We start from the raw sequence: 112,154 nt of genomic DNA on the forward strand, positions 1-112,154 counted from the left end.
GTCCGATATAGGCGATTCAGGGCCGAAACGCGAATGCGGGTGAGGTCTGTGCCGGGATCATAACCGGCGACCCCGCCTCCGTGCCCCATCAACCGACGTCTATGAACCGGCAAACAATCTATTGCGCCGGCTTGGTTTCCGGTGCCGCTGCCGGAGGCGCTTCGGCCGAGGCCGGCAGCAGAACGTTCTTGGTGATGGTGCCCTCGGGGCCGTACTCGCCGGCCACGGCGAGGCAGGCTTTCTCGCGGTTGAGCTGCATCTGGTTCGACATCAATGCGAAGATGGTCTGGACCCGTCCGCCGAAGGGTCCGCGCGGACCGACATCGGCCGCGCGTACGTTCTGCTTCTCCAGCAGCGCATCGAACTCCTCGGTGCCGATGCGATAGCCGCAGACGTTGGACGCGGCGAAGATGTAGGCGGCGAATTCCAGCGCCCGCGGCGACGGCGCGTTGCGGATCTGGGCCTGGGCGGAGGCCGGCAGCAAGAGGTACGCGGCGAGGCCGGCGGCCGACAGGGAACGGACGAACATGGGCGGGTTTCCTCGATCGCGGATTCTTAAGCTCCGCTTAGAGGCGTGAGATAGATCGCGCCGGCCCGTCGTCAAACCGCACGGCGGTTCAGGGGAGCCGCCAGTCGATCGGCGCGAGGCCGCGCGCCTCGAGCCAGGCATTGGCGGCGTCGAAGGGCCGGGACCCCGGAAAATCCCGCGCCCGGTTGAGCGGGGAGGGATGGCCCGACGCGATGACGCCGTGGCGCTCCCCGTCGATCAGCGCGGCCCGGGCGCGGGCCTGTGCGCCCCAGAGCAGGAACACGGCGGGCTGCGGGCGGGCGGAGATCGCCGCCACCGCCTGATCGGTGAGGGCGGACCAGCCGTAGCGCAGGTGGGCGCCGGCCTTGCCGGCCTCCACCGTCAGCGCGGCGTTGAGGAGGAGCACGCCTTGCCGGGCCCAGGGCGTCAGGTCTCCGCTCCGGGACCGGCTCGACTCCGTGGACGGTCCGGTGCCCGGCGGCAATTCGGCCAGGATCACCTTGAGCGAGGCGGGCAGCCGGCGGGGACCCACATACGAGAAGGCGAGGCCGTTGGCGTCGCCGGGGGTCGGATAGGGGTCCTGGCCCAGGATGACCGCCTTGACCCGATCCAGGGGCGTCAGCGCGAGGGCGTTGAAGATGGCGGCCGGGGCCGGCAGCACGGTGGCGCCCGCCTTGATGCGGGCATCGACCCGGGCGGAGACCGCCTCGGCGGAGCCGTCCGCGAAGAACGGCAGGGCGAGCCAGGGCGAACCGGAGCTTCGGAACCGGGCGAGGGCGTCGGCGACGGGGGTGTCGGGCATCAGCGGACCAGGATGCGCCCCTCGGTCGGGGCGGGGAGCGGGGCGTTGGCCCGGATATAGGCCATGACCTCGTTGGCCACGAGCTTGCCGTCGGTCCGCCCGATCAGGGTGCGGCCGCGCGCCAGTTCGCCGTAGCCGTTGCCGCCGTCGTACAGGAAGTTGTTCGACGCGACCGTGTAGGTCGCCTCCGGCGCCAGGGTCCGTCCGTCCACGGTCAGGTCGACGATCCGCCTCCCCGCCGGCGCGGCGGGATCGAGGGTGACCACGAGGCCGGAGACCTGCGGGAAACGGCCCGCGGGGCGGCCCCAGTCGGACAGCGCGCCTTCGAGGAGGCGATGGATCTGGGCACCGCTGAGGTCCACGAGCACGACGGTGTTGCCGAAGGGCAGTTCGGTGAGGATGTCGCGGCGGGTCAGCGTCGCCCCCGCCGGATAGACCCGGTTGCCCCGGATGCCGCCGCCATTGGTGATGGCGATCGCGGCACCGGTGGAGGCCCGCATCGCGTCGGCCACGAGGCTGCCGAAGCTCGCCTCATGCGCCCGCACCGTGGCGATGCGGCTGTCGAGGGGACCGCGAATCTCGCCCACCGGGACGTCGAGTTCCCGCGACAGGGCAGCTTCGAGGCGGCGCACCACGGCCTGGGTCTCGGGATCGGGGACCACCTGGGCCGAATCGTGGACCCGGAAGCTCGGGCGCCAGGCGACGCTGCGGGTCTTGCCGGTTCCGGTCACCGTCGCGGTAACGTCGATGGCCGTGACGTAATGGGCGTCGAAGCTCGATTCCACCATCACGGTCTGGCCGTCGTAGCGCAGCATCAGGTCGTGGTCGTGGCCCGAGAGCAGGATGTCCACCAGACGCGCCGCCACGATGGCGTCGTCCGTGGGCCGGGCCGTGTGGCAGACCCCGACCACGAGGTCGACGCCCTCGGCGCGCAGGGCCTGGACCTCGCGGGACAGGGTTTCGATCTCGGGTCCGAAGCGCAGGTCGCCCGATTGCGATTTCTCCGGCGTGCTCGCAAGCGCGATGCCGACCACGCCGACCCGGATGCCGCCGAGGGTGACCACCATGCGGTCGCGCAGGCCGGGGAGCGGCCGGCCCGCCCCGTCGCGCAGGTTGGCGGCGAGCGTCGGGAAGGTCGCCTCGCCGATGCGCTGGGCGAAGACCGCCGGGCCGAAATCGAATTCGTGGTTGCCCGGCACGAACACGTCGGGCGGTGCGAGGTTGAGGAGTTCGACGATGTGGGCGCCGCGATCGAAGCCCGACATCAGCGAGGGCGAGAGGGTGTCGCCCGCATGGGCGTAGAGCATCGGCACCCCCCGCGCCCGCTCGGCCTTCACGATGGCGGCCAGCCGCGCGAAGCCGCCCCGGCCGTCGATGTCGGCCATCTGGTAGACGTCGTTGACGAGGAGCAGGGTGAAGGTCGGATCGGGCAGCGAGGCAGGAACAGGAACAGGAACAGGGGCAGCTACGGCCGGGCCGCTCAAGCCGGCGGCGAGGCCCATTCCGAGGCCGAAGGTCTGGCGGCGGTTGGGGCTCGGCATGGGGTCGTCCTGGCGGCATCGCGGGCGGCCCGGCGGGAGACCGCCGTCCGATCCGTTTTCTAGGCCGCCATCGATGATCCCGCTATGACGGTCGGGGCCGAGCCCGCGAGGATCGCGCCCGCCTGTCACGGCCGCGCGCTCGTTTCGGACAGGTGAATCTTCGGGGAAGGTGGATCGAGGCTCTGCCCGCGCGGCCTCAGCGCGACACGAAGGTGTCGCGAACGGCCTTGGCGTTGCGGCGGACCATGGGCCAGAGCCAGGCGCCGGAGGCGAGGAAGACGCCCGGCGGCATCGGCTTCAGTTCCACCGCGAGGCGCTCGGCGAGGCCGGGGCAGGCCAGCGCCACCGGGGGCGCATCGGTCTTGCGGTAGACCACCGCGGTGTTCTCGCGCGGGTAATCCGGATGGGGCACGAGGCCGGATCGGCGGGCGTTGAGGTCGAAGGTCTCGCGCACGAAGCCGTGGACATGGGCGAAATGGAAGCGCTCATGCGCCGGCTTGCCGGTGGTGGCCATGTCGGGCACGGCGGCGAAGAGAACGCCGTCCGGCTTCAGCCAGCGGGCCAGACGCTCCATCACGTCGGCGGGGTCGCGCAGGTGCTCCAGCACGTGCCGCGTCGTGACGACGTCGAAATACCCCTCGGGGAAGCGCGCATCCTCGTCGGCGTCGTCCAGCACCTCGACGCCGTGATGGGCGCGGGCGTAGTTGGCGTAGTCGCGCCCCGGCTCGACACCGATCGCCTCACAGCCCTTGGCGCGGGCCTCGGCCAGGAACTCGCCCGATCCGGAACCGAAATCGAGCACGCGGGCACCCGGCTTCAGCTTGGGCGCCAGGAGGCCGGCGCGGAAGGCGGCCTCGCGGGCGGAGCGCTTGAGGTGGACGCGGGGCGGGCCGCCCGCGAAGGCGAGCTGGTAATCGGCGCGGTAGGCGTTGGCGTAGTAATCCGACAGCTCGGCCGGGGTGGGCATCGGGTCGGTGCGGATCAGGCCGCACTGGCGGCAGGCGATGGAACGCAGGATCTTCAGCCGCCGGTCGCTCTCGGCCACCACCACCGATTCCGCCGATCCGCAAAGATTGCAGGCGGTCGGTCCTCCCGTATAGGGATAGCCCGTGAAGGGCATGAAGTGGTTGAAGAAGTACCGGGGAGACGGCATGTCGCGCCTTCATCCATCGCGTGATCGCTGGAAGGCTCCGTGCTCTAGATCGATATGGGCACCGACACAACCTGTCCCCATCTGCGCCCCCCTCGAGCCCGGCTGCCCGGGCGTTACGGAAACCCGATGAACGAACGCGTCGCACCGCCGTCCCCGCAGGAGGGCCTGTCGCTCCCGACCACCGCCACGCACGCGCCCCTGCCGGCCGAGCATCCGCCGGTGCGCTGGGGTCGGGTCGGCGTGCTGCTGATGAACCTCGGGACGCCCGAGGGCACGAGCTACTGGCCGATGCGCCGCTACCTCAAGGAATTCCTGTCCGACCGCCGCGTCATCGAAGTGCCGCGCCTGATCTGGTGGCCGCTCCTCAACCTCATCATCCTGACCAAGCGGCCGGGGCCGAAGGGCCGCGACTATGCCAGCGTGTGGAACAACGAGCGCAACGAGGGCCCGCTGAAGACCATCACGCGGGGCCAGGCCGAGCGGCTGCAGGCGGCGATGGGTGATTCGGTGGTGGTCGACTGGGCCATGCGCTACGGCAAGCCGGAGGTGCGCCTGCGCATCCAGGCCCTGCTCGACCAGGGCTGCGATCGCATCCTGCTGGTGCCGCTCTACCCGCAATACGCGGCCGCGACCTCGGCCACCGCCTGCGACCAGGCCTTCAAGGCCCTGATGCAGATGCGCTGGCAGCCCACGGTCCGGGTCTCGGCGCCGTATCACGACGACCCGGTCTACATCGACGCGATGGCGACCTCGATCCGCGAGGGCCTGGCCAAGCTCGATTTCGAGCCCGAGGTGATCCTGACCTCGTTCCACGGGGTGCCGAAGAGCTACCTGCTCAAGGGCGATCCCTACCATTGCCAGTGCGTGAAGACCGGCCGCCTGATCCGCGAGGCCCTGGGCTTCTCGACCGACAAGATGCGCACCACCTTCCAGTCGCGTTTCGGCAACGAGGAATGGCTGCGGCCCTATACCGACGAGACCGTGCAGACCCTCGCCAAGAGCGGCGTCAAGCGTATGGCGATCGTGGCCCCCGGCTTCACCGCCGATTGCCTCGAGACGCTGGAGGAGCTCGACGGCGAGAACCGCCACTATTTCGAGGACAATGGCGGCGAGCAGTTCGCCTACATCCCCTGCCTCAACGACAGCGATCTCGGCATGACGGTGATCGAGACCGTGGTCCGGCGCGAATTGCAGGGCTGGCTCTAGATCGCGCGGCGCCGGGGCCATCGCCAAGCGCCGAGTCGGTTGCTACTAGAGCCCCCGATGAGGCGGCAGGCGACACGATGACCAGACCGGAGGCAGGCGGGGGAACCGCGGGCGAACAATCGCAGGATCACCTGCGCCTGCTCACCCATTTCCAGGGCGCCGGCTACGGCGTCGTGACGCCGCCGGTGCTGCAGCCGGTGGAGCCGTTCCTGGAACTGTCGGGCGAGGACATCCGCCGACGCATCTTCGTGACCCAGGACGCCTCGGGCAGCGAACTCTGCCTGCGGCCGGAATTCACGATCCCCGTGTGCCGCCACCATCTCGCGCACGCGCCGAAACTCTCGGCACCCACAGGCGCCTCGTCGCCCGCACCCACGGCCCCGCGCAGCGCCGATTACAGCTATCTCGGGCCGGTCTTCCGGCTGGCCGGCGACGAGCCCGACGAGTTCCTCCAGGCCGGCATCGAATCGGTCGGGCGCACCGACACGCCGGCCGCCGATGCCGAAGTGATCGGCCTCGCCCTGGAAGGTCTCGCCTTGCTCGGACGCCCGGACGTCGCCGTCCGCCTCGGTGACATGGGCCTCATCGACGCGCTGCTCGACGCCCTCGCGGTGCCGCCGACCGCCAAGCGCCGCACCCTGCGGGCGCTCGCGGCCGGGCGCTCCCTTGATGCCGTCACCAACGGCCTGCGCACCGAGGACCCGCATGCCGGCCTCCTCGCGGCGATCCAGGGCCAGGACCCCAAGGGCGTGCGCGCCTTCGTGGAGGACGTGCTGTCGATCGCCGGGATCTCGCGGGTCGGCGGCCGCAGCGCCGGCGAGATCGCCGAGCGCTTCCTCGCCAAGGCCGCTGCGCAGGCCAGCGGCGGCTCCGGGCTCAACCCGGAGAACCGGGCCGTGGTCGAGCGCTATCGCGCCATCGAGGGCGACCCCGACACCGCCGCCGCCGCCATGCGCGACCTCGTCCGCGAGGCCGGCCTGGACCATCCCCCGTTGGAGGCGGCGCTGGAGCTGTTCGAGGAGCGCACCGGCTTCATGGCCGCCCGCGGCCTGCCCGTCGCGCGTTTCCGGTTCTCCGGGGGCTTCGCCCGCAACCTCGACTACTACACCGGCTTCATCTTCGAGGGCACGGCGCCCGGTGCGCCGAAGCTGCCGCTCGTCGGCGGCGGCCGCTACGACGGCCTGCTCCAGCATCTCGGAAGCCCCGTGCCGGTCCCCGCCGTCGGCTGCGCCGTCTGGCTCTCGCGGGTCGCCGCGGACGCCGCAACCGTGAAGGAGGCAGCCCGTGGCTGAACCGGATTCCCTCGTCCTCGCGGTTCCCTCCAAGGGCCGGCTGCAGGAGAACGCCGCCGCCTTCTTCGCCCGCGCGGGCCTCAAGCTGGCGCAGAACACCGGCGCCCGCGACTATCGCGGAAAGCTCGTCGGGGTGCCCGGCGTCGAGGTGCGCTACCTCTCGGCCTCCGAGATCGCGGCGCAGCTCGCCAGCGGCGCCGCGCATCTCGGCATCACCGGCGAGGACCTGATCCGCGAGTCGCTGCCCGACGCGCGCGGCCAGGTCGAGCTGCTGACGCCGCTCGGCTTCGGACAGGCCACGGTGGTCGTCGCCGTGCCGCAGGCCTGGATCGATGTCCGCGCCATGAGCGACCTCGACGAGGTCGCCGCCGAGATGCGGGTCCGCCACGGCAAGCGCCTGCGCATCGCCACCAAGTACATCAACCTCACGCGCCGGTTCTTCGCCGAGCACGGGGTCGCGGATTACCGCATCGTCGAGAGCCTGGGCGCCACCGAGGGCGCGCCGGCGGCGGGTTCGGCCGAGATCATCGTCGACATCACCACCACGGGTGCGACGCTGGCCGCCAACGCTCTCAAGATCCTGGAGGACGGGATCATCCTGCGCTCGGAGGCGAACCTCGTCGCCTCCCTCAACGCCCCCTGGGGCGAGCCCCAGCGCCGGGCCCTGCGGGCGGTGCTCGGCCGCATCCAGGCGGAGGAACGGGCCCGCACCACCCGCGAGGTCCGGGCCGCCATGCCGGACGACGGCGACATCGATCTCGCCGGCATCGCCGCCCTGCACGATGCCGAACTGCCCTACGGCGCCCCCGAGGGGCGTGGCGAGATGGTGCTGCACTGCCCCGTCGACGCGGTGTTCGATCTCGCCGACGCCCTGGTCAAGGCCGGGGCCGGAGCCGTGAACGTGCGCAAGATCGACTACGCGTTCACCCCCGACAACCCGCTGATGGACCGTTTGCTGAGCCGACTCGCATAGGAATTTCGCCGGCTTTCTTTTCAGGCTCGGCGGGCTTGTTCGCCCGCCCGTGCTCGCTACAGCGGTCCCTGCTTGGCGAATTCCGAAAACACCGCCCGCAGGGTTTTGAGCCGGCCTTCATAGGCCTGCTTTAGACAGGCGACGTCGCCGCCGCAGGTGCGGCGCTCGGTGAGCCAGGTTTCCTGGTCCTCGCGCAGCTTGGCATTGCCGCCCATCGGCAGCATGGCCCGCAGGATCTCGAAACGGGTGGCCATCTCCACGTCGAGGTCGTTGAGGGACAGGTGGGCGCAGATCGCCTTCTCGTCGGCAGCCTCGGCCTTGTCGCAGGGAAAGCTGGCGGCCGAGGCCGGGGCCGCTGCCAGCGTGAGGGGCAGGGCGCCGAAACGCAGGGCCTTGAGGAGAGGGCGGACGGTCGCAAACATGGTGGGCCTCGCGGGGTCGGTGGATCGAGGAATCGTCAGAAACCCAGCAGCCCCCGGGCGCGCAGCCGCGTCAGGAGCGGCAGCAGCGGCAGGCCGAGGATCGTCGAATGGTCGCCGGCGATCGCGGAGAACAGGTGGATGCCGAGGCCTTCGAGCTGATAGCCGCCGACGCTCGACCGGATTGTGTCCGGCCCGGCGCCGTCGACATAGGTGGCGATCTGCGCCGCCGTGAGGGGCCGCATGGTCAGGCGCGCCGTCTCCACGAAGGTTTCGACCACCCCGCCGTCGATGGCCAGCGCCACCGCCGAATGCAGCGCGTGGGTGCGCCCGGCGAGGCGGCCGATCTGCTCGCGCGCGGCGGCCGGGTCCGCCGGCTTGTGAAACAAGGTGCCGTCGCAGGCGAGGACCTGGTCCGCCCCGACGACGACGCGCGATGGCCGGCGCGCAGCGACCGCGCCCGCCTTGGCCTCGGCGAGGCGCCGGGCCAGGTCGTCCGGGGCGAGCCCGGCCGCTTCCGCCTCCACCGCGCGCTCGTCGACGCCGGGGCTTTCCGTCTCGACCGCCAGTCCCGCGCCGTCGAGGAGGCCGCGCCGCGTCGGGCTGGTGGAGGCGAGGAGGAGGGGCAGGGCCCCGCGCCACAGGGAACTCGTCATGCGGGGCAGCCCCTCAGGAGGCGATGAACTTGAGGCGGTGCTCGCGGTGCAGGTCGAGGATGGCCGCGGCCGTCTCCTCGATGGAGCGCCGGGTCACGTCGATGGTGGGCCAGCGATGCTTGGCGCAGAGGCGGCGGCAGGCGGCGATCTCGTCGGCCACCGCGCTGCGGTCGACATAGAGCGAGGAATCGTCGGCCTTCAGGCTGAGGAGCCGGTTCTGGCGGATCTGGACGATGCGTTCCGGGCTGGCGAGCAGCCCGACCAGGAGGGGTTTTCGCGCCGTCTCCAGGGTTTCGGGCAGGGGCATGCCCGGCACCAGGGGGAAGTTCGCGGTCTTCAGCCCGCGATTGGCGAGGTAGATCGCGGTCGGCGTCTTCGAGGTGCGGCTGACCCCGACGAGGATGACGTCGGCCTCGTTGACGTCGAGCGGCAGGTTGCCGTCGTCATGGGCCAGGGTGAAGTTCATCGCGTCGATGCGCTTGAAGTACTCGGCGTTGAGCATGTGCTGCGCGCCGGGCCGGGCCGTCGAATCCGCCCCCAGATAGGATTGCAGCAGCGCATGCACCGGCTGCAGCACCGAGAGGCAGGGTGAGCCGGTCTCGCGGCAGGCCGCCTCCAGGCGCTCGGTCAGGTCGTGGCCGACGAGGGTGTAGAGCACGAGGCCGGGAGCGGCCTCGATCTCGGAGATCACCCGCTCGAGCTGCGGGGCGGAGCGCACCAGCGGATAGACGTGCTCGATGGCCGAGACGCCCTCGTACTGGGCGGCGGCCGCGCGGCCCACGTTGATGAGCGTCTCGCCGGTGGAATCCGACACGAGATGCAGGTGGAAATAACTACGGCTCATCGAAGGGCTGTCTCCTCCGGCCTGAGGTCCAGGATGCATGACGATCACCCGTCATGGTCTTGTCCACCGGGCTCGGTCAGGGGAGTCGATAAGGGTGGATAAGCCGGCTTGCCCGAAGGGTCCAGCGGGGGCCCGGGTCGTGTTGTCGACTCCGGCGTCAACACCCGATCACACCGGCGCGATTCCCGCGCGGTTTTGGGAGAATCCGGGACCGAAGCCCGGTCGGGCGCCGCCGGGCAGGGGCAAGGCACTGTAGGCCATCACCTATCCCGAACATTGGACCCAATCCGTTAAAGCCTGATTAACGCCGCGGCCGCGGGGACGCCCTGTGGACGATTTTCCGGTCCCGCCATCCAGCCCTCTAAAAGAAAAAACAGAGTCCTAGAATCTCTCTTTCCTTTTAGAGAGCCGGTGTGGGGATGACGTCCGGAGCGCCCATCCGGCACCCGGACCCGGCAAGAGTTTTCGGGAGACACGGGTTTTCGGAAGACATGTGTTTCCGGAAGAGGCGGGATTTTGGAGAGGGAGCGCTTTCGGGACAGGAGGTTTTCCGAGCGACACGGTTTCGGGAGGAAGACATTTCGGGAGGAAGACATCCGGCGCTTCGGTGCTACATACCGGCCACACGGGATTGGGACGTCGGGAGATCGGATGAGCCAGGCAGTTGCAGGGAACCGCACGGGACAGGACCGGGCGGTCCTGCGGGTTCTCGCGGGCGAGGCCCTGCCCCGTCCACCCGCCTGGATGATGCGCCAGGCCGGGCGCTATCTGCCCGAGTACCGGGAGGTCCGGGCCAGGGCCGGTTCCTTCCTCGACCTCTGCTACAATCCCGACTTCGCCACCGAGGTGACGCTGCAGCCGATCCGGCGCTTCGGCTTCGAGGCCTCGATCCTGTTCTCCGACATCCTGGTGATCCCGGACGCGCTCGGCCAGACCGTGCGCTTCGTGGAGGGGGAAGGGCCGCGCCTCGACCCCATGGCGGGCCGGGCCGAGTTCGAGCGCCTGCGCGAGGCCGGCGATCCGGCGATCTTCGCCCACCTGGAGCCGGTCTTCGAGACGGTGCGGCGCCTGCGCGCGCAACTGCCCCACGAGACCACGCTGCTCGGCTTCTGCGGCGCGCCCTGGACGGTGGCGAGCTACATGATCGGCGGCCGCGGCACGCCGGACCTCGCCCCCTCCCGGGCGCTGGCCCGGCAGGACACCGCCCTGGTCGAGGCCCTGATCGACCGCCTCGTCACGGTGCAGACCGAATACCTCGTGCGTCAGCTCGAGGCCGGGGCCGATGCGGTGCAGATCTTCGAGTCGCATGCGGGCGCGCTGCCCGACGCCCGCGGCGCCGGCGAGATCACCGAGGAGGCCGTCAACGAGGTCGCCGAGAGCGCGCTTCCGGACGCGACCGAGCGCGATGCCCTGACACGCTGGTCGCTCCAGCCCATCGCCCGGATGATCGCCGGGGTCCGGGCCCGGGTGCCGGGCGCCCGGATCATCGTGTTCGCCCGCGGCTCCGGGCTCGAAGGCCATGCCCGCGTGGTGCCCGAGACCGCCGCCGATGCGGTCGGGGTCGACTGGTCGGTGGATCTCAAGGCGCTTCGCCAGACCGTGCCGGCCAGCACGGTGACGCAGGGCAACATCCATCCGGAAACCCTGATCGAAGGCGGAGCTGCCCTCGACGCGGCGGTGGACGGGGTGCTGGCGGCCACCGAAGGGCTGCCGCACATCTTCAATCTCGGCCACGGCATCACGCCGCAGACGCCGATCGCCCATGTCGAGCGCATGCTCGCCCGATTGCGGGGCTGAGGCCGACGTGGACGGGCTCTACCCCTGGCTCAAGGCCCTGCACCTCGTCGCGCTCATCTCCTGGATGGCGGCGATGCTCTACCTGCCGCGTCTGTTCGTCTACCACGCCGCCCTGGTGCCGGGACCGCATGCGGCGGGCCAGTCCGAGACCTTCAAGGTCATGGAGCGGCGCCTGCTGAAGGCGATCATGACTCCGGCGATGATCGCCACCTGGGTGTTCGGCCTGACCCTCGCCTGGATGAGCGGCTACTATGCGGCCGGCTGGCTTCAGGCGAAGTTCGTGCTGGTGCTGGCCATGAGCGGCGTCCACGGCTGGCTCGCCCGGATGGTCAAGGACTTCGCCGCCGACCGGAACACGCGCGCGCCGAAATTCTACCGCATCCTCAACGAGGTGCCGACGCTGCTGATGATCCTCATCGTGATCCTGGCCGCGGTGAAGCCGAGTTTTTGGTGATCGCGTCGAACGCGGGCGTTTCTCTCGAGGCAGGACGCATTCCCGTCCCCAAACGGGGATGGGAGGGAGCTGATCCGAGGCGGAGTTGATGGCCGAGCACGCGCACGATCACGATCATCACGGCCATCGCCATTCCCACGGGGGCGGCGGCCATTCGCATGGCGGTGGCGGCCATGTCCACGCGCCGGCCAGCTTCGGGCGCGCCTTCGCCATCGGCATCGCCCTCAACGTCGCCTTCGTGATCATCGAGGCGATCTACGGCTTCGCCAGCGAATCGATGGCCCTGGTGGCCGATGCCGGCCACAACCTCTCGGACGTGCTCGGCCTGCTGGTGGCCTGGATCGCCTCGGTGCTGGTGAAGCGCAGCCCGACGCCGCGCTTCACCTACGGCCTGCGCGGCTCCTCGATCCTCGCCGCTTTGTTCAACGCGGTGTTCCTGCTGGTCGCCACCGGTGCCATCGCGTGGGAAGCGGCCGTCCGCCTCCTCGCCCCCGAGCCGCAGCCGGTGGCGGGCCTGACCGTGATGGTGGTGGCCGGCATCGGCATCCTCATCAACGGCCTCACCGCCTGGCTCTTCGCCTCGGGCAAGGGCAGCGACATCAACATCCGCGGCGCCTATCTGCACATGCTGGCCGATGCCGCGGTCTCGGCCGGCGTGGTGGTCACGGGCCTCATCATCGTGCTGACGGGCGCGGCCTGGATCGACCCCCTGGTCAGCCTCGTCATCGCGGGTCTCATCATCTGGGCGACCTGGGGCCTCCTGCGCGACAGCGTGGTGATGTCGCTCTCGGCGGTGCCACCCGGCATCGATCCGGCGGCGGTGGGCGCCTACCTGCGGGCCCGCGCCGGGGTGACCGACCTGCACGATCTCCACATCTGGCCGATGAGCACCACGGAGATCGCCCTGACGGCGCATCTCGTGATGGGGCCGGGCCACCCGGGCAACGGCTTCCTCATCGCCACCGCCGAAGAGCTGAGGACCCGTTTCGGCATCGGCCACACCACCCTGCAGATCGAGGAGGCGGGCGGCCCCGCCTGCCCGCTGGCCGGAGATTGCACCGTATGATCCGTGCCTTCGTCGTCGGACATCCCATCGCGCATTCGCGCTCGCCGCTGATCCACGGACACTGGCTGCAGGAGCACGGCATCGCCGGGAGCTACGAGCGCATCGACGTGACACCGGAGGCGTTCCCGGCGTTTCTCGCCTCACTGCGAGAGAAGGGCTTTGCCGGCGGCAACGTCACCATCCCGCACAAGGAGGCGGCGTTCCGGCTGGTCGAATCGCTGACGCCGCGTGCCGAAACGATCGGGGCGGTGAACACCCTGTTCTTCGACGGGTCCGAACGGCTCTGCGGCGACAACACCGACGCCCCGGGCTTTGTGGCCCATCTCGACCAGAGCCTCGGCCTCGACTGGACCGGGCGCGGCGGCGGCACCGCCCTGGTGCTCGGGGCCGGGGGCGCCGCCCGCGCCATCGTGGTCGGCCTCCTGGAGCGCGGCCTGGCGCGGGTCCGGGTCGCGAACCGGACGCCGGCCCGGGCCGAGGCCCTGGTCGCCCTCGATCCCGCGCGGGTCGAGGCCGTCGCCTGGTACGACCTGCCGGACGCGATGGCCCGCACCGGGCTCCTGGTGAACACCACCTCGCTCGGCATGGTCGGGCACCCGCCCCTCGACCTCGATCTCCTGCCCCTGCCCGAGGATGCGGCGGTGGCCGATATCGTCTACGCGCCCCTGGAGACGCCGCTGCTGGCGGCGGCGCGGGCACGCGGGCTTCCCGCCGTCGACGGCCTCGGCATGCTGCTGCACCAGGCGGTGCCGGGCTTCGCCCGCTGGTTCCGGGTGACCCCGCGCGTCACGCCGGCCTTGCGCGCCCGGATCGTGGCGGATCTCGCCCCCGCATGAGCATCCCGGGAAGCAGCGTCCCCGGAACTCGCCCGGTCGTCCTCGGGCTCACCGGCTCGATCGGCATGGGCAAGTCCGCCACCGCGGCGATGTTCGCGCGGCACGGGGTGCCGGTGCATGACGCCGACGCCGCCGTGCACGCCCTCTACGGCGCCGACGGCGCGGCGGCCCCCGCCATCGGCGAAGCCTTTCCCGGCACCCTGGCGCCGGACGGCTCCGTCGACCGGACGCGGCTGCGCGAGGCCGTCATCGGCGCGCCCGAGCGCCTCGCCGCCCTCGAAGCGCTGGTCCATCCCCTGGCGCAGGCGGCGGCCCGCGCCTTCCTCGCCCGCCACGTCGGGGCGCCCCTGGTGCTCCTCGACATTCCGCTCCTGTTCGAGACCGGGGCGGCGGCGCGCTGCGACCGCGTCCTGGTCGTCACCGCCCCGCCCGACGTGCAGCGCGCCCGGGTGCTCGCCCGGCCCGGGATGGATGCCGCGACCTTCGAGGCGATCCGCGCCAAGCAATGGCCCGACGCCGAGAAGCGGGCGCGCGCCGACTTCGTCCTCGACACCAGCCTCGGCTTCGCGCACGCGGAGGCCGAGGTGGCGGCCCTCATCCGGCAATTGACCGGGAGCGCCGGACCGTCCGCGCCTTGACGCGATCTTAGGACGGCGCATGGTCCGGTCGCCCGGACCCACCCTCAGGATTCTTCGATGCTGCGCGAGATCGTTCTCGACACCGAGACCACCGGAACGGATGCGAAGAACGGCGACCGCCTGATCGAGATCGGCTGCGTCGAGCTCATCAATCACGTGCAGACCGGCAAGGTCTTCCACAAACTCGTGAACCCGACCCGGCCGGTGTCCCAGGGCGCCTTCGGGGTGCATGGCATCTCCGACGCCATGCTCGCCGACAAGCCGCTCTTTGCCGACATCGTCGACGAATTTCGCGACTTCTGCGGCGATTCCCCCCTGGTGATCCACAACGCGCCCTTCGATGTCGGCTTCCTCAACATGGAATATGCCCGGCTCGGGGCGGTGGCACCCCCGCCCATCGACCTTGCCGACGTGGTCGACACCCTGCAGATCGCCCGCCGCAAGCATACGGGGGCCGCCAACAGCCTCGACGCCCTGTGCGCGCGCTACGGCATCGACACCACGCGGCGGACCAAGCACGGCGCGCTCCTCGACGCGCAAATCCTGGCGGAGGTCTATGTCGAGCTGCTCGGCGGCAAGCAGACCAGCCTGGGCCTCGCCATGACGGAAGTCGAGGAGGTGGTCATCATCGGGGACGGCGGCGAGGTCGTGCCGGTTGGTCCCCGCCAGCTGCGCCATCGGCTCACGGAGGCCGAGCGGACGCGGCACGCGGCCTTCATCGCGACGCTGGGCGGCGGTGGTGCCGTCTGGCGCGACTATCTCGGCGACGAAGAGACCGCCTGAGGGCATCGACCGAACCGGTACGACCCGAGGGGGTCACACGGGAGCGGGGCGACGCCGCATTGCTGCGACGCACGAGACCGCATATTGCGCCGCAGCAAATACCCCCCATATACCATCCAGCTGGATGGTGACGGGACGGTACGATGCTCGATCTTGAGGACAAACCCAGGGCGCCGATCCGAGTCGGCGACACCGAGAAGATCACGATCAATCTCGGCTACGTCGATCTCGGCCATATCGACCTTCTCGTGTCCGAGAGCGTCTACGCCAATCGGAGCGATTTCATCCGCACCGCCGTGCGCAACCAGATCGCCCGCCACGGCGACGTCACCCGGCAATCCGTGGCCCGCAAGGGCGTCGAACTCGGCCTGCGCCGCTACGACCGGGCCGAACTCGAAGCGGCGCGCGCCAGCGGCATCCGCCTCGATATCCGGGTGCTCGGACTCGCGAGCATCGCCCCCGACGTCACGCCGGAACTCGCCCGCGACGCCATCGCGTCGATCGAGGTCATGGGCAGCCTTCAGGCGAGCCCGGCCGTCAAGGCGGCCCTCGCCGACCGCCTGCGCTGACACGTCCGTTCTGATGCGTTTCCCGATCTCGCAGCGTTCGACTCACGGTCGAACCGGAAAGCGAACCCCATGACCGAATCTTCAAACCGGATGCAGGACCGCCTCGCCGACATGATGGAGGCGACCCGCCTCACGGCCGCCGGCCGGCTGCAGGATGCGACGGATCTGCTCCAGCGTGGTTTCGCCGGCGGTGCGTCGGCTGCCCGGCCTCCGGCCGAGATGGGCGCCGCGGTGAGCGATCCCCGCACCATCGATCTCGTCGCCGCACATGTTGAAACCGGCCCGGCTCCGGCCGGTGCCGGCCCAGCACCCGAGCCGAACGGGGCGCGCGCCCGGCCGACTGCCGCCGCCCCGGAGGAGCCCGGCCGCGCCGCAATCCTCCCCGCAATCCTCCCCGCGATCCTGCCCGAGACGCTGCGCAAGGTCGTGGAGACGGTGACCCGGAGCATCGCCCCGGTGATCGGCGGGCTCGGACGGACCGGCCAGGGAGCGGCCAGCGCCGGCCTGGGTCAATTCGCAGCCGGCCTCGGCGGCAGCCTGAAACACGGTTTGGGCAATGGCTTGAGCGGTGGTCTGGGCAACGGATCCGGAACCGGCTTCAACCAGGCCCGGGCGCCCCTCACCGAGGGTGGCACCTTCACCGAGCACAGCTTCGCCAATGCGGCCGGGGCGCGGGACTACAAGCTGTTCGTTCCCAGCGACGCCCGCCCGAACCTGCCCCTGGTGGTGATGCTGCACGGCTGTACCCAGTCGCCCGACGACTTCGCCGCCGGCACCGGCATGAACGCGCTGGCCGAGACGGAAGGCTTCCTCGTCGCCTACCCGGCCCAGACCGGGCGCGCCAACGGCCAGCGCTGCTGGAACTGGTTCCAGCCCGTCGACCAGGGCCGGGATTCGGGCGAGGCCGGGATCATCGCCGGTCTGACCCGCGCCATCATCGCCGAGCACCGCATCGATCCGGCCCGCGTCTACATCGCCGGCCTGTCGGCGGGGGGCGCGGCGGCGGTGAACATCGCCCGGGTCTATCCCGACCTCTACGCGGCGGTGGGCATCCATTCCGGCCTCGCGGCCGGCTGCGCCCGCGACGTCTCGACGGCCCTGACCGTGATGCGGCTCGGTCCCGTGGCGTCGGCCGATGGCGCGACCACCGAGGTGCGGGTGCCCACCATCGTGTTCCACGGTGAGAGCGACGGCACGGTCAACCCGCGCAACGGCGAGCAGGCCCTGGCCCAGGCCGGCATCGACGGCCTGACGCCGGAGGCCACCGAGGCGACGAGCCCGGGCGGATTGCCCTACACCCGCACCCGCTACGCCGATGCGGCCGGACGGGTCGCGGTGGAGGGCTGGATCGTGCGCGGCCTCGGCCATGCCTGGTCGGGCGGAGACGCGGCCGGAAGCTACACCGACCCGCGCGGTCCCGACGCCTCACGGGCGATGCTCGACTTCTTCCGGGCCAGCCCCCTGGCGGCGCGAACCTGAGGCCTCACCCGACGGGCACGTTGTCGATGAGGCGCGTGCGGCCGAGATAGGCCGCTGCCAGCACCCGGGCCGGCCGGGTCGCGTGGCTCACGGGCGCCAGCGTCTCGGCGTCCCGGACCTCGAGATACTGCACCGGATCGAAGCCGGCCGCCGCCAGCGCGGCCCGGCCCCGCTCCACCAGGATATCGGCACTGGTCCCGGCCGCCAGCCCCGCGGCGATGTCGGACAGGACGGCCTGGAGGCGCGGCGCCCGCGCCCGCTCGTCGGGGGTGAGATAGCGGTTGCGCGAGGACAGGGCGAGGCCGTCCACCTCGCGCAGGGTCGGCACGCCCTGGATCTCCACGGGCAGGTCGAGGTCGCGTACGGCGCGGCGGATCACCAGGAGCTGCTGGTAGTCCTTCTCGCCGAACAGCGCGCAGTCGGGCTGGACCTGGTTGAGAAGCTTGGTCACCACCGTGGCGACGCCGGAGAAGTGCCCCGGTCGGTAGGCCCCGCACAGGCCCTCGGTGAGCCCGTCGACCTCGATCCGGGTCGAGAAATGCTCGGGGTACATGCCGGACACCTCCGGCAGATAGGCGGCGTCGACCCCGGCCTCGGTCAGCAGGGACAGGTCGGCCTCGGTGTCGCGCGGGTAGCGCGAAAAATCCTCGTTCGGGCCGAACTGGGTCGGATTGACGAAGATGCTGGCCACGACGCGCTGCCCCAGGCTCCGGGCCCGCGCCATCAGGGCGAGGTGTCCGGCATGAAGCGCCCCCATGGTCGGCACCAGCACCACCCGCTCGCCGGCCCGGCGCCAGGCGGCGACCTCGGCGCGCAAGGGGACGACGGCCGTGAACCGGAGCAGGGCGGTGGAATCGGACATCGGCAGGTCGTCCTCGGCAGATTTTCGGTACGGTCGCGATGCGAACGTCGCGTTTCGCGCGAGACCTAATCGCACCGTCGCCGGGATGCCAGCCGCCTCAGGGACAATAGGGCCGCAGCGGCCGTCCGTAGGGATCGTCGATGCCGAGCGGCGGGGTGAAGCCGTAATAGCTCGGCTTGCCGAGCCCATACGCTGAGCCGACATAGCTCGGATCGCCGGGGGCATCGGTGGGGATGGGAACCCGCCGGGGGATGCAGCCCGCCAGGCGCCGGCGCGGCACCGGTCCGCGGTGAACCACGCCACCGTCCTCCTCGGCTCGCGGGAAGTAGCGCGGCAGGCCCTCGGGCTCCGCCGGGGCGCCGTCCAACGCGCGGCCCGGGGTCGGATAGGCGAGGCCGCCGAAATCCGCCGCCCCGGCGGGGATCGGCGCCAGTCCGGCCAGGAGCACGAGCACCGGTCCGCCCCGTCTGATCGCCACAGAGCCACGCCGCATCGGGTCCCCCTCGCGCGAGACGACCTTTCCTCGCGGGACGACCTTGGCAGGCGGGCGTGAACCGACCGTTAACCATAGGCGGTCGCGATGACCCGGCCGATCGCCGCGTGGGCTGCATCGCGCGCCTCGGCCGACGCCGTAGAGCCCGTCAGGTACAGCGCGGCGATCAGGGGCGGCCGGGCCGGCGGGCGCAGGATCGCCACCACGTTGGCGGTGCCGTAGGCGCCGCTGCCGGTCTTGTCGCCGACGCCCCAATCGCCCGGAAGCCCAGCCCGCAGCCGCATCGTGCCGGTGCGGGCCGCTGTCATCCAGCCCTCAAGCCGGGCGCGACTGCCGGGCGTGAGCGCGTCGCCGAGGAGGATTGTCCGGACGGTCGCCGCCATCGCGGCCGGTCGGGTGGTGTCGCGCGGATCGCCGGGCTCCGCGCTGTTCAGGTCGGGCTCGGTGCGGTCGAGCCGGGTCACGGAATCGCCGAGGCTCCGGCAATAGGCCGTGAGGGCGGCGGGACCGCCGAGCGCCTCGAGCAGCAGGTTGGCGGCGGTGTTGTCGCTCCACACCATCGCGGCCGCGCACAGCGCCGCGACGGACATCGCCCCGGCTTCCGGCCCGCCCTCCTTGAGCGCCCCGCCTGTGATCGGGGCGTACACGTCGAGATCGGCCGCCGTGTAGGCGATCCGGCGGTCGAGCTGGTCCTGGCCGGCCTCGACCCGGGCCAGGATCGCGGCGGCGAGCAGCAGCTTAAAGGTGCTGCAGAGGGGGAACGCCGCATCGGCCGCAAGCTGCAGCGAAGGGCCGCCCCCCGTGTCGAGGACGGTGACACCGACCCGCCCGCCGAGGTCGCGCGCGATCTGTTCGAGAGCCGCGCCGGCCTCGACGAAGAGGTCCGGCGAGGCCTGAACCGAGCCCGGCAGGACCGGCACCGGCAGGACCAGCACCGGCAGGACCATAACCGGCAGGACGGCGCCAGCGCGCAGGATCGTGCGCCGGGTGAGCGTCATGGGGTTGCCGAGCGCGCCTGCGGCGCTGCGGCCGAGGGTGCCTTGCGACCGTCGAGGGCGGCGAGGCGCGGTCGCGTCTCCGCCAAGGCCGGTGCCACCGTCACGGGCCGGGCCAGGGCACGGGCGAGGGCGGGCAAGTCGAGGGCAGGCAAGTCGAGGGCCGCCGCCGGACCCTGGCCGTAGAGGCTGTCGTCCAGCGCCGCGAGCCCGGCCGCGATCTCCGGCTGCGTCTGCCAGGCGCGGGCCAGGTCGGGCCGCCCCGACAGGACGGGGTCGAGCACGGCGCGAAAGGCCCGCGCGTCCCGGGCCGAGGCGGCCTGCCTCAGGGCGCGCCGCGTTCGGGCGTCGAGACGGCGGCGGCGGACGTCGCGGCCGGTTCCGACGCCGATCAGGGCGAGGCCGAGCCCGAAGGCGCCGAGGGCGGCCGTCACCACCAGGAGGGGGGAGGCCGGCACGATCGGCTTGGCCTCGTCGTCGCGGTCGGGCAGGCCGCCGCCGATCTGGCGGGCCGGGATCTCGGCCTCGCGCAGGGTCCGGGACACCGTGTCGAACCACGGGATCACGATCGCGTCGAGGGGGATGACCTCATCGATGGCGGGGCGCACGTCCCATTGGTAGGTGGCGCGCGCCACCGGGCCGGACGGGGTGATGAGGGTCTCGCGGGTGACCGGTCCGGCGAAGGTGAGGATGCCGCGCGTGCGCATCACCGGCCGGGGCGGCAGCCCCTCGGCGACCAGGCCCTGCGCCTCCAGGGTGACGATGCGGCGGGTGGTCTCGCCGAGCTTCACCGTCTCGGGATCGGGGCTCCAGGAATCCGTGATCGTCACGTCCTTAGCCGGCAGCCACCACGGCTCCTTGGCGTCGGGGCCGCCCACCGGCTTGGTCCAGGTGGCGACGGGCAGGTTCACCGGAGCCGAGGGCACGTCGACCACGACGCGCTTGCCGCCCTCGTTGACGGTGAGGCGGTGGATGAAGGGATCGATGGTGAAGTCGCCCGGATGGTGCGGGAAGATCGCCACCACCCGGTCGAAGGCGATCGCCACCTGTCCGTCGGGCAGGCGGGTCTTCGACCAGGCGTCGCGGCCGAGCTGGGTCCAGCTGAAATTGGCGAGCGACGGCTGGATCACCTCTTCGAGCAGGATCGCCTGGCGATAGACGCCGTGGATGCGCAGCAGGACCATCTCCCGCGAGAACGGATCGGCGTTGCCGTTGCGTTCCGGGGTGACCGTGAGGGTGAGATCGCCGGGACTGATTTCGGCTCGGAGGGGAACGGGCGCGAGGAGGAAGGCCGTGAGACAGGCAGCGACGATGCTGCGCCGGTGCAAGAATCCTGTCGGCTCGCCGTCATCCCGGGGCCGCGCGGCGGATGGCTCGGAACGATCGCTCACCATGGATTGCTCCCACCCGGCACGGCGGTGCCGGCCTCGATGCGGACCGCCTGCTCGGCCTTCAGGCGCAGCTTGAGATAGCGCCCCGGATCGTCCGGCAGGGTCTGGAGCCAGAGGCGGTCGGGCCGGATTTCGTGGGCTTCGAAGCTCTTGGTCACCCGGCGCACCTCCCGCTCGGGGGCGGCCGCGACCATGGCCGAGCCGGCGCCGGTGCGGCCGCGTCCGGCCGCGTCGCTGGCCGAGCCCCGGGCCTCGCCCTTGCCGGAATCCACAGAGACCTGCTCGGCCTTGCCGCGGCGGGCGACCTTGCTGTTGCCGGGGGTCGAGGAGGTGGTGCCGCCCTCCTTGTTGCCGGCGAGGCCTTCGCCGCTGGAGGTGGCCTGGGTGTCGTCGTTGGGGTCCTGGTTCGAGGTCTTGTTGTAGCGCGCGCCCACCGTGGCGGTGGCATTGGCCACGCCCCCGCCCTTGCCGGGATCGCCGGCGCCCTCGTCGACCAGGCGGGCGATCAGCGAGCGGTTGGCCTGGGCGTCGGCATCGCGCGGATTGTATTGAAGCGCGGCGTCGTAGGCGTCGAGGGCGCCCTGCAGGTCGCCGGATCTCGCGAGCGCATTGCCGAGGTTGTAGGCGTTGCGGCGGCCGCCGCTGCGGAACAGCGCAGCGGCCTCGTCGTAGCGGCCGGCCTGGTAGAGGGCCGGGCCGCGCCAGGCCGGATCGTCGAGCACCCAGGCGGCGGCGCCGGGCAGTCCGGCGCCCATCAGGGTGCGGCCGAGGTTGGTGCGCGGCTGGGTGCTGGCGGTGAGGGCGAGGATGCCGGCGCCCGCGAGCCCGAGGCCGGCGAGGCGGGCCCACCGGGTCCAGTCCCGGGGCGGCGCGGGCAGGGCGGATAACAAACCGATCGCCATCAGGCGCTCCTCATCAGGCGGCCCTCCGGAACAGGACGAGGGCCGGCAGCAGCGCCAGCAGCACGAGCCAGCGCCCGAGATCGGCGAAGGCCAGCACGGTGTAGCCGCCGGCGGCGAGGTGCTGCGCCGTGCTGACGCCGACCGCATCGAGCACGGGGGCGGGCTGGTCGAGGACGGCGAAGCGCCCGGCGCCCGCATCGGCGAGGCGTTCGAGAGCGCCCCGGTCGGGTTTCGGCGAGCCTGTCGGCAGGCCGGGTCCGGCGGGCACGAACACACCGTGCAGGTGCCAGCCCTTCGCCCGGATCGCGGTCGCCTCCCGCAGGGCGGCGTCGCCGATGCCGTCGCCGTCGGTGACCAGGACCACGTCGCCCGCGATCACGCCGGCCTCCTCCAGGGTGCGGCGGGCCAGCGCCAGCCCGCGCTCGGGATGGGTGCCCCGGTCGGGCACGGTGTCGCCGTCGAGGGCGAACAGGGTCGAGGACAGGGCGTCGCGGTCGGTGGTCGGCGGGGCGGCGAGGTAGCTGTCTCCGGCATAGACCACCACGGCGACGCTGCGGGTCCCGGCCGCCTCGGCCACGCTCTGGGCGATCTGGCGCACATCCTTGAGGTGCCCGCCCTCCGCGATGGAGCGCGACAGGTCGACCACCACCACGGTGGCGTCGAGGTTGCGGAAGGTGGCGGCGTCCGGGCGCTCGACGGCGGGGCCGGTCAGCGCCAGGGCGATCAGGCCGGCCGCGAGGGCTGCGGCGAGGTTCGCCTGTCGGCGTCCGCCCAGCACCGCGCCGCGCTTGGCGAGGAGCGCCATCAGGGCGGGATCGACGGCCCGGGTCCAGTCGCCGAGCGGCGCCGAGCGCCAGGCGGCGCGCAGCGCCAGGGCGGCGACGAAGGGGATCGCCACCAGCCACCAGGGGCGTAGGACCGCGATGGTGTCGAGGACGCTCATGCGGTCCGCCGCGACGCGAGGAGGCCGGCCGCCGCCAGGAAGGCGAGGGCGGCGGGCCAGGGCCAGAGGTCTTTGCGCAGGGGAACCGGCGGGGCCTTGGCGCGACCGCCCTCGATCTGATCGATCGCCTCCGCCATGGCCATGAGATCGTCGGTGGTTTTCACGCGAAACATCCGGCCGCCGGTGAGGTCGGCGATGTCCCGCAGGGTTTCGGTGTCGACCACGTCCTGCTCGCCGTCGGCATTCGAGAGGTCGCGGGGGCCGAGCGCGATGGTGTGGACCCGGATGCCGAGTTCCTTGGCGAGGCCGGCGACATCGCGGGGGGTGGTCTGGCCGGCATTGTTGGCGCCGTCCGTCATCAGGATCACCACTTTGGCAGTGGCCTGCGGCGCGCCCTCAGCCTGCGGCACGCCTCCCGCCTGTGGCACGCCCCCGGCCTCGGCCCCCGTCGGGCTCAGGCGCTTCAGGGCGAGGCCGAGGCCGTCGCCGATGCCGGTGGAGCGGCCGACGAGGCCGATGGTCGCCTCGTCCAGGGCGCGGGCGACCGTGGCGGTGTCGAAGCTCGGGCTGGCGGCGACGTAGGATTCGTTGGCGAAGATGACGAGACCGATGCGGTCGCCGGCCCGGCGGCGGATGAAGTCGGTGCCGACGCGCTTGACCGCGGCGAGCCGGGTCACGGTCTGGCCGTCGAGGGCGAAGTCGCGCCGCTCCATCGAGCCGGAGAGGTCCATCGCCAGCATGATCTCGCGGCCTGAGGCCGGAAGGGCGGTGGCCGGCAGGACGAGGCGGGGGCCGGCCAGGGCGACCACGAGGGCGCTCCACAGGGTCCAGATCAGGACGGCGCGACCCCGACCGCGCGCCGCGATGCTCTCGCCCCGCGCGGCCTCGGCCACCAGGGAGGCCGGCACCCGCAGGGCGCCGCTCGATCCCACCCGCTCGGCCGGCATCAACCGCGCGGCCAGCAGCGGCAGGGGCAGCAGCAGCAGGGCATAGGGACTCGCGAGGTCGAAGGCGGAGGCGAGGGCGGTGAGCCCTTGTGGCAAAAGTCCCGTCATCATGGCTCAGGCCCCGATCCGGGCGAACAGGCGGGCCAGTTCGGCATCCACCGGCCCGGGCTCGGGCGCGCCGCGCTGGTAGAGCCCGTCGGTGAAGATGCAGCCGGCGCCGGCGCTGAAGAAGGTCGTGGCGAAGAGGCGGTCGAGGGTGGCGGCCCAGGCGGCCCCCTGCGCGTCCGCCGCCGCATCGCCCTGGAGCGTCCGGGCGAGGCGGCGAAGCAACTGGGCCTGGGCCACGCGGCGGCTCTCCGGCGGCAGGGCATTGGCGGCGGCGAGTTCGCGCAAGGCGGCCCGCCGCACCGAACCGCGCCGCCGGGCGCGCAACCAGCGCAGCAGGCCGAAGGCGAGGGCGGCCGTGAACCCGAGCGCGATGGCGAGCATCACGGCGCCCTGCGCGGCCCCGGTTTCGGCGGGCAGGTGCAGGCCGCGCAACTGGTCGAGGCTCGGAGCGGCGTCGGAGTTCACGCGGTGATCCCCTGATTCACGTGAAACACGTCAGAGCACCGCATCAAGGCGCTCCATCAGCGGGGCGTAGGCTTCGGGGCCGGCTTCCACGTCGAGGCGCAGGCCCTCGATGCCGCGCCGGGCATAGGCGACGAGGCGCGCATCCGCGCTCGGCGGCGCGTCGGCGCTCTTCCGTGCCGTGTCGGCCCGGCTCGCCTGGACGGTGCCGCGCCGGCCGTCCGGCGTGGCGAAGGGGTAGAAGCCGGGCGGGCGGGCGCGCTCGAAGGCATCGCTGACCAGGACGAGGCGAATCGATAGGCGTTCGGCCATGATGGTCAGGAGATGGTCGAAATCGGCGCCCGGCGTATCGAGGGCGCTGCCGATGACGAGGTGGCCACCCGAGGGCAGCAGGCTCTGGGCGAGGGTGAGCGCCGCCGCCAGGGGCGGATCCGCGCCGCCGGCCTCCGACAGGGCACGGGCATGGGCCAGCGCCAGGGCGCCGGTGATCGCCGTCATGGCCCGCTCGCCGCCGGCCGGGCGCACCACCACGGGCTCGCCGGCCCCCACGGCCACGAGGCCGATGCGGCCGCCGTCGCCGACGATGCGCCAGCCGAGCAGCACCAGGGCCTCGGCCGCCGCCACCGAGCGGAGCGCCCGCCTGGTGCCGAACAGCATCGAGGGCCGGAGATCGACGAGGAGCACCACGGCGCGGTCGCGCTCGTCGTGGTGGGTGCGCACGTGCAGGATGCCGGTGCGGGCGGTGGCGTTGCGATCGATGTGGCGGCGGTCGTCGCCCTCGGACCACAGGCGCACGTCGTCCGGCTCCGAGCCGCGCCCGCGCCGCCGGGTCACGATCCCGCCGGGCAGGCCCGCGAGGGTCCGGGTGGCCGGGCCGGTGCCGCGCCGGGCGAGGTGGCGCAGGCCCATCAGCGCCTCGCCGGAGAGGTGGATGCCCGGCGCCAGCAGCGGGTCGGTGTCCGACCGGGCGGCGGGGGCCGGGCTCGGGACAGACATCGTCGCGCTCAGAGCGCCCGCACCCGCTGGACGAGGCCGCGGATGATGCCCCGCGCCGTCTGGCCCTCGGCCGCGGCGCGCCAGGTCAGGCCGATGCGGTGCGCCAGCGCGTCGGCGGCCAGATCCGCCACATCCTCCGGGATGACGTGGTCGCGGCCGCGCAGATAGGCTCGCGCCTTGCCGGCGAGCATCAGCGCCAGCGTGCCGCGCGGCGAGGCCGGATGCTCGATGGCGGCGCGCAGGTCCGGGGCCGCCGCATCGGTGCGGGTGCCGGCGACCAGGCGCACGAGGTAGTCCTTGAGCGCCGGGGAGACGTAGACGTTCAGGGCTGCCTCGCGGGCAGCCCGGATCTCCGCCACCGAGAGCCGCACCGGCATGGCCTCGGCGTGGTGGTTCAATTCGCCCTCGACGAGATCGAGGATGCGGCGCTCGGCGGCCTCGTCCGGCATCTCCACCAGGACGTGGAGGAGGAAGCGGTCGAGCTGCGCCTCGGGCAGGGGAAAGGTACCCGCGTGCTCGATCGGGTTCTGGGTCGCCACCACCATGAACGGGTCGGGCAGGGCGTGGGTGTGGCCCGAGACCGTGATCTGCCCCTCCGCCATCGCCTCGAGCAGGGCCGATTGCACCTTCGGGGGCGCGCGGTTCACCTCGTCGACGAGGACGAGAGAGTGGAACAGGGGGCCGGGCAGGAATTCGAAATCGCCGGCATCCTGGCGCCACACCGTGGTGCCGGTGAGATCGGCCGGCATCAGGTCGGGAGTGCACTGAATGCGGGCGAAGCTGCCGTCGAGCCCGTCCGACAGGCGTTTGACCGCGCGGGTCTTGGCAAGGCCGGGGGCGCCCTCGATGAGGAGATGACCGCCGGTGAGGAGGCCGATCAGCAGGCGCTCCACCATCGCGTCGGCGCCGATGAGCCCGTGCAGCAGGCCGTCGCGCAGGGCGAGGATGCGCCCGCGCAGGGCGGCATCCACGGGCGGAGCGCCGGACGCCGGACGCTCGGCGAGGATCGCGCCGCTCATGCGGACAACGCCGCTGGTGCGAGCAGGCTCGCGTCGATCGGACGAATCGCCCGGATCGTCTGGGGGGCAGGAACGGTGGGCCGATCCATGCGCGTCTCCTCGGTGGCTTTTTTGGATGCGAATTCTTGAGCGATCCGCAGTCTTCGGGTGTGCCCGCTGCGCGGGGCGGGCGTCAATCCCGCGCCGACCTCCACGAGGCCGCAGGCTTGCCTGAGGCTGCAGGCTTGCCCGAGGCCGCAGGCTTGCTCCGGGGTTGTCCGGTCGAACGCCCCGTTTCGGGCACGATCCGGTCCGGAGCCTCGCCTGTCCGGACTTGCTTGCCCTGACTCGCCAGCCGAGACTTGCTTGCCCAGCCTTGCCCGCGGGATTCGCCCGTCCAGGCTGGATCAGAGCTTCTTCGACATCGGGGCCATGCCGTGGGGGCCCATGCGGTGGCCGGCCATGCCTTCGCAGCAGCAGGCGGCCTTCTTGGCCCGGGACGGTTTCATGCCACCCGCGCGCAGATCCATCTTGTTGCTCTTGCCGCACATCATGCCGGCGCCGCCGCCGCAGCAACCCGCAGCCTGGGCGGGGACGAAGCTGGCAAGCGCGAGGCCGGCGGCCAGAACGAACGGAGTCAGACAGGTCGGCAGCGAATAGGTCGGCATCGGCGAAAATCCTGTTGGTCAGCAGTGAAGCGGTGGATGGAACCGGAGAACCGCCTGCTTCTAACAGAATCGTCACCGGCCGTGACTGCGAACCGTTGGCTCGGGGCGCGCGTTCCCCCGGCCCCTGCCGGAGGCGCCTCCCGTGACCACGGATCTGTTCCCCACCTTCGTGTCCCGTTGGATCGACATCCCGGCCGGGCGCTTCTTCGCACGCGTCGGCGGGCCGGAGGAGGCGCCGCCGGTGCTGCTGCTCCACGGTTTTCCGCAGAGCCACGCCTGCTGGCATCGGATCGCCCCGGCGCTCGCCGAGCGCCGCCGCGTCGTCTGCCTCGACCTCAAGGGCTACGGCTGGTCTAGCGCGCCCGAGGGCGATCCGCGTCACGAGGCCTACGCCAAGCGCACCCTCGGGGCCGAAATGGTGGCCGTGATGGAAGCCCTCGGCCACGTCCACTTCGCCCTCGTGGGGCACGACCGGGGCGCCCGCATCGGCTACCGTCTCGCCCTCGACGAACCCGGCCGGATCGCCCGGTTGGCACTCCTCGACATCCTGCCGACGCTGGTCCAGTGGGAGCGGATCGAGGCCGACCCCCCCAAACCCTCGCCGCGCACATCCTCGCACTGGCAGTTTCTGGCCGAGCCGGCACCGGGCCCCGAGCAGGCCATCGGCCGGGATGCGAATGCCTATTTCGAGGGACTCCTGCGGGATTGGAGCGGGGACACATCCCTGCGGGCCTTCGCGCCCGCCGCCCTGCACCTCTACCGGCAGGCCTGGGGCGTGCCCGAGCGCATCCACGCCTTCTGCGAGGATTACCGGGCGGGAGCCACCCGTGACCGCGAGGCCGACCTCGCCGATCTCGCGGCCGGCCGGCACCTCGCCTGCCCGACCCTGATCCTCACCGGCGACGGCTATCTCGATCGCAGCACCGAGACGCCGCTCGCCGCCTGGCAGCGGACCTTCGCGCCGAAGGCCGTCGCGACCGAGATCGCCTCCGGCCACTTCCTGGCCGAGGAGAACCCCGCCGCGACCCTGGCCGCCCTCCAGACCTTCCTGGACTGAGGGCGCACGGGCGTGATGTCCGGCGACCAAGTGCCGGCCGATCAAGTGTCCAGCGGAACGAGGTCGGCGATCCGAAGTCGTCATAACGGCTCGAACCTCATCCCCAAATTTTCGGTCCTCGACCCGGCGCGAGCTGAGCGGAAACCCTCGGCAACATGGCAGGATAAGGAACCGGAAAAAATCACGCTGCGTGACTGAGCAAGGTCTGAATGCTTCGGAGGTACAACCAAGCGGACGCATAAGATTCATCAATGCATCGAATTTCGGTTTCGTTAACGCTTGTTTCAGCGAACTATCACAGAACCGTGAGAGGAGCGCCGCGTCACCGAGAGGCCGATCATGGTCCCGCGACGGCGTCATCCACGGGGGTTGCGATGCGCGCGTTCAACGATCTCAAGCTGATGGCAAAGCTCGCCATTCCCAGCTTGGTCCTCATCCTGGTGGCGGTGGGCCTGGTGGCCCTGGCGCGCTCCAGCCTGGCGACGTTGGACCAGAACACGACACAGATCATCGAGGTGCGCGCCACGCGGCTCTTCCTGGCCCAGAGACTGGCCCTGGCCATCGACGAAGCGGTGATTGCGGAGAAGAACGCCATCATCGAGACCGACGAGACCCTGATGAAGACGGAGTTCGACCACTATCAGGCGAACCAGAAAACCGCTTCCGAGACCCTCGAGCGCCTGATCGCCCTGGCCGATACGCCGGAGCGCCGGACCATCCTCACGGGAGTTCGAGCCGACCTCCAGCGCTTCTTCACCGCCGCCGAGCGCTCGGTCACCCTGGGGCTCCGCAACGAGAACGAGGCCGCCGCCCGCATCTCGAAGCAGGAGGTCCGGCCGGCCCGGATCAAGCTCACCGAGAGCGTGGCGACGCGCGTCGCCTCCAACCTGCGCGATCTCGATGCCGCCAAGCAGGACGCGACCGAGACGGCGCAGAGCGCCACCCGCACCCTCATCCTCACCGCCACCATCGGCCTCGGCGTCGCGGTCGGCCTGCTGGCCCTCATCACGCTCTACGGCGTCATCCGCCCACTCGCAGGCATGACGGCGGCGATGGAACGCCTGGCGGCCGGAGACCACGCGGTGGCGGTGGCGGGCCTCGAACGGCGGGACGAGGTCGGCCTCCTCGCCCGGTCGCTCCAGGTGTTCAAGGACAATGCCGTGGAGGCCCGGCGTCTCGCGGCCGCGCAGGCGGCGGAGGACGAGGCCAAGATGCGCCGGGCCCAGCGCCTCGACGCCCTCACCCAGGCCTTCGAGCGCAACGTCTCGACCCTGACCCAGGCGCTGGCGGGCGCCGCCACCGAGATGGAGGCCACCGCGCAATCCATGAGCAGCGTCGCCGGCCAGACCAACCAGCAGACCGTGATCGTCGCCGGCGCCGCCGAGGAGACCTCCGCCAACGTCCAGACCGTGGCCGCCGCCAGCGAGGAGATGTCGGCCTCGGTGCAGGAGATCGTGCAGCAGGTGAGCCTGTCGGCGCGCATCGCCAGTCAGGCGGTGGAGAACGCCCAGCGCACCGACGCGACCGTGCGGCGGCTGGCCGGCACCACGGAGCGGATCGGCGCCTTCGTCGACGTGATCTCCAGCATCGCGGCCCAGACCAACCTGCTGGCGCTGAACGCCACCATCGAGGCGGCGCGGGCCGGCGAGGCCGGGCGCGGCTTCGCGGTGGTCGCCTCCGAGGTGAAGGAACTGGCCGGCCAGACCGCCAAGGCCACCGGGGAGATCGGCGAGCGCATCACAGAGATCCGCAGTGCGACCCATGAGGCGGTGGCCGACATCGAGACGATCAGCCGGATCATCGCCGAGATGTCGACCTATGCCGGCTCCATCGCCGCCGCCATGGAGGAGCAGGGGGCCGCGACCCAGGAGATCACCCGCAACGTCCAAGAGGCGGCGCGCGGCACCGAGGAGGTGACCGTCAACATCGCGGGCGTGCGCGACGGGGCCGGCCAGACCGGTGCAGCCGCCTCCCAGGTGCTCAGCGCCGCCCAGGAACTGGCGCGGCACTCGGAGAGCCTGACCCGCGAGGTCGGCGGCTTCCTGGCCGACGTGAAGGCGGCCTGACGGCACCTCCAGGGCGTCACCCCTCTCCGGAGGCGGCGTACATCTCCAGGGTTGACGCCCTTGGCGGTTGGCGGGAAGGAGAACCCATCCTTCAGACGGATGCGCGGCCCCGCCCGGAGGCGGGACGGGGCCGCGCCCGCCGCCCGCACGAGAGCGAACCCGCGCATGACGACCTCCTTCCTGCCGATCGACCGCGCCGTGATCGCCCGCGAGGCGGCCAAGATGCTGCTCGAGATCAAGGCGGTGCATTTCTACCAGGACACGCCCTTCACCTTCACGTCGGGCTGGGCGAGCCCGGTCTACATCGACTGCCGCAAGATCATCTCGTATCCGCGCCTCCGCTCGACGCTGAACGATTTCGCCGCCGCCACCATCGTGCGCGACATCGGCTACGAGTCGATCACCCACGTGGCCGGCGGCGAGACCGCCGGCATCCCGTTCGCCGCCTGGATTTCCGACCGGCTGATGCTGCCAATGCAGTACGTGCGCAAGAAGGCCAAGGGTTTCGGCCGCAACGCCCAGATCGAGGGCGAGGTGGTGGAGGGCGCCCGGACCCTGCTGGTGGAGGATCTGGCCACCGACGGGCGCAGCAAGGCGCTATTCTGCAAGGCCCTGCGCGACGCGGGCGCCCAGGTCGACCACTGCTTCGTGATGTTCTTCTACGACATCTTCCCCAACAGCCGTCAGGCGATGGCCGATCTCGGCATTCAGCTGCACTACCTCACCACCTGGTGGGACGTGCTGGCGGTGGCCAAGGAGAGCGGCCACTTCGACCCGAAGGTGCTGGCCGAGGTCGAGAGCTTCCTGCACGAGCCGGCCAAGTGGTCGGCGGCGCATGGGGGCATCTCGGACTATCCGCAGGCGTGATCCGCTGGGCGGATCGCCTTGTCATGGTGCCGTCACGGGACACCGTCAGGGCAGCGCGATGAGTTCCATCCTGTCCGGGCCGCTGCCCGAAGCGGTCAATTCGGCGATCAGCCTCATCGTGGCCTTCGGGCTCGGCACCCTGATCGGGGCTGAGCGGCAATATCGCCAGCGCACGGCGGGCCTGCGCACCAACGTCCTGGTGGCGGTGGGGGCGGCGGCCTTCGTCGATCTCGGCATGCGTCTCGAAGGGGCCGCCGGCGGCACCCGCACGGTGGCCTATGTGATCTCGGGCGTCGGCTTCCTCGGCGCCGGCGTGATCATGAAGGAGGGCATGAACGTCCGCGGGCTCAACACCGCCGCGACCCTGTGGTGCTCGGCGGCCGTGGGCGCCTTCGCGGGCGCCGACTTCCCCCTCGAGGCGGCCTTCGTCACGGCGGCCGTGCTCGCCGGCAACACCCTGCTGCGGCCCCTCGTCAACGCCATCAATCGCGCGCCCATCGACGAAAGCCAGACCGAGGCCACCTACGAGGTTCAGGTGACCGTGGCGGCGGACGGTGCCGGCCCGGCCCGCGACCTGCTGGTCGAGCGCCTGGAGGCGGCAAAGTACCCGGTCGGCGGCATCGAGGTGGTGGAGCGCGGCGAGGACACCGTCGAGGTGGTGGCGACCCTGGTGGCGACGGCGGTGACGTCCGCCGAACTCGACGCCGTGGTGGCGGCCCTGGAGCGGATGCCCGGTATCGAGCACGCCACCTGGTCGGTGCAGACGGCGGATTGATCGCTCAGGTGCGCCGGCACACCTCGGCGCGGGCGGCCCGGATTGCCGGAACCGCTCATCCGTCCAACCTCCTCCGCTGAGGGTCGGGCGGCCCGGCCCGAGGGCGGCGCGCCCGTCCGCGAACCAGGGACACGATCACATGGCATCCCAGAAGAACGCGCTCATCGTCGGGGCCTCGCGCGGCCTCGGCCTCGGCCTCGTCGAAACCTTCCTGCAGCGGGGCTGGCGGGTGACCGCGACTCAGCGCTCCGCTTCCCCGGGCCTCGCGGCGCTGGCCGACGACGCTCTGACGATCGAGACCGCGGACATCGACGACGATGCCGCCGTGGCGGCCCTGCATGACCGCCTCGCCGGCCAGAGCTTCGACTTGGTCTTCGTGGTGGCGGGCGTGGCGACGCAGGCGCACGATCCGGCCCATGCCGTGCCGCGTGACGTGGCCGCCCAGGTCTACCTGACCAACGCGATCAGCCCGGTGCGCTTCGCCGAAGTCTTCCTCGACCGGCTGGCTCCGAAGGGTCTCGTCGCCTTCATGAGCTCAATCCTCGGCAGCGTCGGCCTCAACGAATCCGGTGGCTGGGAGACCTACCGGGCGAGCAAGGCCGCCCTCAACACCCTGGCGCGCAGCTTCGAGATCCGCCATCGCGAAACGGGGTTCGGCGTGCTGCTGCTGCATCCGGGCTGGGTCCGCACCGAGATGGGCGGAGCCGATGCCGACATCGACGTCGCCACCAGCGTCACCGGCATGGCCGACGTGATCGCGGCCCGGCTCGGCCGAACCGGGACGGCCTATCTCGACTACACCGGCAAGACGCTCGACTGGTAGCCTCTCACGCCGCGATCAGGGGCGTCCGATCGGCGGACGCCCGCGACGCTCGATGATGACTGGCGGCCGGCGGCGCTCGACGATGACGGTGCGGGGGGCCCGGTTCGGGCTCGCCGCCGTGAAGATGCGTTCCGGCATACGCTCGGGCATCCGTTCCACCTTGGCCTGGGCTGCGGCGACCACGTGCTCGCGCACCGCGTCGAGGGGCAGGCCGATCAGGCCGGCGGCGATCTCGACTTGCTGTTCGATGTCGTCGGCGAGATCCTGTGCGGCGGCGACCGCCTCGGGGATCGTCGGCGGCTCGCGCCGCACGCGGATCGGCGGCAGATCCTGGAAGGATTTCGAGGTCTTCTTCACGGCGCGACTCGCTGGGGGCATGCGCCGACTGTAATCCCGATTTGCCGGTTTGTGCAGTGCACACATTTGCGGGCGCCCCGTGCGTTTCCTGCAGTGGGACGCATCGCGCGGCAACTGGATGGATTTTCGATCAGGGATCCGGGTTCGGCGCAGACGGAGCGGCCTCCCGAGACGCAGGTTGCCGACCGGACAGGCAGTTTCCAGCGTCACCATGACGCAGACGGGGTGATCGCCGCGTCGGCGGTTGCGACGGGTCGAACCCCGGGAGATAGTCGCGCCCATGCCGACCGCCCTGCTCGACCTGTCCGACCCGCGCCTCGTCCCGGCCCGGCCCGAGATCGCCGATATCCGCCTGCAAGGCCGCGTCGACGCCGCCCGCTACGTGGTCGGCGAAGCGCGCAGCGTCGTTGTGCCGGCCGCGCCGCTGACGCGGGCGCCGCGCTTCGATGCCGGTCTCGAGACCGAGGCCGTGATGGGCGACGCGGTCACCTTCTACGGGGCCGACGAGGGCTTCGCCTTCGTCCAGCTCGCCCATGACGGCTATGTCGGCTACCTGCCGGAGGCGGCCCTCGGACCCGTCGGGGGGCCGACCCACCGCGTCACCGCCCTGCGCAGCTTCCTGTATCCCGGACCCGACCTGAAGCTGCCCGCCACCGGCTACCTGACGCTCGGCGCCCGCGTCCAGGTCCAGGACTCGGTCGGCGACTACCATCGCCTCGCGACCGGGGGCTTCGTGTTCGCCGGACATTGCACGGCAGCCGATGTCCTGGAGCCCGACTACGCCGGCACCGCCGAGCGCCTCGTCGGCACGCCCTATCTCTGGGGCGGACGCACCAGCCTCGGACTCGACTGCTCGGGCCTCGTCCAGCTCTGCCTGACGCTGGCGGGGATCGCGGCGCCGCGGGACGCCGACCAGCAGGAGCGCGGGCTCGGCGAGCCGCTCGCCCCGGACGTCGACGGGCTCCGGCGCGGCGACGTCGTGTTCTGGCGCGGCCATGTGGGGCTGATGCTCGACGCCACCCGCCTCATCCACGCCAACGGCCACCACATGGCGGTGGCGGTGGAGCCCCTCGCCGAGGCCGTCGCCCGCATCCGGGAGAAGAGTTTCGGGCCGGTGACGTCGATCCGGCGGCTCACCCCTTCAGCCGCATCTTGATCCGGTAGACCAGGCCGTCGCGGACGTCGCGGTAGGCGTCCAGGCGCTGCTCGCGGGTGCCGTCCTGGATGTGGGTCGGGTCGGGGGTCGGCCAGTACTCGACCTCGACCGCGTTGGTACGGGTCAGTTCCAGGGCGGCGTGGTGGGCTTCGGGCGCCAGGGTGATGATGAGGTCGAAGTTCAGGCCCTCCCATTCCTCGAGCTGGGCCAGGGTGCGCGGCTTGTGGCGCGCGGCATCGATGCCGATCTCGTCCAGCGCCGCCACCATGAACGGGTCGGCGGGCTCGCCCGAGCGGACGCCGGCCGATTGCACGTAGATCGACTTGCCGAAGTAGTGGCGTGCGATGGCTTCCGCCGCGAGCGAACGCACGGCGTTGAAGTTGCACATGAACAGGGCCGACTGCACGCGCGTCTTCTTCGGGCCGGTCGCGTCCGCCATCCGGTCTTCTTCTCAGCCTCGCGCTTCGAGAGGGGGCGCCGCTCGGGCCTCGCGGGTCACGACTTCCAGTGCAAGGCGAAGACCAGGGTGAACAGGCGCCGCGCGGTATCGTGGTCGAGGTCGACCTTGCCCTCCAGGCGCTGGCGCAGCAGGTCGGAGGCCTCGTTGTGCAGACCGCGCCGGCCCATGTCGATCGCCTCGATCTGGGTAGGCGAGGCGGTGCGGATGGCGTTGTAATAGCTCTCGCAGATCATCTCGTAGTCGCGGATCACCCGGCGGAACGGGGTCAGCGACAGCAGGTGGGTCATCACGGGCTCGCCGTCCTCGCGCTTGATGACGAGGGCGAGCTTGCTCTCCACCAGGCCGAGGGTGAGGGCGTAGGGGCCCTCGCGCCCGGGAATCGTGAAGCTGTTGTCCTCCAGGATGTCGAAGATCGCGATGGCGCGCTCATGCTCCTGATCCGGGTTGCCCCGGCCGATCGACTCCTCGTCGAGGGTCACCACCGCGAGGCGGTGAGGCGATTGGGGCTCGCTGGATTTGGCCGCACCGGACATCGCACCCTCACAGGTTCAGGCGGATCGCCACCGAGCGGGCGTGACCCTCCAGGCCCTCCGACCGTCCGAGGGCGATGGCCGCAGGCCCCAGCGCCCGGAGGGCCGCCGGGTCGCAGCGCAGGATCGTGGTGCGCTTCATGAAGTCGAGCACGCCGAGCCCGGAGGAGAACCGCGCCGAGCGGGCGGTGGGCAGGACGTGGTTGGGGCCGCCGACATAGTCGCCGATGGCCTCCGGGGTGTGCGAGCCGAGGAAGATCGCGCCCGCGTTGCGCACCTTGGCGGCGAGCCCCTCGGCATCCTGCGTCTCGATCTCGAGGTGCTCGGGGGCGAGCCGGTCGACCAGCGGCACCGCCTCGTCGAAGTCCCGCACCACCACGATCGCGCCATAGTCGCGCCAGCTCGCCCGCGCGATGTCGGCCCGCGGCAGGGTTCCGAGCGCCCGCTCCACCGCCTCGGCGACGTCGCCGGCGAGCGTCTCCGAATCCGTGATCAGGATCGATTGGGCCGCGGTGTCGTGCTCGGCCTGGGCCAGGAGATCGGCCGCCACCCAATCGGGATTGGCGTGCGCGTCGGCCAGGATCAGCACCTCGGAGGGACCGGCGATCATGTCGATGCCGACCTGCCCGAACACCCGGCGCTTGGCCGCCGCCACCCAGGCATTCCCGGGGCCGACGATCTTGGCCACGGGGGCGATGGTCTCGGTGCCGTAGGCGAGCGCCGCCACGGCCTGGGCGCCGCCGATCCGGTAGACTTCGTCGACGCCGGCGAGCTGCGCGGCGGCGAGCACCAGCGGGTTCATCGTGCCCTCCGGCATCGGCACCACCATGACGACGCGCGGCACCCCGGCGACGCGGGCGGGAATCGCGTTCATCAGCACCGAGGAGGGATAGCTCGCGGTGCCACCAGGGACGTAGAGGCCGACGGATTCCAGTGCCGTCCAGCGCCAGCCGGCGGTGACCCCCAGGCTGTCGGTGGCGCTGTGGTCGGCGGGCACCTGGGCGGCGTGGAACGCCTCGATCCGGGCGGCGGCGAAGCGCAGGGCCTCCAGGGCCTCGGGCGGGCAGGCCGCGACGGCGGCCTCGATCTCGGCCGGGGTGACGCGCAGGGACGCGACGGTGAAGTCCTCGCCGAGCCGGTCGAAACGGCGGGTGTAGTCGACGAGCGCATCGTCGCCGCCCGCGACCACGCCCGCGATGATGCCGCGCACGGTCTCGTCGACATCCTCCGAGATCTCGCGCTTGACGCTGAGCAGACGCGCGAAGGCGGCGGCGAAGTCGCCGTCGCGGGAATCGAGACGGACCATCAGGTGTTTCCTTCTCGGGCCTGTCCCGCTGGAGCCTGTCCCGCGATCGCGGCGCGCCCGGCGACCACGGCTTCGTGGTCGGGACGCCCCTCGACCTCCCAGACCGGACCGAGATCCTTCAACTGGACCTCGATGCATTCGAGTTCGAGCTGGATTGCCGCGCCGCCGGCGAAGACCAGGGTGGCGATGCCGGACGGCGCCTCGGTCGGCGCGAAGGTGATGGCGAGGAGTTCGAGGGGCGTCTCGGCATCCGCACCGGGCGTGATGCCGCGGGTGCGCACCTTCAGCACCCGCTCGAAATGGATGCCGGTCAGGCGGCGGCGCGGCGGCGCACCGTCCTCCGCCGACCAGTCGAAGCGGCGCGCCACCAGGACGAACCGATGCTGCGCGCTGAGATAGGCGAGGTCGCTCCCCTTCAGGATCGCGTCCTGCAGGTGGGCGGAGATGACGCCCAGATCTTCGGCGTCGAGGGCAGCGAGCCTGAGAAGCTCCATGATCGGGTGTCGCGCTCCTGTCGGTGGGCCGGCCCGGTGCGGGTTCGGCCGCTCGCGGTGTGGGAGCCGTAGGTAGCGAGGCGACCCGCCCACGGCAACTGGCGGCTCGGAACTCTGCCATTGTCCCGCTTGCCGGACCTGCTAGGGACGCGTCGCTGCCCCGGCTCCGTGTCGGTGTCGGCGAACGGAGTTTTGACCGTGTCTCTTCCCCCTCTGACCGAGGCCGCCGGCACCCCGGGTCAAGCCAAACTTTCCGGGCAAGCCAAACTTTCCGGGCAAGCCAAACTTTCCGGGCAAGCCGAACCTTCCGGGCACTTCACCGGTCCCGCCCTGGTAGCGCCGGGTGCGGTCATCGCCATCCCGGTGCGCAACGAGGCCGAGCGCATCGCGGCCTGCCTGCGGGCCATCGACGCTCAGACCGGCATCCCACCGGGAAGCCTCGGCGTCGTGCTGTTTCTCAACAACTGCACCGATGCCACGGAGGCGATCGTGGCCGATCTCGTGCCGCGGATGTCGATGCCGGTCCGCGTCACCCATGTGACGTATGCGGGCGCCCATGCGGGCTGGGCCCGGCGCGAGGCGATGAACCGGGCGGCCGATTGGCTCGGGGCGGACGGCATGATCCTCTCGACCGATGCCGACAGCCGGGTTCCGCCGGACTGGGTCGCGCGCAACCGGGCCGCCCTCGACCGGGGCGCCGATGCGGTGGCGGGCCGCATCGCGCTCGATGCGGACGAGCGCGCCCTGCTGCCGCCCTCCCTGCATTGGCGCGGAGACCGGGAGGACATCTACAGCGATCTCCTCACCGAGGCCGAGGCGCGCATCGACCCCGATCCGCACGATCCCTGGCCCTGCCACCGCACCACCATCGGCGCCACCTTGAGCGTCAGCGTCGCGGCCTACCGGGCGGTGGGGGGCATGCCGGCGATCGCGCTCGGCGAGGATGGCGCCTTCGTGGCGCTGCTGCTCGCCCAGGGGCTGCATGTCCGGCACGATCCGGCCATTCTGGTCACGGTCTCGGGGCGCCTCGTGGGACGGGCGCCGGGCGGCGTCGCCGACACCATCCGGGCGCGCTGCGAGAAGCCCGACAGCCTGTGCGACGCCCGCCTCGAATCGGTACCGCGGGCCCTGTTCCGCTACGCCTGGCGCCGCCGGCTGCGCCGGCTGCACGCGGCGGGCCGGCTCGGCACCGAGCGCGGCTGGGCCAAGGCCCTGCGGATCACCGAGGCGGAGGCCGCCCGCGTCGCGGCCCATCCCCTGGCGGGCCACGCGGTGGCCGAGGCCGAGCGTACCAGCCCGCGCCTGGTCCACCGGCCCCTCGGCCCGCGGCAATTGCCCGGCCAGATCCGGCTCGCCCGGGCGGTGCTCCCGGCGGTGCGCCTGGTCACCCGGTTCCTCGGCTGACATGCCCCTTTTTCCGATCACCGCAGGTCCTCAGGCGGCGTTCAGCCCGGGGTCGCTTAGATCGGGGAGCAACGAGACGGACCATCCGAGGGGATCACGCCATGACCCGCAAGACCATACAGACGACGATCCTCGCCCTCGCCACCGCGGCGACGTTCGGCCCGGGCCTCGGGATCGTCGCGGCGCAGGCGCAATATTACGGCGACCACGATCGTCCCCATCGCTACGAGCGCCGCTACGACGAGGATCGCTACGAGCGCCGGCGCTACGACGAGGACCGTTACGACCGGCGACCGCGCGGCTACGGCGGCGAGGGCTTCGGACGCCTCTGCCTGACCCAGCGCGGCAACTGCATCACCCGCCCGCAGCCCTACGGCTCCCGCTGCGGCTGCGACATCCCCGGTTTCGGGCGCAAGCACGGCGAGATCGGCGGCTGATCCGCCCGGCTCTCCGCCCCGAGCGGGCGGSGAGCCGGTCCCGTCAGCTGCGGACGCGGGTGATCTCCGCGCCGCAGCGGGCGAGCTTGGCCTCCAGGGCCTCGAAGCCGCGGTCGAGGTGGTAGACCCGGTTGATGCTGGTCTCGCCCTCGGCCGCGAGCCCTGCGATCACGAGGGAGACCGAGGCGCGCAGATCGGTCGCCATCACGGGCGCGCCCTTCAGGCGCTCGACGCCCTCGACGATGGCCAGATCACCTTCGAGGCGGATCTTGGCGCCGAGGCGGGCCAGCTCCTGGACGTGCATGAAGCGGTTCTCGAAGATGGTCTCGCGGATGTTCGACTGGCCCTTGGCCAGCGTCATCAGCGCCATGAACTGCGCCTGCAGGTCTGTGGGGAAACCCGGGAACGGATCGGTGGTGATGTCGACGGCGGCGATGCCGCCACCGTTGCGGCGGATGCGGATCGTGTCGGTGCCGGAGGTGATCTCGGCGCCCGTGGTCGAGAGCACGTCGAGGGCCGAATGCAGCAGGTCGGCACGGGTGTTCTCCAGGGTGACGTCACCCCCGGTCATCGCCACCGCCATGGCGTAGGTGCCGGTCTCGATGCGGTCTGGCAGCACGTCGTGGCGGGCGCCGTGCAGGCGCGAGACGCCCTCGATGGTGATGCGCGGCGTGCCGGCGCCCTCGATGCGGGCGCCCATCTTGGTGAGGCAGGCCGCCAGATCGACAACCTCAGGCTCGCGCGCGGCGTTCTCGATCAGGGTCGAGCCGTTGGCGAGCGCCGCCGCCATCAGGGCCACGTGGGTGCCGCCGACCGTGACCTTGGGGAAGTGGATCTCGCCCCCGCGCAGGCCATTCTTGGCCTTGGCGACGACGTAGCCGCCATCGACCTCGACGGTGGCGCCGAGGCGCTCCAGCGCCATCAGCAACAGGTCGACCGGGCGCGTCCCGATGGCGCAGCCGCCCGGCATCGAGACCCGCGCTTCGCCGAAGCGGGCCAGCAGCGGCGCGATCACCCAGAAGCTCGCCCGCATGGTCGAGACCAGCTCGTAGGGCGCCGTGGTGTCGATGACGTTGGAGGCGGTGAGGCGGATGGTCTGGCCGGTCTCGGTGGTCTGGCCCGGGCGCTTGCCCACCACCATGTGGTCGACGCCGTGATTGCCGAGAATGCGCAGGAGCGCGTTGATGTCGGCGAGCCGCGGCACGTTGCCGAGTTCCAGGGTCTCGCCCGTCATCAGGCTGGCGATCATCAGGGGCAAAGCGGCGTTCTTGGCACCCGAGATCGGGATCACGCCGTGCAGCGGGCGGCCGCCGATGATGTTGATGCGGTCCATCGTGTCTACAACCTTGCCTAAATCTTGCCCTCCGGGGGCGCAGGTCGCGCCGCTGATCGGAGACATCGAACGTGAAACCGGGCGGGACGCGCGCCGTCCGCGTGGAAACAGCACCGTTATAGCCAAGTTTTGTCGAAAAGGAGGTTCTGCGCGTCCGATTATGCTTCGCCGCCGGACTCGGGTGTTTCCTCGGGTCCGGAACCGAGCGAACGCCCGCGCACCTGTGCCTTCCGGCGGCGCAGGTTGTCGCGCAGGGCCGCCTTCAGGCGCTCGGCCCGTTGCTCGGCCGCGTTGCGCGGGGTCTTTTTCGTGGCGGCCTGCGTGTCGGCCTGGGATTCGTCGTCCGTCATGCGTCGCAGGGATCCGGTGGAGCGGGATCGGGCGGGGAGGGGCCTAGCGTGGTCCGCGACGCGCCGGGAGGCCCCGCGCGACCCATCGTCGCCACGTCGCTGTGTCGGCTTTGCATCCCCTGGTCGATGGATGCAAACCAGGAATGCGGATGTCGACTTGAACCAATTCCAAGTTCACCTGTATCGTCGCGACCGCGTCGGGGAAACCCGAAGTCAGGGCGAGCGTCGTCAGCAACTCCTTCATGGAGCGTGCGCCAAGCTCGCCACCGAGACCGATTGCATCAAGGGCCCCCCGCACGAGGGTCCGCGTGGAAACGATCCCGCCGGAGGCCGCGATTCCACCGCCGGCCCCTCAGCCCAAGCGTGAAGGACGGATGCCCGTGAACCGCATGCCCGCGACGATCAAGATCAGCGACACCAAGCAGGGAGCGGGCCAGCAGGGAGCGGGCCAGGGAGCGGGCTGTGAGTCCAAGCCCGCGATCACGTCTGCAATCAAGGCTGCGATCAAGACGGGGTCCATCGGTCAGGGCCGGATCGACTACGAGTCGCATTTCCGCACCGCCCTCGACCGCCTGCACAGCGAGCGCCGCTACCGGGTGTTCGCCGATATCGAGCGCATCGCCGGCCGCTTCCCGACCGCGCATTGGCGCAAACCCGATGGCGGCACTTCCGAGATTACGGTCTGGTGTTCCAACGACTACCTCGGCATGGGCCAGCACCCGGACGTGGTCGGCGCCATGACCCGCACGGCCGCCCGCTGCGGCGTCGGCGCAGGCGGCACCCGCAACATCGCCGGCAACAACTCGCCGCTGGTCGACCTGGAGCGCGAGCTGGCCGACCTGCATGGCAAGGAGGCCGGCCTCGTCTTCACCTCGGGCTACGTCTCGAACCAGTCCGGCATCTCGACGATCGCCAAGCTGATCCCGAACTGCCTGATCCTGTCGGATGCCTTCAACCACAACTCGATGATCGAGGGCGTGCGCCATTCGGGCTGCGAGAAGCGGGTCTTCCGCCACAACGACCTCAAGCACCTCGAGGAACTGCTGATCGCGGCGGGCGACCGCCCGAAGCTGATCGCCTTCGAGAGCGTCTATTCCATGGACGGCGACGTCTCCGACATCGGCGCGATCTGCGATCTCGCCGACCGCTACGGCGCCATGACCTATCTCGACGAGGTCCATGCGGTCGGCCTCTACGGCCCGCGCGGCGGCGGCATCTCCGAGCGCGACGGGGTGATGCACCGGGTCGACGTGATCGAGGGCACGCTGGCTAAGGGCTTCGGCTGCGTCGGCGGCTACATCACGGGATCTGCGGTCCTGTGCGACGCGGTCCGCAGCCACGCCCCGGGCTTCATCTTCACCACCGCCCTGCCGCCCGCCATCGCGGCGGCCGCCATCGCCTCGGTGCGCTACCTGAAGCGCTCGACCGTCGAGCGCGAGGCGCACCAGCGCCAGGCCGCCCGGACCAAGACCGCCCTGGAGGCCGCCGGTCTGCCGGTGTTGCACACCGACACCCACATCGTGCCCGTGATGGTGGGCGACGCCGAGCTGTGCAAGGCGGCGGCCGATCACCTGCTGGAGCACCACGGCATCTACATCCAGCCGATCAACTACCCCACCGTGCCGCGCGGCACCGAGCGCCTGCGGATCACGCCCTCGCCCTTCCACGACGATGCCCGCATCGCCAAGCTGACGGCGGCGTTGACCGAGACCTGGGACACCCTCGACCTCCCGCGCGCCGGGACGGTGTTCGTCGAAGCGGCCGAGTAGCCGCCGCGCTTCAGTTCAGGCGCCAGATCGCGCCGGTGAGCATGGTCGCGAAGCCGACCCAGGCGGCGTAGGGCACCAGCAGCCACGCCGCGGCCCGGTCGAAGCGCCAGGACAGGCGGATCGTCCAGAGGATCATCACCCACATCGCGGCCGAGACCACCAGGGCGGCGCACAGGGCGTGTGCGGCGAAGAAGGTCGGGGTCCAGGCGGCGTTGAGGGCGAGCTGCACCGCGAAGGCGACCAGCGCCAGCCGCCACGCGCCCCGGGTCGGACCCGTGCGGGGTTTCGCCCCGAGGAGCCGGAAGGCCGAGAGCGCGATCATCCCGTAGAGGATGGTCCAGGCCACCGGGAACGCCCAGTTCGGCGGGTTGAAGGACGGCTTCGTCAGCCCGGCATACCATCCGTCGATATTCGCACCGGTGGCGGACGAGCCGAGCACGGCCGTCAGCACCACCGGCAGGATCGCCACCGCCAGCCGCCACGGCAGGGCAAGGGCGGGCTCGGTGGGAATATGGATCGGCGACGATGCTGGCGCACGGGACATGACGAACGGGATTCCTTGCCTTCGGCGGGGTTCTCGCCCTGAGATGGGGAGAACGCCTTGGAGAGAGACAGACCGCCTTGCCCGCGGTCCGTGCACCGGTCCGCGCCGGCCGGTCAACACAACCCTGACGGACGGACACGCCCCATGTCGGAACCGAACGCACCGAAGCCGCCTTCGGATGCCCCGCCCGCCTTCGCGAAGCGCAGCCTCGCCGCCCAGGCCCTGGGCCGTGTCGACCCGGTGACCCGGGCCGTGGTGGCGCCCCTGCACGTGGCCACCACCTTCCTGCGCGATCCCGACAACGGCTATCGCTCGGGCTTCTCCTACGCCCGCCCCGACAACGCCACGGTGCGGGAGGCGGAGGCCGTGCTGGCGATGCTGGAGGATGCGGCGGCCGGCGCCCTGCTGTTCGGCTCCGGCATGGCGGCGGCCACCGCCGTGTTCACCGCCCTGGAGCCCGGCGACCACGTGGTGGCGCCCCGGGTGATGTACTGGGGCCTGAAGCGCTGGCTCAACGCCGAGATGCCGCGCCGGCGCATCGCGGTCGATTTCGTCGACATGGACGATCTAACGGCCCTGGAGCGGGCGATCCGGCCGGGCGCCACGAAGCTCGTCTGGATCGAGACCCCCGGCAACCCGCTCTGGACCATCACCGACATCGCCGGAGCCGCCCAGCTCGCGCACGCGGCGGGTGCCCGGCTCGCCGTCGATTCCACCGCCGCCTCGCCGATCCACACCCGGCCGCTGACGCTCGGCGCCGACATCGTGATGCACTCGGCCACCAAGATCCTCAACGGCCATTCCGACGTGGTGGCGGGGGTGCTCGCCGGGGCGGTCGCGGACATGTTCTGGGAGCGTCTCGCCGCGATCCGCTCGGGCGGCGGTGCGATTCTCGGCCCGTTCGAGGCCTACCTGCTGATGCGCTCGCTGCGGACCCTTCCCCTGCGGGCGGCGGCGCAGGCCGCCGCGGCGGCCGAACTCGCGCGCCGGCTCCAGGCTCATCCGTGCGTCTCGCACGTGCTCTATCCCGGCCTGCCGGACGATCCCGGCCACGCGGTGGCGGCCCGGCAGATGGAGGGCGGCTTCGGCTTCATGCTGTCGATCCGGGTGCGGGACGGCGAGGGGGCGGCCATTGCGACCGCGGCGCGGGTGCGGCTGTGGAAGCGGGCGACGTCGCTCGGCGGCGTCGAGAGCCTGATAGAGCACCGGGCCTCGGTCGAGGGGCCGGATTCCCCGTGCCCACCGGATCTCCTGCGGCTGTCCTCGGGGATCGAGGCGGTGGACGACCTGTTCGCCGACCTCGACGGGGCCCTCAGGAACACCTGATATTTTCGCGTGGTGCGGGGAACCGGATTCGCGCGTTGGTGCGCAGGATCATCCCGAGAGACCGCTCCACCATGCCGAAGCCTGCCCTCCTCACCGGAGCCTTCGCGCTCCTCCTCCTCGGCGCGCCCGCCCGGGCCGAGACCGGGCCGCCCGAGCTGAACATCGAGAAGACCTGCCGGTCGGCAGCCTCCGCGAGCGTGAGCGACAATGCCAGCCAGGAAGGCTGCCTGCGCTCCGAGCGGGCCTCGCATGACGAGGTCAAGCGCCGCTGGAACGAGTTCACGCCCGCCGCCAAGCGGCAGTGCGAGAAGCAGTTCGAGGCCGGCGGCTTTCCGTCCTACGTCGAGATGGTCACCTGCCTCGAACTGGCCAGCGGCACCGGCCTGCCACGACAGGCCGACGATGCCCGCGCCGGCCAGGGCACCAGCAGCGCCACGAAGGAGCCGAGCCCGGCCCAGCGCACCGACCCGATCAAGGTGCTGGAGAAGCAGTAGCGCCTCAGCTCGAGGAGGCCGGAACCTCGTCGGCGAGCCAAGTCGGTTCGACCCGGCCACGACCGGCCTCGGCCGCTCCGCCCCGGCTCTGCGCCAGGGCGGTGAGTTCGGGCGCGCGGGCCGTGTCGTCCACGGTCAGGAACAGGCGCCGGGCCTGCGAGATCCGGCCAAGTCGGGCGCTGCTGGTCAGCACGCTCTGGGCCGGGCTCGACAGCAGGCCGAGGGCGACCGGCGCCATCCAGAGGGCGAGCCAGGGATCGCCGGCCCAGGCGAGGCCGGCCGTCAGCAGGGCACCCGCCACGAGGGTGTCGACCTGGAGCCGGCACGCCTCCGTCCACGGCACGCGGCGGTCGTCGCGCACCTGCGCGTCCCAGCGCACCACGCGGCCGACGAAGGTGGTGGCGACGGCGCCTGCGGCGAACAGCGTCATCACCGGCCAGAGCAGGACCCAGATCGCCTGTTCGAGGATGGCGCTCTTGAGGAGCGAGGCGGTGCCGCCGAAGGCCGCCCGCCGCTCGGCCGAGGCGAGGACATGGCCGAGGCTCAAGAGCTTCGGCACGGCCAGGATCGTGACCACCAGGGCGGCCAGCGCGTGGGCGGCAGCCCCCGTTCCCGTGAGGCCGTAGCCGAGCAGGCCGAGCTCGCCGGTCCGGGACGCCTGAAGCGTGCCGAGGGCAAGGAACAGCACCCAGAGCGGGCAGGCCATGTAGGACAGGATGCCGACGGCGAGGTGCCAGCGGCTGGCGGGGCGCAGGCCCGGCATCGCCGTGACGCGCAGGTGCTGCATGTTGCCCTGGCACCAGCGGCGTTCGCGCCCGAGGAGGTCGACGAGATTCGTCGGCATCTCTTCCCAGGTGCCGCCCATCTCCGGCAGCAGGCGAACCTCCCAGCCGGCCCGGCGCAGGAGCGCACCCTCGACGATGTCGTGGCACAGGATCTCGCCGCCCAGCGGCGCCTTGCCGGGCAGCACCGGCAGCTCGGCATTGTTGGCGAAGGCCGCGACCCGCACGATCGCGTTGTGGCCCCAGTAGCTCCCGTCCGGCCCCTGCCAGGTCTCCAGGCATCGGATGGAGAGCGGCGCGTAGAGCCGCACGGCGAATTGCTGGATGCGGGCGAACAGGGTGTCGCGCCCGGTGGCGTAGGACACGGTCTGGATCAGGCCGACCCGGGGGCTCTCCTCCATCAGCCGGGCGAGGCGGCGCATGGCGCTGCCGGTCATCAGGCTGTCGGCGTCGAGCACGATCATGAAGTCGTACGCGGACCCGTAGGTCTTGCAGAACTCGGCGATGTTGCCGGCCTTGCGGCCGGCATTGTCGCGGCGCCGGCGATAGCGGACCCGCGGCAGGCCGGGTCCGTTCTGGCGGGTCCAGGCCTCGATGCGGGCGAATTCGTGCTCCTCCACCGCCGCGATGGCGCCGTCCCGCGTGTCGGACAGGACGAAGATGTCGATGTCGCCGCCGGTGCCCCCGGCCTGCTGAAGCGAGCGGGCCATGACCCGCAGGGCCGCGAACACCGCCACGGCGTCCTCGGCGTGGATCGCCACCACGGCGGCGGTGCGGCTCAGGCCCGAGGCCTCCGCCGGGATCGTGAGGGAGCGCCGCTCCAGGGCGGATTTCGCCCGGTCGCCGAAGGCCGTGGCGACGAGGCCGTAGACGTACTGCCAGGCCACGAAGGCCTGCCACGTCATCACGAGGGCGAACAGCCCGAGCACCGCACCGGCGAGGAGGCCGGACGGCGTCCCATAGGCGCCGAGCGCCAGGGCGGTGACAAGGGCACCGAGAGCCAGCGGCGGCAGGGCCAGCAGCAGGCGGCGGCCCAGAAAGGCGGCCGGCGCTTCCGGCCCGATTTCCACCGGCCCCGGGATTTCAGCCGCCGGGGCGTCGTGCGACAACCTGTGGGACATGGGGCGCGGGAAACTCGAAGGAGGGACACCGCGATCCACCACCGGGCACGATGCCGGCAAAGGGGAAGCGATGCGCGATGGCGAGGGTCTCGAAGGATGCGGGGACACCGAGTCCTTCTCGCGGCGGCAGGCCCTGCGAACCACGCTCGGCGTGGCCGTTGGGATGATCCTGCCTACCGCGCATGATCTGAATGCGGGCCGAACGCGCGCCGAGTCCCCGGATTCCCGATCATTTGATGCGGTGAAGGCCAAAGCGCGCGCGCTCGCGGCCAGCCCGTACCAGGCCCAGCCGGACGATCTGCCGGCGCCGCTCGCCGGCCTGTCCTACGACGGCTACCGCGCCATCACCTTCCGGCCGGAGGCGAGCCTGCCCCTCGGCCGCCGCTTCTCGGCCCAGCTGTTCCATCGCGGCTTCCTGCAGCGCAAGCGCGTCGCCCTGTACCGGCAGCCGCGCAACGGCCCGGCCCAACCGATTCCCTACGCCTCCGACCTGTTCGACCTCGGGCCGGCCCTGGGAGGACAGAGCTTCGCCCCCGATCTCGGCTTCGCGGGCTTCCGGCTGCACTACGCCTTCGGTGCCGATCGGCCGGGGGACCAGGAGGAGGTCCTGGTCTTTCTCGGCGCCTCCTACTTCCGGCTGCGCGGGTTCGGCCAGGAATACGGGCTCTCGGCCCGGGGTGCCGCGATCCGCACCGGGGGGCCGGGCACGGAGGAATTTCCGGATTTCACGGCCTTCTGGATCTGCGAGCCGGAGGCCGATGCCCGCACCCTCGAGATCTGGGCCCTGCTCGATTCGCCGAGCCTCGCCGGAGCCTACCGCTTCCGCGTGGCGCCGGGCGATCCGTCGGTGATGGACGTCGAGGTGTCGCTCCATCCCCGCACCGCCCTGGAGCATCTCGGGCTCGCCCCCCTCACCAGCATGTTCCTGCACGGGGCGAACGGGCCGGGCGCGCGGGGCGCCGAGCCCTTCGACGATTTCCGTCCGCAGGTGCATGATTCCGACGGGCTCGCGGTGGTGACGCGTGGGGAGCGCCTGTGGCGGCCCCTGGTCAACGGCCGGGCCCAGCCGCAGATCTCCGCCTTCGGCGCCGATCCGCTGGAGGGTTTCGGCATGCTCCAGCGCACGCGCGACTTTCCTGCCTATCTCGACGTCCAGGCCCGGCACGAGGCCCGGCCCGGGCTCTGGGTCACGCCCGGATCGGGATTCGGAGCCGGTGCGGTCCGCCTGTTCGAGATCCCGTCCCGCGAGGAGTACATGGACAACATCGTGGCTGCCTTCGTGCCCGGCGCGCCCGTGCCGGCCGGGACCGAGCGCGCCGTGTCCTACCGCCTCACGACGGTGGGGGCCGAGCCGGCGAGCGTCGTGCCCGGCACCCTCGGCCGTGTGGTCTCGACCCGGGTGGGTTCGGCCGAGCGCCTGCGCCCGACCACCCCGCCGAGCCCGGGCCGGCGCCTCTACGTCGTGGATTTCGAAGGGCCGGGCCTGCCGGCCGACCGGGGCGCGACACCGACCGCGGACGTCTCCGCCAGCGCCGGCACGATGGTCGATCCCGTGGTGGAGTTCGTGCCCCAGACCGGCGGCTGGCGGCTCTACGTGGAGTGGCGCCCACCGACGCCGCTGCCGCCGGGCGACGCGATCCTGCGCGCCCGCCTCGTCCAGGACGGACGGGCCGTGACCGAGACCTGGGACATGCCGGCCTGAACGGCGAAGGGGTGGCGGGTTTGACCGGTCCGCACGCAGCCCTGTAGACACCCGGCCCCACCCGGAGACGCCTCATGGCCGCCATCAACACGAGTCTCGCCGCCGAACTCGGCGTCGCGGAATGGCAGGTGAAGGCCGCCGTCGACCTGCTCGACGGCGGCGCGACGGTGCCGTTCATCGCGCGCTACCGCAAGGAGGTCACCGGCACCCTCGACGACACCCAGCTGCGCAATCTGGAGGAGCGTCTCGCCTACCTGCGCGATCTCGAAGCGCGCCGGGCGGCGGTGCTGGAGGCGATCGATGCCCAGGGCAAGCTCGAGGCCGGGCTGAAGGCGCGGATCCTGGCCGCCGACACCAAGGCCCGTCTGGAAGACCTCTACCTGCCGTTCAAGGTCAAGCGCCGGACGAAGGCGCAGCTCGCCCGCGAGGCCGGGCTCGAACCCCTCGCCGACGCCGTGCTGGCCCGGCCCGACCTGTCTCCCGAGGCGGCGGCCCGGACCTACGTGGACGCGGCCAAGGGCGTGGCCGATGCCGAGGCCGCGCTGGAGGGGGCGCGTGCCATCCTGATCGAGCGCTTCAGCGAGGACCCGGAACTGGTCGGGAATCTGCGCGAGACCGGCTGGCTGCGCGGCCGGATGGTCGCCACGGTGAAGGCCGGCCAAGCGGCATCGGGCGAGAAATTCTCGGATTATTTCGACTTCTCGGAAGCCCTCGTGAAGCTGCCCTCGCATCGCATCCTCGCCCTGTTCCGGGGGGAGAAGGAAGAGGTGCTCGACCTCGCCATCGCGGATGCGGTCGGCGACACGCCGGCCAAGGGCCAGCCCGGATCGCAGGAACTGCGCATCGCGAAAGCCTTCGGCATCCGCGACCAGGGGCGGCCGGGCGACGCCTTCCTGATGGAGACGGTGCGGCGGGCCTGGCGCACCCGCCTGAAGCCCGCCACCGATACGGACCTGCGCGCCCGGCTCTGGGCCGTGGCCGAGGCCGGCGCCGTCTCGGTGTTCGCTGGCAACCTGCGCGACCTCCTGCTCGCGGCGCCCGCCGGGGCGCGACCGACCCTCGGACTCGATCCGGGTTTCCGCACCGGCGTGAAGGTCGCGGTGGTCGACGCCACCGGCAAGGTGATGGCCACCGACACCATCTACCCGCACGAGCCGCGCCGCGACTGGAACGGCGCGCTGGTCGCCCTGGCCAAGCTCTGCCGGGCTCACAAGGTCGAGCTCGTCGCCATCGGCAACGGCACCGCCTCGCGCGAGACCGACAGGCTCGCAGCCGAACTCATCGCCAAGCAGCCGGACCTGACGCTCACCAAGGTGATGGTCTCGGAGGCCGGCGCCTCGGTCTACTCGGCCTCCGCCTATGCCAGCGCGGAACTGCCCGAGCTCGACGTCTCGATCCGCGGCGCGGTCTCCATTGCCCGGCGCCTGCAGGACCCGCTGGCCGAACTCGTCAAGATCGAGCCGAAGGCGATCGGCGTCGGCCAGTACCAGCATGATCTGGCCGAGGGGAAGCTGGCGCGCTCCCTCGACGCGGTGGTGGAGGATTGCGTGAACGGCGTCGGCGTCGACGTGAACACCGCGTCGGCGCCGCTCCTGGCCCGGGTCTCGGGCCTGACCGCGCGGGTCGCCTCCAACATCATCGTGCACCGGGATGCCAACGGCCCGTTCCGCAGCCGCGTCAGCCTGAAGAAGGTGGCGGGGCTCGGCCCCAAGGCCTACGAACTCGCCGCCGGCTTCCTGCGCATCCGCGACGGGAGCGACCCCCTCGACGCCTCGGGCGTCCACCCGGAGGCCTATCCGGTGGTGCGCCGCATTCTCACCGCCACCGGCCAGCCGATCCAGGCGCTGATCGGCAATGCGGGCGCCCTGCGCAGCCTGAACCCCCAACAATTCACCGACGCGACCTTCGGCCTGCCCACCGTCACCGACATCCTGTCGGAGCTGGAGAAGCCGGGCCGCGACCCGCGCCCGGCCTTCCGCACCGCGACCTTCCAGGAGGGCGTGGAAAAGATCTCCGACCTGAAGCCCGGCATGCGGCTGGAGGGCGTGGTCACCAACGTGGCGGCCTTCGGCGCTTTCGTGGATGTCGGCGTGCACCAGGACGGCCTGGTCCACATCTCGATGCTGGCCGACCGCTTCGTGAAGGACCCGCGCGACGTGGTGAAGCCCGGCGACGTCGTGCAGGTGCGGGTGGTCGAGGTCGATCCCAACCGCAAGCGCATCGCCCTCACCATGCGTTCGGACGAGTCCGGCGCGCCGCGCCGTGACGGGCGGGAGGCCGCCCCCGCGCGGGGACCGTCCTCGGCACCGAGGCCGTCTTCGACGCCGAAGCCGGCGACGGTCCCCAAACCCGGCGGCGCTCCTGTGAAGCCCGGCGGCGCCCTTGTCGAACCCGGCGGCGCCCTGGCCGAGGCCCTGCGCCGGGCCGCTCTGGCGAAGGGGATGCCGAAGCGCTGAGCGGCCGGCAGCGCTGAACGGTCGACGGGAGGCCTGCCTCCCGCCGGTCGCTCTAAAGTCCTCCGTTTGTCGTGTCGGGATAACCGGTTTCCACTGATCCCTGACAAACTCTAGTGGAAGAACGGCAGCGCGTGCGGCGCGTAGAGGCCGAAACCCAGGAGGGCCAGGCCCGCGATGCCGAGGACCCCGCCACCGACCACCAGGGCGAAGATGCCGGTGATGACCTCGGCCGAGGCGAGCACGATGCCGATCTGGAAGGCGGCCGAGGCGAACTCGTAATGGTGGTAGCGGTGGAGGGCGAGGTCGCGCACCTCCTGCGAGTGCCGCGCCTTCTCGGCCAGCTCCTTGCGGCCCTCGCCGGTGGCGGGTTCGCTGTCCCAGCGGGCCAGGGTCTTGGCCCATTCGGCGCGCTTGGCCTTCACCGCCTCGGAATTCGCGACGTCCGGCGGCAGCAGCGCCAGGGTCTCGTCGGCGGTCTTGAGGACGGTGCCCCGGATGGTGCGGGCCTGGAAATAAGCCCATTGGTTGGAGGCCTCGACGTTGGCCCCGAGGGCGTCGGTCTGGGCGCCCTTCGCCAGGGTCTCGGCCAGCGCCAGGAACAGCGCCAGCACCGAGATCAGCAGCGCCACGCGCTTGTTCGAACTTCCCCCCGCCCCGTGACCACCCGACATGCCGACCCCGCTGAGATTTGGACGGCGGCAGTCACACCCGATCGCGTCCGCGGGCGCAAGGCGATTTTTCGTCAGTTCGGAAACACGTGGCCGCCGATGATCCGCAGGCCCACGGGGCTTCCGGCTGCGAAGCGGTTGGTGTCGGCGGCCTCCACCACCACGGTCTTGCCCTCGGGCCGGTCGACCTCGATGCGCTGGCGCCCCTGCGTTCGGTAGGACGAGCGCACGACGCCTTCGAGATGGGCCTGATCGCCCTCGGCGAACTGGAGCTGCCAAGGCCGGGCGTAGAGCTTGATCGGACCGACCAGGCCCTCGGGCGCCCTGACCGGGGTCAGGCGGCCGTTGACCCGGACCTCGCCCCCTTGCGCGATCGCCTCGACCTCGATGGTGTCGCCGAGAAACTTCAGCACCGTGGCGGAGACCGGGGCCTCCTGCACCTCGTCGGGGGTGCCGACCTGCTCGAGGCGGCCCTTGTCGAGCACGGCGACGCGGTCGGACAGCTCCAGGGCCTCGTCCTGGTCGTGGGTGACGAAGATCGTGGTCTGGCCGGTGCGGTCGTGGATCTCGCGCAGCCAGCGGCGCAGGTCCTTTCGGACCTGGGCGTCGAGGGCGCCGAACGGCTCGTCGAGGAGAAGCACGCGCGGCTCCACCGCGAGCGCCCGGGCCAGCGCGATGCGCTGGCGCTGACCGCCCGAGAGCTGGCTCGGATAGCGGTCGGCGAAGCCGGACAGCTTGATCAGGTCGAGCAGGTCGCCGACCCGGCGCTTGATCTCGGGCTTGGCCGGGCGCTCGGACCGCTTCCGGGCATTGAGGCCGTAGGCGATGTTCTCGGCGACGCTCATGTGCTTGAACAGCGCGTAGTGCTGGAACACGAAGCCCACCGCGCGCTGCTGCACGGGCAACCGCGTCGCGTCCTCGGCTCCGAAGACGATGCGGCCCGCATCGGGAAAGTCGAGGCCGGCGATGATGCGCAGCAGCGTGGTCTTGCCCGAGCCCGAGGGGCCGAGCAGGGCCAGCAGCTCGCCTGCCCGCACGTCCAGCGAGAAGTCGTGCAGCACCGCGGCCGTGTCGAAGGTCTTCGACAGCGCCTCGACCCGGATGGCGGTGGAGCCGCCCGCCCGCTCAGTGCCCACGGGCGCCCGCGGCGATCTCGTCGGCATAGCGCCATTCGAGGACGGATTTGACGCAGAGGGTGACGAGGGCGAGGCCGGCCAGGAGGGAGGCGACGGCGAAAGCGGCAACGAAGTTGTACTCATTGTAGAGGATCTCCACGTGGAGCGGCAGCGTGTTGGTGAGGCCCCGGATGTGGCCGGAGACCACCGAGACCGCACCGAACTCGCCCATCGCGCGGGCATTGCAGAGGAGCACGCTGTAGAGGAGGCCCCAGCGGATGTTGGGCAGCGTCACCGTCCGGAAGGCGTGCCAGCCGGAGGCTCCGAGGGTCAGGGCCGCTTCCTCCTCCGCCGTGCCCTGTTCCTGCATCAGGGGGATGAGCTGGCGGGCGACGAACGGGAAGGTGACGAAGATGGTCGCCAGCACGATGCCGGGCACCGCGAAGATGATCTGGACGTCGTGATCGAGCAGCCAGGGGCCGAGCAGGCCCTGCGCCCCGAAGACCAGCACGTAGATCAGGCCCGAGACCACGGGCGAGACCGAGAACGGCAGGTCGATCAGGGTCACCAGCAGGTTCTTGCCCCAGAATTCGAACTTGGCGATGGCCCAGGAGGCCATGATCCCGAAGACCAGGTTGAACGGCACCGCGATGGCGGCGGTCAGCAGGGTCAGCCGGATTGCCGCGTGGGCGTCGGCCTCGGTGAAGGCGGCCAGATACGCCTCGACCCCCTTGGCGAAGGCCTGGGCGAACACGGTGAGGAGCGGCAGCACCAGGAACAGGGCCAGGAACAGGATCGCCACGGCGATCAGCAGCCAGCGGATCCAGCGGCCCTCGGTGACGACGCTGGCCGGACGCGCCTCGGCCAGGGCGACGGGGGCGAAGGTCTCAGACATAGCCGAATCTCCGCCGGCTCCAGGCCTGGATCAGGTTGATGGCGAGCAGTGTGAGGAACGAGATGCCGAGCATGAGGGTGGCGATGGCGCAGGCGCCGCCGTAATCGTACTCGGACAGCTTGATGACGATGAGGAGGGGCGCGATCTCGGAGACGTAGGGCAGGTTCCCGGCGATGAAGATGATCGAGCCGTACTCGCCGACGCCGCGCGCGAAGGCGAGGGCGAATCCGGTGAGCACCGCCGGGATCAGCGGCGGCAGCACCACCCGCACTAGGGTGTGAACGCGGCCCGCCCCGAGGGTGGCGGAGGCCTCCTCGATCTCCTTGTCGATCTCGGCGATCAGGGGCTGCACCGTGCGCACCGCGAAGGGCAGGCCGATGAACACCATGGCGATGTAGATGCCGACCGGCGTGTAGGCGGCCTCGATCCCGATCCGGGCGAGCTGCGCTCCGACGAGGCCGTTGGGCGCATAGAGGGCGGCCAGGGCGATGCCGGCGACGGCGGTCGGCAGCGCGAAGGGCAGGTCCACCACCGCGTCCACGATCTTGCGGCCCGGAAAGCGATAGCGCGTCAGCACCCAGGCGATGAGGAAGCCGAACACCGAGGCGGTGAGAGCGGCCAGCAGCGAGACGCCGAAGCTGACGCGCAGCGCGCTGGCGACACGCGGGTCGGTGGCGACCTCCCAGATTCCCGAAAGCCCGAGCCCCGAGGCGCGCGTCACCAGGGCCGCCAACGGCAGCAGCACGATCAGGCCGAGGCAGGTCAGGGTGTAGCCGAAGGCGAGCCCGAAACCGGGGATCACGCTCGGGCGGAGGAAGCGCCGCTTCGCCCGAGTGGGCGGGTTGGCGCGCGGGGGCGGGGCCATGGCGGTGTCCTGCTCAAGTCTCGGGCCCCGCCCGGGCGGGGGCGGGGATCAGGGCGCGGCGGCTCAGCGCCCCGCCTTGCTCAACTGGTCGAACAGGCCCCCGTTGTCGAAGTTCTTCTTCTGGATCGCGTCCCAGTCGCCCTGCAGGTCCTCGATCTTGAACAGCTTCAGCTCGGGCAGCTGCGCCAGATCCTCGGGCTTCGCGGCCGCCCGGTTCAACGGACGATAATGGTGCTTGGCGAAGATGGCCTGGGCCTGGTCGGAATAGAGGAACTGAAGATAAGCCTCGGCCTGCTTGCGGGTTCCCTTCTTGTCGACGTTCGCATCGACCAGGGCGACCGGCGGTTCGGCGTAGATCGAGGTCGGCGGCACCACCACGTCGAACTTGTCGCGGCCGAACTCCTCGAACACCAGGTAGGCCTCGTTCTCCCAGGTCGGCAGCACGTCGCCGAGGCCGCGCTGGGCGAAGGTCACGGTGGAGCCGCGGGCGCCGGTGTCGAGCACGGGGACGTTCTTGTAGACCTCGCCCACGAAGGCGTTGGCCTTGTCGGCGTTCTTGCCCTCTTTTTCGTAGGCGTAGCCCCAGGCCGCGAGGAAGTTCCAGCGGCCGCCCGCGGAGGTCTTCGGGTTCGGGGTGATGACCTTGATGTCGGGCTTCACGAGGTCGCCCCAGTCCTTTACGGCCTTCGGGTTGCCCTTCCGCACGAGGAACACCACGGTCGAGGTGTAGGGCAGGCCCTGGTTCGGCAGCTTGGTGCGCCAGTCCGCCGGGATCTTCTTCGAGATGCGGCTGATGGCGTCGATGTCGGAGGGGATGCCGAGTGTGACCACGTCGGCCGGAATGCCGTCGATCACCGTGCGGGCCTGCGAGCCCGAGCCGCCATGCGCTGCGCGCACCGTGACGGTCTCGCCGGTCTTGGCCTTCCACGCCTCGCTGAACGCCGCGTTGATCTCGCGATAGAGTTCGCGCGTGGGATCGTAGGAGACGTTCAGCAGCTCGGTCTGGGCACACGCGAGGGTGGGCGCGAGCACGGCCGCGGCGAGGCCGGCGCCGAGCAGGACCGCGTGGCGGCGGGTGCGTCCGGTGGTCCGGGAAGGGGTCTCGCTCACGGGAATCTCCGAAATCTGCTGGTACGGCCCGACCTGGAGCGGTGACGCGACCCAGGCCAGACGACGCTGGTTTCGTTCGTTTTAACGAACGTTGTCAAGCGCTGCGGTGCGGCAGGAAAGAGGATCGGGAACAGAATTGTTCCGCCGGCCTCGCGCTGCTCGCTGAGCAATTTCCCGAAAAGGAAAGGTCCCTCTCGACTGGCCTCCGGTGCGAGAAGAAAATGCTACCTTGACGGGGGTTCTATAGAAAGGACGTTTTTTCGATCAACGTCGCGAAGAGCGGATCGCCGGAAAGCCCCGGTCGGGCCGGAACCGTCCGAGGACGCGAGGGCAGAGCCTGCTCGTGGGAAAACCCGGTGCCGGAGCCATGCTCCAGACGGCGCCCGGGCGCGAATCCGTGACAGCCTCGGTCAAACGGAGGCGGCGCGAATCAGCCTACGGCCGAGGAAGGCCCCCGGTCGACGGTGTTCGGACTGTGCGGCGTGGGGGAGGGGCCGGCTTGTGGGCGGGTGACGAACGGGCGCGAAGCGGGCCGGGTGCGGGGCCCCGGCGCGACCCGGTCGCGCGCTCAGTCGGCCGCGACGGCGATGAGCGAGAACAGGGACGCCAGCAGAATGTTGCCGACGACGACGAGAGCGAGCGTGATCATGGATCTGCTTTGCGTACGAGCGCGGCGAAGTGCAGGCGCTCATCTGATGCAGGGTCCCTAGCCGTTCCTGCCTGAACTGTCCGTGAATTCCCGCACCCGCAGGGGAAACATCCGGAAACGCGGTAAACCCGTCACACACGATCCGGCCGGGGTTTCGGGGCAGAGCTGGTTCGGTCGAGGTTCTCTGAGGGGCGGCCCTCAGCCCTCAGCCCTTCGCCTTGCCGAGGCGAGCGATCAGTGCTTCCAAGCGGGTGCCCGGCGGGTCCGCCAGCATGCCGGCGTAGAAGGTCCGCAGGCTCTGGCCGAGATGGCGCCGGATGCCGGGGCTGAGCGACGGGGCGGCGGCCCGCGCAGCCTCCGGGGCGGGAGAGCACTCGCTTCGGGTCTTGGGCATGGATCGCACCCCGGACATCTGCGGCTCGCATCCTGTCGAAGCCAAGGAAGGCCTCCGCGGCGGACGGCCGACGCGTGACCATGCCAGGGATCGGTTAAGGATACGCTCATGCAGAGGTCGGGCTGCAGAGATCGAGCCGCGCTCCGCGCGAGGCCACACCGCCGAGGGTTGTCAACTCCCTAAGCTAAAGCGTGGGCGTTAAAAAAAAGCTCCGCGCTGGGCCTCACGGGGAAACGGCGCGCGCACAACGACTTGGCCGCTCGCAGGCGGTTCGTCGCAATGCGGAAACGGCTAACGGAGGGTTTCAGGTTGTGGACGAATCTGCCGGGATTCGCTTACAACATCCAAGCTCACGGCGCCGCAGAGTGGTTGTTTCTCGAACTCCCGCAACCAACACCGGGAATTATATTTGGCATGCAGAATATTACCATTACTGAACGAGAACGTGATGCTGTATTAGCTGCGCTCCGCTATTACCAATTCTATCGATTGCAGGGTCATCCCTTCAGCCCTCACCAGGATCACTTGATCGATGCAATCGCCAGCGGTTCCGGCGAGGCCCTCGATCTCGCTGAGATCGACGATCTCTGCGCCGGCCTGAACGGCAACGACCACGCTCTCGCGTCCCTCGCCAGCGCCTGACGCCTGCTTGCCAAGACGCCCGCTTGGCCAAGGGCGCTTCGGACGCCGACCCGCACGCCACACGCGCCGGCCCCGGATGGTGGGGCCAGCGCCCACCGGATCAGCCCGAGCGGAGGTCCGTCGGGCCGATCCAAGACCTGAGACGCCAGAAACTCCTGAGATCCTAGATCCCTCAGAGACCGTCCGGCCTCAGGGCGCGGTGTCCACCTGCTTCTGGGCCCGATCGACCGCCGCGGCGCAGGCCTGGGCATCGCCCTTCTGGTCGGCCGTCCGCGCCTCGTCGAGGGCCACCTTCGCCTGCATCGCCTTGTCGCCGCCCTGACCGGCCTCAGCCGATTTCTCGGGCGGTGCGGCCTCCGCCGAGGCGCTGCCGCCGCTTCCGGTGACGCCCTGTCCGGCGCGGGCGCTGGCCGCGGCCTTGCCGCTGGTATTGGCCGAGATCGCCTCCTTCGCCAGATCCTTCACGGGTCCTTCGAGCTTGGCGATCCGGTCGCCGCACGGCGTGGCGAGGGCCGGCGCCGCACCCGCGGCGAGAAACCCGGCGGCCAGAGCCCCGCTGGCGAGAAACCCGGCGGCAAGCCTCACGAAACGCGTCATCGATTGCTGTCCTTGATTCGGTGAGGAAGGCCGGCCCTGAGAGGGCCGCACCCTGTCGGGTTCAACCGTCCGAAACGGACCCGGGCTCCCTCAAACCATGGGAAAACCGCGCGACGGGGAGTCGGACGGAGCCATTGGGTCTTCGGTTCGAGGCACACACAGGAAAACCCCGGCGCATAAAAACCTATGCGCATGAAAAAGCCCCCGGCCCGGGGGACCGGGCCGGGGGCTGCGCCGTCACGGCGATGCGTGGCGGCGATGCGTGGTGGTGTTTCCCGGCGCGATCAGGCGCTCAGCTGGTCGCGAATCGGCAATTGCCGGATGCGCCGGCCGGTGGCGGCGAAGATCGCGTTGGCGATCGCCGGGGCCACGGGCGGCACACCGGGCTCGCCGACGCCGCCGAGGGGGCGGCTGTAGTCCGGGTTCGGCAGCAGGTGCACGTGGATCTCCTTCGGCGCCGCATCGATGCGGGTGATCTCGTAGCCGTCGAAGTTGTTCTGCTGCGCGCGTCCATCCTTGAAGGTGATCTCGGCCGAGAGCGCGAGGCCCATGCCCATGACGACCGCGCCCTCCATCTGCGAACGGATCCGCTCCGGATTGACCTGCGGCCCGCAATCGACGGCGATGTCGACGCGCTTGACCTGCACCTCGCCCTTCGGGCCGACCGCCACCTCCGCCGCCACCGCCGTGTGGGTGACGAAGCTGTAATGGCCGGCGATGCCGAGGCCGGTGCCCTTCTCCATCTTGCGGCCCCAGCCGATGCCCTTGGCGGCGGCCTCGATGACCTTGCGCAGGCGCGCCGTCTCGATCGGGTAGCGGGCCGGGTCCTCGCCGTAGTTCCAGACGTCGCTGATGCTCGTCGGGTCGATGACGCGGTCGGGACCGATCAGCGCCAGCAGGTACTCCTTCGGGTCCCGTCCCGCCGCGTGGGCGAGTTCGGACACGAAGGACTGGATCGCGAAGGCGTGCGGGATGTTCGAGACCGAGCGGAACCAGCCGATGCGCACGTGGGCGTCCGCCGCCGGGTTCTCGAGGCGGATGTTGGGCACGGCGAACGGCGTGTTGGTCAGGCCCATGCCGAGCTCGAACGGCAGCTCGTGCTTCGGATCGGGGGCGAAGATCGACCCGATGGTGGGCGCCGCCGAGCGGTGCAGCCAGGCGATCGGCATGCCCTTGTCGTCGAGCCCGGCCTCCAGCCGCTCCACCGAGATGGTGTGATAGTAGCCGTGGTGGAGGTCGTCCTCGCGGGTCCAGATCAGCTTGACCGGCGCGCCGTCCACGGCCTGGCTGCACAGGGCCGCTTCCAGCACGTAATCGGGCTTCGACTTGCGGCCGAAGCCGCCGCCGAGCAGCGTCACGTGGACCTTCACCTTGTCGGCGGGGAGGTTCAGCTTCTTGGCGAGGCGGTCATGGGTCGCCTGGGGCGCCTGGGTGTTGGCCCAGGCTTCGCAGAACCCGTCCTTGATCCGCACGGTGGCGGCCGGCGGCTCCATCGGAGCCTGGACGAGGTGGGGCACGAAGTACTCGGCCTCGAGCTTCGTCTTGGCCTTGGCCATGGCGCCGGCGACGTCGCCCTGGTCGCGCACGACCTTGCCGGGCGCCCGCGCCGCCTTTTCCAGCTCGCCCCGGAAGGCGACGGAATCGTAGGAGGCGTTCGGGCCGTCGTCCCAGGTGATCTTGAGGGCCTCGCGGGCCTTCATCGCCGCCCAGGTGTTTTTCGCAATCACCGCCACGCCGCCGATCGGCTGGAACTCGGACGGGATCTCGGGGGCGTCGATCTTGAAGATCTTGACGACGCCCGCGACCTTCTTGGCCTCGCTGTCGTCGAAGCTCACCACTTTGCCGCCGTAGACGGGCGGGCGGGCGATGAGGCCGTAGAGCATTCCGTCGAGGCGGGTGTCGATGCCGTACATCGCCGTGCCGACGGTGAAGTCGTGGTTGTCGATCAGGCCGATCTTGCCCTTGCCGATGTAGCGGAAAGCGTCCTGCTTCTTGAGCACGACGCTTTCGCGGGCTGGCACCGGGAGATCGGCGGCGGCGGCGGCGATCTCGCCGTAGCTCACGGTGCGCTTCGACTTGGCGTGGGTGACGACCGAGTTCTCGGCCTTCACCTCGCCTGCGGGCACGCCCCACTGCTTGGCGGCGGCCTGGACCAGCATGGCGCGGGCGGCGGCGCCGGCATGGCGCAGGTGCGGGAAGAAGTGGCGCAGCGAGCGCGAGCCATCGGTGTCCTGGTTGCCGAAGCGGGTCTCGTCACCCCAGGCCTGCGCGACCTTCACCTTCGCCCAGTCGGCCTCCAGCTCGTCGGCCACCACCAGGGCGATGGAGGTGCGGACACCCTGGCCCATCTCCGAGCGATGGCAGGTCACCGTCACGGTGCCGTCAGGCGCGATGGCGATGAAGACCTTCGGGTCGTCCTGCCAGCCATGCGGCATGGCATCGGCGCCATATTTCTTGGGCTCGTCCTTCTTGTCCTCGGCCTGGGCCGGCTCACGCCAGGACAGGGCGAGCACCAGAGCGCCCATGCCACCGAGCATGGCGCGACGGCTGACATTGGCGAGGGCGCTGGGACCGGACACAGTCTCGGCGGGGGCGAGGTCGGTCGGCGCGGTGGCGCGGTCCGCCATGGTCTGAGCTTCGTGGATCACAGGCGCTCTCCCTTGTTCGCGGCGGGCTTCTGGCCGGCACCGGACGGTTGGCCGGCACCGGACGGTTGGCCGGCAGCCTGGTGAATCGCGGCGCGGATGCGCGGATAGGTGCCGCAGCGGCACAGGTTTCCGCTCATCGCCTCGTCGATCTGCGCATCGGTGGGCTTCGGGGTGTCGGTCAGGAGCGAGGCGGCCTGCATCATCTGCCCGCACTGGCAGTAGCCGCATTGCGACACGTTGAGGTCGCGCCAGGCGACCTGGACCGGATGGTTGCCGTCGGGGGACAGGCCCTCGATGGTGACGACGGCCTGCCCCTCGGCGGCCGAGACGGGGGTGACGCAGCCGCGCACGGCGGTGCCGCCCACGTGGATGGTGCAGGCGCCGCACAGGGCCTGCCCGCAGCCGAACTTGGTTCCGGTGAGCCCGACCTCATCGCGCAGATACCACAGCAGCGGCATGTCGGGATCGCCGTCGAAGCTGCGTTCAGCTCCGTTCACGGTCAGTTTGATCATCGGTGTATCCTGTCATGGATCAGGCCACGGGCCGGTGGGGATCGGCGTCACGCCAATCCGTCAACCGGCGGGAAGCCGTCAGGGTCACATGTCGGGCGTCGGGTGAGGCGACATCGGTCGCCGTCCCGCAGAAGAGTCCTGAGATGCGGCGGCGGATCCGGCTGCTCGATCACGAGAGCCGTCGCAGCGCGCGAAGCGCCCACGCCCCGCACCTCGGAATGAATACAATTAAACGCTGGGGCTGTTGCAGCGCAACCGGACGGAGGCGTCGTCATCCGTCTCGGATTCGGTGATCCGCCCCGCATGTGCCGTTGCGCACGATGTGAAGACAGGGGCGTGATCCGAGGGCCTGTCCCGGATGTTGTCTCGTCCGGCCTGCGCCCCGATCGCGAAAAACCGATGGGCCTCGGAGAAATCCGGCTCCTGTCCCGATGTCAGGTCTCGACCAGCCCGGAACTCGATCCCGACGCTTCGGAATCGCCCGCCCCATGCGGCAGGGCCAGATAGTCCGACGAGCGCATCTCGATCAGGCGCGACACGGTGCGGTCGAACTCGAAGGCCTCGCGCCCCTCGGTGGCGGTGTAAAGGTTGTGCGGCTCGGCCGCCGCCGAGGCGATGAGCTTCACATGCGCGTCGTAGAGGGTGTCCACCAGGGTGATGAAGCGCTTGGCCTCGTTGCGGTTGTCCGGCCCCATCACGGGGATGTCGGAGAGGATGACCGTGTGGAAGGCGCGGGCCACGGCCATATAGTCGGAAGCGCCGAGGGGCAGGGCGCAGAGATCCGCGAAGCCGAAGCGGGCGACGCCGCCGGTCTCCTCGGGCACGGCGACGTCGTGGCCCTTCACCCGCAAGGTGGCGGGGCGGCCCTTCGCCTTGCCGGTGAGGCCCTTGAAGGCGGCTGCCAGGGCCGCCCCCGCCTCGGCATCCGCCGGCACGTGATAGACCGAGGCGCCGCCGAGCTTTTCCAGGCGGAAATCCGTGCGGGAATCGAGGCGCAGCACCTCGACCCGCTCCTGGAGCTCGGCAATGAAGGGCAGGAACAGGGCGCGGTTGAGCCCACCCTCGTAGAGCCGGTCGGGCTCGACGTTGGAGGTCGCCACCACGGTGACGCCGCGCTTGAACAGGGCGCCGAACAGGCGGCCCAGGATCATCGCGTCGGCGATGTCGGTGACGGTGAACTCGTCGAAGCAGAGCAGGGTCGCCTCGTCGGCCAGGGCATCGGCCACCACGGGAATCGGGTCGTCGCCCTTCGCCGTGCCGGCCTTGAGGGCCTGGCGATGGGCATGGATGCGCTCATGCGCGTCGGCGAGGAAGCCATGGAAATGCACCCGGCGCTTCGGCTCCGGGGCGGCTTCATGGAACAGGTCCATCAGCATGGTCTTGCCGCGCCCGACCGAGCCCCAGATGTAGAGCCCCTTCGGCGGCGTCGCGGCGTCGTCCCGGCGTCCGAACAGCCAGCCGAGCGCGCTGCCCTTGCGGGCGCGCTTGCGCCGACCAAGCTCCAGAACCAGCCGGTCGAGGGCGCGCACGAGGTGGACCTGCGCGGGATCGCGCTCGATGGCCCCCGCATGCACCAGCGCCTCGTAGCGGTCGGAGACCGGACCGGGGGACACGGCGCCGGCGATGGCCTGGTTCGACGGCCTCGGACCGGATGAAGAGGGGGCGTTCACGGTGCAGTCGACCTGTTCGCGGAGAGATCGGAATCGGGAGACGGGCGGCCGGTGGAATCGCATGTCCGGCGGTCTGCCGGTCTGACGCGGCCCTTCAGCCGGATCAAGCCCCGACAGGGTTATGCCTCGACCAGGGTATGGCCCACCCGGGGGACGGCGCCGGACGCACGGCAGCGGGGCGTTTTGCTGCATTGCACAAACGTGGCCGCGATGCCACATCGACGGAGCCTTGAGGGAGGCTACGCCCGGACCCGGCGCGCCCTGCGCGCCCCGAACCCGGAGACCGGCACCCGATGCCTGAGACGCGTCCGACCTTCCAACCGATCATCCGTCGCCTGTGGCCCAACGATGGCCCGGCGGTGGAAGCTTATTTCCTGCGGCTCGATCCTGAGACCCGCGCCAACCGCTTCATGGGGGCGCTGAGCGACACGGCCGCCCTCCGCTATGCCCGCACCGCCATGAGTGCCGAGGGCCTGATGTTCGGTGGCTTCGTCGACGGCACCCTGCGGGGACTCGGCGAGTTGCGCCCTGCCTCCGCCCCGCCGCCCGGCTTCGTCCTCGGCGCGGAGGCGGAGGCCGCCTTCGCGGTGGAGACGCCGTTCCGCCGCAACGGCCTCGGCCAGGCCCTGTTCCGCCGCATCGCCGCCGCTGCCCGCAATCGCGGCGTCCGCGACCTGCACGTGCGCTGCCTGGCCTGGAACCGGCCGATGCAGGGCCTGGCCAACAAGGTCGGGGCGGACCTGCGCATCACCGGCGGCGAGGCGGACGGCGCCCTGCATCTGCCACGTCCGACTCCGGTCTCCCTGTGGCAGGAGGGCGTGACCGAGGCGGTCGATTTCACCCTGGCTCTCACGGCGGCGTGAGCGCGGGCTTTCCCGGACGCGGGCCGCGGAGTATCGAGAGACGAGGGTATCAAAGGACAACGAAGCCGCCGGGCTGGTTCGACCGACGGCCGGGAGGTCACCCACGATGACGGATGGATCTCGATGACCGATGCCTCTCGCCAAAGCCTTTTCGCGCTCCTCGTCTGCGCCGCGCTCCTGCCGGGGGCAGCCTCGGCGCAGACGCGCCCCGACGTCACCGCCATGACCTGCGCCGAGGCCTCGGCGCTGGTCACGCGGGCCGGCGCCATCGTGCTGACCACGGGGCCGATCACCTATTCGCGCTTCGTGCGCGATGTCGGGTTCTGTCCTCTGCCGGAAACGACGCGCCCGTCCTGGGAGATGACGCGCGACGATCCGAAATGCTTCGTCGGCTACGTCTGCCGCGACAAGTTCAACGAGGGTCAGAGCCGCGACTGATCCACCGGCTCGAGGATCCCTCGAGATGGGGATCGCGGGTCAGGCCTGTGTCTCCACCCCCGCAAAGGCTTAAGGCCAAGCTGCCTTGTTGTCGCCCTGCGCCCTGCCGATGCTCGGCACGAAGACATCGCCCCCGAGAGGCCGAGCGCCCAACGAGAGGTCGAGTCCCCAGGGGCCGAGTCATGAACCAGCTCGAGATGAGTCTTCTCACGAACGCATCGGGGCTGCCCGTCGGCGCAACGAGCCGCCCAGCCGAGGCGTTGCTCGAACGTTCGGTGGCCGATGCTTTGCGGATCATCGCGGCGGCCTGCGCCGAGCGGAACGCAGCGCCGGTCAAGGCTGCCCGGCGCCAGCTCGCGGAAGTCTACGGCGCGACCCGTCTCAGCCGCCGGCGCGAACGCCAAGGCGCCTCGGCCTGACTGCCGTCACCGCGCCGGGCGCTCGGCCAGCCAGATGGTGTGGCGCGCGCCCCGCGACCGCCCGGCTCGGACGCCGACCGCCTCCACCCGGAAGCCGCCGCGCGCGAGGCGCTGGGTGAAAGCCGGGTCGGGATGGGCCGACCACACCGCCAGCACGCCGCCGGGGCGCAGGGCCGCCCGCGCCGCCGCGAGACCCGCGGCGTCGTAGAGCCGGTCGTTGGCGCTGCGGGTCAGGCCGTCGGGGCCGTTGTCGACGTCGAGCAGGATGGCGTCGTAGGCGCCGCGCCCGGCCCGGATCACCTCCGAGACATCGGCCACCCGCGCTTCGACCCGCGGGTCCGCCAAGGCTTCGGAGGAGATGGGCGCCAGCGGGCCGCGCCCCCAATCCAGCACGGCGGGCACCAGTTCGGCCATCACGATCCGGGCCTTCGCGTCGAGGGTGTCGAGGGCGGCCCGCAGCGTAAAGCCCATGCCGTAGCCGCCGATCAGCCAGCACGGATTCGCCCGGATGCCCAGGCGTTCGGCGGTCAAGGTCGCCAGCGCCTCCTCCGAACCGCTGAGCCGGCTGTTCATCAGCTCGTTGGGGCCGAGCTGGATCGAGAACTCGGTGCCTCGCTGCCGCAGGCGCAGAGGCTCCGACCCGCCGGGCACGGGGGCGGTGTCGAGGACGACCCAGGGAATCATGGGCGGGGCCCGGCGATGAAGACGGTCATGCCATCCCGCTAGCACGGGCCGTGCGCCGGATCACGCCGGGGCCATCCTCCCCCGCCGACGGGGGAGGGGGCTTCCCGTGCTAGAACAGGCCTTCGATCTGCCCGTTGGCATCGAGGTGGATGCCTTCCGAGGCCGGGACCTTGGGCAGGCCCGGCATGGTCATGATCTCACCGCAGATCACCACGACGAAGCCCGCACCCGCCGAGAGGCGCACGTCCCGCACCGCGATGAGGTGGCCGGAGGGGGCGCCCATCAGGTTCGGGTCGGTGGAGAACGAGTACTGCGTCTTGGCCATGCAGACCGGCAGGTGGCCGTAGCCGTCCTTCTCGAACTGCGCGAGCTTGGTGGCGGCCTTCGATTCCACCTGGATGTCGCCGGCTCCGTAGAGCTTGGTGGCGATGGCGAGGATCTTGTCGGTGAGCTTGGTCTCTGTCTCGTAGGCGAAGGTCAGCGGCTTCTGCTCGCCCTCGGCCAGCTTGACCACCGCATGGGCGAGCTCCTCGGCGCCGGCGCCGCCCTCCGCCCAATGCTTGCAGGTGATGGCCTCGACCTGGAGCTGGTCGCGGCACAGCTCCTTGAGCTTGGCATGCTCGGCATCGGTATCGGCGTAGAAGTGGTTGACGCCGACGACCACGGGCAGGCCGAAGCTGCGCACGTTGCTGACGTGGCGGGCCAGGTTGGCGAAGCCCTTCTCCAGGGCGCCGAGGTTCTCGGAGCCGAGTTCCTTCTTCGAGACGCCGCCATGCATCTTGAGGGCGCGCACGGTGGCGACGATGACCACGGCCGAAGGCTTCAGGCCGGCCTGGCGGCACTTGATGTCGATGAACTTCTCCGCGCCGAGATCGGCGCCGAAGCCCGCCTCGGTGACCACGTAGTCGCCGAGCTTCAGGCCGGCGCGGGTGGCGATCACCGAGTTGCAGCCATGGGCGATGTTGGCGAAGGGGCCGCCATGGATGAGGGCCGGGTTGCCCTCGAGGGTCTGCACCAGGTTCGGCTGCAGGGCGTCCTTGAGCAGCACCGTCATGGCGCCCGTGGCCTTGACGTCCTTGAGCGTCACCGGCTTGCGGTCGCGGGTCTCGGCGATGACGATGCGGCCGAGGCGCGCCTCGAGGTCGTCCAGATCCTTGGCGAGGCAGAACACCGCCATGACCTCGGAGGCCACGGTGATGTCGAAGCCGTCCTCGCGCGGGAAGCCGTTGGCGACGCCGCCGAGCGATTGGGTGATGGCGCGCAGCGCCCGGTCGTTCATGTCGACCACGCGGCGCCAGTGAATGCGGCGCACGTCGATGTTGAGCTCGTTGGCCCAGTAGACGTGGTTGTCGATGAGCGCGGCCGCCAGGCTGTGCGCCGAGGTGATGGCGTGGAAGTCGCCGGTGAAGTGCAGGTTGATCTGCTCCATCGGCACGACCTGGGCCTTGCCGCCGCCGGCCGCACCCCCCTTCATGCCGAAGCAGGGTCCGAGGGAGGGTTCGCGCAGGCACATCACGGTCTTCTGGCCGATGCGGTTGAGCGCATCGCCGAGGCCGACCGTGGTGGTGGTCTTGCCCTCGCCGGCCGGCGTCGGGCTGATCGCCGTCACGAGCACGAGCTTGCCCTCGGGCTTGGCTTCGAGCGACGTGATGAAGGCGTGGTCGATCTTGGCGATGTGCCGACCGTAATGGTGAAGCGCCTCGTCCGGAATCCCGATTTTGGCGGCAACCTCGGTGATCGGCTGTAGCGTGGCGGCGCGCGCGATCTCGATATCTGAGGGCATACTGCGTTTCTCCCGGATTGTTCTTGCGCGGTTGGGCCCGGCGCGGGGCCGGATCCATCCGCTGGCGTGTGTCGTCTGCCGAGAGACCGGATCCGTCGACGTTGGGCCGTACGGATCGGCCGAACGGCCACACAGGATCGATCGCATCAATTTGCGCGAAGGGACAAGCAAAAGCGCGTCGGAAATTTTGAATTCGCAGGCAAAATTTTGTTTGGGATCAGGTGCGTGTCATCCCGTGATGGCACTGGCCGTGTATCCGGCCTCCGACAGCGCCTCCGCGATGCTTGAGGCCTGAGCCGTGGTCGTGACCGCGATGCAGCCGTGATCGAGGTCGACCGCGACCTTGGCCTCCGGGTCGAGGTGCCGGATCGCCCGGCACACCGCCGCCACGCAGCCGTCGCAGGTCATGCCCTCCACCTGTATCAGGAGGTCCGATGGCGTCGCGTCCATGAGGTGCGCTCCGGGCTTCTCGTGCCGTTGGCCGCATTGTGATGCGGCGGCGGGCCGATGCAAGTTGCTGGACTGCGGTGCCGGACCTGGTGCGCCAACCCGGGGCCGGAACGCGGTCTTGCCGGGGAACGCCCGCCTGAACGGCGCGCACACAACGCGCCAAGCCACATTCCACCGGAAATTCGTTCCCGGCGGGCGGCGGTCCCTTGTGGGCCGGCGGCGTCTCGGCAACAAATGGCTGCGTGCGGGCGCGGGCCGGCACGCGCCCTGGTTTCATGTTTCGAGGATCGAAGACCCCGATGGCCCGGATCGTTGGCCGGCGTACGAGCCTGTGGGCCTTCTCCCTGCTCGGGCTCAGCCTCCTCGGGCCGCTGGCGGTGTTCAGCCCGCTCGGGGCGAGCCTCGGGCTCGCCGGGCTCGGCCTCGTGGCGGCGCTCACCGCGCATCGGCGCGCCAGCACGCTGACGGCGCGCTGCGAGAAGCTGTCCGGCGAGGTCAACGTGCTGTCGCAGCGCCTGGTGCGCCTGGAGACGGTCACCCGGGCCCTGGCCGAGCAGCAGGTCCGCGCCGTCGAGGCCGGGCTTCCCGCGAGCGCTGCGCCTCCCGGTCTCGATAGCCCGCATTTCCTCGACAGCCAGGATCTGAACGCAGGGCTCGAAGAGGTCACGGCCGAGATCGGCCTGCTCAGCGGGATCGTGCGGGAACTGGCGGCGGTGGTGGCGGCCCAGGATGGCGAGATCGCCGGGCTCAAGGCGGCCCCACCGGTTCCCCCGGCTTCGCCACCCCCGTCGCGAGGCATCGCCCCCGATTTCGAACCCGACTTGCGCCCGGCGACCCGCGTCGCCGAGGCGGAGCCGGCCCGCCGGCCCGCCGCCGTCCCGGCAACCCCCTGGACCCCGCGCGCCCTGGGCCGGGTCGAACCGACCGGGGACGCGGCCCTGGTCGCGGCCTACGACGGCGACGGGCTCGAGGTTCATCTCCAGCCCATCGTGTCGCTGCCGCAGCGCAAGGTGGTGTCCTACGAGGCCGTGGCGCGCCTGCGCCTCGCGGGAGACTCCCTGGGAGCCGAGGCCTTCGTGCCGGTTCTGGAGCGCCATGGCCGCACCACCGATCTCGACCGCCGCATGCTCCAGCGCGTCGCCACCATCGCGCGTCATCTCGCCGGGCGCGGCAGCCTGGCGGCGGTGGCCTACGGGCTGTCGCCGCGCTCGCTGTTCGAGCCGGGTTTCCTGCGCTCCCTCGGCCGCCTCGTCGAGGGCGAGCCGGACCTGTCCGGGCGGGTGATGCTGGCTCTGCCGCAGCTGAGCTGGCGCAGCCTCGACGCGGAGCAGGCCGGGGCGCTGGCGGACCTGCGCGGCCGCATCGGCTTCATCCTGGACCGGCCCCTCGACCTGCGCCTCGACCCCCTGGCCCTGGCCGACCGGGGCGTCTCCCAGGTGAAGGTGCCGGTCGACCTGCTGCTGCGTCCGGGCACCCGCCAGGCGATGCCCGACATCGCCCTCGAGGATCTCGTGGCGTCGCTGGCACGGGCGGGCATCCGCCTCGTCGCCGAGCAGGTGGAGCGCGAGACCGACGTGCCCGATCTGATCGAACTCGATGTGCCGCTGGCGCAGGGGATCGTCTTCGCCCCCGCCCGGGTGGTGCGCGCCGAGGTGCTCAACGCCCCGCCCGAAGCGCCGGAGCCTGCGCCGCCGCCGAACGAGGACCCGGAGCCGCCGCCGCAGCGCCGCCCGTTTCGCGATTTCCTGCGCCGGGCCGGCTGAGGCGCGCCTGGACGCCGGGCCCTTCGGGAGCGATCGGCGCCGGGGATCGGAGATCGAGACCGGCGAACCGCGGGCGGCGTTGATTTCCGGGGATGTCCCGCCTAACCGGACGGCGCTCCCTCCACGCCCGCCGCCAGGACAGGTCCGCCCGCATGACCGAGACGCCCGCACGTTCCGCTGCCTCCCGGCCCGTTCCGACCCTGGACGGTCTTGCGGGGATCGCGGAGCGCTACGACCTGATTCTCTGCGATGTCTGGGGCGTGCTGCATGACGGCACCAACGCCCATCCGGGGGCGAGCGACGCGCTGATGCGCTTTCGCGCCTTGCCGGAGGCGGGGCGGCCACGCCGGGTGGTGCTGGTCTCGAACGCGCCGCGCCCCTGGGCCGGCGTGCAGGCGATCCTCGACGGGTTCGGCGTGCCCCGCGCCGCCTACGACGCCATCCTGACCTCGGGCGACCTCACCCGCAGCCTGATCGCGGCCCATCCGGGCGAGCGCCTGCACCATCTCGGGCCGGAGCGCGACGCCACGATCTTCGACGGGCTCGACGTGAAGCTGGTCGACGTGGCGGCGGCCGACCGCGTGGTCTGCACCGGCCTGTTCGACGACACCTGCGAGACCGCCGAGGATTACCGCGCGACGCTGGAGGCCATGCGGGCGCGGGCGGTGCCGATGATCTGCGCCAATCCCGATCTCGTGGTCGAGCGCCGGGGTGAGCTCGTCCCCTGCGCGGGCCTGATCGCGGAAGCCTATGAAGGCCTCGGCGGCGCCGTCACCTACGCGGGCAAGCCCCATCGTCCCGTCTACGAGGCGGCCCTGACGCTGGCGGGCGGCCTCGACGGGCGCGTGCCGCCGGAACGCGCCCGGGTGCTCGCGGTCGGCGACGCGCTGCGCACCGACATCGCGGGGGCGGCGGCCTACGGCATTCCCAGCCTGCTGGTGGCGCGCGGCATCCATGCGGAGGAGCTTGGGGTCTCGGCCGCGCACGCGAGCCTCGGCGACATCGCCGACTGGCTCGATCGTCAGGCTGTCCGGCCGGATGCGGTGATCGAGCGCCTGGTCTGGTGATTCTGGTCTGGTGATCCTGGTCTGGTATCAGGCGAACAGGGCGTCGATCTCGTCCTGGGCGACGGCCGGGCCGTTGATCTGCGGTCCGTTGAGGATGAGGAGTTCGCGGCGGACCCGGCGCTCCACCTCCTCCGGATCGATGCCGCCCTTGTCCTTGGCCTTGACGGCGCTGGCGAAGCGCGAGAGCCGGCTCTCGAGCTGATGCAGAGCCTCCACCACCTTGGCGATGCGCTGGCCGGTGATGTCCTGGAAGGTGCAGGCCTCGAAAATGTCGTTCATGCGCGCCTCGACGGTGGCGCGGTAGTTCTTGTCGTCGGGCAGGCCGAGGATCTCCTCGGCCGTGTTCATGATGGAATTGGTGGCGCCCGCCGTGGCGGCCACCACGCTGCCGAGTTCCTCATGGGCCATCGGCAAGCGGTCGCGGGTGAGTTCGTTGGCCCGGAGCGCGGCGATCTCGTTGCGCAGGTGCGCGATGTAATCCGCGATCTCGACCAGTTCGCGGATCAGTGATGGCTTGTCCGGCGAGGAATTCGCTTTGCGCGCCTGCTTGGCGAGTGGCATGGTCCCTTGCTCCCCCCTTACGGTGTGCGTCGGCGATCGATCAGGCGCCGCAGACCGCTTCGATCTTGCTCTTCAGCGTGGCGGCGTTGAACGGCTTGACGATGTAGTTGTTCACGCCGGCCTTCTTGGCGGCAATGACGTTCTCGGTCTTCGACTCGGCGGTGACCATGATGAACGGCGTGGTGCGCAGGGCTTCGTCGGCACGGACGTGGCGCAGCAGCTCGTAGCCCGTCATCGGCTCCATGTTCCAATCGGAGATGACGAGGCCGTATTTGCGGTTCTTCAGGCGGGCCAGGGCGGCGGTGCCGTCGGAGGCGTCGTCGACCTCTTCGAAGCCGAGCTGCTTGAGCAGGTTGCGGATGATACGGACCATCGTCTGATAATCGTCGACGACGAGGATCGGCATGCCGAGATCGAGGGCCATGAGTCGGTGTGCTCCGTCAGGGGAGGGCCGGCGCGGGGCACGGAACTCCGGGAATGTGCCGGAACGCCAAGCTTAGGGCGCTCCTTGGCGAGCAAACTACGCAGCATCGCATTGCGAAGCGGTTAACTGCCCGCGCGTCGTATCTTGTCGTCCGGCTTCGTCGTGGCCCCGAGCTGCTCTGCGGCGCTGCGATAGACCGGGCTGTCCTTGACAAGGCCGTCCCGCTCGCCCCCATGCGGGCGGCATGTCCGCCCCTCCGTCCGATACCGGTTCCCCGCCGTCCAGCCTCGACGCGTTCGCCCGCGAGACCCTGGCCGATCTCGAGGCCCGCGCCCTGCGCCGCCGGCTGATCGACACCGCGCGCGGCCCCGGCGTCACCGCCCGACGGAGCGGCCGGACCCTGGTGTCGTTTTCCTGCAACGATTATCTCGGGCTCTCCGACGACCCCCGGGTGATCGCCGCCGGCCAGGCGGCCCTGGCGCGCTACGGAGCCGGGGCCGGGGCCTCGCGCCTCGTCACCGGCAACCACCCCCTGCTGGGCGCGCTGGAAGCCCGGCTCGCCGCCCACAAGGGCAAGGCCGCCGCCCTGGTCTTCGGCAGCGGGTACATGGCCAATCTCGGCATCGTGCCGGCCCTGGCGGGCGCCCGGGACCTGGTCCTGATCGATGCGCTCGGCCATTCCTGCCTGTTCGCGGGGGCGCAGGTCTCGGGTGCCACGATGCTGCGCTTCCGCCACAACGACGTCGGCCACCTGCGGGACATCCTGGTCGCGCGGAGGGGCCGCCACGGGCGCGCGCTGATCCTCACCGAGCGGGTGTTCAGCATGGACGGCGACCGGGCTCCCCTGGACGCTCTCCTGGAGGTCGCCGCGGCCCACGATGCCTGGACGCTGGTGGACGATGCCCACGGCCTCGGCGTGGTGGAGGCGGGCGCCCGTGCGCCCCTGGAAATGGGCACCCTGTCCAAGGCGCTGGGCTCCTATGGCGGCTATCTCTGCGCCTCGCGCGAGGTCATCGACCTCATGACGAGCCGGGCCCGCAGCTTCGTCTACACCACCGGCCTGCCGCCCGCCTCGGCCGCGGCCGCCCTGTGCGCGCTGGACATCATCGAGGCGGAGCCCGAGCGCGCCGCCCGACCCCTGGTCCTGGCGCGCCGCTTCACGGCGCGGCTCGGACTGCCCGAGGCGACGAGCCCGATCGTGCCCGTCCATGTCGGGACGGCGGAAGCGGCGCTCGCCCTCTCGGCCGCCCTGGAGGCGCGCGGCTTCCTCGTCGTCGCGATCCGGCCGCCGACGGTGCCGGCCGGCACCGCCCGGCTGCGCGTGGCCTTCTCGGCCGCGCACGACACGGCGCAGGTCGACGCCCTCGCGGATGCTCTCGCCGAGGCTCTCGCGGATGCCCAACTCGGCCTCGCGCCCGACCGGCCGCCGGCCTGAGGCGTCCGGCCGAACCCTGCAGCGGGGCTTCGGCAAGGCCCGCCGCGCCGGAAACGCCATCGGCCTGTCGCGCTGGCCTCGTGCTCGACGCCGATGCCCGGCAGCCTGCCAGGGGGCACCATCGAGAGCCGGCTGACGCTCTATGCCTGCCCCGCCGTGCCGGTCTCGGGAATTACGGCGCCGGCCCTTGCCGTCCAAACCTTTCCCTCGATGAGCCCGCCTTGCCGCGTCTTCCACCGTGGCACGCTCCGGGCGCCGGAAGCCTTGCCGCCGCTGACGGATCGCGCTAGGCAAACCCGGCGTGTCCGGTGCGGGTGCGGTCCTGGAGATCGTCCCGGACACCGAAACGCAAGCTGTCCCAACGGTTTGGGCCTGTAGCTCAATGGTTAGAGCCGACCGCTCATAACGGTCTGGTTGCAGGTTCGAGTCCTGCCGGGCCCACCACCGACGGCCTTTCCGGTCCATCCTGGGCCGATGCAAGAACAGGTCTGGTCGAACACGCGGCCTGAGGCTGCCTCGATTCCCCCTTTTTGGACACCTTTGGACCCCATCGCCCGGCGCGTCGTGCCGGATGGGGCTGTCCCGGGCATGAGCGGGCAGGCGCCACGGAAGAGGATGTCCGCCGGAGCGAAGTCGATACCGAGTAGTATGCCTCGGCGACAATGTCCTTATTCGGACCCTTGCCGACGCGACAATAACGTTAAATTACATGTGTTAATTTGCGAATATCTACCATCAATATCTATAATATATTTTAAAACTTATACCGAACAACAACTCGTCTATCAGTGGCATATCAGCAACGCTTCGGTTTGACCGCAGTTTTGCGTTTCGGCGTCTATCGATTTCATTAAGATATATGTTCATAGAGTCCGTATAGGACGTCTCGCGGGCGGGGTGTTGATCGGCTCTGCAAGATGTCGGCTCCAGATCGGGCTGCGGCGACCGGATCGACATGGAACGCCGAACGGAACCTGGAGAATTGGACCATGCGCGCGTCGCGCCGTGAATTTATGACTTGGGTCACCGCGAGCGGTATTTCGCTCAGCCTGTCCCGCCTCGCCGCCGCCCAGGAGCCCAGCTTCGCCGCCCGCGAGACCTTACCGGGCCGGAACCACTGGAATCCCGCCTCCGGCGGCCTCGGTCGCATCGACGGCAGCCCGAAGGTGACGGGGGCGAAGCTCTATGCTTCGGATTTCCGCGCCGCCGACATGCCGGGCTGGCCGCAGACCACCTCCCACGCCCTGCTGGTGCGGGCGCCGGACGCGTCCCGCGTCTATCTCGGCCTCGATCTCGCCCGCCTCGACGGGCCGCTCAAGCCCACCGTGGTGGTGACGGCGGACGACGTGACTAAGGCCAATCTCACGGTTCCGGACTTCTATGCCGGCGACCTGTTCTGTCCGGTGGGCAAGACGCCGCTCTATCTCGGCCAGCCCCTCGCGATGCTGATCTTCGACAGCTTCGACGCCTTCGACCGGGCCCGCCTCGCCTTCCGCGACGGCACCCTGGTCCAGTTCGGCGACGAGACCGGCCCGGTCGAGGGCGAGAATTACGGCGCCTTCCGCTTCACCCGCGTCGCCGGCCCGACCCCGCAATCGCCCGACGTCTACTCGCCGATCCTGGCCGGATGGGTCAGTCCGGGCCGCATGCAGCATTCGCCCCTGCCGGTCTGGGAGCCCTACGCCCGGGAGACCTCGAAGCCCTACGGCAAGGCGGCCCGCTACGGCGAGGCCATCCGCGCCGAGCTGACGGGGACCGACCCGGACCTGCTGGTGCTCGACCGGCGCTTCGAGACCCAGTCGGTCGACCCGATGTTCCTCGAAACCGAGAGCGGCCTCGGCTGGTACGACGGCCGGAGCCGAAAGCTCGAACTGGTGCTCGGCATCCAGTCGCCCTACGAGGGCGCCGAGGCCATCGCCACCCTGCTGAGCAAGGCCAAGGCCGCGTTCAAGCCCAAGCACATCGAGGCCGATTTCGCCTATATGGGCGGCGGTTTCGGCGGGCGCGACCACACCCCCTTCATCCTCTACGTCACCCTGGCGGCGATCTTCTTCCCCGGCCGCCCGGTGCGCCTGGCGCATGATCGCTTCCAGCAGTTCCAGGGCGGCATCAAGCGCCACGCCTTCAAGATGCACACGCGGATCGGGATCAGCCGCAAGACCGGCAAGATCACGGCCTTCGCGGCCGACCACGTCCTCGACGGCGGCGGCCTCCAGAACTTCTCGACCAACGTCGCCACGGTGGCGGCGGCGGCGGCCATCGGCATCTACGACATCCCGAAGGTCGACGTCACCACGGTGGCCCTGCACAGCCGCGGCGTGACGGCCGGCTCGATGCGCGGCTACGGCACCGTGCAGACCATGACGGCGCTCGAAACCCTGATCGACGAGGCCGCCGCGGCGCTGCCGCTCGATCCGATCGCGTTCCGCCGCCGCAACGCCCTGGCCCCCGACGGCCGCACCATGATGGGCAATCGCTACACCGTCTCGGTGCGGACGCTGGAACTCCTCGACAAGCTCGAGGCGCATCCGATCTGGACGGCGCGGGCGGCGGAGAAGGCCCGGCCGAAGCGCGACGGCATCGTCGTCGGCACCGGCGTCGCCTGCGTCACCAAGGATTACGGCACCGGCGCCGACTGCTCCATGGGCCGCATCGAGATCGACCCCCAGGGCCGCATCTCGATCGCCTGCGATCAGCCCGAGATGGGCAACGGCATGGGCACCGCGCTGGCGAGCCGGGTCGCGATCCACATCGGCGGCCTCGCCGACGAGGTCGCCCTCGGCCAGCTCGACGCCTTCGGCGCCCTGGCGCTGGTCACCTCCGGCAATTCGTACACGATGGATCAGGCGACGCAGGACGCCGTCGAGAAGAACAGCCGCTGGGTTCCGGCCATCAGCTCGGCCACCGCGGCCTCGAACGGCGCCCATGTGGGCACCCACGCGGCGGCCGAGGCGGCCCGCGTCATCTTCCGGTTCGGCCTGTGGCCGGCGGCCCTCGCGCTGTGGAACATTCCGGCCACCGACCACCGGGCCGAGCAATGGGCCGAGGCGCGGTGGCAGGAGGGCCGTCTGGTCTTCGCCGATCTGCCGCCGCTGTCCCTGCCGGATCTCGCGGCCAAGGCCCATGCGGCCCGGCTGGTGACCGGGGCGATGACCCACTGCTTCTCGCGGTGGGCCTTCGCCAGCGCCACCTTCCCGATCCAGGACAAGCGCTATCGCGCCGAGGCGGACGCCCTCGCGGTCCGCCACGGCGCCGGCCCGTTCGAACGGGTCGCCCGCGTCGCCGTCGCGTTCCCGCCCACCAGCAACAACCGGATCGGCACCACCTTCGGAGCCCAGTGCGGCACCGTCGTGCGCGTCGAGATCGATCGGACCAGCGGGGCGATCCGGATCGCCAAGGCCTATTCGGTGGTGGAATGCGGCCGCGCCCTGGTCCCGGAAGTGGTGCGGGGCCAGGCCCAGGGCGGCTTCGCCATGGGCGTCGGCTACACCCTGCTGGAGACCCTGCCGCTCTACGAGGGCGGCCCCGGCAACGGCCAGTGGAATCTCGGCCAGTACGTGGTGGCCCGTGGATCGGACCTGCCGCTGCACGATCTCGAGATCGAATTGCTGCCGCCGGTCTCCGCCGACGAGCCGCCCAAGGGCATCGCCGAGGTGGTCATGATCCCCGTCGTGCCCGCCATCCTCAATGCCATCTTCGACGCGACCGGCCACCGCTTCTACTCGCTTCCGGTCACCCCCACCATGCTCAAGGGAGCCCTGGCGTGACGGCACTGGTCATCACCATCAACGGTCGGGTCCATGGTCCGACGGAGGTCCGCGACGACCTCACCATGAACGACTTCCTGCGCGAATATCTCGGGATGACGGGCACCAAGTTCGGCTGCGGCGCGGCGCAGTGCCTGAGCTGCGCCATCATCGTCGATGAACCGGACGGGACGAGTTCCACCAGCCCGACCTGCATCGTCCCGGCCGTGAGCTTCAACGGCAAGACGATCCGCACGGTCGAGGGGCACGCCAAGGGCGACGAGCTCAGCGTGCTGCAGAAGGCCTTCATCCACCACTTCGCGTTCCAGTGCGGATACTGCACGCCGGGCTTCCTCAACGAGGGCCAGGTGCTGCTCGAGCGTCTGGCCCGGACGCCGGTGGCCCGGGCGGACGTGGAATCCACCATCGCCGAAGCCCTCGACGGCCATCTCTGTCGCTGCACCGGTTACGTCAAATATCACGAGGCGGTCCGCTCCGTGATCCTGGCCGAACCCCAGCGCTACCTCCTCTGAAAGCCCGGCCGATGACCTCTTCCCTCCGGACCCGCGGCCTCGCCGCGGCGGCCGTCCTCGCCGTGTGCCTGGTTCGGGTCGATGCGGCCGAGCCGGTTCCGGCCGGCCGGCTCGCCCCGCCGCAGAGCTTCGACGCGATCGCCGACACCCACACGCGCTCGGCGGCGATCTTCACCGAACTCGGCAAGGTCCTGACCAGTCCCCGCTGCACCAACTGCCATCCGGCCGGTGACCGGCCCCGGCAGGGCGACCACAGCCGGCCCCACCAGCCGCCGGTGTTCCGCGGGCCCGACGGCTTCGGCACCGCGTCGATGCGTTGCGGGAGCTGCCACGGCGCCGCCAATTTCGAGCCCGGACGGATGCCGGGGCATTCCGACTGGCACCTCGCCCCGCGCTCGATGGCCTGGGAGGGCAGAAGCGTCGCCGAGATCTGCGAGCAGATCAAGGATCCGGCGCGCAACGGCCAGCGCAAGGTGGAGGACCTCCTGCACCACATCGGCCAGGACACCCTGGTCGGATGGGCCTGGGCGCCCGGATACGGCCGGACGCCGGCGCCCGGGACGCAGGCCGAGGCCGGTGCCCTGGTGGCGGCCTGGATCGCCAGCGGCGCCGCCTGTCCGCTGAAATAGGGCCGGATCGCGCGGGCTCGCGGCCCGGCATCGAACGCCCTCGTTCACCGAATACCCTGCCCCGGCGATCTGTCGAAGCGATCGCGCGGCGGCAGGCTTCGCAACGCATGCGACCCGTGCCCGGCGCCCGAGCCGGGTTCATGGTGCGCCCGGCGACGATCGGCCGGCCGGATGCGAAGGCGGAGCGGCGACATCAACCACGACCGCGACGAGCCCGGCTCGACCGCTGTCGGCCCGCGCTGCGGCGCGGCGGCGCACAGGCGCCGAACCGGCGAGCCCGACCGATGGGGCGGCTTATCGGGACTTGGACATTCACGGGAGAGACGTCGATGCTTACGTGTGCGGCCCGCCGGGGCCTGCTTCTGGCCTGCCGCGGGCATGTCCGTGCGGGGCTCGGCCTTGCGGGGCTCGGCCTTGCCGGTCTTGGCCTCGCGGGTCTTGGCCTCGCGGGGGTCAGCCTCATCGGAACCGCGTCGGCCGCGGACGGGCCCGCAGCGCCAGCGCCGCCCGTGGGGCCGGTCGCGGCACCGCCCGCGCCCTCGCTCTTCAGCTTCTCCGACACCATCATCAGCTACCGGTTCCAGGGGCCGTCCGCCGAGCCCGGGATCAGCGTCCAGGGCCCGGACGGCCGGCGCGAGCCCCGCGCGGTGCCCAAGAACGTGGTCAACCTGTTCCACGCCAATACCTGGACCTACGGCACCAACCTGCTCTCCCTCGACATCCTGCGCTCGGGGTCCCAGGACCCGGCGGGCGACAAGTTCGGCAACTTCCCCGGCGTCGGCGCGACCGAGTTCTACCTGATCTACCGGGGCGTCCTCAGCGGGAACCAGATCTTCGACACCGACGCCTTCAGCATCCCGGGCCTCGTCAAGGATATCGGGCTGTCCTTCGGGGCGGACATCAACACCAAGGACACGACCTTCGATTCCGAGAAGCGCGCCGGCACCTTCGGCCTCAACTTCGCGTTCGACGTGCCGGCCGGATACGTGAATCTCAAGGTCCAGGCCTACAAGGAGTTCTCGCGCAACGGCTTCGCGGTGGGCCGCTTCCGCAGCGTCGAATACCGGATGACGCCGGAATTCGAGCTGACCTATGCGCTGCCCCTGAGCTTCACCGGGCTGCCCCTGTCGCTCGCCGGCTTCAACACCGTGATCCTGCCCAAGGGCCGCTACGGACGCATCAACGAGAACGAGACCCAGGTCGAGTTCGTGTCGCAGACCAACCTGGTGCTGGATGTCGGCCAGCTCGTCGCCGGCACGCCCCACCGCTTCGAGGTGTTCGCCGGCTTCCAGTACTGGCACAACAAGTTCGGCGGCGATCCGCGCCGGACCATCAACACCGAGGAGAAGGCGCTGATCGCGGGCGTGTCGTATCACCTGCCGTGAGAGGATGTCCCGTCCGACGGTGCGTCTCCGGAGCGTCGGGCGCCAAGATCACGGATGCTTGGATCACGGATGCTTGGATCACGCAGGCTTGGATCACGCAGGCTTGGATCACGACTGCGAAGATCGCCGGGCGGGAAGCCGAAGCGCCGGCGGAAGGCGCGGTTGAAGGTCGGCACGTCGGTGAAGCCGCAGCCATACGCGATGGTGGCGATCTTCAGGCCGTCGTTGTCCGGCGAGGCCAGGTGGCGGTAGGCATGGGTCAGGCGCGCGGTCCGGATCTCCGCCGCGATGCCCTCGGTCTCGGCAAAGGCCCGGTAGAGCTGGGTTCGCGACAGCCCGAGCGCCGTGTGGATCTGCCGCGGGCAGAGGCCCGGGTCGTGCAGCCGCCGCTCGATCTGCGCCCGCGCCAGGGAGATCACCGCATCCCGCGACAGCTCCCTCCGCGACCGGCCGGCCGCCTCCGGGACGAGGCCCCGCAGCAGGTGCAGCAGGCTGTCCAGGGCCGCGTCCGCCTCGCCGTGGGACATCGCCCGCACCGAGCTCGCGAAGGCGCGGAACTGCGGCGCGAAGGCGGATATCGCGGGTCGGCTCGCCAGAATCCGCCCCGAGAAGGCATCGGCATCGCCGAACCACGCCTCGAACATCCGGCGCGGTACGGCGATGCGGAGTTCCTCGTAGGCGTTCTGGGACCCGGCCATGAAGGGCCGGTTCCGGACCAGGAAGCTGATGTCGCCGGCGGCGATCCGCCCGCCGCGGTCGTGCTGCTCCTGGTAGCCGATCCCGTCGAGGGCCAGGGCGATGGCGACCTGCTCGGGGGCGTTCCGGTCGATATGGCCGCTGCCGAACCGCAACCCCACCGGCGAACTCGCCGTGTGCGTCAGCGCCCAGTCCGCCGCGGCCACGGCCAGCCGCCTGGCCTGGAAGGGCGCCCGCGCCTGGACCCGCTCCACGTCGCCGAAGGGCGCCAGCGCGGTGGCGCGCCAGAACGCGAACGCCTGCCGGGGTTCGACGCAGGTCGTCGTTTCGATGACGCTGGGAACCACTGCCGGCCGAGACATCCTCAACGCTCCGATCGCGCGGGGTCGCCGACCCGGAGCCGGCGCGATTTCCACGGGTGTCGCGTTCCATAGCCGAAAGCGACGCGGCCCGGCAGCTCCAATTGTTGGAAACCGACCTGTGCCCGTCCGAGCCTGTTGACTCCGCCCAAGACTTGTCGCTCTCAAGATCCGCCGTACGGGCGCCCGGCGAAAACAAGACTAGAGCCCGCAACAGCGCGCCTCATTCACGGGGCGCCACACCGGAAATTAACGCGCCCGGTGGTTCCTGTCGGGCGCACGCATCGCCCGGCGCTCCGTCGGCCCGCCGCTTCCACGGACGCTTCCCGCATGAATCCCTACCTGCTCCTCGCCTTCGCGATCAGCGCCGAAGTGACCGCGACGCTGGCCCTCAAGGCCGCCGACGGGCTGACCCGGCCGGTGCCGACCGTGATCATGGTGGTGGGCTACGGCACCGCCTTCTGGCTGATGTCGAACAGCATGAACATGCTGCCGATCGGCGTCGTCTATGCGATCTGGGCCGGGGTCGGCATGGTCGGGGCGGCCCTCGGCGGCGCCCTCCTGTTCGATGAGCCCATCACCCTGTCGATGATGGCAGGCATCGCGGTGATCGCCGTGGGCGTGACCATCCTGGCCTCGGGCCAGAGCGCGGCCCACTGATCCGCTTTCAACCCCCGGACATGGGGTCCTCCTCCCGCACGAAGGGCTGTCCTCCGGTGCTTTCTCACCCCGAGCGCGGCCCGCGGTCCCGCCCCCACCGCGCGAGGCGCCCGGCGCTGGCCCTGAAGATCGGGCTCGTGGCGGCCGGGCTCCTGAGCGCCGTCGCCTGGGCGGCCACGGCCCTCCTCGGCGTGCCGAATCCCATCACCCTGGTGGCCCTCACCGTCCTCGAGCCCTCGGCCGTCGAACCCTGGTTCGCGCGCCGGCCGGTCCCGGCGGCGGCGACCCCGCGGGTCCTGCCGGTCCGGCTCCGCCCGATCCTCGACCCTGTGCCGTGGAAGGGCGGGCGGGTCTCCCTGGCCGAGATGCTGGCCGCGACCCACACCAATGCGCTCCTGGTCACGCAGAACGGCATCCTGGTCCACGAATGGTATCGGCCCGGCTTCGACGGGGCGACGCGGTTTCCGTCCTGGTCGGTGGCGAAATCGGTGGTCTCGCTCCTGGTCGGGCAGGCGATCACCAAGGGGCAGCTCGCCGAGACGGACCGGGTCTCCGCCCTGCTGCCCTACCTGCGCCCGGATCTGCGCGACACCGCCGCCTTCGGCCGCATCACCGTCCGCGACCTCCTCGACATGACGAGCGGGCTCGCGGTGCCGGAGAACTACGATCCCTGGGACCCGCTGGTCGGCACGGCCGGGATGTACCTCACCCGCGACCTCCCGGCCTTCGTGCGGGACCACGCCCGCCTGTCGTCCCGGCCCGGCAGCAAGGGCCAGTACCGCAGCATCGACACCGAGGTGCTCGGGCTGATCCTGGCCGAGATCCAGGGCCGGCCCCTGGCCGACATCCTGTCGGAGCAGATCTGGAAACCGATGGGGGCCGAGGCGGAGGCGACCTGGAATCTCGACCGGCCCGGCGGGACCGAGAAGGCGTTCTGCTGCCTCAACGCCGTCGCCCGCGACTTCGCCCGCCTGGGGCTGATGGTGGCCGATCACGGCCGGGTGGGAGCGACGCGCATCGTGGCGCCGGGCTGGATCGAACGGATCGAGACGCCGGCCCGGCAGGAGGTCGACGGCTGGCCCTACTCGGCGCAGTGGTGGCACGTTCCGAACGGCGACGAGGACATCTCCGCCATCGGGGTCTACGGCCAGTACGTCTACATCAATCGCGACACCGGCACGGTGATCGTCAAGCTCAGCGACCACGGCGCGGAGCAGGACGAGGCCGACACCCTCGCGGTGATGCTCGCCCTCGCGCGCGACCTCGCCCGACCCGGCCCGACGGCCAGGCCGTCCCCCGAATGAGACGCAGGGCCCCGACCCGGCGGAGCGCGGAACCGTGCCAGCCTCGTGCGCGACCGCGATCCTCGACGCCGTGCCGAAGCGGCATTGGAAAACAAGCGTGGCGGGGATTTAGAAGCGAGCCGCAACGCCACCCATGATCGTGCGTGGAAGACCTGGAGTGGCGTAGCGGTTCTGAAACGCCCGGTCATAGAACGTCTCGTCGAAGAGGTTGTCGACGTTCAGGTAGACTCTGACGCCCGGCGTAATCTGATAATACGAGATCAAGTTGAAGACCGTGTATTCGGGAAGCTTGAAGGTCGACAAAGCCGTCCCGGCAACGCGTTGCCCGGCAAAACTGACGCCCCCGCCGAGCCCGAGACCCCGAAGGTCGCCGCTCTGGAACTCGTAGACGCTTTGCACGGAAAAGCTGTTCTCGGGGATATTCGCCAGCCGCGTCCCGACAGGAAGCGCGTTGTCACGGCTCACGGCCGCGTCGACATACGCGTAGGTGCCGATCACGCGCCAGCCAGGCGCCAGATAGCCCGCGAAACTCAGGTCGAAGCCACGGCTGCGGACCTCGCCTGCGGCCACGCTGAAGTTCACGTCGAGCGGGTCCGTTGTCAGGACGTTGGTCCGCTTGATGTCGAACACGGCCGCCGTGGCACTCAGGCGACCGTCGAGCAGGGTGAATTTGGCACCGGCCTCGACGCCCTCGCCCTCCTGGAACGCGAAGGGTCGGCCGGTCCGGTCCGCACCGGTGTTGGGCCGAAACGAGCGCGAGTAGTTGCCGTAGACGGAGACCGTGTCGAAGAGGTCGTAGACCAAGCCGAGACGGGGGGTCGCAGCGGTACCCTGCAGGCGCGTGGTCCGATTGTTGAGGAAGGAGGTCGAGACGAGGCCGATGTCTTCCACGCGCACGCCAACCAGTGCGTGGAGGCGCGGCGTGATGTCGATCTGGTCTTGGATGTAGCCGGCGAAGCTCTGCGTGTTCTCCAGCAGGTTGCTGACGGAGGCCGTGAGTGGGGGCAGGCGCTGGCCGTACTGAGGGGTCAAGAGATCGAGGAAGAACGGGTTGGTCGTCGCGTTCGAGCGGTTGAAGACCTCACGGTAGCGATAACTGTCATAGTCCAGGCCCGTCAGCAGTGTGTGGCGAAACGGACCCGTCTCGAATTTGCCCGCGAGGTTCACCTGCAGGTCGAGATCGGACCAGGTCAGGTCACGCCGCTCGAACGTGCGCCGCAGGGTCCGTCCGTCGGCAAGGACGCCGATGGCCCCCGCACCGTCGCCGGCGAGATTGCCGGCCAGCACCTGCGCCCCGGCGCTGACCACCCAGTTCGGGTCGAGCCGATGCTCGATGCGCAGTTGGCCGAGGGCGTTGTCGTTGCGAACCGGGGCGATCCCCGGTTCCCCGATGAAGCGGGTCCTTGGGAGGGCACGGAGGTTGCCGGCGATGGGCACGACGCCGCGGTCGAAGGTCTGGCTGGTGCTGATGAGTTCCCCTTCGAGGGTGACGGTCGTGTCGGCGGTCGGCTTCCAGGCTATGACAGGCGCGAGGTAGTAACGGTCGCCGCGCACGAAGTCGCGGAAGCTGCCGTTGTCCTCAACGGCACCCGTGATGCGGGCGAGGACCTTGCCGTCCTCATCGAGGGCGCCTGTCGCATCGAACGTGCTGCGCTTGAGGTTGTAGCTGCCGTACTGCGTACCGATGGCGAAGCTGCGCTCGGCCAGCGGCTGCTTGGTGACGATGTTGAAGGTGCCGCCCGGATCGCCACGCCCGTACAGGAACGCTGATGGACCCTTGAGAACCTCGATGCGCTCGATGGAAGCGACATCGGGCGAATTCGGGAATCCTCGATTGATCGGAAATCCGTTGCGGTAGTATTCGCCGGTGGCAAAGCCCCGGATCGTGAACTCGGTCAGGCCCAAGCCTGCAAAATTGTTGGCGCGACCGACTCCGGCCAGGTCGAGAGCCGTGTCGACACGTGTGGCGGCTGCGTCTTCGAGCACTTGGTTCGGTACGACCACCACCGTTTGTGGCACCTCCCGCAGCGGCGTGTCCGTGCGGGTCGCACTGATGCTGTCCTTGGCAAGATAGCCATCGACCTTGAGAAGTGAGCCGCCATTGCCCGCGACAGCAAGTTCTTCGAGTTGCACCGCCTGAGCTGCGTCCGTGGCGGGCTGGGCTTGGGTCGAATTCGATCCAAGGCCGATCATTGAAACAAGGGATGTCATCGAAAGGACAGCAGTCGATGCCACGCGAGCACCGTGGGACTTCTTATTCTTGATGGAGGGTGCCACGGACGCATACCAAAACTAACTCGGAGGCTGTGCGTTACGAGGCAGAAACATTTCCGGTCAACCTGGTCAGATCGAACTTCCAAGACGAAGACTTACATTCATTTCAATCTCGCTCTGTTGCTTTTTAAAGAGGTTCTAAATCGACCGACATCGCTGTGCCGTTGTGGCGCACGGGCCACATGAGCATGCCTGGCACCATCGGCGAGGCCCCCGGATCAGGCGAAGAGCGTCAGCGCACGTACATCGCCCACCGGCCCGACGGCCAGGCCGTCCCCCGAATGAGACGCAGGGCCCCACTCCGGCGGAGCGGTGCCGATCCAAATCCTCGACTCTTCCGGTCAGAACTCGACGGTTGCGATGGAGCCTGACGGTTTGAAGCGGGTGGATAGCGGACCATGGCTCTCGATGCGGAAGCTGATGGTCCGGTGCCGCCCCGACCCGGACGCTCACCGACGTCGTCGCGGCGATCGAAACCTGCCGTTCGAGCCCGTGGCAAACGATTGACCGAGGCTGACACGCCGTACACGGTCTGACACTCGAGGGTTGTGAGAATCACGAGCGCGTGCCGAATGACCATCGTTGATGCGCATATCGCGTCTTGGCGTCATGCGCCCTTTGCCGGGTGGGCGACGGGAGAGGCGTGGGATGTCATCCCCGGCTTGGCTGGCATGGTCGCGAGACTTCTGAAGACCCTCGGCTCCGATTACGAGATCGAGGGCGATATCGCCATCCATCGCACGACCAGGGTCGAGACCGGCGCCGTACTGAAAGGCCCTCTGATCGTTGGCCCGAAGTGTCTTATTGCTATGGGAAGCTTGATCAGAGGTGGATGCTGGCTCGACAGCGACTGCATCGTCGGACCCGGAGCCGAACTCAAGACGACCATCCTGTTTCGAGGGTCGAAGCTCGCCCATTTCAACTTCGTCGGCGACAGCATCCTTGGCCGGGATGTCAATCTCGAAGCGGGCTCGATCATTGCGAACTACCGGAACGAGTTGGCCGATCCCCGCCTCCGTATCGGCTATAACGGCACGACGCTCGAAGCGGACACGCTGAAGTTCGGCGCACTTGTGGGCGACGGATGTCGCATCGGCGCGAATGCGGTCGTTGCGCCCGGCGCCATCCTGGCTCCCGGAACGGTGGTGTCCCGCCTCGGATTGATCGATCAGCGCCCCGTTTCCTGAGCGTCCCCAAAGCGGACCGGCGGATATCCGTCCCCCACGGCCATCGGTCACGGCCTGACCCAGCAGCCCGCAAGCGGAGATTTCCGAGGCCTGCACAGGGTCGCGACCCACCCCCGCCCGCCCGCCATCTTACAAAGGCGGTGCGGTCCGGCGCTGGTCCAGCCAGCCGCGCTTGCGGGCCACGGCCTCGGCGCGCCAGTTGCGCACGAGGCGACGACGGACGCCCTGCCAGGGGATGGCGGGGAGCGGCGTGACCGGATCGACCAGGGTGCTGAGCGCGCGGGCGTAATCGAGCACGAGGCCCGGCGTCCAGGTCATCGCCCCGGCCCCGTTGCGCAGCACGGCGGCCGCCCAGAATTCCGGGCTCATCACGGCCCGGACCAGCATCCACCACGGCCGGCCGTGGCGATTGAAGCTGCCCTCGATGGCGGCGTCGAGGGCGTTGGCCACCGCCGTCGAGCAGTTCCGCCCGACGAGGTTATAGGCGGTGTCCTGCCGATACCGCGCCCAGAAGGCGCGCAGGCGCGCCCCGTCGACCCCGTGCAGCGTCACCGTGACGGTCGCCTCGCACCAATCGTCCGCCTCCGCGCGATAGCTCGGCAGGAAGCGGCCCGGCACGTTGTTCTCCGGCCCGGCCCGCAGGGTCGCGCGCAGATTGTCCGGCGACCGGTCGATCTCCACGGCGGGGTAGTGGCTCACGTAGAGCGGGGTGTCCGGCCCGGCGTCTTCCGCGCCGCCGGTCTCGCCCGGCCCGCACATCTCCAGCGAGGCGTGGCCGGTGGAGATGTGGCCGCCCCCGTTCACCGAGACGACGTAGCGGTGAACGAGGCGCTGTCGGGCCGGGATGCTGGCCGTCCCGGTGGGGGTCCAGACATAGACCGTGACCGTGTCCGCGCCGCCCTCCGGCGTGGAGCGGCCGACATCCGTCGGGAGGCGCCGCAGCCGCAATCCCAGGAGCGCCACCTTGACGCCGCCCAGGATCAGGAAGGCGCCGATGCTGAAGCCGACCGTGCCGGCATACCAGGTCGGCCAGGGCTCCAGGGTCAGGAGGCCGAGGGCGACGCCGAGGCTTCCGTGGAACACCGACCAGCGCCAGCCCGGAAACCGCAGCACCTGCGAGAGGACGATCCGCGATGCGCCGTCGACCAGGAAGGCCGTGCCGAACAGCATCGCCAGCAGGAAGGTGCTGGAGGCCGAGGCCAGCATCGTCAGGACCGCGACCCCGAACAGCAGCGCCGCCTTGAGCAGGCGCAGGCGGCGCGCCGCCCCCGTGGCGATCAGGCCGCGGATGAAGGCCGCCACCGCCTCCAGGGCGAGCAGGAGGCCGAACCAGCGATCCGGAATGTGCGTCGCCCCGTCGAGGGCATCGGCCACCAGGGCCAGGCCCAGGATAATCCAGAGCACGCCCGCGCCCGTGACGAGGGGCCAGCGCCGGTGGACCGATTCCCGCCCGACCAGCAGCAGCCACAGGGGCAGGGTCCAGGGCCTGGCCGCGGGCGTGGACGAGGCCGCGAGCATGCCCACCACCGGGTCGCTGGTGCGCTTGGCCGCCCCGAGGTTGCGCAGCAACCGGCCCTTGGGGCCGGGCCGGGTCGGACGACGGGCGCCGCCCTCGGGCAGGCTGGTCGCCGCATCGGCGCGCGCACCACCGGACCGAGGGTCCGGCTGAGACGATGTGGTCACGCGTGACTCTCCCAACCGTACGCTCGATGGCCACGCAGCGGATCGCGGCGACGAAGGACCAAGGAACGATCCCCGTCCGCCCCGGTCTTTTCCTGGGAAGCGCGCCGGTTGTCCAGATGATCCGATTTTCGCGACGCCGATATGGTTTCCAAATGAAGGGCGACAGGTCGGCTCTGGTCGGCAGATCTTTCCCAGATCGATCCCGTGAAGATGTCGTTGATCATGTCCATGATCAGGCTGATTCTGGGATCAGAAAACACCGGATCGAAATCCGAAGGCTGTATCGCGAGATCTTCGAGTCTCCGGTTCTTCACGGGCGCGCCAGTTCCTCGACGGCGATCGTCATCGGCGCCACCGAGGGGCGGATCAGGCCGCGCGCCGGCGCGCCGAGTTCGAGAATCATCAGGATGCCGCCGGAGATCGCCAGGGCGCAGAGGAGCAGCGCGAAGATCACGGTGGTGTTGCGCGGCGCGAACAGGCCGAAGCTGGCAAACAGCATCGAGAGCCAGAAGATCATGAGAACCAGGAACGGGAGGGGCACCGCCAGACTCTTGCGCTCCACCAGGAGCCAGCGCGCATCCGCCATCTCGTCGACGATGCGCAGGGCCTGGGCCTGGACGCGCTGCGTCCGGTCCCCCGTGGGGCGAAGGTCGACGATCTGATCGCTGAGGGTTTCGAGCCGATGCAGGTTGTCGAGGCCGAGGCTGCCGTCCGGCGCCGACGTCGACAGCTCCTCGAGCTTCGTCCGCCCGTAGGTGTGCAGGTTGTCCTGGATCGGGAGCGTTTCGGGGCCGTAGCGCTTCAGGGCGCGGTCGAGCTTGATCAGGTCGACGGCGAGGGTCTGGATCGCGGTGGTGCGCAGCATGAAGGAGGCGCCGGCATTCGACAGCATGTGGCTGAGGACGAGGGCCGCCAGCGTGCCGACCACCGCCATGGAGACCGAGATGGCCGCGCGGGTCTCGCCGGACAGGTGCGGTGCCGGGAGCCGGCGCGCGGTCCAGACGCCCGCGAGCGCACCGAAGAAGATCGAGCAGAAGGCGATCGCGCTGACGAGAATCGAGGTCATGGGCGGATCTAGCGCCGAACCCGTCATCAAACCCTGAGAGGCGCGGGCGGGGCCGCCGCCTCGCCCGCGCCGGCCTCGGCTGCCGAATCCGGTCTCGCCTCCCGCGCCTGCGAGATTGCCCCGTCCCGCCGGCGGGTCGACAGGATCACAGGGGCGGGTTGGAAGACGCGATCCGGATCGGGGGCGTCGCGCGACCTTCGATCCCGGTGAAACCAGCCGGAATACTGAGAAGGATCGCGGTTGAAGGCCGTCGAACACTTGAGGCCGGCGATCTCCGTATCGATCGACAGCTTATCGAGCCTCCTGAGTTTACGGGGATCGGACGATGATGGTCCGTGTCGTTCTCCGGATCGATGTCCGATCTCCGCCAGCTTTCGCCGGGAAGATCTTTGTCGGCAGGGTTAGGGGCGCGTTACGGTCCAGGGCTGCCCGGGAGCGGCGTGACCGGGGCGGTCGTGACCACGCGGGCCGGATGTCGGCGTTCCGCGACGGTCGGGTTCACCGTTCGGTAGGCGCGGGGCCGTATCGTCGTGGCCAATTGATCGTGACGACCCATTGATCGTTGGGGAGAGACACACGTGGTCCTGAGCTATTGGCTCGATCAGCCGGTCTGGCTGATCTTCACGCTGCTGGCGGCGATCTTCGCGGTCTGCGGGGCCGTGATCACCCTCCTGTCGGTATCGTCCGGCACGCGGCCCGGGATCACGAAGCTCGGGCTCGGCCTGGTGGCACCGTATTTCAGCGCCATCTCGGTGATGCTGGCGCTCCTGACCGGCTTCGTCGCCAACGATGCCTGGGAACGGCAGCGCCAGGCCTCGAAGATCGTCCAGTCGGAGAAGATGAACCTGCTGGCGGTGGAGGACCTCAGCATCGCCACCGCCTCCGACATGACGGAGATCCGGGCGCGGCTGCGGACCTACACCAACGCCCTGATCGACGACGAATGGCCCAAGATGGCGGAGCTGGAATCGTCGCGCCCGGCCGGCGAGGCCCTAGGCCGCCTGCTGCAGGCGGTGGCCGACCCCCGCCACACCACCGAGGCCGGCGCCGCGGCCCATTCGGCGCTCCTCGACGCGGTGATGAACCTGCGCGCCGCGCGGGGCGACCGGCTGAGCCTGAGCGAAGCCCATGGCGATCAGTCGAAATGGCTGACCCTGATGGTGCTGGCGCTGCTCACCCTCCTCTCCATCGGGCTGATCCACGTGGACAAGCCGGTGCCGCAGGCGGTGGCGATGATCCTGTTCGCGATCGCCACGGTGACCACCCTCGGGGTGATCGCCCTGCACGAGCGCCCGTTCGACGGGCCGATGCCGGTCAGCGCCGCGCCGCTGGAGGCGGCCCGCGCCGTGATGATGGCGGAACTGCGCAGCGAGAGCACGGCGGCCCCGACCTGTCAGATCGGCAGCCCGCCCCCCGCGCGGTGACGCGGGGCCCCTAGGATTCCGGTCCGTCGGAAAGCCGGGGCCGCACCGCGAGGGAGGCCAGCACCACCGCCATGAAGAACAGGAAGTACTGGTTCACCGACAGTTCCTCGAACATCATCGACGGCACCAGGAACAGGGCGCTGTAGGCCACGAAGGGGCCGGCGGCCGCGGGGGACCGGGCGATCCGCAGGAGCCCGGCGAGGAGGAGCAGCGTGACCGCGACGCCGCTCTGGAGCGCGAGCGCGACGAATCCGTTATGCGGGGTCACGAGGCCGGTGAGGTTGCGCAGCTCGTCGCGCCGCGCGACCTCGCCGACACCGAACGGGTATTCCAGCACGAGCTGCAACGCCGTGAAGCCCGACAGGAAGCGCTCGTCGGCGTTGCCCGTGACGTTGCTGTCGCCGGCAAAGCGCGTTTCGATGGTCTGTGCCAGCTTCTGGGGCAGGGGGATCTCGCCCGTCATCGAGAAGACGATGAGCAGGATACCGAGGCCGGCGAGGACGGGCAGCACCACCTGGAGCCGAATGCTCCGCCGCATCAGGACGACCAGGACCAGCAACGGCATGAACAGGCCGGAGCGATTGTTGGTCAGGGGGAAGCTCGCCAGCAGGGCCACGAAGTAGGCGAGATAGATCAGGTTGAGGCGATACCGCAGGCTCAACAGGAGGGCGGCGGCCCCGCCCAGGGCGAAGACGTGGCCGGTCTCGTTGCCCGAGGCCCAGATCCCGCCTTGCTTGTCCTCGACGAACAGCTTCAGATCCTCGTCCAGCCCGTCGGTGGGCACGCCCAGGCCGAAGCGGTCCAGCGGCAGCCCGGAGGTCGATAGCAGCAGGACGACGAGCGAGCCGAGCAGACCCGCGAGCAGACCCCAGCAGAAGGCGTGCTCGAGGCGTCGGTCGCGGAACATCACCAGCAGGATGGCCGCCAGCACGAAGTAGAGGAGCAGCACCAGCGTCAGGTAGACGTCGCCCGCCTGCATCTGCGCCTTCAGCACCAGCGACAAACCGATCAGGATGCCGATGGTAGCCAGCGGCACGACGTGGCGCAGTCCCTCCGTGATCACCGCCCGGCGCAGCCCGAACCAGGGGATCAATAGGAAGGGCAGCAGGTCGGACAGGCGCTGGAACGGCAGCCCGAAGGTCGACGTGAGCACGTTGAGCTGCAGGGCGGCTCCGAACAGGAAGACGGCGGCGCGGTCGGCCGCCACCGGCACAGCCCGCGCGCCTTCCGTCTCGGCCGCCGCCGGCATCGCTGGTCCCGCCATTGTCCCGGAGCCTCCGAGAGGACGCCGTCCGCCCGGACGGTCGCACCGGCGGCCTCCCGCCCATTCTGGCGCGCAAAGGTTTGCGAAGCGTGCAGGCGTCGGACCCGTGGCGGTCAGCCGGCTCGGCGGGCGAAGAACCCGAGGGCCGCGCGAACCGTCGGGCGCATGAACAGGAGGGCGAGCCCCCCGTAGGCGAGCATGCCTACTCCTACGCTGGCGAACAGGCCGAGGCGGTCGCCGAGGGCGTGGTGGATCGGGTCCTGGACCAGCAGCACCAGGCCCGCCATCGCACCCGCGCAGGCCGTGGCGGGCATCAACACCCGGGCGAGGCGCCCGTTGCTCACCGGCACGAGGCGCCCGGCCCGGACCACGATGAGCGGCGAGAACAGGTAGGCCCGGGCCACGTGGCCGATGACCAGGGCCGTCAGCCCGAAGGGTCCCGTGAGGATCGCCGCCACGGCCCCGAGGCCGAATTGGGCGGCCGCGAGGGCCAGGGCGGTGCCGCTGTGACCGAGCGCCGTGAAGATCATCCACAGCAGGGAGGTGGCGACGAATTCCGGGGCCAGCAGCGACAGGATCCGCAGGACCGGCACCGCATCGTGCCATTGCTCGCCGAACAGGAACGGGATCAGCGTCGGGGCGACGGCGGCCATGCCGAAGAAGGCCGGCAGGGCCAGGAAGGCGGAGGTTCGGGTAAAGTCGTGGAAGGCGGCGGCGAGGTCGGCCGGACGATCCTGCAGGCGGGCATAGGTGGTGAGCCCGACCGCCGAGAGGGGGATGACGGCGACCTGGCTGACGAGGTCGATGCAGCGCCAGGCGAGGCGCAGATGCCCGACATCGGTGGTGGACAGGAAGTAGGCGGCGATCACCTCCTGGCTGCGGATCGAGAACATCAGCAGCAGGTTGGTGGAGAAGATGCGCGAGCCGAAGGCGATCTGGCTCCGGGCCGCCGCGAAATCCAGGCGCCGGGCCGGGAGCCAGGGCATCGCAGCCCAGGTCAGAAGCGTAGTCGCCGTGGTGGCGACGAGACGCTGGATCACGAGGCTCCAGACGCCGTAGCCGGACAGGGCCAGAGCCAGGGCGGCGCCCCCTCCGAGGAGGTTGGCGCCCAGGGCCCGCAGGGCGAGCTTGCGGAAGCCGAAGCTCCGCTGGAGGCGCGCCTCGTGGATCGCGCCCAGGGCCGAGAGCACGAAGCAGGCGGACAGCGCGGTGAGGGCGGGGCGCAGCTCCGGCAGGTCGAGCAGCCAGGCGATCGGCCACGACAGGCCGACGAGCGCCGCGGCATAGGCCACGCTGGAGGCGAGGGTCACCCAGAAGGCGGTGGCGGCGAAGTCCTCGTCGAGATCCGCCCTCTGGACCACCGCGTCGGGCAGGCCGCCCCGGGCCACGATCTGCAGGATGTCGATGAACACGGCCGCGACCGCGACGAGCCCGAATTCGGCGGGCTCGATGAGCCGGGCCAGCACCAGGAACACCCCGAAGCTGAGGACGACGTTGCCGACCGAGGCGAGCGCGACCCAGCGGGCCGCCGCGAAGGAGCGACCCGAGACGTCCGGTTCGTCGGCGAGTCCGAGTGCCGCCGGGGCGGTCGAAGCCTCGGCCGGAAGCAGGGCGGTGACGCTCACGCGCGCCCGGCCCGGCGCTCGGCCACGAGCTCGGCGTAGAGGTCGAGGTACTTCTCGGCGACGCGCTCGGAGGTGGATTCGCGGATGACGTGCTGGAAGCTGCGCTCGTCCGGCAGGCCGGCGCGGCCCCCGGCGATCACGGTGCGGAGGCGCGCGGCGAGGTCCGCGTCGTCACCCGGCGTGAACAGCCACGCGGCATTGTCCTCGCCGATCAGTTCCGGGATGCCGCCGGAGGCCGCGCCGATCACGGGAACGCCCATCATGTAGGCCTCGTAGATCGTCCGCGGCGAGGGCTCGGCCCAGAACGAGGGCACGACGAGCACGTCGATCTCGCTCAGGAAGTCGGCGGGCTTGGCCCAGCCCACGAAGTCGATCGGCAGGCCCTCGGCCTGCGCCTTGAAGCGCTCGATCGAGTCGTCCATCGCCTGACCGGCCACGAGGCAGCGCCAATCGCCCGGGCCGACCGCACGGAACGCATCGATCAGCGTCCCCACGCCCTTCTCGACGTTGATGCGGCCGAGATAGCCGAAGGTCATGGGGCGGCCGGTGCGATCGATCCGGCGCCGGGCCTCGGGGTCGCCCCCCGGCACCGAGCAGGAATAGTAGATCACCCGGCGGCGCTCCGGCGCCAGGTGCCGGAACAGGCCGTGGTTCACGTGGGTCTTCAGGATCTCGGTCCCGACGCTCACCACGGCCCCCACCGCCCGGTTGGTGATCTGCTTGGTGGCATTCACCACCTTGCAGCCCAGGTGCCAGTGCGTGCACGGCTTGCCGTGCCGGAACATCGCGGCGTTGCCGCAGATCAGGTCGTACTCGCAGACGGTGTGGACGATCGGGATGCCGCGCTTGGCCGCCTCGCGCCAGACCAGGGTCGAGACGTCGAGGAGCGAGTGGGTGTTGACGAGGTCGGGCCGGAAATCTTCCAGGACGCGGCCGAACTCGGCCGCGACGGCGAAATTCCACTGCTGTTTGAGCTTCGCCCAGGTGCGCCCGACCCGCGTCGCCTTCGGCCAGTCTTCCAGCCAGAAATCGTTGTGGTGGGCCATCCGGTAGACGGTGACGCCGTTGCGCACCGATTTCGGCTCCGGCTCGCGGGCGATGCAGGCGGCCGCGACGGTGTGGCCGGCCGCCACCAGCTCCTCGGCGAGGTGCTCCACCGAGCGCTCGGCACCGCCCACGATGTAGGGCGGGTAGAGCGCGCTGAGATGCAGGATGCGCAACGGGCCGGTGCGCGCGCGCGCGACGGCCTCCTCGTCCCGGGATACCGGCGATCCGGTCGGTGCGGCCTCCAGCGCGGCGCGGGCGAGGCCCGGGTCGGGTGCGATCGTGGCGGGACCAGTCATGGGCGGCACTCGTCGAGGTGCGGGGGTTCGGAGAGAGCCGCCGGCGAACGGCGATGGTGAGAGGCTGCGCCGCGCGTGCGAACGGCGGCGTAGAGCTCGAGATAGGCGTCGGCGACGGCGGCCGGATCGGTGCCCTGCCGGACGGCGCCGGCGCGGGACAGGCCCTCTGCCAGACGGTCCGGCTCGGCGATGACCCGCGCCATCGCGGCGGCCAGGGCCGGCGCATCGCCCGGAGGAACCAGCCAGGGACCGTCGCCGACCTGCTCGCCGATGCCGCCCACCGCGGTTCCGATCACCGGCACGGCGCGGCCATAGGCCTCCGCCACGGTCCGGCCGAACGCCTCCGGCCAGACCGGCGGCACCACCAGGCAGTCGATGGCGTCGAGGAACACATCCCGCTCGGCATAGCCGACAAAGGTTACCGGCAAGCCTTCGGCCAGGGCGCGGTAGCGGTCGAGCCCGTCGGCCGCGCGGCCCGCGATGACGAGGCGCCATCCCTGCGCCGGCAGGCGGCGGCAGGCCTCCAGCAGCACGTCGGTGCCCTTGGCGGGTTCGATGCGTCCGAGGCAGCCGAACACCACCGGTGCGCCGGGCCGGCGGGGCTGGCGCGTCGAGGGGCCGCCCGGGGCGATCGGGTTCCAGATCACCCGGCGGAGCGATTCCGGGACGTCCGCGAAGAAGCCGGCCGCACGGTGGCGGTCCAGGATGTCGGTGCCGACGGCCGCGACCGCCGTGACGGCCCGCTGGCACTGGCGGTGCGGTGCCGCGTAGAGCCGGCACTTCAGGTGCTGCCCGGCGCAGGCGCGTCCGTGCTTCACCATCGCGCCATTGGTGCACAGGCTGGTGAAGTCGTGGAGGGTGTGGACCACCGGTCGCCCGAGGCGCCGCAGCAGGGGCCAGACCGCCGGGGTGATCTCGGAGATCGAGTGGGTGTTCACCACGTCCGGCGCGAAGTCGCGGACTGCCGCCTCCATGTGCACCAGGGTGTACCGGTTCCACTGGGCGGCCAGCTTGTAGCGCAAGCGGTCGAGGCGCCCGCGCTGCGGCCAGTCCAGCCCGTGGAAGGGCGTGCCGTACCCGATCCGGTACACGGTCACGCCGTCCTGCACGGCCGGCGCCTCCCGGCGCCGCGAGACGCACGCCACCGCGACGGCGTGGCCGAGGCCGGCCTGGGTCCGGGCGAGGGTCTCCACCATCAGTTCGGCGCCGCCGACCTGCTCGGGGGCGTAGAGGGAGCTAAGGTGCAGGATGCGCATCCGCGGCCTCCCCGGTGGGTGTCGGACGGACGGTTTCCCGCAGGGCCTCGAGCAGCACGGCCTCGTAGCGCCGGGCGGTCTCGGCCCAGTCGTACCGGCGGGCATTGGCATGGCCGCGCGCGATCAGGTCCGCCCGCAGGCCGGGCTCGTGGAGCAGGCGGCGCAGGCCGGCCGCGAGGGCCGAGGCGTCGGCGGGATCGAAGGTGAGGGCCCCGGCACCCGCGATCTCGGGCGTCGCCGAGCGGTCCGAACACAGGACCGGGCAACCGAGTTCCTGTGCCTCCAGCACCGGAAGACAGAACCCCTCCGCGAAGGAGGGCACGCACAGGCAGGCGGCGCCCCGGTAGAGGGCGGCGAGGCGGGCGTCGCCGATCCGCGACAGGCGGGTCAGGCGAACCGGGGTCCCCGCGAGGCCGGCCGCGAGGGTGTCGTCCGGGTCGTCGCCCACGTGGACGATGGCGAGTTCGGGGTGGGTCGGGGCCAGCGCGGCGACCGCCCGCGCGAGGGTGGCGAAGTTCTTGTTGTGGGTGGCGTTGCCCACGGCCAGCACGTAGGACCCGGGAGCGACCTCCGAAGGCATGGCGACCTCCGAAGGCGTGGCGACCTCAGGAGGCCTGGTGGCCCCTCCCGCCCTGAGCATGGCGGCGGAGGGCACGGTCCGGGTCCGGCCGCGGAGCGCCGGATAGAACCGCTCCAGGCTGGTCCGGGTGGTGTCGGACACGGCGATCACCCGGGCGCTGTTGCCGAGGACCAGGCGGAAGATCAGGTTCGTGGTCAGCGCCTCGCGCAGCCCCGTGGAGTCCGGGATCGTGCGGAAGTAGAGGTCGTGCACGACGCTGACGCGCGCCCGGCCGCCGAAGGGGGCGCCGTAGGGGTCGGCGTTGAGCACCACATCGATGGCCTCTGCCCGGCACAGGGCCGGGACGGCGAAGGCCTGCCGCAGGACATCGAGCACCATGACGCGCGGGCGCGGGACGGTGACGACCTCGACCCGCTCGCGGATCGCTTCGGGAAGCTGGTCGCGGGTCCAGGGCGACCGCAGCACGATCGTGACCTGGCCCCGGTCGAGCAGCCCGGCGATCACCCGGAAGGCGACCAGCGCCACCCCGGACGGACGGCCGCCATGCTGGCTCGGCATATTGACGAGGACGCGGGGCATCGTGGCTCGGAGGCTCTGAGACGAGAGGGGAGGGGGATCGCCGCGTCGTCAGACGCGGGCGGCGACCTGGCGGATCAGCGTGGCGAGATCGTCCTGCATCCGGGCGGCCCCGTAGCGGGTGAGGGCTCGCTCGCGGGCCCGGCGGGTGCGCGCGGCGAGATCGTCGGGATGGGCCAGGATCGCCGTGAGGGCCGCGGCGATGCGGTCGGGCCGCCGTGGCGGAACCAGGGTGCCGAGGGTGCCGCCCTCGAGGATTTCCGCCGAGGCGCCCGCATCCGTGGCGACCACGGGCACGCCGGCCAGCATCGCCTCGACCAGGGTCCGCCCGAACGGTTCGGGATCGACCGACGGGTGGACGACCGCATCGACGGCCTGCATCAGGCGGGGTACGTCGTCGCGCTGCCCGAGGAACAACACCCGGTCGGTCACGCCGCGCGCCGCCGCCAACTCCCGAAGCCGCGCCGCGTAGGCATCCTCGCCGAACAGGGCCGAGCCGACCACCACGCAGCGCAGACCCGGCACCAGCGCCAGCGCCTCGATCACCACATCCTGCCCCTTCCAGTGCGCGAGGCGGCTGAACACCCCGATGAGAGGGCCGGACGGCAGCCCGAGTTCCGCCCGCAGATCCGCGGCGGGACGCGGGTCGAGGATCAGGTCGAGGCCGTTGGGTACCACCGTCACCCGGTCCCGCCGCCCGCCGGCCTGCACGAAGGCCTCGGCTGCGGCCCGCGAGGGAACGACCACGCGCGCCGCGCAGGCATTGGCGAGGCGGGCCTGGACCGCGCGCTGCGCCCGTCCGAAATGGGCGCCGTCGAGGATGTCGTGCAGGTGCCAGACCAGGGGACGGCCCACGAGTCGGGCGGGCAGCGCCGCGAGCAGGAAGGCCTTCTGCGAATTGGCGTAGACCACGTCGCAGGCCCGGGCGGCCCGGCCGAGTTCGAGGGCGAGTCCGGCGAGGCGCCCGAGCACCGGAAGCGCGCGCAAGGGCGAGACATCCCGGCGCAGGCGCGTGAGGTCTGCGCCCCGGCGGGCGAGGCGGATGGTCAGGCCGGCGTTCCGCAGGGCGTCGGCGAGAGGGCCGCCCTCGAACAGGAACGCCGTCGAACCGGCCCAGGGCCGGACCACGTCGCGCAGGACGAGTTCGGCGCCCGACATGGTGCCGGTGTGGCTCACGAACAGCACCCGGGGCCGGGTGGCCGCCACGCGGTCCGGCACGCGGTTCGGCACGGTCGTGTCGGCGGCATCGTGGGCCGCCCCGGTGGAGAGCGCCCCGGCCATCAGGCGGCCCCCGCGCGGTGCGGCAGGGGAAGCGGCGCGGGCTCGTAGGTCGGCTGGCCGCCCGGCTTCACCATCGTCATGGCGATGCCCAGCACCGCACCGCCGGCCTCGCGCAGGCCAGTGACGGTCTCGATGGTGTCGGAGAGCTGCGAGCGGCCGTAGCGGGCGCAGCACAGCACGCCGTCGACGTGCCGGGCCAGCATGTAGGCGTCCATCAGCAGGCTGGTGGGTGGGCTGTCGAGGAGCACGAGGTCGTAGCGCCGGCTCCAGGCCAGGAGGCCGGCCATGCGGGGGTGCATCAGCAGTTCCGTCGAGTCCGGCGTCGGCAGCCCGGCCGGAATGACGTCGAAGCCGTCGCAGGAGACCACCGCCGCGGCCGGATCGGTCGTGCCGCGGAGCACCCCCACCAGACCGGAGCTGCGCCCGAGCCCGAGCGTCGCCTCGAAATTCGGCCGTCGCAGGTCGCACTCGATCACCAGCACGCGGCGGCCGCTCGCGGCGCTGAGTCCGGCGATCGCGAAGGTCGTGAAGGATTTGCCTTCCCGCGGCTTGGCCGAGGTCACCAGGACCGTGCGCGAGCCGTTGCCGCCCGCCAGGAACAGGTGGGCATGCAGGGTGCGCAGCACGTTCCGCATCACCGGATGTCCCTGCGCCCGCTCCAGGGCCTCGGCCAGGGGCAATTCGCGTCGGCGGTCGGAGAGGCGGCCGACGAGGCCGCCCGGATCGAGGCAGGGCAGCTGCGCGAAGACGGGAGCGCCGGTGCCGGCCACGAGCTGCGCGGGGGTGCGGACCCGCCGGTCCGCGAAGTCCCGCAGCAGGGCGGCGGCGGCGGCCAGCACGGTCGCCAGCACGAAGCCGCCCGCCAGGAACGGCACGGGTTTCGGCGAGAACGCTTCCTGGGGGATCTCCGCGAGGCTGACCAGCCGGGTGCTGCCGGTCAGGATGCGCCGCTCGGTCTCCAGCTCGCTCGCCCGCTTCACGAGGTCGGCGTAGCGGGCGCGCTTGATCTCCGCGTTGCGGACCATGCCCTCGATCGAGGCCTCGTCGTCCATCGCGGCGGCGGCTTCGGACTTGGCGCTGTCCATCTGCGCGCGCAGCGCCTTGGCCAGGGTGTTCGAGGCCTCATAGGTCTTGCGCAGGCCGTCGGCGACGTTGGTCCGTTCGCGCTCGATCTGGTCGCGCAGGCTGTTGCGCTCGGTCTGGAGCGCCCGCACGGACGGATGGTTGGGGCCGAGCAGGGTGCTCTGGTTGGCGAGCTGGGCGCTGACCCCGCTCAACTGCTGCTTGAGGTCGCCGACCGCCCGGCTCGCGAGGACCGCGGGGGCGCTGTCGGAGCCGCGACGGCGGTCGGCCTCGATCTCCTTGAGGCGCGCGGCGGCATCCGCCTTGGACCCCTCGGCGGCGGCGAGCTGCTGGCTGATGCCGGTGAGGCGCTCGGCGCTGATCGGCCCGGTCGCACCCTTCACGAGGCCCTTGCGGCGCCGAAAGGCCTGGATGCGCGCCTCGTCGTCGCGGATCGAGCTGTCGAGCTGCTTGATCTCGGTGAACAGCCAGTCGGTCGCGGCCTTGCGGCTCGAGGCCTGCGCATTGCGCTGGTCCTCCAGGAAGGCGTTGATCAGCGCATTGGCCATCGTCTGCGCCACCTCGGGCAGCGGCGACTTGTAGGCGACGGCGATGACGCGGGATCGGCCGGCGCTGCCGACGAGATAGCGCTTCTGCAGGTACTCGACGAGCGCATCCCGGTCGGTGCCGAGCTTGATGCAGGCGGCGTCCTTCTTGTCGGTGATCCGGTCGGGCCGCCCCCGGGTGACGGCCTGGCGGCACTCGGCCATCACGGCCTCGGCGAGGCCGTTGTCGGCGGCCAGGCGCATCAGGCGGGGGGACCGGAGCACCAGGATCTGGCTCTCGAGATCGGCGGGGTCGCCGAGCTTCTGGATCCAGGCCATGGACGCATTGTTGGCGCCCGGCTCGGGCTCGGCCACGATCACGGACCCGCTGGCGACGTATTGCGCGGGCGTCCGGATCAGGAGGGTCACGGCCAGCCCGAAGACCGCGATGAACACCGTCGCGAACAGGATGCGGCGGCGCCAGATCTTCAGGAGAGGCGCCAGGAGATGGCTGCCGCGCTCGCTTTCGGGCGCGGCGCGGCGGCTCCCGGAGGCCGGGACCCGATCGGGCAGGTCGAGGGTGAGGAGGGACATGCGCGCCTTCCCTCAGGATACGGCTTCGAGGCGGGGCAACGGACGCGGCGGCTCGCAGGCCGCCCGGTGCAGTGCCATCTGCTCGTCGACGAAGCGCGAGAACCGGAGCCGGAACACCTCGGCGGAGAAGGGCTCGGCCTGGGCCCGGCAGGCCTCGCGGGTGAAGCCGCTCTCCTGCCGGATGAACTCGCGGATGCAGGCCGCGATGGCCTCGGGTTCCGGCGTCTCGAAGAACAGGCCGGTGCGGTGCGGCCCATGCGGCTGGACGGTCTCGCGCACGCCGCCGCGACCGAGCGCCAGCACGGGCGTGCCCTCCGACTGGGCCTCCACCACGATAATCCCGAAATCCTCCTCCGCCGCGAACACGAAGGCCCGGGCCGTGGCCATGAGGTGGCGCAGATCCGCGTCGGGCACGAAGCCCGTGAAGGAGACGTTCGGGGTGGCGATCGCGCGCAGCCGCTCGCCCTCGGGGCCGGTGCCCGCCACCACCAGGTTCAGGTCGGGAAGCTGCGCGAAGGCGCGCACGACGGCCTCGACGTTCTTGTAGGCGACGAGCCGGCTCGCCACCAGGAAGTGGTTCGCGCGCGCCACGTCCCCCCGCTGGCTCGACAGCGTGACGGGCGGGTGGATCACCTCGGCCGTGCGCCCATACACCTTGTGGATGCGCCGTGCCACGAACGCCGAATTGGCCACGATCGCGTTCGGTCCGGCCGCCGTCCTGTAGTCCCACAGCCGCATCCAGTGCAGGATCAGGCGGGCGACCAAGCCCTTCACGCCCTGCGCGCAGCCGCTCTCCCGCAGGTAGGTGTGCTGCATGTCCCAGGCGTAGCGCATGGGCGAGTGGACGTAGGAGACGTGGAGCTGGTCGGGGCCGGTGAGCACGCCCTTGGCGACCGCGTAGCTGCTCGAGACGATGAGGTCGTATCCCGACAGGTCGAACTGCTCGATGGCAATCGGCATGAGGGGCAGGTAGTGCCGATGACGGCTGCGCGCGAAGGGCATGCCCTGGAGGAAGCTGGTCCGCGCATCCCTGTACCCGAGCTGCGCCTTGTCCCGCTCGGACAGAAAGTCGAACAGCGTATAGACATCCGCCTGTGGATAGATCTTCAGCAGTTGCCGAAGCACCTGCTCGGCGCCGCCGACAACATAGAGCCAGTCGTGAACGATCGCGACACGCATCCGCACCATCCTCGCCGGCCCGCCGGTCGTTCGAACAGACTCCCTGCCGGTTGCCGTCAGGCCAGCCATATCAATCCGCGATCCTTCAATTCAGGTGTACTACGGTCGCCGCCGGTAAAGAAGCGGTATCTGGCGCGCTCCAAGTTGCGACAAAGTCGTGGCTGGAGGGCTTTATTGAAGAAATTGCGGTCATCATTTACCGGTGGTTAAGGCTGTCGCTGCGGAGCCGCGCCTTTCACGGTGTCACCGCTCCGGTCAGTGGTGCGGATCGGGGCCGCCGGTCGAGCCGGCGTCGAAGCGCGGCGCCCATGGGGGCTTCGACGCATCGAAACAGCCATTCCCCGAGGGCGACCGACGCGCCGAAGGCGATGACGAAGACCAGGACGACGCGGAGCGCTCCGGGCGCGACCAGCACGGCCGCCACCTTCGCGGCGCTGTGCAGCATCAGGTTGTGGATGAGGTAGAACGCATAGCTGGCATTGCCCTGTGACAGCAGCCAGCGCGAGCGCAGCACCACGCCGCCCCGCTCCAGCAGCACCACGGCGCCGACCGCCAGCAACGCGGCCGTTCCCCAGACCAGCGGCCGGGCGAAGCCCGTCATCTCCAGATCCGCACCGCGCGCGGCGGCCAGCGCCTGGGCGCCGAGGACGAGGGCGGCCGCGGCAACGAGGGCCGTGCCGGCCAGCCGCCGGACGGGAAAGCCCGCGGGCGGCTGGCCGAGGCGCAGATAGACGTAGCCGAGGCCCGCCCCCGCGGCAAATTCCAGCACGATGGGCTTCGTGTAATAGGCCCAGTACAGGCCCGGCACCGGCGCGAGGCTGAGAAGGGCGAGTCCGAGGAAGCCGGCGACCAGCCCGATCAGACGGGCCTTGAGCGAGGCGACAAGCAGGAGTCCGGCGAAGCCGGCATAGAAGAACATCTCGTAATTGAGCGTCCACCCCACCGAGTTCAGCGGCTCGACGTAGCCGTTCCGGGAGAACGGAAGGAACAGCAGGGACTGCACGACGTAGTCGGGCCGGAGCGCGACGATCCCGATCGGCTTCAGGCCGGCCAGGACGATCAGCACCAGCGCGAGGGTGACGAGCCAGTAGACCGGAACGACCCGGATGGCCCGGCGCAGCAGGAAGGACCCGGGCGTCTCGCCCCCCCCGGCCGTGCTCACGAACATGATGAAGCCCGACAGGACGAAGAACACGTCCACCCCGACGGCCCCGAAGGCGAGGGCGTCCGGTCGTGGCAGGATCGGGGCCGCGTACAGGCCGAAATGGGTCAGGAAGACCAGGTAGGCGGCCAGGGCACGCAGAATCTGCAGGTTGTAGATCATGTCTCGCCGCCGGACCGCGTGCGGTCGTCCACCCGGCAGGGGCGGCACGCAGCCAGCGCCTGTCCTGTCGAATGAAGCCCCGCGGCGCCTCCGAAGTCACGAACTTTCGCGGGTTATCCTGAATCGCGCCGATCTTCGGCGGACAGGATCAGAGTTTATTCATCGCTGGGATGTCTCGATCTCGTCTTGCGCCCATCCTGCGCGAACGCACGGCAACGCTTGCCTGTGTCCGGAGATGGCGGAAATGCGGAGCCTGTTCAATGTCGCGGATTCGAGCGAGGGGATGTTTGCCGCGCTAGTCCACCTGTCGACGCGTCAGGAGCCAAGAATAGCGGGTTTACCAATTAATCTTTAGTCGTTTGACAATCTCGATTGCTGATCAATACATGGACCTCCTTCGGGAATGGAGCGGTGCCTTGGTTACCTCAGACGATATTCGGACGATTCTCGGTTCGAACGAGGCGCTCGCCCCCGTTGCGCAGCAGATCGCCGAGGACGACAGTCTGTTCGACCGCGGTCTCGATTCGTTCGGCTCTGTGCAGCTGATGCTCGCCCTCGAGGAGCGCTTCGGCATCGAGTTCCCGGACGAGTTCCTGACCCGCCGGTCCTTCTCCACGATCCGGGCGATCCGCGAGACCGTGTCCGCGGTGCTGCAGTCGGTCGCGGCGTGAACGCCCTGGCCCAGCGTGCCCAGCGCGCGGCAGCCGTGGCGGCCCAACACGCCGACGCGGTCGACCGCGAGGGCCGCTTCCCCGCGGAGGCGGTCGCGGCGCTGAAGGCGGAACGGCTGCTGGGCCTTCAGATCCCAAGCCAGTTCGAGGGCGAGGGCGCAGGTCTGCGCCAGGTGGCGGTGGTCTGCAGTACCCTCGGCCAGGCCTGCAGCAACGCCGCGATGGTGTTCGCCATGCATCACATCAAGGTCGCGAGCCTCGTGGCCCACGGGCTCGACAGCGCCTGGCACTGCCAGCTCATGGAGCGGATCGCTCGCGAGCAGCTGCTCGTGGCCTCCTCGACCACCGAGGCCGGCATCGGCGGCGACCTGCGCACCAGCTTCTGCGCCGTGGAGGCGGAGGACGGCGTGTTCTCCCTCGGCAAGGATGCGTCCGTCATCTCCTATGGCCGGCAGGCCGATCTCATCCTGGCCACCGCCCGGCGCCATCCGGACGCGGCGGGCTCCGATCAGGTACTGGTGGCCCTCCTCGCCGACCAGATCTTCCTGGAGCGCACGAGCGTGTGGGACACTCTCGGGATGCGCGGCACCTGCAGCGACGGCTTTCGCCTGGAGGCCCGGGGCCTTCCGGTCGCGCAGATCCTGCCGAAGCCCTTCGCCGAAATCGCCGCCCAGTCGATGCTGGCCGCCTCGCATCTCCTGTGGAGCAGCGTCTGGTTCGGCATCGCGAATGCGGCCGTCGATCGCGCCCGCGCCTTCGTGCAGGGAGAGGCCCGGCGCCAGCCCGGACAGGTCCCGCCCACGGCCCTGCGCCTCGCCGAGGTCTCAAATACGCTCCAGGCCCTGCGGAGCGCCATCGTCGCCGCCCTGGTCCGTTACGAGGACGTACAGGGCGATGCCGACGCGATCGGCTCCATCGGTTTCGCGGTCATGCTCAACAACTTGAAGACCACCGCGTCCGAGATGGCCGTCGACATCGTGCAGCGTGCCCTCGCGATCGTCGGCCTCGCTGGATACAAGAACGGCACGCCTTTCAGTCTCGGCCGGCCCCTGCGCGACGTCCTGTCGGCACCGCTGATGATCGGGAACGACCGCATCCTCGCCAACACCGCCAAGCTCCTGCTCGTGCAGAAGGGTGGCGGACAGCTCATGAGCGCGTGATGGAATCGACCTTCTCACTTCCCGCCGACACCATCGCCGACGATGCGGGGACCGACGCACCGAGCTTTCTCGACCGCCTGTTCGACCAGGGCCTCCTGGTCCGCACCGGCGTCGACGGCCTCTACGGCCGCAGCGGCGACTTCGAGAGCGTGGTGGATGCCCTGGAGCGCCTGATCACCCGCCTCGGCGCGGCGGATGGGGCCGAGGTGATGCGCTTTCCCCCCGCCATGAGCCGGCCCGCCTTCGAGCGCAGCGGCTACCTGAAGGGCTTCCCGAACCTTGCCGGCACGGTGCACAGCTTCTGCGGCAACGAGGCGGAGCACGCCGAGCTTCTGGCCTGCGTCGAGGCCCGGAACGACTGGACCGGCCAGCAGCGGGCGACCGACATCGTCCTCACCCCGGCGGCCTGCTACCCGCTTTATCCCGCCGCGGCCGCGCGAGGCCCCCTGCCCGCCGGGGGCGGCCTGTTCGACCTGCAATCCTACTGTTTCCGGCGCGAGCCGAGCCTCGAGCCGACCCGAATGCAGCTGTTCCGGATGCGCGAATACGTCCGCATGGGGAGCCCCGAGCAGGTGCTGGCCTTCCGCGAATCCTGGCTCGCCCGCGGCACCGAGATGATCCGCAGCCTCGCCCTGCCGCTGGCGATCGATGTCGCCAACGATCCGTTCTTCGGCCGCGCCGGGCGCATGCTCGCCAACAACCAGCGCCAGCAGAACCTGAAGTTCGAGCTGAACGTGCCGGTCAACAGCGTCGAGAAGCCGACCGCCTGCCTCAGCTTCAACTACCACCAGGATCATTTCGGCACGACTTGGGACCTGCGCCAGGCCGATGGCAGCGTGGCCCACACCGCCTGCGTCGGCTTCGGCCTGGAGCGGATCACCCTCGCCCTCCTGCGCCATCACGGCCTGGACCTCGCCGCCTGGCCGGATTCCGTGCGCGCCACCCTGTGGGGCTGATCCGGTGACTGCCGCTCTCGCCCGGACGTCGCCCGTGCCCGGCGCCGACCAGCCCCATGCGCCGCACCCGCTCCACGGGGCCGACCGCAACTGGCCGGAGACGAATTGCTACGTCGACCTCTGGATCGAACTCCTGCACGGGCGCGGCCTCGTGCCGGAGGCGATGCTGGGCTTCACCCTGCGGCAGGATTTCGAGGGCGACCAGTTCACCTTCTTCAAGCCGCCCGCCGCCGACCTTGAACGGCTCTACGGGCTGGAGGTGCTGGAACTCGCGGTCTACGACGGCCTCGAGACGCATGCCCGGGCGCTGGCCGCCCGCGGACGGCCGGTGCTGGTGGAGGTCGATGCGATCCACCTGCCGGACACCCACGGCACCACCTACGGCCGGGACCACGGCAAGACCACGATCGGCATCCTGGCCCTCGATCCCGAGGCCCGGGAACTCGACTATCTCCACAATGCCGGCCGGTTCCGGCTCTCGGGCGACGATTACCGAGGCATCTTCGGTCCCGCGGTGCTGCCGCCCTACGCCGAATTCGTGAAGGCGATCGCCAAGCCCCTGGGCCCGGCCGATCTCCCGGGCGCTGCCCTCGACCTCCTCAAGCGCCATCGCGCCCGGGCCCCGGAGCGGAACCCGGTCGTGGCCTTCCGTGACACCCTCGCGGCGACGGCGCCTGCCCTGGTGACCCGCCCGCTCGCCGTCTTCCACGCCTACGCCTTCAACACCACGCGCCAGCTCGGGGCGAATTTCGAGCTGCTGGCGAGCCATCTCGCCTGGCTCGACGGCACCGGGCTCGCCGGCACCTGGCTCGAGGGAATGGGGCGCGGTCTCTTCGGTCCCGCATCCGAGGCCGCCCATCGGCTCGGCGCCGAAGCGAAAGCCTTCCAGTTCCAGCTCGCCCGGGCTTTCCACCGGCGTAGCGCCGACGGGCTGACCCCGCGCCTCGACCGGCTCGCCGCCACCTACGCGGACGTGTTCGATGCCCTCGACCGCGCCCTCGACCGCGTTCCCGGCTGAGCGAGGCGGATCGTGGCTCGTCTTCGTTCGATCGGGGGTGTGGCGCCGCGGGCGGTAGCCGGCCCCTGGCGCCTCGCCCTGACGCCGCCCGGCGCCTGCGCCGGACCGGGCGACTTGGTGGAACGGGCGACCGACTGGATTCCGGCTCCCGTCCCCGGCACCGTTGCGGCCGCCCTGCGCGACGCCGGGCGCTGGTCGGAGGCTGCGCCAACGCCGATCCACGATCGCGACGCGTGGTATCGGACCAGCCTGCGCGAGACCGGTCCGGTGCGCCTGCGCTTCGAGGGTCTGGCGACCCTGGCCGAAATCTGGCTCGACGGCGTTCCGGTGCTGGTCACCCGCTCGATGTTCGAAGCCTACGTCATCGACGCCGATCTCGCCTCAAGAACGGATCTCGCGCTCTGCTTCCGGTCCCTGACGGCGCAGCTCGAACGGCCATCGAAGCGCGGCCGCTGGCGTCCCCGGATGGTCACTCCCGGCGCCCTGCGCCACGTGCGGACGAGCCTCCTGGGCTTCATGCCGGGCTGGTGCCCGGCGGTCGATTGCGTCGGCCCCTATCGGCCCGTGACGGTGGAGCCGGCCCCGTCGCGGCTGGCAGAGGCCGATCTGAGGGCCTCCCTCGACGGCGCCACCGGGTCTCTCGCCGCACGGCTGCGCATCCCCGGCGGGGCCGTCTCCGTCACGCTCCGGTGCGACGGGCGGGAGGTCGGCCTGACCGAGGCCGAACCCGGCCTGTTCGTCGGCACCCTGGAGCTTCCCGGCGTCGCGCCCTGGTGGCCGCACACCCACGGGACGCCCCATCTCCACCCGGTGACGGTGGACATCGACGGCGCTCCCGTCGATCTCGGCCGGACCGGCTTTCGCACCCTGTCGCTGACCCGGCCCTTCGAGGCGGGGCTCTCGCTCGCGGTCAACGGCGTGCCGATCTTCTGCCGGGGCGCCAACTGGATGCCGCCGGATCTCGTCGGCCTTGGATCGGAAGAGGACGCCGCCCTCGTCGCCCTGGCCCGCGAGGCCGGCATGAACATGCTGCGCGTGTCCGGCACCACGCTGTACCCGTCGTCCGAGTTCTTCGATCACTGCGATGCCGCCGGCCTCCTGGTCTGGCAGGACCTGATGCTGGCGAACTTCGACTATCCCCACGACGATCCGGACTTCGCCGCGAGCCTCGCCCGCGAGATGGCGGGATTTCTCGACCGCACGCAGCTCGCGCCGTCCCTCGCGGTGCTCTGCGGCGGCAGCGAGGTCTGGCAGCAGGCCGCCATGCTGGGCGCCCCGCGCAGCGTCTGGGCCGATGCCTTCTGTGCCGAGACCCTGCCGGCGCAGGTCGCCACGATGCGCCCCGACCTCGTGGTGGTGCCGAACTCGCCCTCGGGCGGCGACCTGCCGTTCTCGGTGAGCGCCGGCTGCACCCATTATTACGGCGTCGGCGCCTACCGCCGCCCCCTGGAGGATGCCCGCCGGGCCGAGCTGGGCTTCGCCACCGAGTGCCTCGCCTTCGCCAATCTTCCCGATCCCGAGACCCTGCCCGATCCCGAGACCCTGCCCGATCCCGAGACCCTGCCCGATCCGGAGACCCTGGGCGGGATGGACCCGTCCGACCCGGCCTGGGACGCGGGTATTCCCCGCGACCGGGGGGCCGACTGGGACTTCGAGCAGGTGCGCGACCATTATGTCGCCCTGCTCTACGGCGTCGATCCCGCGACCCTGCGCGCCACCGATCCGCAGCGCTACCTCGAACTCGGCCGGGCCGCCGTCGCTGAGGTGATGGAGGCCACCTTCGCCGAGTGGCGCCGGGCGCGCTCCCCCACCGCCGGCGGCCTCGTCTGGTTCCTGCGCGATCTCGGGCCGGGCACCGGCTGGGGCGTGATCGACCGGACCCAAGCCCCGAAATCCGGCTGGTACGCCCTGAAGCGCGCCTTTCGCCCGGTTCAGGTCACCCTGTCGGACGAAGGGTTGAACGGGCTCCATCTCCACGTCCACAACGAGACCGCCGAGGCGCTGACCCTCGGCCTGCGCCTGACCTTCGCGGATCGGAGCGGCCGGGTCGCGGCGAAGGCCGAGCGCGCTGTCGCGATCGGCCCGCGGGCCTCGCTGACCCTGTCCTCCTCCGAGATGCTCGGCCGCTTCTTCGATGCCACCGACGCTTATCGCTTCGGGCCGCGCATCCACGATGTCGCCCAGGCCTGCCTGACCGACGCGAGCGGCACCGGCCTGGCCGAGAGCTTCCACTTCCCCGGCCCGCGACCGATCGCCCGCACCGCGATCGGCCTGCGCGTGGAGCCCGTCGCCGGGGCTCGCACGCCGACCCTGCGGATCACGACGGATCACCTCGCCCTCGGTGTGCGGGTGAAAAGTCCCGGGGCGCGGCCATGCGACAACGGTTTCCACCTCGCGCCCGGGACGGAGCGGTTCGTCACGTTTCCCGGCGCCCACCACCTCCCGCAGGGGGAGGTGTCGGCCCTCAACAGTCAGGACATCGCGAGGTTCGGTCATGGTGTCTGATGTTCGCTCCGGAATCACGGGCGGTGCCGCCCCCTCGGCCGCCCCCTCGTCCACTTCCTCCTCCGCTCTCTCGGCCGCCACCCCGGTGACCTTCGGCGGCCTGTTCGGCTGGCTCCACCCGGCCGCGGGCCGGCGCGGCGTCGTGCTGTGCGGCGCGCACGGCTTCGAGCAACTGGCCGCCCACCGGCCCTGGCGGGCGCTGGCGGAAGGGCTCGCCGCGGCGGGCTGTCCGACCCTGCGCTTCGATTATCCGGGCGAGGGCGATTCCGGTGATGCCAGCGATGCCGGCGAGGTCCGGGTCGAGACGTGCGTCGCGGCGATCGGCCAAGCGGTCCGCTTCCTGCGCGAGGCGACCGGCGTCACGGAGGTCGTCCTGGTCGGCCTGCGGCTCGGGGCCAACCTCGCCGTCCTGACGACCCGGGCGGAGCCGGTGGACCGGCTCGTCCTGCTGGCGCCGGCCGCCACGGGGCGGGCCTACCTGCGCGAGATGCGGCTGCGCGCCCGGACGGTCGGGGGCGTGGCGGAGGGGCCGGGTTCGGTCCAGACCCAGACCAAGACCCAAGTTCAGGCCTCCGACAGCCTCAGCGTCGGCGGCTTTCGCCTGGGTCCGGCCTTCCTGGCCGACCTCCAGAACCTCGACGCCAGCGCCATCGTGCGTCCGCCGGCACCGCAGGTCCTGCTCCTGGCCTCCGAGACCAAGGCCCTGGCGGCCCGGCTGACCGCCCTCGGCAGCGAAGTCGAGGCGGGGCCGTTCCCCGGTCTGGCCGCGCTCATCGGGGACCCGATCTTCGCCGAAATCCCGGATGCGGCCTTCGCCCGCGTCACGGCCTTCGCTGCGGCGGGGATGACGCGCACCGAGCCGGCCGTTCCCCTGCGCCTCGCCCCGGCGCGCCTCGACGGCCCCGGCTGGACCGAGGCGCCGGTGCGGTTCCACCCGGACCTGTTCGGCATCCGGTGCTCGCCCCGACGGAGGGAGCCCGATGCGCCGACGGTGCTGTTCGTGTCCACCGGCATGACCGTGCATTCGGGCTGGGGCCGGCAGACCACGGATCTCGCCCGCTCGCTCGCGACCGACGGTGTCCCGTCGCTCCGCTTCGACCTCGCGGGCATCGGCGACAGCGGCGACCGGCCGGACGCGCGCAAGCCGCCGTTCGCCCCGGACGGGTTCGAGGACATCCGCTGCGCCCTCGACGCAGTCGCCGAGACCGGCAGCCGCGTCGTGCTCGTCGGCAATTGCAGCGGCGCCTACGCGGCGTTCCAGGCCCTGTGCCGGGACGCGCGGGTCGATGGTGCCCTCCTGATCAACCTCTACTGCTTCGACTGGGACCCGGGCCAGGACGTCGACGCCGTGATCCGTCAGGTCTTCGGCAGCACCTCGACCTATGCGGCGCTGCTGACCCGGGGCGCGACCTGGCGGCGGCTCCTGAGCGGGCAGATCCGGGTCGGTGCGATCGGCGCGACGCTGGCCCGGCGCGGGCTCGCAACCGCCCTGCGCCGCCTCCGGCGTTTGGTGAAGCCCGTCTCCCCCGGCGGCTCAGCCGCCCGGCGGGTGGCCCGGCTGCGGCGCCGCGGCGCCACGATCCGCCTGATCTACAGCGCGGGCGATCCCGGGCTCGCCGCCCTGCGCCGCCATCTCGGCCGCTCCCCCGGACCGGCGGACCGCCGCCTCGGCGCACCGGTCACGATCGTTCCGGACATCGACCATAACTTCAGCTCGGCGGAGGCGCCGGCGCTGCTCGGACGGCATCTGCGCGAGGTCCTGCGGGCGGTCCAGGACGCGCCGCGACCGAACTCCGTGCCCGCCCCGCGCACCCTCGACCCGCGCGCCGTCGCCCGCGTCGTCCTGGGTCGGACGTGAGCGGCCTCACCCGCCGCGCGGCCCTCGTCCTGACGGCCGGGGCGCTCGCGGGCCGGGCGGAAGCCGAGACCGTGCCGACGCATCGCTGCGCGGATCTCGTCGACGCCATCGGGATCAACGTGCATTTCGGCCATGGCGGCACGCCCTATGTGGAGCGCTTCGCGGCCTGTGCGGCGGCCCTCGACGACCTCGGCGTGCGTCACCTGCGCGACGATATCGTGCTCGTCGGGTCGGAGCCGGCCGGGCAGTTCGCCCGCATCGCCACCCTCGCCCGCCGGGGCTATCGCTTCAGCCTCGTGTTCTACGACGGCCTCACCCCCGGCCCGCGGGTGCCACCGGAGCGGTTCGCCGAGATCGCCGGCTGGGCGGCGGACGGACTCGTCATCGCGGAGGGCGGCAACGAGCCGCCGGTGGCCGCCGGGCCGGGCCTCGCCCGCCTCTCCGCCGCGCATCAGGCGGCCCTGTTCCGCGCCGTGCGCGAGGACCGGCGCTTCCCCGCCGTGAAGGTCGCCGGGCCGAGCTACATCCAGGCCAACATCGCGGCCGCCGAGAACCTGTCCGGATCGGTCGACTTCGCCAACGTCCACGCCTATCCGGGGCTCGAGCATCCCGAGACCCGGGGCGCGGGCAGCCTCGCGGGTTTCCTCGCGGCCGTGCGGCCGGTCTTCGGCACCGCGCCCGTGATCGTCACCGAGAACGGCTACCACACGGCCCTGGCCACCCGCAGCGCCCACCTGCCGGTCTCGGAGGGCATCCGCGCCCGCTACCTGCCGCGTCTTCTTCTCTGGAGCTACCTGCAGGGCGTGCGGCGAACCTACCTCTACGAGCTGATCGCCTCCTTCGACCGGGGCGACACCGACCCGGAGAGCCGGTTCGGGCTCCTGAACCCCGATGGCACGCCGGGCGCCTCGTTCGTCGCCGTGCGCAGCCTGATCCGTCTGTTCGGCGGCCACGCTGCGGAAGCCGGCCCTGCCGCGGGAGGCGGCCCCGACCCGATCGGCGTCACCTTGCCCGAAACGGTGCCGGACCTCGTGACGGCCCGCTTCCACCGGGCGGACGGCGCCGTGCTGGTGCCGTTCTGGCTCGGGCTCGACGGCTGGGACCGGCAGGCCCGCGAGCCCCGTCCCGACATCCCGGCGCGGTCCGTGACTCTGCGCCTGTCCCGGCCGCCGCACGCGGCGCGGCTGCACCGCTTCGGCGACGACGGGTCCGTGAGCGTCAGCGTCCTGCCGCCGGCTCGACAGATCGCGCTGGCGGCTTCCGACCGGCTCGGCGTGCTGGAACTCCGGTAGCCTCGGCGCGAACCGCACCCTGCGGCGGATCGACGGGTTGCGGCCGCCCGGCGTGCGGGATCGTTCATCATTTCCGCCGGGATGTGCTGGGCTAGTCTGTGGAAGCGTGCCGCGGCAATTGACTTTCCCATCCCCTTGACCCCTTCGATGGGCTGGTGCGCCAACTCCATCAATAGATGGTTCGGTGCTCTCTTGATCGATGGTCCGGTCCTCCCGGCCACCATCACTCTCCCCCCTCACACGGCATGTTCGCCGGGTCCGATGACGCGCGGAACTGGGCTTGCGGGCTTGGGGGACCCGGCTTGCGAGACCCGGACTGGGGGGGCAGCTTTGGAAGGCAGCGGAATGATGATGGGCTCCGAGCGATCCTCCGGTGAAACGCAGGTGGCGCCCCCGGGCGGACGCAGGCGCCTCGCCATGGCGGCGATGATCCTGTCGGCCGCGGGAACCTGTCCGGGGGATGCGCGGGCCGACGATCTCGGGAGCCTGTTTGCGCCCGGCACCGTCTACACCATCGGCGCACTCGCCGGGACGGGGCCGCGCTTCCAGGGCTCGGACCGGACGTCGCTCTGGGGCTTGCCCTACCTGTCGTTCCGCCGGGCCGGGGAAGCGCCCGAATGGTGGTCGCCGGACGATGGCCTCGACGCCACCCTGGTCGAGGCGGGCGCCGTGCGGATGGGCCCGGTGATCGACCTGCGGGAGGGGCGTTCGGCGCGGGATGTCCACTTCACCCCGGGCCTGCCGACGGTGCCCCTCACGGTGGGGCTCGGCGTCTTCGGAGAGCTGTGGTTCGCGGATGAGACCCTGCGCCTGCGCGCCGAGGTGACCCAGGGCGTCCGCGCCCGTGACGGTATCCAGATCAAGCTCGCGGGCGACGCGATCGGCCGGTTCGGGCGCTTCACCCTGAGCGCGGGCCCGCGCCTTGTGCTGGCCGACGCCGCGTCCCAGCGCATTGATTTCGGCTTTTCGGGGCGCGCACCGGGTCTCGCATCCTACGATCCGAAGGGCGGCCTCCGCTCGGCCGGCATCGGGGGCGCCGTCGCGTATGATTGGTCG

The 112,154-nt window shown here is 70.8% G+C and carries 103 protein-coding genes and 1 tRNA gene (1 of these 104 running past the window's edge); 48 read left to right on the forward strand and 56 right to left on the reverse strand.

What is annotated here, in order from left to right; translation table 11 throughout:
- Positions 1-118 precede the first annotated feature (118 nt).
- From ASF57_RS18005 to ASF57_RS18020, 4 genes are all read right to left on the reverse strand, one after another.
- Positions 119-529: a hypothetical protein gene (locus tag ASF57_RS18005; RefSeq protein WP_056485591.1), complete on the reverse strand. Its 411-nt coding sequence runs from the start codon at positions 527-529 to the stop codon at positions 119-121.
- Positions 530-617: 88 nt separating this feature from the next.
- Positions 618-1,331, reverse strand: coding sequence for a uracil-DNA glycosylase (locus ASF57_RS18010; protein ID WP_056485594.1), 714 nt, complete (start codon positions 1,329-1,331; stop codon positions 618-620).
- Complete coding sequence (locus ASF57_RS18015) at positions 1,331-2,872, reverse strand: bifunctional UDP-sugar hydrolase/5'-nucleotidase (RefSeq protein ID WP_056485597.1); 1,542 nt, start codon at positions 2,870-2,872, stop codon at positions 1,331-1,333. The genes ASF57_RS18010 and ASF57_RS18015 overlap by 1 nt, the downstream gene beginning before the upstream one ends.
- Positions 2,873-3,068: 196 nt before the next feature.
- Complete coding sequence (locus ASF57_RS18020) at positions 3,069-4,025, reverse strand: class I SAM-dependent methyltransferase (protein WP_056187506.1); 957 nt, start codon at positions 4,023-4,025, stop codon at positions 3,069-3,071.
- Positions 4,026-4,151: 126 nt separating this feature from the next.
- On the opposite strand from ASF57_RS18020, the gene hemH reads away from it, so the two are divergent.
- The 3 genes from hemH (at position 4,152) to hisG (ending at position 7,496) form a co-directional block, all read left to right on the forward strand.
- A complete protein-coding gene (gene hemH / locus ASF57_RS18025) occupies positions 4,152-5,231 on the forward strand; it encodes a ferrochelatase (protein WP_056187510.1) in 1,080 nt (359 codons plus the stop codon).
- A 77-nt stretch (positions 5,232-5,308) separates the two neighbouring features.
- Positions 5,309-6,523, forward strand: coding sequence for an ATP phosphoribosyltransferase regulatory subunit (locus ASF57_RS18030; protein ID WP_056485600.1), 1,215 nt, complete (start codon positions 5,309-5,311; stop codon positions 6,521-6,523).
- Positions 6,516-7,496 carry an ATP phosphoribosyltransferase gene (hisG, locus tag ASF57_RS18035; protein WP_056485603.1) on the forward strand — a complete coding sequence of 327 codons (981 nt, stop codon included), beginning with the start codon at positions 6,516-6,518 and terminating at the stop codon, positions 7,494-7,496. The genes ASF57_RS18030 and hisG overlap by 8 nt, the downstream gene beginning before the upstream one ends.
- A gap of 56 nt (positions 7,497-7,552) precedes the next feature.
- Here the strand turns inward: hisG and ASF57_RS18040 are convergent, their stop codons facing one another.
- Genes ASF57_RS18040 through ASF57_RS18050 form a run of 3 tightly spaced genes read right to left on the reverse strand, consistent with a single transcriptional unit; the run spans position 7,553 to position 9,415 of the window.
- The gene (locus tag ASF57_RS18040; RefSeq protein ID WP_056485606.1) at positions 7,553-7,918 is read right to left on the reverse strand and encodes a lysozyme inhibitor LprI family protein; all 366 of its coding nucleotides are present in this window, start codon (positions 7,916-7,918) and stop codon (positions 7,553-7,555) included.
- A 35-nt stretch (positions 7,919-7,953) separates the two neighbouring features.
- On the reverse strand, positions 7,954-8,571 hold the full coding sequence (locus ASF57_RS18045; RefSeq protein WP_056485609.1) for a Maf family protein: 618 nt from the start codon (positions 8,569-8,571) through the stop codon (positions 7,954-7,956).
- A gap of 13 nt (positions 8,572-8,584) precedes the next feature.
- Positions 8,585-9,415, reverse strand: a complete 831-nt coding sequence (locus ASF57_RS18050; RefSeq protein ID WP_056187538.1) for a pyruvate, water dikinase regulatory protein — start codon at positions 9,413-9,415, stop codon at positions 8,585-8,587.
- A 651-nt stretch (positions 9,416-10,066) separates the two neighbouring features.
- On the opposite strand from ASF57_RS18050, the gene ASF57_RS18055 reads away from it, so the two are divergent.
- From ASF57_RS18055 to ASF57_RS18090, 8 genes are all read left to right on the forward strand, one after another.
- Complete coding sequence (locus ASF57_RS18055) at positions 10,067-11,212, forward strand: uroporphyrinogen decarboxylase (protein ID WP_056485612.1); 1,146 nt, start codon at positions 10,067-10,069, stop codon at positions 11,210-11,212.
- Complete coding sequence (gene hemJ, locus ASF57_RS18060; RefSeq protein ID WP_056187544.1) at positions 11,178-11,666, forward strand: protoporphyrinogen oxidase HemJ; 489 nt, start codon at positions 11,178-11,180, stop codon at positions 11,664-11,666. Before ASF57_RS18055 ends, hemJ begins: the two co-directional genes overlap by 35 nt.
- Positions 11,667-11,754: 88 nt before the next feature.
- Positions 11,755-12,732: a cation diffusion facilitator family transporter gene (locus tag ASF57_RS18065; RefSeq protein WP_082504108.1), complete on the forward strand. Its 978-nt coding sequence runs from the start codon at positions 11,755-11,757 to the stop codon at positions 12,730-12,732.
- Positions 12,729-13,568: a shikimate dehydrogenase gene (locus ASF57_RS18070; protein WP_056485618.1), complete on the forward strand. Its 840-nt coding sequence runs from the start codon at positions 12,729-12,731 to the stop codon at positions 13,566-13,568. The genes ASF57_RS18065 and ASF57_RS18070 overlap by 4 nt, the downstream gene beginning before the upstream one ends.
- Complete coding sequence (coaE, locus tag ASF57_RS18075) at positions 13,565-14,206, forward strand: dephospho-CoA kinase (protein WP_056485621.1); 642 nt, start codon at positions 13,565-13,567, stop codon at positions 14,204-14,206. Before ASF57_RS18070 ends, coaE begins: the two co-directional genes overlap by 4 nt.
- Before the next feature lie 57 nt (positions 14,207-14,263).
- On the forward strand, positions 14,264-14,989 hold the full coding sequence (dnaQ, locus tag ASF57_RS18080) for a DNA polymerase III subunit epsilon (RefSeq protein ID WP_056187554.1): 726 nt from the start codon (positions 14,264-14,266) through the stop codon (positions 14,987-14,989).
- A gap of 143 nt (positions 14,990-15,132) precedes the next feature.
- On the forward strand, positions 15,133-15,558 hold the full coding sequence (locus ASF57_RS18085; RefSeq protein ID WP_056187558.1) for a hypothetical protein: 426 nt from the start codon (positions 15,133-15,135) through the stop codon (positions 15,556-15,558).
- Positions 15,559-15,627: 69 nt separating this feature from the next.
- Entirely contained in the window at positions 15,628-17,037 is a 1,410-nt protein-coding gene (locus ASF57_RS18090; protein WP_056485624.1) for a PHB depolymerase family esterase, read from the forward strand.
- 4 nt (positions 17,038-17,041) lie between these two features.
- Here the strand turns inward: ASF57_RS18090 and panC are convergent, their stop codons facing one another.
- From panC to ASF57_RS18145, 11 genes are all read right to left on the reverse strand, one after another.
- Complete coding sequence (gene panC, locus ASF57_RS18095; protein WP_056485628.1) at positions 17,042-17,899, reverse strand: pantoate--beta-alanine ligase; 858 nt, start codon at positions 17,897-17,899, stop codon at positions 17,042-17,044.
- 97 nt (positions 17,900-17,996) lie between these two features.
- Positions 17,997-18,392 (reverse strand): hypothetical protein, encoded by a 396-nt coding sequence (locus ASF57_RS18100; RefSeq protein WP_056187567.1) that lies wholly within the window; start codon positions 18,390-18,392, stop codon positions 17,997-17,999.
- 68 nt (positions 18,393-18,460) lie between these two features.
- Positions 18,461-19,390, reverse strand: a complete 930-nt coding sequence (gene bla, locus ASF57_RS18105) for a class A beta-lactamase (protein WP_244476995.1) — start codon at positions 19,388-19,390, stop codon at positions 18,461-18,463.
- The gene (locus tag ASF57_RS18110; protein ID WP_082504109.1) at positions 19,387-20,781 is read right to left on the reverse strand and encodes a BatD family protein; all 1,395 of its coding nucleotides are present in this window, start codon (positions 20,779-20,781) and stop codon (positions 19,387-19,389) included. Before ASF57_RS18110 ends, bla begins: the two co-directional genes overlap by 4 nt.
- A complete protein-coding gene (locus ASF57_RS18115) occupies positions 20,775-21,680 on the reverse strand; it encodes a tetratricopeptide repeat protein (protein WP_056187570.1) in 906 nt (301 codons plus the stop codon). The genes ASF57_RS18110 and ASF57_RS18115 overlap by 7 nt, the downstream gene beginning before the upstream one ends.
- A 13-nt stretch (positions 21,681-21,693) precedes the next feature.
- Positions 21,694-22,623 carry a VWA domain-containing protein gene (locus ASF57_RS18120; protein ID WP_056485631.1) on the reverse strand — a complete coding sequence of 310 codons (930 nt, stop codon included), beginning with the start codon at positions 22,621-22,623 and terminating at the stop codon, positions 21,694-21,696.
- Positions 22,620-23,678, reverse strand: a complete 1,059-nt coding sequence (locus ASF57_RS18125) for a VWA domain-containing protein (RefSeq protein WP_156376232.1) — start codon at positions 23,676-23,678, stop codon at positions 22,620-22,622. The genes ASF57_RS18120 and ASF57_RS18125 overlap by 4 nt, the downstream gene beginning before the upstream one ends.
- Before the next feature lie 6 nt (positions 23,679-23,684).
- Positions 23,685-24,143, reverse strand: coding sequence for a DUF4381 family protein (locus ASF57_RS18130; protein WP_056485635.1), 459 nt, complete (start codon positions 24,141-24,143; stop codon positions 23,685-23,687).
- A gap of 30 nt (positions 24,144-24,173) precedes the next feature.
- Positions 24,174-25,049 (reverse strand): DUF58 domain-containing protein, encoded by an 876-nt coding sequence (locus tag ASF57_RS18135; RefSeq protein ID WP_156376233.1) that lies wholly within the window; start codon positions 25,047-25,049, stop codon positions 24,174-24,176.
- A 95-nt stretch (positions 25,050-25,144) separates the two neighbouring features.
- On the reverse strand, positions 25,145-26,155 hold the full coding sequence (locus tag ASF57_RS18140) for an AAA family ATPase (protein WP_056485642.1): 1,011 nt from the start codon (positions 26,153-26,155) through the stop codon (positions 25,145-25,147).
- A 386-nt stretch (positions 26,156-26,541) separates the two neighbouring features.
- Complete coding sequence (locus tag ASF57_RS18145) at positions 26,542-26,802, reverse strand: hypothetical protein (protein WP_056485646.1); 261 nt, start codon at positions 26,800-26,802, stop codon at positions 26,542-26,544.
- 142 nt (positions 26,803-26,944) lie between these two features.
- On the opposite strand from ASF57_RS18145, the gene ASF57_RS18150 reads away from it, so the two are divergent.
- From ASF57_RS18150 to ASF57_RS18170, 5 genes are all read left to right on the forward strand, one after another.
- Positions 26,945-27,859, forward strand: coding sequence for an alpha/beta hydrolase (locus ASF57_RS18150; protein ID WP_056485649.1), 915 nt, complete (start codon positions 26,945-26,947; stop codon positions 27,857-27,859).
- 374 nt (positions 27,860-28,233) lie between these two features.
- Positions 28,234-29,925 carry a methyl-accepting chemotaxis protein gene (locus ASF57_RS18155; RefSeq protein WP_056485652.1) on the forward strand — a complete coding sequence of 564 codons (1,692 nt, stop codon included), beginning with the start codon at positions 28,234-28,236 and terminating at the stop codon, positions 29,923-29,925.
- A 165-nt stretch (positions 29,926-30,090) separates the two neighbouring features.
- Positions 30,091-30,792, forward strand: coding sequence for an orotate phosphoribosyltransferase (locus ASF57_RS18160; RefSeq protein ID WP_056187596.1), 702 nt, complete (start codon positions 30,091-30,093; stop codon positions 30,790-30,792).
- 58 nt (positions 30,793-30,850) lie between these two features.
- Complete coding sequence (locus ASF57_RS18165) at positions 30,851-31,567, forward strand: MgtC/SapB family protein (RefSeq protein ID WP_056187599.1); 717 nt, start codon at positions 30,851-30,853, stop codon at positions 31,565-31,567.
- Between the two features lie 139 nt (positions 31,568-31,706).
- Positions 31,707-32,390 carry an SDR family oxidoreductase gene (locus tag ASF57_RS18170; protein WP_056485656.1) on the forward strand — a complete coding sequence of 228 codons (684 nt, stop codon included), beginning with the start codon at positions 31,707-31,709 and terminating at the stop codon, positions 32,388-32,390.
- A gap of 15 nt (positions 32,391-32,405) precedes the next feature.
- Here the strand turns inward: ASF57_RS18170 and ASF57_RS18175 are convergent, their stop codons facing one another.
- Entirely contained in the window at positions 32,406-32,768 is a 363-nt protein-coding gene (locus ASF57_RS18175; RefSeq protein WP_056485661.1) for a hypothetical protein, read from the reverse strand.
- A 271-nt stretch (positions 32,769-33,039) separates the two neighbouring features.
- Here ASF57_RS18175 and ASF57_RS18180 point away from each other — a divergent pair, with 271 nt between their 5' ends.
- Positions 33,040-33,903 (forward strand): NlpC/P60 family protein, encoded by an 864-nt coding sequence (locus ASF57_RS18180; RefSeq protein ID WP_056486165.1) that lies wholly within the window; start codon positions 33,040-33,042, stop codon positions 33,901-33,903.
- On the opposite strand, the gene ASF57_RS18185 is transcribed toward ASF57_RS18180, so the two are convergent.
- Genes ASF57_RS18185 through ASF57_RS18200 form a run of 4 tightly spaced genes read right to left on the reverse strand, consistent with a single transcriptional unit; the run spans position 33,881 to position 36,693 of the window.
- On the reverse strand, positions 33,881-34,342 hold the full coding sequence (locus ASF57_RS18185) for a low molecular weight phosphatase family protein (RefSeq protein WP_056187609.1): 462 nt from the start codon (positions 34,340-34,342) through the stop codon (positions 33,881-33,883). The two genes, ASF57_RS18180 and ASF57_RS18185, sit on opposite strands and share 23 nt — an antisense overlap.
- Positions 34,343-34,398: 56 nt before the next feature.
- Positions 34,399-34,896, reverse strand: a complete 498-nt coding sequence (locus tag ASF57_RS18190; protein ID WP_056187612.1) for a UPF0262 family protein — start codon at positions 34,894-34,896, stop codon at positions 34,399-34,401.
- 7 nt (positions 34,897-34,903) lie between these two features.
- Positions 34,904-36,199: a histidinol dehydrogenase gene (gene hisD / locus ASF57_RS18195; protein WP_056485664.1), complete on the reverse strand. Its 1,296-nt coding sequence runs from the start codon at positions 36,197-36,199 to the stop codon at positions 34,904-34,906.
- Positions 36,199-36,693 carry a DUF2948 family protein gene (locus ASF57_RS18200; protein ID WP_056485667.1) on the reverse strand — a complete coding sequence of 165 codons (495 nt, stop codon included), beginning with the start codon at positions 36,691-36,693 and terminating at the stop codon, positions 36,199-36,201. Before ASF57_RS18200 ends, hisD begins: the two co-directional genes overlap by 1 nt.
- A gap of 330 nt (positions 36,694-37,023) precedes the next feature.
- Here ASF57_RS18200 and ASF57_RS18205 point away from each other — a divergent pair, with 330 nt between their 5' ends.
- On the forward strand, positions 37,024-38,097 hold the full coding sequence (locus ASF57_RS18205) for a glycosyltransferase family A protein (RefSeq protein WP_244477023.1): 1,074 nt from the start codon (positions 37,024-37,026) through the stop codon (positions 38,095-38,097).
- Between the two features lie 101 nt (positions 38,098-38,198).
- Positions 38,199-38,534 carry a hypothetical protein gene (locus tag ASF57_RS18210; RefSeq protein ID WP_244476996.1) on the forward strand — a complete coding sequence of 112 codons (336 nt, stop codon included), beginning with the start codon at positions 38,199-38,201 and terminating at the stop codon, positions 38,532-38,534.
- A 43-nt stretch (positions 38,535-38,577) separates the two neighbouring features.
- Here ASF57_RS18210 and murA read toward each other — a convergent pair whose 3' ends face one another.
- Positions 38,578-39,867, reverse strand: a complete 1,290-nt coding sequence (gene murA, locus ASF57_RS18215; protein WP_056187622.1) for a UDP-N-acetylglucosamine 1-carboxyvinyltransferase — start codon at positions 39,865-39,867, stop codon at positions 38,578-38,580.
- A gap of 158 nt (positions 39,868-40,025) precedes the next feature.
- On the reverse strand, positions 40,026-40,217 hold the full coding sequence (locus tag ASF57_RS18220; protein ID WP_056485671.1) for a hypothetical protein: 192 nt from the start codon (positions 40,215-40,217) through the stop codon (positions 40,026-40,028).
- A 374-nt stretch (positions 40,218-40,591) separates the two neighbouring features.
- Here ASF57_RS18220 and hemA point away from each other — a divergent pair, with 374 nt between their 5' ends.
- Positions 40,592-41,986 carry a 5-aminolevulinate synthase gene (gene hemA / locus ASF57_RS18225; RefSeq protein WP_082504160.1) on the forward strand — a complete coding sequence of 465 codons (1,395 nt, stop codon included), beginning with the start codon at positions 40,592-40,594 and terminating at the stop codon, positions 41,984-41,986.
- A 10-nt stretch (positions 41,987-41,996) separates the two neighbouring features.
- Here hemA and ASF57_RS18230 read toward each other — a convergent pair whose 3' ends face one another.
- The gene (locus ASF57_RS18230; RefSeq protein ID WP_056485674.1) at positions 41,997-42,530 is read right to left on the reverse strand and encodes a TspO/MBR family protein; all 534 of its coding nucleotides are present in this window, start codon (positions 42,528-42,530) and stop codon (positions 41,997-41,999) included.
- Between the two features lie 144 nt (positions 42,531-42,674).
- Here ASF57_RS18230 and ASF57_RS18235 point away from each other — a divergent pair, with 144 nt between their 5' ends.
- Both ASF57_RS18235 and ASF57_RS18240 read left to right on the forward strand, forming a co-directional pair.
- Positions 42,675-43,856, forward strand: a complete 1,182-nt coding sequence (locus tag ASF57_RS18235; RefSeq protein WP_056485678.1) for an aminotransferase class I/II-fold pyridoxal phosphate-dependent enzyme — start codon at positions 42,675-42,677, stop codon at positions 43,854-43,856.
- Positions 43,857-43,927: 71 nt separating this feature from the next.
- Entirely contained in the window at positions 43,928-44,350 is a 423-nt protein-coding gene (locus ASF57_RS18240) for a hypothetical protein (protein WP_056187637.1), read from the forward strand.
- Between the two features lie 4 nt (positions 44,351-44,354).
- Here ASF57_RS18240 and mdoH read toward each other — a convergent pair whose 3' ends face one another.
- A complete protein-coding gene (gene mdoH / locus ASF57_RS18245; RefSeq protein ID WP_056485681.1) occupies positions 44,355-46,253 on the reverse strand; it encodes a glucans biosynthesis glucosyltransferase MdoH in 1,899 nt (632 codons plus the stop codon).
- A 163-nt stretch (positions 46,254-46,416) separates the two neighbouring features.
- On the opposite strand from mdoH, the gene ASF57_RS18250 reads away from it, so the two are divergent.
- Positions 46,417-47,955 (forward strand): glucan biosynthesis protein, encoded by a 1,539-nt coding sequence (locus ASF57_RS18250; RefSeq protein WP_082504162.1) that lies wholly within the window; start codon positions 46,417-46,419, stop codon positions 47,953-47,955.
- A gap of 74 nt (positions 47,956-48,029) precedes the next feature.
- The gene (locus tag ASF57_RS18255; RefSeq protein WP_056485684.1) at positions 48,030-50,411 is read left to right on the forward strand and encodes a Tex family protein; all 2,382 of its coding nucleotides are present in this window, start codon (positions 48,030-48,032) and stop codon (positions 50,409-50,411) included.
- 110 nt (positions 50,412-50,521) lie between these two features.
- Here the strand turns inward: ASF57_RS18255 and ASF57_RS18260 are convergent, their stop codons facing one another.
- From ASF57_RS18260 to ASF57_RS18285, 6 genes are all read right to left on the reverse strand, one after another.
- Entirely contained in the window at positions 50,522-51,082 is a 561-nt protein-coding gene (locus tag ASF57_RS18260) for a DUF4337 domain-containing protein (protein WP_056187647.1), read from the reverse strand.
- A 71-nt stretch (positions 51,083-51,153) separates the two neighbouring features.
- Positions 51,154-52,242 carry a sulfate/molybdate ABC transporter ATP-binding protein gene (locus ASF57_RS18265; RefSeq protein WP_056485686.1) on the reverse strand — a complete coding sequence of 363 codons (1,089 nt, stop codon included), beginning with the start codon at positions 52,240-52,242 and terminating at the stop codon, positions 51,154-51,156.
- The gene (gene cysW, locus ASF57_RS18270) at positions 52,205-53,089 is read right to left on the reverse strand and encodes a sulfate ABC transporter permease subunit CysW (protein WP_056485689.1); all 885 of its coding nucleotides are present in this window, start codon (positions 53,087-53,089) and stop codon (positions 52,205-52,207) included. The genes ASF57_RS18265 and cysW overlap by 38 nt, the downstream gene beginning before the upstream one ends.
- Positions 53,082-53,954: a sulfate ABC transporter permease subunit CysT gene (gene cysT / locus ASF57_RS18275; protein WP_056187656.1), complete on the reverse strand. Its 873-nt coding sequence runs from the start codon at positions 53,952-53,954 to the stop codon at positions 53,082-53,084. The genes cysW and cysT overlap by 8 nt, the downstream gene beginning before the upstream one ends.
- A gap of 63 nt (positions 53,955-54,017) precedes the next feature.
- Positions 54,018-55,013 (reverse strand): sulfate ABC transporter substrate-binding protein, encoded by a 996-nt coding sequence (locus ASF57_RS18280; protein WP_244477024.1) that lies wholly within the window; start codon positions 55,011-55,013, stop codon positions 54,018-54,020.
- Positions 55,014-55,918: 905 nt separating this feature from the next.
- Positions 55,919-56,107, reverse strand: a complete 189-nt coding sequence (locus ASF57_RS18285) for a hypothetical protein (protein WP_056485692.1) — start codon at positions 56,105-56,107, stop codon at positions 55,919-55,921.
- Between the two features lie 414 nt (positions 56,108-56,521).
- On the opposite strand from ASF57_RS18285, the gene ASF57_RS18290 reads away from it, so the two are divergent.
- On the forward strand, positions 56,522-56,749 hold the full coding sequence (locus tag ASF57_RS18290) for a hypothetical protein (RefSeq protein ID WP_056187662.1): 228 nt from the start codon (positions 56,522-56,524) through the stop codon (positions 56,747-56,749).
- Between the two features lie 189 nt (positions 56,750-56,938).
- On the opposite strand, the gene ASF57_RS18295 is transcribed toward ASF57_RS18290, so the two are convergent.
- The 4 genes from ASF57_RS18295 to zapE all read right to left on the reverse strand — a co-directional run bounded on the left by ASF57_RS18295 (position 56,939) and on the right by zapE (position 62,131).
- Positions 56,939-57,346: a hypothetical protein gene (locus tag ASF57_RS18295; protein ID WP_056485695.1), complete on the reverse strand. Its 408-nt coding sequence runs from the start codon at positions 57,344-57,346 to the stop codon at positions 56,939-56,941.
- 284 nt (positions 57,347-57,630) lie between these two features.
- The gene (locus ASF57_RS18300) at positions 57,631-59,994 is read right to left on the reverse strand and encodes a xanthine dehydrogenase family protein molybdopterin-binding subunit (RefSeq protein WP_056485698.1); all 2,364 of its coding nucleotides are present in this window, start codon (positions 59,992-59,994) and stop codon (positions 57,631-57,633) included.
- Complete coding sequence (locus tag ASF57_RS18305; RefSeq protein WP_056485701.1) at positions 59,991-60,506, reverse strand: (2Fe-2S)-binding protein; 516 nt, start codon at positions 60,504-60,506, stop codon at positions 59,991-59,993. Before ASF57_RS18305 ends, ASF57_RS18300 begins: the two co-directional genes overlap by 4 nt.
- A 434-nt stretch (positions 60,507-60,940) precedes the next feature.
- Positions 60,941-62,131, reverse strand: coding sequence for a cell division protein ZapE (gene zapE, locus ASF57_RS18310; protein WP_056486173.1), 1,191 nt, complete (start codon positions 62,129-62,131; stop codon positions 60,941-60,943).
- 338 nt (positions 62,132-62,469) lie between these two features.
- Between zapE and ASF57_RS18315 the strand changes: the two genes are divergently transcribed.
- The 3 genes from ASF57_RS18315 (at position 62,470) to ASF57_RS18325 (ending at position 63,896) form a co-directional block, all read left to right on the forward strand.
- Positions 62,470-63,039, forward strand: a complete 570-nt coding sequence (locus tag ASF57_RS18315) for a GNAT family N-acetyltransferase (protein WP_056187674.1) — start codon at positions 62,470-62,472, stop codon at positions 63,037-63,039.
- Between the two features lie 123 nt (positions 63,040-63,162).
- Positions 63,163-63,477, forward strand: a complete 315-nt coding sequence (locus tag ASF57_RS18320) for a hypothetical protein (protein WP_056485704.1) — start codon at positions 63,163-63,165, stop codon at positions 63,475-63,477.
- Between the two features lie 197 nt (positions 63,478-63,674).
- Positions 63,675-63,896: a hypothetical protein gene (locus ASF57_RS18325; RefSeq protein ID WP_056486176.1), complete on the forward strand. Its 222-nt coding sequence runs from the start codon at positions 63,675-63,677 to the stop codon at positions 63,894-63,896.
- Positions 63,897-63,902: 6 nt separating this feature from the next.
- On the opposite strand, the gene ASF57_RS18330 is transcribed toward ASF57_RS18325, so the two are convergent.
- From ASF57_RS18330 to ASF57_RS18340, 3 genes are all read right to left on the reverse strand, one after another.
- Positions 63,903-64,580, reverse strand: a complete 678-nt coding sequence (locus tag ASF57_RS18330; protein WP_056485707.1) for a spermidine synthase — start codon at positions 64,578-64,580, stop codon at positions 63,903-63,905.
- 109 nt (positions 64,581-64,689) lie between these two features.
- A complete protein-coding gene (locus ASF57_RS18335) occupies positions 64,690-66,363 on the reverse strand; it encodes a formate--tetrahydrofolate ligase (RefSeq protein ID WP_056485710.1) in 1,674 nt (557 codons plus the stop codon).
- Positions 66,364-66,591: 228 nt separating this feature from the next.
- Positions 66,592-66,813 (reverse strand): heavy-metal-associated domain-containing protein, encoded by a 222-nt coding sequence (locus ASF57_RS18340; protein ID WP_056485713.1) that lies wholly within the window; start codon positions 66,811-66,813, stop codon positions 66,592-66,594.
- Between the two features lie 299 nt (positions 66,814-67,112).
- Between ASF57_RS18340 and ASF57_RS18345 the strand changes: the two genes are divergently transcribed.
- Positions 67,113-68,576, forward strand: coding sequence for an EAL domain-containing protein (locus ASF57_RS18345; protein WP_082504113.1), 1,464 nt, complete (start codon positions 67,113-67,115; stop codon positions 68,574-68,576).
- Between the two features lie 152 nt (positions 68,577-68,728).
- Complete coding sequence (locus tag ASF57_RS18350; protein ID WP_056485719.1) at positions 68,729-69,643, forward strand: TIGR01459 family HAD-type hydrolase; 915 nt, start codon at positions 68,729-68,731, stop codon at positions 69,641-69,643.
- Between the two features lie 27 nt (positions 69,644-69,670).
- Here ASF57_RS18350 and ASF57_RS18355 read toward each other — a convergent pair whose 3' ends face one another.
- Together ASF57_RS18355 and ASF57_RS18360 are read right to left on the reverse strand one after the other, a co-directional pair.
- Positions 69,671-70,204 carry a protein phosphatase CheZ gene (locus ASF57_RS18355; protein ID WP_056187692.1) on the reverse strand — a complete coding sequence of 178 codons (534 nt, stop codon included), beginning with the start codon at positions 70,202-70,204 and terminating at the stop codon, positions 69,671-69,673.
- A gap of 40 nt (positions 70,205-70,244) precedes the next feature.
- Positions 70,245-70,628 carry a response regulator gene (locus tag ASF57_RS18360; RefSeq protein ID WP_018046001.1) on the reverse strand — a complete coding sequence of 128 codons (384 nt, stop codon included), beginning with the start codon at positions 70,626-70,628 and terminating at the stop codon, positions 70,245-70,247.
- A 244-nt stretch (positions 70,629-70,872) separates the two neighbouring features.
- On the opposite strand from ASF57_RS18360, the gene ASF57_RS18365 reads away from it, so the two are divergent.
- The 6 genes from ASF57_RS18365 (at position 70,873) to ASF57_RS18390 (ending at position 78,356) form a co-directional block, all read left to right on the forward strand.
- Entirely contained in the window at positions 70,873-72,063 is a 1,191-nt protein-coding gene (locus tag ASF57_RS18365; protein WP_056485722.1) for an 8-amino-7-oxononanoate synthase, read from the forward strand.
- A gap of 368 nt (positions 72,064-72,431) precedes the next feature.
- Positions 72,432-72,507 (forward strand) — tRNA-Ile (locus ASF57_RS18370).
- A gap of 545 nt (positions 72,508-73,052) precedes the next feature.
- Positions 73,053-75,830 carry a molybdopterin cofactor-binding domain-containing protein gene (locus ASF57_RS18375; protein ID WP_056187697.1) on the forward strand — a complete coding sequence of 926 codons (2,778 nt, stop codon included), beginning with the start codon at positions 73,053-73,055 and terminating at the stop codon, positions 75,828-75,830.
- Positions 75,827-76,342, forward strand: a complete 516-nt coding sequence (locus ASF57_RS18380; RefSeq protein ID WP_056187700.1) for a 2Fe-2S iron-sulfur cluster-binding protein — start codon at positions 75,827-75,829, stop codon at positions 76,340-76,342. Before ASF57_RS18375 ends, ASF57_RS18380 begins: the two co-directional genes overlap by 4 nt.
- Before the next feature lie 11 nt (positions 76,343-76,353).
- Positions 76,354-76,971: a hypothetical protein gene (locus ASF57_RS18385; protein WP_056187701.1), complete on the forward strand. Its 618-nt coding sequence runs from the start codon at positions 76,354-76,356 to the stop codon at positions 76,969-76,971.
- A gap of 329 nt (positions 76,972-77,300) precedes the next feature.
- Positions 77,301-78,356 carry a hypothetical protein gene (locus tag ASF57_RS18390; RefSeq protein ID WP_056187705.1) on the forward strand — a complete coding sequence of 352 codons (1,056 nt, stop codon included), beginning with the start codon at positions 77,301-77,303 and terminating at the stop codon, positions 78,354-78,356.
- On the opposite strand, the gene ASF57_RS18395 is transcribed toward ASF57_RS18390, so the two are convergent.
- Positions 78,344-79,414: a helix-turn-helix domain-containing protein gene (locus tag ASF57_RS18395; protein WP_082504114.1), complete on the reverse strand. Its 1,071-nt coding sequence runs from the start codon at positions 79,412-79,414 to the stop codon at positions 78,344-78,346. The two genes, ASF57_RS18390 and ASF57_RS18395, sit on opposite strands and share 13 nt — an antisense overlap.
- Positions 79,415-79,741: 327 nt before the next feature.
- Between ASF57_RS18395 and ASF57_RS18400 the strand changes: the two genes are divergently transcribed.
- On the forward strand, positions 79,742-80,071 hold the full coding sequence (locus ASF57_RS18400; RefSeq protein WP_056187707.1) for a multidrug efflux SMR transporter: 330 nt from the start codon (positions 79,742-79,744) through the stop codon (positions 80,069-80,071).
- Positions 80,072-80,127: 56 nt separating this feature from the next.
- A complete protein-coding gene (locus ASF57_RS18405; RefSeq protein WP_056486178.1) occupies positions 80,128-81,375 on the forward strand; it encodes a serine hydrolase in 1,248 nt (415 codons plus the stop codon).
- 108 nt (positions 81,376-81,483) lie between these two features.
- Here the strand turns inward: ASF57_RS18405 and ASF57_RS18410 are convergent, their stop codons facing one another.
- On the reverse strand, positions 81,484-83,568 hold the full coding sequence (locus ASF57_RS18410) for a TonB-dependent siderophore receptor (protein WP_082504118.1): 2,085 nt from the start codon (positions 83,566-83,568) through the stop codon (positions 81,484-81,486).
- Positions 83,569-84,221: 653 nt separating this feature from the next.
- Here ASF57_RS18410 and ASF57_RS18415 point away from each other — a divergent pair.
- Positions 84,222-84,836 (forward strand): LpxA family transferase, encoded by a 615-nt coding sequence (locus ASF57_RS18415; RefSeq protein ID WP_056485725.1) that lies wholly within the window; start codon positions 84,222-84,224, stop codon positions 84,834-84,836.
- Positions 84,837-84,965: 129 nt separating this feature from the next.
- Here the strand turns inward: ASF57_RS18415 and ASF57_RS18420 are convergent, their stop codons facing one another.
- The 3 genes from ASF57_RS18420 to ASF57_RS18430 are packed head-to-tail and all read right to left on the reverse strand — an operon-like array spanning position 84,966 to position 87,585.
- Positions 84,966-86,519 (reverse strand): hypothetical protein, encoded by a 1,554-nt coding sequence (locus tag ASF57_RS18420; protein ID WP_056187713.1) that lies wholly within the window; start codon positions 86,517-86,519, stop codon positions 84,966-84,968.
- Complete coding sequence (locus tag ASF57_RS25950) at positions 86,516-86,833, reverse strand: hypothetical protein (RefSeq protein ID WP_056485728.1); 318 nt, start codon at positions 86,831-86,833, stop codon at positions 86,516-86,518. The genes ASF57_RS18420 and ASF57_RS25950 overlap by 4 nt, the downstream gene beginning before the upstream one ends.
- Complete coding sequence (locus ASF57_RS18430; RefSeq protein ID WP_056187716.1) at positions 86,830-87,585, reverse strand: hypothetical protein; 756 nt, start codon at positions 87,583-87,585, stop codon at positions 86,830-86,832. Before ASF57_RS18430 ends, ASF57_RS25950 begins: the two co-directional genes overlap by 4 nt.
- Before the next feature lie 578 nt (positions 87,586-88,163).
- On the opposite strand from ASF57_RS18430, the gene ASF57_RS18435 reads away from it, so the two are divergent.
- Positions 88,164-89,009, forward strand: a complete 846-nt coding sequence (locus ASF57_RS18435) for a DUF4239 domain-containing protein (RefSeq protein WP_056187718.1) — start codon at positions 88,164-88,166, stop codon at positions 89,007-89,009.
- Between the two features lie 10 nt (positions 89,010-89,019).
- Here the strand turns inward: ASF57_RS18435 and ASF57_RS18440 are convergent, their stop codons facing one another.
- The 9 genes from ASF57_RS18440 to ASF57_RS18480 all read right to left on the reverse strand — a co-directional run bounded on the left by ASF57_RS18440 (position 89,020) and on the right by ASF57_RS18480 (position 101,638).
- A complete protein-coding gene (locus ASF57_RS18440) occupies positions 89,020-90,273 on the reverse strand; it encodes an O-antigen ligase family protein (RefSeq protein WP_056485731.1) in 1,254 nt (417 codons plus the stop codon).
- 113 nt (positions 90,274-90,386) lie between these two features.
- Positions 90,387-91,898 carry a lipopolysaccharide biosynthesis protein gene (locus ASF57_RS18445; RefSeq protein ID WP_056187725.1) on the reverse strand — a complete coding sequence of 504 codons (1,512 nt, stop codon included), beginning with the start codon at positions 91,896-91,898 and terminating at the stop codon, positions 90,387-90,389.
- Positions 91,895-93,241, reverse strand: coding sequence for a glycosyltransferase family 4 protein (locus tag ASF57_RS18450; protein WP_082504120.1), 1,347 nt, complete (start codon positions 93,239-93,241; stop codon positions 91,895-91,897). The genes ASF57_RS18445 and ASF57_RS18450 overlap by 4 nt, the downstream gene beginning before the upstream one ends.
- Positions 93,238-94,497: a glycosyltransferase family 4 protein gene (locus ASF57_RS18455; protein WP_056485734.1), complete on the reverse strand. Its 1,260-nt coding sequence runs from the start codon at positions 94,495-94,497 to the stop codon at positions 93,238-93,240. Before ASF57_RS18455 ends, ASF57_RS18450 begins: the two co-directional genes overlap by 4 nt.
- Positions 94,478-95,656, reverse strand: a complete 1,179-nt coding sequence (locus tag ASF57_RS18460) for a glycosyltransferase family 1 protein (RefSeq protein ID WP_056485737.1) — start codon at positions 95,654-95,656, stop codon at positions 94,478-94,480. Before ASF57_RS18460 ends, ASF57_RS18455 begins: the two co-directional genes overlap by 20 nt.
- A gap of 48 nt (positions 95,657-95,704) precedes the next feature.
- Complete coding sequence (locus tag ASF57_RS18465) at positions 95,705-96,811, reverse strand: glycosyltransferase family 4 protein (RefSeq protein ID WP_056486187.1); 1,107 nt, start codon at positions 96,809-96,811, stop codon at positions 95,705-95,707.
- A gap of 122 nt (positions 96,812-96,933) precedes the next feature.
- Positions 96,934-99,135, reverse strand: a complete 2,202-nt coding sequence (locus tag ASF57_RS18470; protein ID WP_056485740.1) for a polysaccharide biosynthesis tyrosine autokinase — start codon at positions 99,133-99,135, stop codon at positions 96,934-96,936.
- Between the two features lie 12 nt (positions 99,136-99,147).
- The gene (locus tag ASF57_RS18475; RefSeq protein WP_056188066.1) at positions 99,148-100,314 is read right to left on the reverse strand and encodes a glycosyltransferase; all 1,167 of its coding nucleotides are present in this window, start codon (positions 100,312-100,314) and stop codon (positions 99,148-99,150) included.
- A gap of 235 nt (positions 100,315-100,549) precedes the next feature.
- On the reverse strand, positions 100,550-101,638 hold the full coding sequence (locus ASF57_RS18480) for an acyltransferase (protein WP_056485743.1): 1,089 nt from the start codon (positions 101,636-101,638) through the stop codon (positions 100,550-100,552).
- A gap of 416 nt (positions 101,639-102,054) precedes the next feature.
- Between ASF57_RS18480 and ASF57_RS18485 the strand changes: the two genes are divergently transcribed.
- From ASF57_RS18485 to ASF57_RS18520, 8 genes are all read left to right on the forward strand, one after another.
- Positions 102,055-102,309 (forward strand): acyl carrier protein, encoded by a 255-nt coding sequence (locus ASF57_RS18485; RefSeq protein ID WP_156376217.1) that lies wholly within the window; start codon positions 102,055-102,057, stop codon positions 102,307-102,309.
- Positions 102,306-103,469, forward strand: a complete 1,164-nt coding sequence (locus ASF57_RS18490) for an acyl-CoA dehydrogenase family protein (protein WP_056485749.1) — start codon at positions 102,306-102,308, stop codon at positions 103,467-103,469. Before ASF57_RS18485 ends, ASF57_RS18490 begins: the two co-directional genes overlap by 4 nt.
- The gene (locus ASF57_RS18495) at positions 103,469-104,425 is read left to right on the forward strand and encodes an amino acid--[acyl-carrier-protein] ligase (RefSeq protein ID WP_082504122.1); all 957 of its coding nucleotides are present in this window, start codon (positions 103,469-103,471) and stop codon (positions 104,423-104,425) included. The genes ASF57_RS18490 and ASF57_RS18495 overlap by 1 nt, the downstream gene beginning before the upstream one ends.
- Before the next feature lie 4 nt (positions 104,426-104,429).
- Complete coding sequence (locus ASF57_RS18500) at positions 104,430-105,443, forward strand: DUF1839 family protein (protein WP_056485752.1); 1,014 nt, start codon at positions 104,430-104,432, stop codon at positions 105,441-105,443.
- 12 nt (positions 105,444-105,455) lie between these two features.
- On the forward strand, positions 105,456-107,948 hold the full coding sequence (locus ASF57_RS18505) for a glycoside hydrolase family 2 protein (protein ID WP_056485755.1): 2,493 nt from the start codon (positions 105,456-105,458) through the stop codon (positions 107,946-107,948).
- A complete protein-coding gene (locus ASF57_RS18510) occupies positions 107,938-109,806 on the forward strand; it encodes an alpha/beta fold hydrolase (protein WP_156376218.1) in 1,869 nt (622 codons plus the stop codon). The genes ASF57_RS18505 and ASF57_RS18510 overlap by 11 nt, the downstream gene beginning before the upstream one ends.
- Positions 109,803-111,098 (forward strand): hypothetical protein, encoded by a 1,296-nt coding sequence (locus ASF57_RS18515; RefSeq protein WP_056187751.1) that lies wholly within the window; start codon positions 109,803-109,805, stop codon positions 111,096-111,098. The genes ASF57_RS18510 and ASF57_RS18515 overlap by 4 nt, the downstream gene beginning before the upstream one ends.
- Positions 111,099-111,443: 345 nt before the next feature.
- Positions 111,444-112,154: the 5' portion of a MipA/OmpV family protein gene (locus ASF57_RS18520; RefSeq protein WP_056485758.1), read on the forward strand. 144 nt of this gene lie beyond the right edge of the window; the window shows 711 of its 855 coding nt (coding positions 1-711); its start codon is at positions 111,444-111,446; its stop codon lies off the right edge, out of view.

Origin of the sequence: Methylobacterium sp. Leaf117, assembly GCF_001422985.1 — a bacterium.
Lineage (GTDB): Bacteria > Pseudomonadota > Alphaproteobacteria > Rhizobiales > Beijerinckiaceae > Methylobacterium.

Bases quoted from the DNA above. Each gene is read 5' to 3' on its own strand.
- ASF57_RS18385 (WP_056187701.1), top strand. From the start codon at position 76,354: ATGACCTCTTCCCTCCGGACCCGCGGCCTCGCCGCGGCGGCCGTCCTC.
- ASF57_RS18020 (WP_056187506.1), bottom strand. From the start codon at position 4,025: ATGCCGTCTCCCCGGTACTTCTTCAACCACTTCATGCCCTTCACGGGC.
- ASF57_RS18210 (WP_244476996.1), top strand. From the start codon at position 38,199: ATGACCCGCAAGACCATACAGACGACGATCCTCGCCCTCGCCACCGCG.
- ASF57_RS18070 (WP_056485618.1), top strand. From the start codon at position 12,729: ATGATCCGTGCCTTCGTCGTCGGACATCCCATCGCGCATTCGCGCTCG.
- panC (WP_056485628.1), bottom strand. From the start codon at position 17,899: ATGTCCGATTCCACCGCCCTGCTCCGGTTCACGGCCGTCGTCCCCTTG.
- ASF57_RS18480 (WP_056485743.1), bottom strand. From the start codon at position 101,638: ATGATCTACAACCTGCAGATTCTGCGTGCCCTGGCCGCCTACCTGGTC.
- ASF57_RS18475 (WP_056188066.1), bottom strand. From the start codon at position 100,314: ATGCGTGTCGCGATCGTTCACGACTGGCTCTATGTTGTCGGCGGCGCC.
- ASF57_RS18305 (WP_056485701.1), bottom strand. From the start codon at position 60,506: ATGATCAAACTGACCGTGAACGGAGCTGAACGCAGCTTCGACGGCGAT.
- ASF57_RS18365 (WP_056485722.1), top strand. From the start codon at position 70,873: ATGTCCGCCCCTCCGTCCGATACCGGTTCCCCGCCGTCCAGCCTCGAC.
- mdoH (WP_056485681.1), bottom strand. From the start codon at position 46,253: ATGTCCCACAGGTTGTCGCACGACGCCCCGGCGGCTGAAATCCCGGGG.
- hisD (WP_056485664.1), bottom strand. From the start codon at position 36,199: ATGGTCCGTCTCGATTCCCGCGACGGCGACTTCGCCGCCGCCTTCGCG.
- ASF57_RS18255 (WP_056485684.1), top strand. From the start codon at position 48,030: ATGGCCGCCATCAACACGAGTCTCGCCGCCGAACTCGGCGTCGCGGAA.
- ASF57_RS18295 (WP_056485695.1), bottom strand. From the start codon at position 57,346: ATGACGCGTTTCGTGAGGCTTGCCGCCGGGTTTCTCGCCAGCGGGGCT.
- ASF57_RS18135 (WP_156376233.1), bottom strand. From the start codon at position 25,049: ATGGGCCTGCGCCACCTCGCCCGGCGCGGCACCGGCCCGGCCACCCGG.
- ASF57_RS18220 (WP_056485671.1), bottom strand. From the start codon at position 40,217: ATGACGGACGACGAATCCCAGGCCGACACGCAGGCCGCCACGAAAAAG.
- ASF57_RS18140 (WP_056485642.1), bottom strand. From the start codon at position 26,155: ATGAGCGGCGCGATCCTCGCCGAGCGTCCGGCGTCCGGCGCTCCGCCC.
- ASF57_RS18455 (WP_056485734.1), bottom strand. From the start codon at position 94,497: ATGCGCATCCTGCACCTTAGCTCCCTCTACGCCCCCGAGCAGGTCGGC.
- ASF57_RS18285 (WP_056485692.1), bottom strand. From the start codon at position 56,107: ATGCCCAAGACCCGAAGCGAGTGCTCTCCCGCCCCGGAGGCTGCGCGG.
- ASF57_RS18100 (WP_056187567.1), bottom strand. From the start codon at position 18,392: ATGCGGCGTGGCTCTGTGGCGATCAGACGGGGCGGACCGGTGCTCGTG.
- ASF57_RS18350 (WP_056485719.1), top strand. From the start codon at position 68,729: ATGACCGAGACGCCCGCACGTTCCGCTGCCTCCCGGCCCGTTCCGACC.
- ASF57_RS18115 (WP_056187570.1), bottom strand. From the start codon at position 21,680: ATGGCGATCGGTTTGTTATCCGCCCTGCCCGCGCCGCCCCGGGACTGG.
- ASF57_RS18015 (WP_056485597.1), bottom strand. From the start codon at position 2,872: ATGCCGAGCCCCAACCGCCGCCAGACCTTCGGCCTCGGAATGGGCCTC.
- ASF57_RS18465 (WP_056486187.1), bottom strand. From the start codon at position 96,811: ATGTCGGGCGCCGAACTCGTCCTGCGCGACGTGGTCCGGCCCTGGGCC.
- ASF57_RS18230 (WP_056485674.1), bottom strand. From the start codon at position 42,530: ATGTCCCGTGCGCCAGCATCGTCGCCGATCCATATTCCCACCGAGCCC.
- ASF57_RS18120 (WP_056485631.1), bottom strand. From the start codon at position 22,623: ATGAGCGTCCTCGACACCATCGCGGTCCTACGCCCCTGGTGGCTGGTG.
- ASF57_RS18360 (WP_018046001.1), bottom strand. From the start codon at position 70,628: ATGGCCCTCGATCTCGGCATGCCGATCCTCGTCGTCGACGATTATCAG.
- ASF57_RS18090 (WP_056485624.1), top strand. From the start codon at position 15,628: ATGACCGAATCTTCAAACCGGATGCAGGACCGCCTCGCCGACATGATG.
- ASF57_RS18190 (WP_056187612.1), bottom strand. From the start codon at position 34,896: ATGTCCGGTGCGGCCAAATCCAGCGAGCCCCAATCGCCTCACCGCCTC.
- ASF57_RS18315 (WP_056187674.1), top strand. From the start codon at position 62,470: ATGCCTGAGACGCGTCCGACCTTCCAACCGATCATCCGTCGCCTGTGG.
- ASF57_RS18395 (WP_082504114.1), bottom strand. From the start codon at position 79,414: ATGTCTCGGCCGGCAGTGGTTCCCAGCGTCATCGAAACGACGACCTGC.
- ASF57_RS18440 (WP_056485731.1), bottom strand. From the start codon at position 90,273: ATGGCGGGACCAGCGATGCCGGCGGCGGCCGAGACGGAAGGCGCGCGG.
- ASF57_RS18355 (WP_056187692.1), bottom strand. From the start codon at position 70,204: ATGCCACTCGCCAAGCAGGCGCGCAAAGCGAATTCCTCGCCGGACAAG.
- ASF57_RS18005 (WP_056485591.1), bottom strand. From the start codon at position 529: ATGTTCGTCCGTTCCCTGTCGGCCGCCGGCCTCGCCGCGTACCTCTTG.
- ASF57_RS18160 (WP_056187596.1), top strand. From the start codon at position 30,091: ATGACGACCTCCTTCCTGCCGATCGACCGCGCCGTGATCGCCCGCGAG.
- bla (WP_244476995.1), bottom strand. From the start codon at position 19,390: ATGACGCTCACCCGGCGCACGATCCTGCGCGCTGGCGCCGTCCTGCCG.
- ASF57_RS18460 (WP_056485737.1), bottom strand. From the start codon at position 95,656: ATGCCCCGCGTCCTCGTCAATATGCCGAGCCAGCATGGCGGCCGTCCG.
- ASF57_RS18375 (WP_056187697.1), top strand. From the start codon at position 73,053: ATGCGCGCGTCGCGCCGTGAATTTATGACTTGGGTCACCGCGAGCGGT.
- ASF57_RS18260 (WP_056187647.1), bottom strand. From the start codon at position 51,082: ATGTCGGGTGGTCACGGGGCGGGGGGAAGTTCGAACAAGCGCGTGGCG.
- ASF57_RS18240 (WP_056187637.1), top strand. From the start codon at position 43,928: ATGCCGAAGCCTGCCCTCCTCACCGGAGCCTTCGCGCTCCTCCTCCTC.
- ASF57_RS18415 (WP_056485725.1), top strand. From the start codon at position 84,222: ATGACCATCGTTGATGCGCATATCGCGTCTTGGCGTCATGCGCCCTTT.
- ASF57_RS18250 (WP_082504162.1), top strand. From the start codon at position 46,417: ATGATCCTGCCTACCGCGCATGATCTGAATGCGGGCCGAACGCGCGCC.
- ASF57_RS18055 (WP_056485612.1), top strand. From the start codon at position 10,067: ATGAGCCAGGCAGTTGCAGGGAACCGCACGGGACAGGACCGGGCGGTC.
- ASF57_RS18400 (WP_056187707.1), top strand. From the start codon at position 79,742: ATGAATCCCTACCTGCTCCTCGCCTTCGCGATCAGCGCCGAAGTGACC.
- ASF57_RS18165 (WP_056187599.1), top strand. From the start codon at position 30,851: ATGAGTTCCATCCTGTCCGGGCCGCTGCCCGAAGCGGTCAATTCGGCG.
- ASF57_RS18325 (WP_056486176.1), top strand. From the start codon at position 63,675: ATGAGTCTTCTCACGAACGCATCGGGGCTGCCCGTCGGCGCAACGAGC.
- ASF57_RS18335 (WP_056485710.1), bottom strand. From the start codon at position 66,363: ATGCCCTCAGATATCGAGATCGCGCGCGCCGCCACGCTACAGCCGATC.
- ASF57_RS18235 (WP_056485678.1), top strand. From the start codon at position 42,675: ATGTCGGAACCGAACGCACCGAAGCCGCCTTCGGATGCCCCGCCCGCC.
- ASF57_RS18050 (WP_056187538.1), bottom strand. From the start codon at position 9,415: ATGAGCCGTAGTTATTTCCACCTGCATCTCGTGTCGGATTCCACCGGC.
- murA (WP_056187622.1), bottom strand. From the start codon at position 39,867: ATGGACCGCATCAACATCATCGGCGGCCGCCCGCTGCACGGCGTGATC.
- ASF57_RS18450 (WP_082504120.1), bottom strand. From the start codon at position 93,241: ATGACTGGTCCCGCCACGATCGCACCCGACCCGGGCCTCGCCCGCGCC.
- ASF57_RS18175 (WP_056485661.1), bottom strand. From the start codon at position 32,768: ATGCCCCCAGCGAGTCGCGCCGTGAAGAAGACCTCGAAATCCTTCCAG.
- ASF57_RS18495 (WP_082504122.1), top strand. From the start codon at position 103,469: ATGGAATCGACCTTCTCACTTCCCGCCGACACCATCGCCGACGATGCG.
- ASF57_RS18200 (WP_056485667.1), bottom strand. From the start codon at position 36,693: ATGGAGCTTCTCAGGCTCGCTGCCCTCGACGCCGAAGATCTGGGCGTC.
- coaE (WP_056485621.1), top strand. From the start codon at position 13,565: ATGAGCATCCCGGGAAGCAGCGTCCCCGGAACTCGCCCGGTCGTCCTC.
- ASF57_RS18065 (WP_082504108.1), top strand. From the start codon at position 11,755: ATGGCCGAGCACGCGCACGATCACGATCATCACGGCCATCGCCATTCC.
- ASF57_RS18470 (WP_056485740.1), bottom strand. From the start codon at position 99,135: ATGTCCCTCCTCACCCTCGACCTGCCCGATCGGGTCCCGGCCTCCGGG.
- ASF57_RS18030 (WP_056485600.1), top strand. From the start codon at position 5,309: ATGACCAGACCGGAGGCAGGCGGGGGAACCGCGGGCGAACAATCGCAG.
- ASF57_RS18345 (WP_082504113.1), top strand. From the start codon at position 67,113: ATGGCCCGGATCGTTGGCCGGCGTACGAGCCTGTGGGCCTTCTCCCTG.
- ASF57_RS18430 (WP_056187716.1), bottom strand. From the start codon at position 87,585: ATGACCTCGATTCTCGTCAGCGCGATCGCCTTCTGCTCGATCTTCTTC.
- hemJ (WP_056187544.1), top strand. From the start codon at position 11,178: ATGTCGAGCGCATGCTCGCCCGATTGCGGGGCTGAGGCCGACGTGGAC.
- ASF57_RS18110 (WP_082504109.1), bottom strand. From the start codon at position 20,781: ATGGTGAGCGATCGTTCCGAGCCATCCGCCGCGCGGCCCCGGGATGAC.
- ASF57_RS18390 (WP_056187705.1), top strand. From the start codon at position 77,301: ATGCTTACGTGTGCGGCCCGCCGGGGCCTGCTTCTGGCCTGCCGCGGG.
- ASF57_RS18045 (WP_056485609.1), bottom strand. From the start codon at position 8,571: ATGACGAGTTCCCTGTGGCGCGGGGCCCTGCCCCTCCTCCTCGCCTCC.
- ASF57_RS18510 (WP_156376218.1), top strand. From the start codon at position 107,938: ATGGTGTCTGATGTTCGCTCCGGAATCACGGGCGGTGCCGCCCCCTCG.
- ASF57_RS18320 (WP_056485704.1), top strand. From the start codon at position 63,163: ATGACCGATGCCTCTCGCCAAAGCCTTTTCGCGCTCCTCGTCTGCGCC.
- ASF57_RS18265 (WP_056485686.1), bottom strand. From the start codon at position 52,242: ATGCCGACGAGATCGCCGCGGGCGCCCGTGGGCACTGAGCGGGCGGGC.
- ASF57_RS18185 (WP_056187609.1), bottom strand. From the start codon at position 34,342: ATGGCGGACGCGACCGGCCCGAAGAAGACGCGCGTGCAGTCGGCCCTG.
- cysW (WP_056485689.1), bottom strand. From the start codon at position 53,089: ATGTCTGAGACCTTCGCCCCCGTCGCCCTGGCCGAGGCGCGTCCGGCC.
- ASF57_RS18145 (WP_056485646.1), bottom strand. From the start codon at position 26,802: ATGCCGACCTATTCGCTGCCGACCTGTCTGACTCCGTTCGTTCTGGCC.
- ASF57_RS18040 (WP_056485606.1), bottom strand. From the start codon at position 7,918: ATGTTTGCGACCGTCCGCCCTCTCCTCAAGGCCCTGCGTTTCGGCGCC.
- cysT (WP_056187656.1), bottom strand. From the start codon at position 53,954: ATGGCCCCGCCCCCGCGCGCCAACCCGCCCACTCGGGCGAAGCGGCGC.
- ASF57_RS18170 (WP_056485656.1), top strand. From the start codon at position 31,707: ATGGCATCCCAGAAGAACGCGCTCATCGTCGGGGCCTCGCGCGGCCTC.
- ASF57_RS18155 (WP_056485652.1), top strand. From the start codon at position 28,234: ATGCGCGCGTTCAACGATCTCAAGCTGATGGCAAAGCTCGCCATTCCC.
- hemH (WP_056187510.1), top strand. From the start codon at position 4,152: ATGAACGAACGCGTCGCACCGCCGTCCCCGCAGGAGGGCCTGTCGCTC.
- dnaQ (WP_056187554.1), top strand. From the start codon at position 14,264: ATGCTGCGCGAGATCGTTCTCGACACCGAGACCACCGGAACGGATGCG.
- ASF57_RS18330 (WP_056485707.1), bottom strand. From the start codon at position 64,580: ATGATTCCCTGGGTCGTCCTCGACACCGCCCCCGTGCCCGGCGGGTCG.
- hemA (WP_082504160.1), top strand. From the start codon at position 40,592: ATGCCCGTGAACCGCATGCCCGCGACGATCAAGATCAGCGACACCAAG.
- ASF57_RS18085 (WP_056187558.1), top strand. From the start codon at position 15,133: ATGCTCGATCTTGAGGACAAACCCAGGGCGCCGATCCGAGTCGGCGAC.
- ASF57_RS18410 (WP_082504118.1), bottom strand. From the start codon at position 83,568: ATGATCGGCCTTGGATCGAATTCGACCCAAGCCCAGCCCGCCACGGAC.
- ASF57_RS18290 (WP_056187662.1), top strand. From the start codon at position 56,522: ATGCAGAATATTACCATTACTGAACGAGAACGTGATGCTGTATTAGCT.
- ASF57_RS18010 (WP_056485594.1), bottom strand. From the start codon at position 1,331: ATGCCCGACACCCCCGTCGCCGACGCCCTCGCCCGGTTCCGAAGCTCC.
- ASF57_RS18125 (WP_156376232.1), bottom strand. From the start codon at position 23,678: ATGACGGGACTTTTGCCACAAGGGCTCACCGCCCTCGCCTCCGCCTTC.
- ASF57_RS18340 (WP_056485713.1), bottom strand. From the start codon at position 66,813: ATGGACGCGACGCCATCGGACCTCCTGATACAGGTGGAGGGCATGACC.